Source organism: Escherichia sp. TW09308 (genome assembly GCF_000208565.1).
GTDB classification, from domain to species: Bacteria; Pseudomonadota; Gammaproteobacteria; order Enterobacterales; family Enterobacteriaceae; genus Escherichia; species Escherichia marmotae.
In genome coordinates, this window is record NZ_AEME01000001.1 from 630,270 (window position 1) to 745,612 (window position 115,343).

Sequence of the window (115,343 nt, forward strand, 5' to 3'; positions counted from 1 at the left end):
GTTGGCAATGTTGTCACCACTGCCTTCTTTGTTAAGATACAGCGGGATCCCGGCTTTTTTCAGGCTGAGCGTGACCACTGCCAGTGCACCGCAAATGAGGATAAAGCAAAGACGTCCCAGTGAGCCGGAAAACTCGCGGTCGTCGAGATTATCAAACATCATCAGCGCCATAATCAGTGGCACGATAAGCCCAATGCTCATCAGGTAGTAGCGCATACCACGGGAAACACGTTCGCGCGGCCAGCCGAAATGGGCGATAAACAAGCCGTTCGGGCGAGCAAAGGTGGCGCAAATCATCACCACCCACAGCAGTGGCACGGTGGCCGTTACACCATCGCCAATCGCTACCGCCAGCGGATAAGGCCACGCCTCGCGCAAGCCGTAACCCAGCGTCATCCACAGCACTGGTAGCGGCGAAGCGACGAGGATCGACCAGAAAAGCGTCCGTAACGTCAGCCAGAAATGATCCTGAGTGACTTTGCCGACTTTAGCCGCCGAACGTTCAAGAAAACGGGTGAAATAGCGGCGCGAGTAAATGCTGCAACCGACCAGAATCAACGCGCCAAACAGCGGTAAAATAGTCTCTTTGCTGGTCAGCATCATCATGGTGGCTTTACCTAACTGACTGAAGGTGTCCAGCGAGATCAGACGACGCAGATCCTGGGCGATTTCCAACGGCCAGGCGATGGTCATCGGGCGCACATCAGAGGTCCAGAACAGATAGCGGTGTGTCGCTTCGTTGACCTCTTTCAGCGCATCTTCCAGTTGCCCGTTGGAAACTTTCAGCTTGGTTAGCTCAAGCAGTAGCGTGTCGCCGCCCTGGAGTAATGAGTTAAGCAACTCGCGCTGAGTACGCAATTGAGCTTCGAGTATCCGGTTTTGCTCGGCAGTCAGCGGCTGGCCGTCGGCCTGAAGGATCTGTCGCAGTTGTGGCTGTTTATTGAGGAGATCTTCATAATGCAACCGTTGCACGCGCAACTGAGCCATTTCGGTATCAAGCTGTTGCGGTTTCGGCATTTCCGGCAGGCGTGCCACCTGCGCCCGCAGTGCTTCACCGAGCAAGTTTGATGAACCCAGCCATTGCGACTGTTCACGCAGCGTATTCAGCGCCTGCCGGACTTGCAACGTCTGGCTGGCAGCCTGACGCTGCTGTGAGGCGACGAGATCCATCCGCTGCGCTTGCTGATTCAACGCTGCCGATAGTTCACGGTTAATTTTGAATTGAGCAACGATATCTTCCGGCAAATCGGCACTGCTTTCTGCCAGTAATTCAGTGCTTTCCAGCGCCCGCTCTGCCTCAAGCTGGCGTTGGCTGTTCAACTGGTTGCGCAGGGCCTGCAAATACGCATCCAGTTGCTGACTCTCTTTTTCTGCCAGTGCCGAGCGCAGACGAGCCAGTTCCTGACGGTTATTGGCAGAAAGTTGCGCCAGCTCGAGTTCATCGACCAATGATTTCAAACGTGCGGAGTCGGCCTGCAACGCGAAATTTTGTGCCTGATTAAGCGGACTATTTCCCGTGAGTGTCCCCAGTCGGCGCTCAATTTCATTCAACTGGCGGCGGGCGTCAGTTTGCTGTTGTGGTAATTGATTAAGCGAATCCGCAATCTCGCGGGCGCGTTCCTGCTCTTGCTGGGCCTGACGGCTTTTATCCAGCAACTGACTGCTGACCTGGAGTATTTCCTGATTCAGCGCGTCGGTAGACATCCCCGGCGACACGCTGCGCGGCTCATCACGCATATTGTTTAACTGTGCGCGCAGAGTAGCGGAGAGTTTCGGGTAGTTATCAATGACTTCTTGATATTGCTTGATGCGCTCAAGGGAACCTTTACGTTCCTCAAGCGCATTTAAGGCAGACTGGAGCGCCTCTACGACTTCCGGCTGCGCAGGTTTCGCCGCTTTTGCCTGCTCCAGTTCCTGGGTGATTTGTTTACTATCGGGGGCCGTCGCGGCGTACGCCCCCCAACTGAGGCACCAGGCCATCAGAAAAGTGATAATCAGGCGCACGTCAGCGTTTCCTTTGATGGATTAGACCTGGTCTTTTTTGTCGTCAACCAATGGGCTGGCGTCGTGTTCTGCCTCGATCTCTTCAGCAGGAAGCGGGGCCGGTTCAGTTTCTGGCGTAACAAAGGTTTCGGTAGATACAGCCAGCGGCTGACCAATCTTAGTGACAGAAAGGCTTGCCAGTTGCTCAACCAGATTCACTTTACCCGGCGCAAACAGGTTGATAACAGTAGATCCGAGTTTAAAGCGCCCCATTTCCTGGCCTTTCAGTAGCGCCACAGAATCGTCGTTTTCCCCGGCAGGCCAGGTCCAGCGTTTGATGATGCCTTCGCGCGGTGGCGTAATGGTGCCTGCCCAGACAGTTTCAATGCTACCAACAATCGTCGCACCGACCAGAATCTGTGCCATCGGGCCGAATTCGGTATCGAAGAGACAGATTACGCGTTCGTTACGGGCAAACAGATTTGGCACGTTCTGGGCTGTGAGATGATTCACCGAGAAGAGATCGCCCGGCACGTAGATCATCTCACGCAGGATACCGTTGCACGGCATATGTACGCGGTGGTAGTCACGCGGGGAGAGGTAAGTGGTCACAAACGTACCGTTGCGGAAGAGATCCGCCATCAGGTAGTTACCCGCCAGCAGGGCTTCAAGACTGTAGTTGTGGCCTTTGGCTTGCAGGATTTTATCTTCTTCGATTTTACCTAACTGGCTGATAACACCATCGGCAGGCATGACCAGAACATTCGGGTCGGTATCGATCGGGCGCACATCGTCACGCAGCGGACGGACAAAAAATTCGTTAAAGGTACGGTAGCTGGCGGTGTCCGGTTTCTGCGCCTCTTTCATGTCGACCTTGTAGTATTTAACGAACAGATCGATAACCAGTTTTGTCAGCCATCCTGCCCGCTTGCTTGCACCCCAACCCGCCAGGCGAGTAAGCCATAGTTTCGGCAGAATATACTGTAGCGAAAGTTTGAATGAATTTAACAAGGTAGCCTCCAGGCCATTGTTTTGTCGTTCCTGATCCGGCGTACATGCCGGATCCTGAAAAAAAGGGGACGATTCTAACGACGGTTAGCTTAATTGTCAGTCATCCGTATCAGAAAAGTTTTTACGCGTTTTTACCTGCGCCATGCTTTCCAGAATACGGTGATAGTTTTCGAAACGAGTTTCCGCGATTTTCCCATCTTCAACCGCTTCACGGATAGCGCAGCCCGGATCGGTATCGTGTTTGCAATCGCGATACTTACACAGGCCTAAGTAATCATGAAATTCGACAAAGCCTTGAGTGATTTGTTCCGGTGCCAGGTGCCAGAGACCAAATTCACGCACGCCAGGGGAATCAATCACATCACCGCCGTGCGGGAAGTGATACAGCCGTGCGGCGGTGGTGGTGTGCTGACCCAGACCAGAGTTGTCCGAAACATCGTTGGTCAGGATCTCTTTTTGCAGCCCCAGCAACGCGTTCAGCAGACTGGATTTACCGACGCCAGACTGCCCGGCAAAGATGCTGATCCGCCCGGTCAACGCCTCTTCCAGCGGTTTCAGGCCATCCTGAGTATGGCTGGAAACCATTAATACGCGATAACCAATGTTGCGGTAAATATCCATCTGCTCGTTGACAAATGCCATACCGTCATCGTCCAGCAGGTCGATCTTGTTGAGCACAATAATCGGCTCAATCTGCAAGGTTTCGCAGGCCACCAGGTAACGGTCGATAATATTGAGCGACAGCTCCGGCAAAATGGCGGAGACAATGACGATCTGGTCGATGTTGGCGGCAATGGGCTTCACGCCGTCGTAAAAATCCGGGCGCGTCAACACCGAGGTGCGCTCATGCACCGCTTCAACGATCCCTTTGACATTAATACCTTCCGCCGCCGGTTTGCCCGGACGCCAGACAACGCGATCGCCAGTCACCAGCGAACGGATAGTGCGGCGAATATTGCAGCGGTGAACTTCGCCATCGGCGGATTCCACATCAGCATGCATGCCAAAACGGCTGATGACGATACCTTCATCAGGCTCGCCAAACAGATTGTCGTCGTAGTCGGGCTTCTCCTTAGACGTTTTAAGACGACGCTGGTGATTGGCGTTCACACGGCGCTGCTGGCCTTTGGAGAGTTTATTTTTACTCAATCGTACTGACTCCTGGTCGCCCCTGATGGGCAAAACATCTATGATACACGCAATTGCGAATCAATATAGTCACTGTGAATGGGTGGAAAATAGCATGAGTGCCAATGAAAACAACCTGATTTGGATCGATCTTGAGATGACCGGTCTGGATCCCGAGCGCGATCGCATTATTGAGATTGCCACGCTGGTGACCGATGCCAACCTGAATATTCTGGCAGAAGGGCCGACCATTGCAGTACACCAGTCTGATGAACAGTTAGCGTTGATGGATGACTGGAACGTGCGCACTCATACCGCCAGTGGGCTGGTGGAGCGTGTGAAGGCGAGCACGATGGGCGATCGGGAAGCGGAACTGGCGACGCTCGAGTTCTTAAAACAGTGGGTGCCAGCAGGAAAATCACCGATCTGCGGTAACAGTATTGGTCAGGATCGTCGCTTCCTGTTCAAATACATGCCGGAACTGGAGTCGTACTTCCACTACCGCTATCTCGATGTCAGCACGCTGAAAGAGCTGGCGCGCCGTTGGAAGCCGGAAATTCTTGATGGTTTTACCAAACAGGGGACGCATCAGGCGATGGATGATATCCGTGAATCGGTGGCGGAACTGGCTTACTACCGCGAGCACTTCATCAAGATGTAAAATTTTTCCTGGTCACGTAACCGCCGAAATCCACTTGCGGCGGCGTGATTTTGACGCTAAATTGAACGTCTTGCCGATAATTTCAGCACTTGAGATAAAAACTCAAAAAAAATTTTTTAGGGGGGTTGCAGAGGGAAAGATTTCTCGTATAATGCGCCTCCCGTAACGACGCAGAAATGCGAAATTACGAAAGCAAAAATTAAGTAGTACTATCCGGTTATCCGGTGCTGGTGAGCGAAGAAAATGGCGTTGTCACGGGGTATGCCTCATTTGGTGACTGGCGTAGTTTCGACGGTTTTCGCCATACAGTGGAACATTCGGTATATGTTCATCCGGATCATCAGGGCAAAGGTCTTGGGCGCAAATTGTTAAGCCGGTTGATTGATGAAGCGCGGGATTGCGGGAAGCATGTCATGGTTGCCGGGATCGAGTCGCAAAATCAGGCCTCGCTGCATCTACACCAGTCGCTGGGATTTGTCGTCACCGCACAAATGCCGCAGGTAGGCACTAAATTTGGTCGCTGGCTGGATCTCACCTTTATGCAGTTGCAACTCGACGAACGCAGTGAACCGGACGCTATCGGATGAATCAGTCGCTTACCCTTGCCTTTTTGATCGCCGCCGGGATTGGCCTGGTGGTGCAAAACACATTGATGGTGCGCATCACTCAGACCTCCTCCACCATTCTCATCGCCATGCTACTGAACTCACTGGTGGGAATTGTGCTGTTCGTGTCTATTTTGTGGTTTAAACAAGGGATGGCAGGGTTTGGCGAACTGGTGTCCAGCGTGCGTTGGTGGACTCTAATCCCTGGTTTGCTGGGATCATTTTTTGTCTTCGCCAGTATCAGCGGGTATCAAAATGTGGGGGCGGCAACGACCATTGCAGTACTGGTCGCCAGCCAACTTATTGGAGGTCTGGTACTGGATATTTTCCGCAGTCATGGCGTGCCACTTCGGGCGTTGATTGGTCCAATTTGCGGAGCGGTTTTATTGGTAGTTGGCGCCTGGTTGGTGGCCAGACGCACGTTTTAATCAGAGGATGGTGCCGCCTTTCGTTAACTGTTCGTGGCGCGCTTCCATATCTTCTTTATGCTTGCGTCCGTGATGGGCGATTGCTGTGCGCAAACGCTGTTGCTGGGTGTAGCGATCTTCCCGGCTTAACTCTGCGTCATCGCTCAGGGCGATTAACAATTCGTTCATATGGGCAATGACGCTCTCCTCAATCGCGGCATCCACGCGCGCGATGACCTCATCCAGATGCGACATACTTTCTCCTTAGCCACTTGTGAAATTTATCGATTCACTCAAATGATATAAGTCTGCGTTGTGCCGTCAAGCCAGCGAGTAAGATTTAAAACAGTGAAAACAGTAGCGCCACTGGAAAACTCATCGGCCATGTGATCCCCACCAGAAAGGCGCTCAGAAAGCGAATGCTCTTCTTATCGTGGGAAAGAAACCAGGTAATAAGAAAGGCGATTACTGCCATAACAGCATAAAAAACAAGCAAACATTGAAAAAGAGACATGTACAGGCATCCAGCCAGGTGAATAAAACGCGCGCAAATATGCGTCATTTCTTGATGCGCATCAAGTTTTCAATCCATTTAAGATAAATTCAATAACCTACGGCATGCTCTTGTCCATCTTCAGAATGAGTATGATTGCGGATTTTCCCAACCCGTACTATACACATAAGGGCTATGACAAAAGGTAGGCAAAAATGAACGTTTCCAGTAAAACTGTAGTGCTGATAAATCTCTTTGCTGCTGTTGGGTTGTTTACTCTTATCTCTATGAGATTTGGTTGGTTTATTTGATGTAGCGATATTGCACGCAGCACGTACTGTCAGAGAGAAATCAACTCTCTGACAGTAGGTTAGATCCTCTCACACTCTCCAGATTTACAACACTATCCTTAATGCTTAACCATTACGTGGCGTACTACGGTGTAATCTTCCAGCCCATAAAGTGACATATCTTTGCCATAACCTGAAAGTTTCTGCCCGCCGTGCGGCATTTCACTGACCAGCATGAAGTGGGTATTGACCCAGGTGCAGCCATATTGCAGACGAGCGCTCACGCGATGCGCCCGACCGACATCTTTCGTCCACACCGAAGAGGCCAACCCGTACTGACTGTCATTCGCCCAGTTAACCACTTGCTCTTCGTTGTCGAAGGCCGTCACGCTCACTACCGGGCCAAATACCTCTCTTTGAACGATGGCATCTTCTTGTAACGCACCGGCCAGCAGTGTAGGCGCATAATAATAGCCGTTACCCTGCCGTTTTTCACCGCCGGTGATCACCTTAATGTGTCCCGTCGCCTTCGCCTCTTCCACCGCCCTGCTGACGCGTTCGAGATGTGCCAGTGAGCTTAACGGCCCCAGCTCTGTGGCACCATCATCCGGTGCACCAGATTTTAACGTTGCCACTGCGGCACCGAGTTTTTCCACCAGCGCGTCGTAAATACCTTTTTGCGCGTAGATACGACAGGCAGCAGTGCAATCTTGTCCGGCATTGTAATAGCCAAAGGTGCGCACACCTTCGACCACTGCTTCAATATCTGCATCATCAAAGACAATCACTGGTGCTTTACCGCCCAGTTCCATGTGGGTGCGCTTTATGGATGGTGCTGTATGGCTGATGATGTGCTCACCGGTAGCGATAGACCCCGTCAGCGACACCATGCGCACTTTTGGATGTCCGGTCAGCGGATCACCCACCGTTTTACCTCTGCCAAACAGTACGTTGATCACGCCTGGCGGGAAGATATCTTTCGCCAGTTCTGCCAGTTTCAACGCAGTCAGCGGTGTAATTTCTGATGGTTTAAGCACTACGCAGTTCCCCGCCGCCAGCGCCGGAGCCAGTTTCCACGCTGCCATCATCAACGGGTAGTTCCAGGGGGCGATAGAGGCCACAACACCTAATGGATCGCGGCGAATCATTGATGTATGACCTTCAAGATATTCACCCGCCGCCAGACCATTCAGGCAGCGCGCAGCGCCGGCGAAAAAGCGAAAGACATCGACAATCGCCGGAATCTCATCATTAAAAGCACTATGCAGCGGTTTGCCACAGTTACGGGACTCCAGTTCGGCAAAAACCTGACCGTTCTCTTCGATAACATCCGCCAGTTTCAGCAGGCATTCCGCACGCATTTTCGGCGTGGTTTGCCCCCACCCGACAAATGCGGCATCTGCCGCGCGAACAGCGGCATCAACCTGCTCTGCGGTTGCCTCGGCAATCTCCAGTAATACTTCTCCCGTTGCCGGATTATAGACAGGCTGTTTTTCCCCTTCGCCGCTGACCAGTTCTCCGTTAATCAGTAACTTATGTTGCATAGCATATTCCCATTTCAGTGGTTATTGACCCTTGTCGCCTTCACGGGTTAGCCACCAGGCCCCCAGGATCGGCAAGGTTGTTACCAACATAACCAGCAGTGCCACAACGTTGGTTACCGGTACATCACGCGGTCGCCCAAGCTGATTGAGCAACCACAGTGGTAACGTCCGTTCGTGACCCGCGGTAAAAGTCGTCACGATGATTTCATCGAACGACAAGGCAAACGCCAGCATTCCCCCCGCCAGTAACGCCGAACTGAGATTCGGCAACACCACGTAGCGGAAGGTTTGCCAGCCATTGGCTCCAAGATCCATTGACGCTTCCACCAGACTCCACGAGGTACGGCGAAAACGGGCGATGACATTGTTGAAGACGACCACCACGCAAAAAGTCGCATGACCAACCACGATAGTGAAAAAGCCTGGCTCCAGATTGATCGTTTTAAAGGCCGTTAATAGTGCGAGACCAGTGACAATGCCAGGCAATGCAATGGGTAACAGCAGTAACAGTGAAATGGCGCTTTTGCCGAAAAAGTCACGCCGCCAGAGCGCCGCGGCCGCCAGTGTTCCTAACACCAGCGCGATGAATGTCGCCAGCGTCGCCACTTTAAGTGACAGTGTCACGGCATCAAGAATATCGCTACGCTGTGCTGCTATGCTGAACCAGCGCAGCGTCAAGCCTTGTGGTGGAAAACTAAATGCGGCTTCCTCGGTGTTAAACGCATAGGCGGCGATAATCAAGATGGGAAAATGGAGAAAAAGCACGCCGCCCCAGGCCGCCAGTTTGAGGAACAACGGTGCGCGTTCAGAGTGCATCGAACGCCCCCATGCGTTTCACGAACGCCAGATACAGTGCGATAAGAACAATCGGCACCAGAGTGAAAGCTGCAGCCATCGGCATATTGCCAATCGCCCCTTGCTGGGAGTAGACCATGTTGCCGATAAAATACCCCGGCGGCCCCACCAATTGCGGAACGATAAAGTCGCCCAGCGTTAGCGAGAAGGTAAAGATAGAACCTGCGGCAATACCCGGGATCGCCAGCGGTAACACCACATAGCGGAAAGTTTGCCGTGGGCGCGCGCCGAGATCTGCCGATGCCTGCAGCAGTGACGGGGGTAAACGCTCCAGCGCTGCCTGCACAGGCAGGATCATGAACGGCAGCCAGATATAAAGAAACACCAGAAAACGCCCCAGCCCGGAAGTAGACAGTGTATTGCCGCCCACAGCCGGAAGTGTCAGGAACGCCGTCAGCAGTGGCTCCAGCCCCAGATGTTGCAAAAACCACTGCGCTACGCCATCTTTCGCCAGCAATAACGTCCAGGCATAGGCTTTAACAATGTAGCTCGCCCACATCGGTAACATCACCGCAATATAAAAAAACGCTTTCATTTTGCCGCTGGTGTAGCGCGCCATGTACCACGCCATCGGAAAGGCCAGAATAGCGCTGGCGATGGTCACCGCCACTGCCATCGTCAGTGTGCGGATGATGATGTCGTAATTAGCCGGGTTAAACAGTGCGCGTATATTCGCCAGCGTCAGTTCCGGCGTTACCGACATAGTGAAATCATCAAAGGTATAAAACCCCTGCCATAACAGTGTCAGCAGCGAGCCGAAATAGACGATGCCAAACCACATCAACGGGCCAAGCAGCAGTAAAAACAACCCAAGCCCCGGTTTACGCCAGAAAAAAACCGACATCTTCCCCATGCCGGGGCGCGCAGGTGACTGCAATACGTTCATCGCCATTCACCTCTCCTCAACCAGAGGCACCATCACATCGCGGGACCAGGAAACCATCACCTGTTGACCAGGCGTGAGCGTGGCGGGTAGTTCTTCGCCCGTCATGTTGCCCAGACTGACCAGCAGTTTTTCACCGCCGCTAAGTTTCAGTTCAAAACGAGTCGTCGCCCCCTGATATTGCACCGCCTGGATCGTGCCATTGGCCTGCACTTCGCCAGGTGTATTGAGGCGGATATGTTCCGGGCGCAATGCGAAGCTCCCCATCATGCCGCAAAGTTTCTCCGCAATCAGCGGCTCAAAAACGTTGGATGTCCCGACAAATCCCGCGACAAATGGCGTACGCGGACGCATATAGAGATCGCGCGGTGAATCAACCTGCTCAATACGTCCATTATTGAAAACCGCCACGCGATCGGACATCGATAATGCTTCGCCCTGATCGTGGGTGACAAAGATAAAAGTGATTCCGAGGGATTGTTGCAGCTTTTTCAGCTCCAGTTGCATCTGCTCGCGCAGCTTAAGATCCAGTGCGCCGAGCGGCTCATCCAGTAGCAACACGCGCGGTTCGTTCACTAACGCTCTGGCGATAGCGACCCTCTGGCGTTGACCACCGGAAAGCTGTGACGGCTTACGTTGCAGCACGAAACCAAGCGCCACTTTTTCCAGCGCCTCTTGCGCCATGATGTAACGCTGTTTTTTCTCAACGCCTTTGACCATCAGCCCGTAGGCCACGTTATCGAGAATCGACATATGGGGAAACAGCGCGTAGTCCTGGAAAACGGTATTAACATCCCGCTCCCACGGTGGCAGATTGCTGGCGGGTTTACCAAAAATAGTAATTGCCCCGCCAGAAAGCTGTTCGAATCCAGCGATTAGTCGCAGACAGGTGGTTTTGCCGGAGCCGGACGGCCCCAGCATTGAAAAGAACTCACCATCTTTTATCGCAATACTGACGCCATCTACCGCGCGCACGTCACCGTACAACCGAGAAACGTTGTCAAACTCCACTGCGTACGTCATAAAACACCCCAGCGAAGTTAGCGGCCGCCCATAATGGCAATGTAATCCTGCGTCCAGCGGCTATATGGGACAAATTTTCCCCCTTCTGCGATGGGCGTTTTCCAGAAGGCGATTTTGTCGAAATAGTTAAATCCATTAGTTTCACAGCCTTTATCGCCCAGCAACGGACTGGCTTTACAGCCTTCCGGCACCACAGGCAGTGAGCCAAACCAGGCTGCCACATCACCCTGCACTTTTGGTGTTAATGACCAGTTCATCCATTTGTAGGCACAAACCGGATGTTTTGCTTCGCTATGCAGCATAGTGGTATCAGCCCAGCCGGTGACGCCCTCTTTAGGGAAGACGGTGGCGATCGGTTGTCCTTCGCCTTTCAATGCGTTGGCCTGATATGGCCATGCGCTGGAAGCTACCACGCCTTCATTTTTGAAATCGCTCATTTGTACAGAGGTGTCATGCCAGTAGCGATGGATCAAACCATGTTGATCGCGAAGTACTTTCAGCACCGCCTGATATTGATCTTCGGTCAGTTGGTACGGATCGCTGATGCCCAACTGCGGCTGAGTCGCTTTGACGAACAGCGCGGCATCGGCAATATAGATAGGGCCGTCATAAGCCTGTACGCGGCCTTTATTACTCTTACCGTCCGGCAGTTCCTGTTCCACAAAGACAACCTGCCAGCTATCCGGTGGCGTCGGAAAGGTTTTGGTGTTGTACATCAGCAGGTTCGGCCCCCACTGATACGGCGTGCCATAAACTTTGCCGCCAACGTTAAACCAGTCGCCCTTTACTACGCGTGGGTCGAGTGTTTTCCAGTTGGGGATCAGTGCGGTATTAATCGGCTGCACACGTTTACCCATAATCAAACGCAGTGAAGCATCACCGGACGCCGTGACCAGATCGTAACCGCCTTTGGTCATCAGGCTGACCATTTCATCGGAAGTGGCGGCGGTTTTCACATTTACCGCGCAACCTGTTTCTTTTTCGAATTGCGTAACCCAGTCGTATTGTTTATCGGTTTGTCCACGTTCGATGTATCCCGGCCAGGCGATAATATCCAGTCGTCCTTCCGGTTTATCTAAATTAGTGAGGGGTTCGGCGGCGTGGGCGGTCATTAAAGTCATGGTTAGCGCACACAGGCTGCTGCGGGCAAATGTCTTGCTCATAGGTCTTACTCCTGTTGTCATTATTGTCAGCAGCCGTGCCGTAAAAATATCTCCCTGTTTAACCATAGACGGCGCATTGCAGGCGTACCTTCGCCCCTGAAAATATTTAGTCAGGTTGTGAGCTAACGCGCATTACGCAATTTTAGAGGCTATCTTCTGGAGTATAGACAAGGGGTTAAGGAATACTGGAGCTATTCGAATTTCCTATTGCTCAACCGGAGGGAAATTAAATTGGAATCTATTTCAACTGCTCTTGAATAAGTTTGCCTAATTGTTTTACCGCTTGTTCTTCGCGTTCTCCCCACTGCCATGCAGTATTAAAACGAAAAAAACGTGACCAGTTTTCGCCAGTAGAAAACATTTTACCAGGCGCAATACTGATGTGATGTGCCAGTGCCTGAACACTTAATTCTCCCGCATCTAACGGTTCGGGAAGTTCCAGCCAGAGAAAATAACCACTGTCGTTATGGTGTATTTTGACTTCCACAGGCAGATAACGCAGCAGCGCCTGCCAGGCGCGTTGTTTGCGTTCCGCAAGCTGTCGACGTAGACGACGCAGATGGGCATCGTAGCGGCGTGTCGAAAGGTAATCCACCAGCGCAAGTTGCATCGGTGAGCTGGTGGAAAGCGTACTCATCAATTGCAAGCGTTGGATTTTACGCGCATGTTTTCCTGCGGCGACCCAGCCGATACGAAAACCTGGCACCAGGCATTTAGAGAATGATGAGCAATGCAGCACACGATCATATTGATCCCAGGCTTTTGCAGGCAGCGGTTTTTCCCGCCCAAAGTACAACTCGCTGTAGACATCATCTTCAATCAGCATCACGTTGTACTGGTTGAGCAACTCTACCAACCGCGCTTTTTTCTGCGGCGTTAAGGTAAAACCGAGCGGATTCTGGCTGTTAGTCATTAACCAACACGCTTTCACCGGATACTCCTGTAACGCCAGTTCCAGCGTCTGAAGGTCGATCCCTTCGTTAACATCCGTCGCCACCGATAACGCTTTCAGCCGTAATCGTTCCAGCGCCTGCAACGCGCCGTAGAAACAAGGATTCTCTACTATCACCCAATCGCCCGGTTCTGTGACTGCTTGCAAACCGAGATTTAATGCCTCTAATGCACCGGCGGTAATGACGATTTCATCAGGCGAAATGGTGATACCCTGTAAGGCATAGCGGCGAGCAATAGCCTGGCGAAGCTCGGCATTCCCTGGCGGTAGGTTTTCGATCACACTCATTGCCGTGGCGGTTTTGCTTACTTGCGCCAGCGAGCGGTTCAATTGTTGCAGTGGGAAAAGCCGCGGATCGGGAAAGGCTGAGGCAAACGGCACTACCGACGGATCGCGACTGGCCTGCAACATGTCAAAAATATAGGTATTAATATCGACAGCTTCATCACGTGTGACCGGAATGACTGGCGCTTTCTGCATTTTTATCGTCTGTGGCGCAACGTAATAACCCGACTGCGGCCGCGCAATAATATGTCCCTGACTTTCGAGCAACTGGTAGGCATGGCTGACGGTCATAAAGCTCACGCCAGAAAGCGCCACCTGTTCACGTAACGAAGGCAGACGATCGCCAGGCTGCCAGATGCCTGACGCAATTTGCTCGCGTAATTGTTCCGCCAGTTGCTGGTATTTTTTCATTTTTGAATCGTTATAGTGTGCAGGTGATCCGGCAGTCTATATCAGTTGTTAAAAATGACAACTTTGTGTTAACTGTAATTAAACCATCACCAGCGATAACTCTTTGCCAAGCGCCTTAGCCGCGAGCTGGACGGCGTCGATTTTTGTCGCATGGTGCAAATTAAATAGGCGAGTAATCTCCTGTTTAGGTTTGCCAATTCGTCTGGCTAACTCTTGCTGAGTGATTTCTGACTGTAAAAAAGCATTTAGCAGCAATACCTTAGAAGCAACACTTAAAGGTACTTCAATAAAGTGATCGTTGTTATTCAATGGCGAAGGTAACGGGATGAGTTCGTTATCTTCAAAATAAAAATCAAATGCGGTCAGTAAGGCATCTTTTGCTGCTTCCATCGCTTCAGCGACCGTTTCTCCCTGCGTCAACGCTTCGGGGATATCCACAAAAGAAACCATATAACCGCCTTCCGGCGCGGGTGTAAGAGTGACGGGATAACGCATAATTTCGACTGTCTCTCGCATGTCATTAACCTTTTTAATTGGCGATTAACTCAAACCGAGTTGTTTCAGAATTGCTTTACGCAATGGTTCTTTAATCTCTTCGCTGGGGTGACGCGGCATGACACTGCGCCTCCCGTGAAACCTGAGTTTTAAATGGTTGCTGCCATTCGCTACATCGACGCCCTGAGATTCGAGCCAACGTCTGAACTCGCTTTGTTTCACATCGCCTCCCTGCCGCTGAGTATATCAACAAAGTAAACATTAGTGTTTACCTCCGTGTGTAATTTGCTCGAAAATAGCACTTAATCGCCGCAACGGCAGAATGCAATGCAAAATCAGGAAGGCAGATTCCAGAATTTCTTTGCGCTAATTTGCAAAACAGAATAATAACCTCAAGAAACTGTCGGCATCATAGCGGCAAAAGGTAAGAAAAAGGTGGCGGGATGTTTACGAAGGCGTTATCGGTAGTCTTATTAACCTGCGCGCTGTTCTCCGGGCAACTAATGGCAGGACACAAAGGACATGAGTTTTTATGGGTGAAAAATGTGGATCATCAACTGCGCCATGAAGCGGACAGCGATGAATTGCGCGCCGTTGCGGAAGAATCGGCAGAAGGCTTACGCGAGCATTTTTACTGGCAAAAATCACGTAAACCAGAAGCGGGTCAGAGTTGAGTCGTTTGTTGCCGGATGCGGCGTGAACGCCTTATCCGGCCAACAATATCATGCAGATTCAATGAGCTGTGAATAACCCTGAAAACTTGCGGTTTATCCTTTCCGCTTCGGCAATGTTTTCAGCAGATCATCCGGGCTTACGGATGCAACAACGCTTCCCGGTAACGGCATTTTCAGAATGTGATTTTTGATTTTGCCGATGACGTGCATCTCACATGGACGGCAATCAAACTTCAGCGTTAACACTTCATCGCCGTTAACCAGTTGCATTGGTGTTGCCTTCCAGCTTTTGATATTGCCTTTCGCCTGCTTCGGACACAGATTGAAAGCAAAGCGCAGACAATGCTTGGTGATCATCACCGGAACCTCGCCCTTCTCTTCATGTGCCTCATACGCCGCATCAATCAGTTGCACACCATAGCGATGATAAAATTCACGCGCTTTCTGGTTGTAAACATTCGCGAGGAAACTCAGATGCGTTTGCGGATAAACCGGCGCAGGATCAGCAACCGGTTTACGACTGCCGCGCTGGTAACTGGCAAGACGCGCGGCATCCAGCATTTCGGCGGCTTCACGACGGAACTGATTTAACAGGCTGTTTGGCACAAACAGCGCCCCCGGCAAGTTAATTTGTACATCACGAGCGTAATAGATAGTCTGCCCCAGCTTCGACAATCCCTCTTTCAGATTGGTGAGTGCTTTTTCGGCGTTATTCGCTTCGTCGAATTGCCCATCCAGGGTATGAGTGATGCTGACGCCCTCTTCGCTGGTTAACGTCAGAATGAGTTGTTCCTGCCAGCCGCCAAATTCAATATCTACAGCGACCCGGCGCTCACTGGAGGTTTTGGTCAGTGCCTGTTGCCAGTTATGGTCAAGGTTACGGTTAAGCGGATGATGCGGACGAATTTTATGCAGCTCTGCTGGCATCTCATTTGGCCAGACGCGGTACTGGTTTTTCCCCGTTTTCTCTACCGTGTTGGCACGGAAGCCGACGACTTCACGTTTAATCATTACGTTCAGACCATCGCCGTTAGCCAGCGGTTCGGTGACCTCAACATCGAGATGATCTTTAGCAACGTTCAATACTTCACCCACTGGCAGGCCAATAAATTTCGGGGAATCGAACGCGCCAATGTCGCCTTTACGCGCGTTAACAAAGTAGTCTGTACTGCCACGATGGAAGGTTTTTTCCGTCGAAGGTACAAAAAAGTGCTCGGTACGACCAGATGAAGCACGTGCCAGATCGCCACGTTCTTCAATAATGGCATCCAGCCTCTGGCGATAATGCGCGGTGATATTCTTCACGTAGCTCATATCTTTGTAACGCCCTTCAATCTTGAAGGAGCGCACACCAGCATCAATCAGAGCGCCAAGATTGGCAGTCTGATCATTATCTTTCATCGACAGCAGATGTTTTTCATAGGAAACCACCCGCCCCTGATCGTCTTTCAACGTGTATGGTAAACGGCACGCCTGTGAGCAATCGCCACGGTTGGCGCTACGCCCCGTTTGTGCATGAGAAATGTAGCACTGACCGGAATATGCCACGCACAGTGCACCATGAATAAAGAACTCAATGGTCGCGTCTGTGGCCTGATGAATCGCGCGGATCTGTTCCAGGTTAAGCTCACGCGCCAACACGATCTGCGTAAAGCCAACGTCAGAGAGGAACTTCGCTTTTTCCACCGTGCGAATATCACACTGCGTGCTGGCGTGCAGTTCAATCGGTGGAATATCAAGTTCCAGAATCCCCATATCCTGCACAATCAGTGCATCAACGCCGGTCTGATAAAGATCGGTAATCAACCGCTGCGCCGGTTCCAGTTCTTCGTCATGCAAAATGGTATTAAGGGTGACGAAAATTTTTGCGCCATAACGATGAGCAAATGGCACCAGTTCGGCAATATCTTTCAGGCTATTACTGGCGTTATGACGGGCACCAAAACCAGGGCCACCGATGTAAACAGCATCGGCACCGTGCAAAATAGCTTCGCGGGCAATGGCGGCATCGCGTGCCGGGCTTAACAGTTCAAGGCGATGAGAAGATACGGTCACTTTCTTATCCAGTAGCTGAAAAATGGCGGCTATTTTAGCCACAAGCGTGACGTTGCGAAATAGTTTTCCTGTTTAACTACGTGGGTAATGAATGAGGGAATGAAAATGCACGCTTTGCTCGTCACGGTTGCAATAGGCATGAGCGACATCGGCGGCAAAACGGATGCCTTCTCCACGATTAAGACTATGCCACGCGCCATCAACGCACAGTTCAAGCTGCCCTTCGATGACGACGACATGTTCAATCACCCCCTTTTCGTGTGGCGTCGATTCACTTATTGCGCCAGGAGCCATCAGGATCGAAAAGTGTTCAAAGCAGAGTTGTGGATCATAAGGAAACAACGAGGTGATCACCATCGCCTGCTGTTGTGGATCATAAACTGATGGTATAGCGTTCTGCGGCGGCGAAATAAACGTCGAAAACGGCACGTTCATTCCGGTGGCGATTTTCCATAATGTCGCGACCGTCGGGCTGGATTCATTACGTTCAATCTGCCCTAACATCGCTTTAGAAACGCCCGTAACTTCTGCCAGTCGAGAAAGACTCCAGCCTCGTTGCTGACGAAGATATTTAAGCGTGGCGGATAAATAGTGAGCGAGATTTTCCATGCGACTCCTCCTGCAAAACAGGAGTTTATCACTTGTGCGTTATAACGGACAAATGCTACGGTGCCTGTCCGCTATAACGCACGAGGTGATTATGCGTCTGTTTTCTGTTCCTCCACCTACATTACTGGCGGGATTTCTGGCGGTATTGATCGGCTACGCCAGTTCGGCGGCAATAATATGGCAGGCAGCGATTGTCGCGGGTGCCACCACTGCGCAAATCTCCGGTTGGATGACGGCACTGGGACTGGCAATGGGGTTCAGTACTCTTGCCCTGACATTGTGGTATCGCGTGCCGGTTCTGACCGCATGGTCAACGCCTGGCGCGGCTTTGTTAGTAACAGGATTGCAGGGACTCACGCTTAACGAAGCCATCGGCGTTTTTATGGTCACGAACGCGTTGATTGTCCTCTGTGGTGTGACGGGATTATTTGCCCGCCTGATGCGCATTATTTCGCATTCTCTTGCAGCAGCGATGCTGGCCGGGATTTTATTACGCTTTGGTTTACAGGCGTTTGCCAGCCTGGATGGTCAGTTTACGTTGTGCGGAAGTATGTTGCTGGTCTGGCTGGCGACGAAGGCTTTTGCGCCACGTTATGCCGTAATCGCGGCTATGGTTGTCGGAATTTTGGTGGTAATACTGCAAGGTGACGTTGTCACAAAAAATGTTGTTTTTAAACCCGTTCTTCCTGCTTATATCGATCCAGAATTTTCGTTTTCTCACAGTTTAAGTGTTGCGCTACCACTTTTTCTGGTGACGATGGCGTCGCAAAACGCGCCGGGGATTGCAGCGATGAAAGCGGCTGGATATTCGGTTCCCGTTTCGCCGCTGATTGTCTTTACTGGACTACTGGCACTTCTATTTTCTCCGTTTGGCGTTTATTCCGTAGGGATTGCGGCAATTACTGCTGCTATTTGCCAAAGCCCGGAAGCGCACCCGGACAAAGATCACCGTTGGCTGGCCGCCGCCGCGGCTGGCGTCTTTTATTTACTGGCGGGTTTATTTGGCAGTGCCATTACGGGCATGATGGCTACCCTGCCCGTAAGTTGGATCCAGATGCTGGCGGGTCTGGCGCTGTTAAGTACCATTGGCGGCAGTTTGTATCAGGCGTTGCATAATGAACGTGAGCGCGACGCTGCTGTGGTAGCATTTCTGGTAACAGCGAGCGGACTGACATTGGTTGGGATTGGTTCAGCGTTTTGGGGATTAATTGCCGGTGGCGTCTGTTACGTGATGTTGAATTTAATGGCTGGTAGAAACCGATAATAAGAAGCGCCATCTTACGATGGCGCGACTGGTATTACTTTTTGTTAACGTCAAACATGGTGGCATCAGTCGCCATGTCATCAATAACTTGCTTAATGTTTTCGAAAGCCATTGGTGTACTTTCGTTATTCAGGTCTTTACCTTCGCCCTGGCGAACTACTTTAATCACCGGTTTGTTGGTAGCCGCGTCAATCAGCTCACCTTCAAAGTACAAGCGGGTATCCATGGTACGATGGCCCGTCGCCATTTGCGTCCCCGCAACAACTAATGCGACAGGAACAACTTCATAGAACTGTAACCCTTCTTTGCTGGTATCAACACCGGTAATAGCACCACGGAAAATCAGACTACGTGGGCCAGCGGTAGTCACCAGTGGTTTACGCTGCGCAATCGCTTCTTTCATTTCGGTGTTGGTATAGCTCAAAATTTTATCCAGAACTTTCTGCCCTACCTGGGTAGAGGCTTTTGGCACTGGGTAATAGGTGATCGGATTCCAGACAATGCTGTCATATTTGCTTTGATCAAAATTTGGATCAACCCAGCGCAATACCGGTTTGCCCGTTGCTGACGTTGTTTCTTGAAGGTTGGAGTAATTGTTTAAAAAACCAGAATATTTATCCGGCTGGGTGATTTTAGAGGCACAACCAGACAGAGCCAACAAACCGCATAAAGCCGCAACTTTCGCAATCGATGTGGTACGCATGAATAATTTCCTGAGATAATTATATTACTTTTTAAGTTATAGCAAAAAGCGCCGCTTCGTGTTGTGGCAAAAAAAGTGTTGTTGAAAATAAATTTTCCAGCCCCTTTTCTGACAATATAGTCAATGACGAAAAGGGGGCTGAGTCAATCATCAGTTGTTAATCTTCAGGATGTTAAGCTAATAAAAAACTTCGCTTCTTGTGATTTATTTCACACCATATTGTAAAAAACATGCCTACCGAAAAGAACAGCCGTTAATCATCTCTACGCGAAGCATTTCCATACGCATTGTCCTTTTCTGATTATTTTTTGCGCGCCAACATAGTAGCAAAACGTAGTTTAATACGATTACCGTTGGCGTCGGTTCGGTGTAGTTCACCAACGTCTTCATTGTATTTCAGCATCTCCCAGCCTTCGTAATATCGACGCAACTCCCCCTCTTTGAAGGCAAATGGGAAGCCGACAGTACATGGGAAATCAGCGGTATCCATTGCCGCCACAATCAGGTTGTAACCGCCGGGTTTTGTGCAGCGCTGCATATTCGCAATCAGCCCTGGGATGGTTTTCGCCTCCAGGAACATCAGCACCACAGTAGAAAGAATAAAATCGTATTGTCCATCAAACGTGAGGCTATTCAGATCGACAACCTGAGTACGTAAATTTTCCAGATTTTCAATGGTTTTAATGCGCTCAACGTTGGCAATGCTCATAGCATTTTTATCCCATGCGTCAACATCAAAACCATTAGCTGCAAGGTAAAGGCTATTACGACCATTGCCACAGCCCAGATCCAGCGTTTTACCCGGTTTAACCACTTTCACGGCTTCCAGAACTTCGGAATGTGTGCGGGTTAATTCATATTTATCAGTAAAGTAGTTTTCATCACGAATGATCATTCTTTGTCCTCGGATTTCATTAAAACGGCGCGCTCAGTTCTGATTAATAATTTCCCCTGCATCAGAAGCGCGAAAGTACGGATGAGCAGTAATGCGATAATAAAATTGGTAAAGATAAATAGCGGCACCGCCAGCGTATGGAAAAAACCATTATCGCTGCCGCTACCCAGATGCAAACCGGTAGTTGCCAGCGCGGATACGCCGAACGAGAAACTCCAGAATGAGGCATTAAACGGTTGCGAGAGATACCACGGCATCAGGCGCAACATGAACAGTAGTTGCAGCAGCCCATAACCGAAAAGCATTTTCGCCAGTGTGTCACCCTCGCCACCGTTAACGCTTAACCAGGCGCTACAAGCGACCAGCGCAGGGGCAAGCTGAATACCGAGCGATGTCCGCAGCGCCGTGGGTAACTCACCCGAACTACGCAGCCGTTGAAGGATCACCGGTTCAAGACTCAACCAGGAGAAGACGCCAGCGCCTAAAAAAACCAGACCGGCATCAGTGTAACCTAACGCACCACAGGCCATTGCGCTGATAAAGTTATTGGCAACAGTCGGCAAATAAAGCCCCGGTGTCGTCGCTTCTTCAGGGTGAGAACCGCGCCATAATCCGGCAGTTTGCCAGGCGGCGTAAACCAGTTGAATCACTACGCCAACGCTGAACAGACACACTGCCAACGGGCGATACCACGGCACGAAACCAATTGCTACCAGCATCGTCGTTGCCGGAAACAAACTAACAAAACTGCTCATCACCGGATGGCGCACTTCTGCCAGCACACTGTGCGGAAAGCGCACCAGCCGGGTGATAAATGCCGTGGTCAGTAATCCCCAAATGATCATCGCCAGGATCACCAGACCATCACCTAACCAGTGACTGACCTGCCAAACCTGGCTGGCATAGCGCCAGGCAAACCCCATCCCTATCGTTCCCAACACAATGCCAAAGTAGCCAGCCGGTAAATTGAGCACTTTATCGCTCTGTATCTTCTTACTCATTTTGTTTAATTTATAAAGTATATTTGAAATGCATTTTATGGAAATTTCTCAAACATAGCCAGAGTCGCAGAATTTGCTACGGTTATAGTAAGTCACCTGCGGGAAAACGCTATGCGCAAATATCGTCTCAGTGAAGAACAGCGAGCCTTTAGTTATCAGGAAGATGGCGATAAAAAGAGTGTGTTATTACGGCAGATTATTGCCGTAGCCGATTTTAACGATGTGATAACGGGAACCGCTGGCGGCTGGATCGATAGCGAAACGGCGCTGGCACAGGAGGGAAATTGCTGGATTTACGACCAGAATACCATTGCTTTTGGCGGAACGGTTGTTTCCGGTAATACGCGTATCACCGGTAGTTGCGTGCTGCGGGGGGAGGTCTACGCAACGGATAACACCTGGATCGATAATAGTGAAATCAGCCAGGGTGCACATATAAGTGACAACGTCACGATTAAAGACTCATTAATATGTGGTCAGTGTAGAATTTTTGGTCATGCCTGTATCGATCAACATTCAATGATCGTCGCCACGCAAGGGCTAACGCCCGACCACCATCTTCTGCTGCAAATTTATGATCGCGCCAGGGTTAGCACCTCGCGAGTTGTCCATCAGGCGCAAATTTATGGCGATGCCGTCGTCCGGTATGCATTTATTGAGCATCGCGCCGAAGTTTTTGATTTTGCCCGTATTGAAGGCAATGAAGAAAACAACGTCTGGCTGTGCGACTGTGCGAAAGTCTACGGTCATGCACGTGTGATTGCCGGGACAGGAGAAGATGCCATTCCCACCCTTCACTACAGTTCCCAGGTAGCGGAACATGCCACGGTAGAAGGTAATTGTGTGTTAAAGCATCATGTTCTGGTTGGTGGTAACGCCATTGTGCGTGGTGGTCCGATTCTGCTCGACGAGCACGTTATCATACAAGGTGACAGTTGCATTACAGGCGCGGTAATGATTGAAAACCATGTGGAGATAACCGACCACGCCGTCGTCGAAGCCTTTGATGGCGACACTATTCATGTACGTGGTCCAAAAGTTATTAACGGCGAGGAACGTATTACACGAACGCCTCTGGCGGGATTATTGTGAATCGATAATGCGCGCGTATATATTCACATCATCGTAAGCATCGTTAAGGAATTCAGCCTGTTTCAGACAACCTTCCAGTGTAAAACCATTACGCACGGCTACCTTGTTGCTTTGCGGATTGTCCACCCGACATTTGATCACGAAGCGTCGTAGCTCACCGATCCGGGCATAATGATGAATAAACGCCTGCAGCGCCTGAGAAATAATCCCCTGTCCCTGATGGGACTCGTCCAGCCAGTAGCCGATTTCCGCCGTTTTATTCAGCGGTTCTATACGATTAAATGAGATAACGCCGACGAGTTCATCTTCTTTGAAAATCATGAACATTTTGGCATAGCCGCGTTGATGCAACATCATATTGCCCTGCACCGTTTTTCGCGTGTCCTCTTCGCTGTGCACAAACTGCGGCCAGTTTAACGATTGTTGTAACCAGGTTTTGTTTTTACAGGTTAATTGATACAGCGGTGTGACGTGTCTTTCTTCAACGGCACATAATTCAAGTGATTCACTCACTTTAATCGTCTCGGTCATAATCCTTACATCAGTTTAAAAAGCCGCCCTGCTGGCGGCTTAGAAAGTTTACATCTCTTTGACGCTTTCCTGCTGCAGGATTTTAAGCATCTCATCCTTTAACTGTAACTTTTGTTTTTTCATGCGAACCACTTCCGCATTGTACCCTCGACCGTCAGAACCTTCCTTTCTGGCAATTTCATGATCAAGTTTATTGTGTTTATCGAACAAGGACATAAAGCGAGGATTTTCGTTTTTCAGACGGGATATTAAATCTCGGTATTCTGGAAACATACGCACTCCCTGTTAGTGGCTGACAAGGTGTATCTGAAATACACACCATCAGATTACTCATTTAGCGTAAGGAAAAATGCGAGCAGGATCGTGTTTAACCAGACGGCACCCTCCGGAAGAAGGTGCCGAAGAAAAGACGATTAATTCATCACGCGATCGTCAACATACTGACGTTTATCCAGTGCTGGTGGGAAATATTGATACAGCCATGTTTCACTGATGGCATCGCCCTGACAACGTAGATACATCCGCATATCAACCGGTTCGGTAGAGTCCGAGGTCGGATACCAGTCAAACTGAATACGATAACCATCTATTGGTTCAATGTAGAGAATTTCGATTTGCTTCGCTTCACCACTGGAAAGCGTGATGACCGGTTCAATCCCTTTCGGCGCTGCTGCTTTCAGATCACCACCGACAAAATCGACGGCGAAACGACGCGCCCATTTTTCCGGATAGTGTTCACCTGGTGCCCAGCCTTCCGGAAAACCACCCATGCCGGTACGCGTCGCCATAACTCGCGCTAATGGACAATGAACAGGAGGTTGCGCACTCCAGTACAGACGATACTGGAACGCCAGTTCGTCGCCCGCTTTAATTGCTTTCTCCGGTTGCCAGAAACAGACAATGTTATCCAGCGTTTCCCCTGTTGTCGGGATCTCCATCAAACCGATAGTGCCTTTCCCCCACTGGTTACGTGGCTCCACCCACAGACTTGGGCGTTTGTTGTACCAGCCCATGATGTCCTGATAATGGGAGAAGTCGCGATCCAGTTGCAATAAACCAAACCCTTTGGGGTTGTTGTCGGTATAGGCATTGAACTGCAATTTTTGCGGGTTATTCAGCGGACGGCAGATCCACTCACCATTACCCCGCCACATGGAAAGACGGTCGGAGTCATGGATTTGCGGATGGATGGTGTCACACATCCGACGTTCGTTAGTACCACAACTGAACATGCTGGTCATCGGCGCAATGCCCAGTTGTTTAATGTCTTTGCGCGCATACAGGTGATTCTCAACATCCATAATCACCTGGCTCTTCTCACAATGGATGGTGAACTTATAGGCACCGGTAATGCTGGCACTATCGAGCAACGCATAAACGGTAAAGGTGGTTGCACCCGGTTTTACCGTATCGAACCAGAAAGCGGTAAAGTCGGGGAACTCTTCTTTGCTGTCGGTATAAGTGTCAATCGCAAGACCACGCGCCGACAAACCATATTGATAAGTGTCATCAACAGCACGGAAATAACTGGCACCGAGGAAAGAAACTACGTCGCGGCGCGCCAGTTCTGGCGCTTTAAACACTCGGAACCCCGCAAAGCCGAGATCGCTTTGCCCTTCCAGTTGTTTGGTATCGACACCCGCATCGTTGTATTTGAATAACTCCGGGCGGAAGTGAATTTCGCGCGCCAGATGAGTTGCCGGATCGACAGAGAACATGCGCACGCGGCGACGGAATCCCATTCCCATATGGAAGAACTGAGCGTCAAGCTGGCGATTTTCAACGTTATGCCATAACGATTTTTCGGCGTCGTATTGAATGCTGTTATAGGCCTGAGGCGTCATTGTCGCCAGCGTATCGGGTAACGGACGCGGCGCGCCTCGCCACGTTTTTTGCGCTAAATCATGCGCCATTGACTGTAAAATAGAGAAGTCAAAACGCTGGGTTTGCCCGTCGGCAATGTCCGATTCTGCTGCGAACGCAGCCTGAGAAAAAAGAGAAGCAATGCCGCTAGTCCCGCACACGGCGGCCATAGCCATTGAACCTTTAATAAATCGTCTACGATCCATACCTGAAAGTGAGTCCTTCTGGTGTAGTGAATGGTCCCGCGCTGGTCGTATTCAGCGGCAAGAAAATGCTTGTTTATAACCGCTCACTCTAGACAATATTTATTAATAATCCAATTGTTAGACACAGAGAATCTGCACAAATTGGCATTTTTTTTCTGTCGATGGGAAGAGCCTGATTCGTTTGTAAAATCAGGCAAATTTTTGCAAAGTCGGATGCACCGAATTTTAAAGCAAACCACAGCGGCGTTTACTGCGTTCTTCCGCTTCCTGATAGAGCTGAAACTCATCAAACACCGGACACCCCAGCGCCTGTTCAAAAGCTTCCCGGCTGGCATTGCCGCGACTGCGCATTTGCGTTTCATTGCCCAGATTCGACTGGAAGATCCCCGCAGCACTAACCGGCAGAAAATCCTCATAAGTAATAGGTTGCGCCACGACCCAACCACGTTCGATCAAAGGTTGAGGATCATCACCGGGATGAATCGCCCGACGATGTGCCTCACCCGACGGCGTCAGGCGATAACGAAACCATGCCAATCCATGCTGTCGCATCAGAAATTCACTGTCCGGAAAGGCACTAAAGGTTTCCTGCAGATGAAGTTGGTGAGTGAGATTATCCTGTCCTGTTCCGGCATTACGCAGAAGTACATCATACAGTTGCCGTCCTTTCGGCGTTAACGCCACACCGCGTTGCTCTATCTCGCCAAAGCGCGCGGTATGCGTCCCCTGCTTTTGCCCTGCAAACATGACCGACTCTTCCAGCGCCTTAAAGCTGGTCTGGCGCAGTAAAATCGGCACCTCGCGGCGCGGCGGTCCTTCGATCAGAATTTTGGGTTCGATACCGCATTCGGGCATCATCGACTGAACTCTGTCGATATCCAGGGTACGTGGCGTCAGGTGGTTAATATGGCAGCCGTGAAAACAGACCACATCAGCAATTAGTCGATGTTCGTTATGCAATGCGCGATAGGTTTCTTCATCCACCGTTGCCGATTGATGCCAGCGAAACGTCTCCAGAGCTTCCTGCACAAACTCCCGCGCCTGTGCTTCGCTAAAGCCACCTTCCTGATCATATTCATCTAACAGTTGTCGACAACGCGGGGTAAAGATATCGCGCTGATGCAAAATCTCCGCCGCCTTCTGGCGTAAGGTTTCGTTTTCGATAAGCTCAAGGCGAAGTAATGAGGTAAAAACCCGGAAAGGATTACGCGCCAGCGAGGCATCATCGATAGGACGAAATGCCGTGGAATGTACCGGCACGCCCGCCTGCGAGAGATCGTAATAGCTCACCGGATACATCCCCATAATGGCGAATATCCGCCGTAATGTAGCAAGCTCCTGCGCAGTTCCCACACGTATCGCGCCATGACGTTCAACGTTAAGTCGCGCCAGCTCATCCGCATTAACCATTTTTTCATGCAATTGGGGATTGTTTTCCAGCACAGCCAGATTTACATCAGCTACCAGTTCCAGCAACGTACCGTACTGTGGAACTTCTTGCTGATACATGGCAGACATTGCCTGCGAAAACTGTTCCCGAATCTCATCCGCCGTGATGCTGTTCGCCATAATATCTGCCTCCAGTGGTCGATAATCTGGAGTGTAGGTAACCGCATTCACTCTGGTGTGAAGAATTTACAAACTGTGATCTCCCCGCGAAATCAGCAAAGCTGGACATTCCAAGGTAACAAAACTGCTTTAAATGTTAATAATATTTTGCAATCAGGTTATCATAATTAAACAACTTCACTTGTCAGCGGCACCGCTTCGTTTTTAACATCGCTTATGGAAAAAAATAGTCTGTTTAGTCAGCGCATCCGTTTGCGCCACCTTCATACATTCGTAGCTGTCGCACAACAAGGAACTTTGGGGCGCGCGGCTGAAACCCTTAATCTGAGCCAACCTGCGCTCTCTAAGACACTGAATGAACTGGAGCAATTGACGGGCGCTCGCTTATTTGACCGTGGACGTCAGGGCGCACAACTTACCTTACCCGGCGAGCAATTTTTAACCCATGCAGTCAGAGTGCTTGACGCCATCAACACCGCTGGTCAGGCGCTTAATCGTAAAGAAGGACTTAACAATGATGTTGTAAGAGTTGGTGCATTACCTACTGCTGCGCTGGGGATCTTGCCTTCCGTTATCGGTCAGTTTCATCAACAACAAAAAGAGACCACTCTGCAAGTCGCCACCATGAGTAACACCATGATTCTGGCCGGATTAAAAACAGGAGAAATCGATATCGGTGTTGGCCGGATGTCAGATCCTGAACTGATGACCGGGCTTAATTATGAATTGCTGTTTCTCGAATCACTGAAACTGGTTGTCCGGCCTAATCACCCACTCCTGCAGGAAAACGTGACGCTAAGTCGGGTACTGGAATGGCCTGTTGTCGTATCACCGGAAGGCACTGCACCACGCCAACATTCAGATGCGCTAGTACAGAGCCAGGGTTGTAAAATTCCTTCGGGTTGTATCGAAACGCTTTCAGCCTCTCTTTCACGTCAGCTTACGGTTGAATATGACTATGTATGGTTTGTCCCTTCTGGCGCAGTAAAAGACGATCTGCGTCATGCCACGCTGGTGGCGCTGCCTGTTTCGGGACAGGGTGCTGGCGAACCTATTGGAATACTAACACGCGTAGATGCGACGCTCTCTTCCGGCTGTCAGCTAATGATTAACGCCATTCGGAAATCAATGCCGTTCTGAAAGGTAAAGGGATCTTGAGATCCCTTCTTTAATCTTTTCACGCCGTTACCAGACTAACTGAATCCCCCGCCACTCGTTGAGCTGCCGGCGCAGATTGTTTCGTCAGACGGAATACATCTACCGCTTCAGTTAATCGCGCCGCCTGCTCTTCAAGGGATACCGCCGCCGCAGAAGCCTCTTCCACCAGTGAGGCATTCTGTTGCGTCACTTTATCCATTTCAGAAATCGCCTGACTGACTTGCGTTATGCCCCTGCTTTGCTCATCCGACGCAGCAGCTATTTCCTGCATGATATGCGTGACGCTCGCCACAGCGTCCATTATGGCACTCATGGTTTTCCCTGCTGTCGTCACCTCATTAGCTCCTTGCCCAATTAATCTGACTGATTCACTGATCAGGCCTTCAATTTCTTTCGCTGCCTGAGCGCTACGGCTGGCGAGTGTACGCACTTCACTGGCAACGACAGCAAATCCGCGCCCTTGCTCACCGGCCCGCGCGGCTTCAACGGCTGCATTGAGCGCCAGAATATTTGTCTGGAAGGCAATACTGTTGATCACGGCGGTAATTTCAGAAATTTTCTTTGAACTGCTGGAGATATCCCCCATCGTTTTCACCACGCCGGAGACCGTCTGCCCACCATCGCTGGCTTTAATGGAAGCCTCTTGCGCCAGACGGCTTGCGTAGTGGGCATTATCCGCATTCTGTTTCACTGTCACAGTGAGTTGCTCCATGCTGGCAGCGGTTTGTTCAATCGCCGCGGCCTGTTCTTCAGTGCGCGAAGAAAGGTCGGCATTGCCAGCGGAAATTTCGCTGGTGCCGCGATAAATCTCCTCCGCCCCCTGACGTACCGTCCCGACAGTCATCACCAGCGAATGCTGCATTTGCTGCAAATGACGGCTTAAACGGCCAATTTCACTGCGCCCAGAAGGTTCGTCAGCCATTGTCAGATTGCCACTGGCAATTTGTTCAATGCGTTGCGCAGCATGCTGCAGAGGTCGAATCACTATCCGACGCAAAACCATAAAGGTCATCAGCGTCATGACCAGGGCAAGCACAAACGCACCAATCATAAACATCACCCCCAGTCGAGTGCGCTGATGCGCCTGCTCCGTCAGGTGATTTGCTCTGGCACTACGTATTTCAACAGCGTTGTTTAAAATCTGGCTATAAACATTATCCAGCGATCGGATCTGCTCACTTTCATGATTAATAATCGCTTCGAACATGCCATTTTTGGCATATTTCAACATGGGTTGCAGACCTGTTATATAAGCCTGAAAACGTTGATTTAATTCAGCATCCAGAGCTTCATCATCACGTGTTTTCACACGGCGATTCTGGTAAGCGCGATAGCCTTGCTGCGACTGTTTAATCTGCAATTCTGCTTGTGCAATATTTTTTTTCATCTCTTCCATTTCTGCGATCCGACTCGCCGCCCCGGCCTGAATCATATTGATTCGGGCTGAACGCAAAAAATCAGAGCTATTTGCTAACCCCGTGCGAATCTGGATCTCGGCGGTGACATCTCGCTGATCGCGGTCAGCCTGCCAGAGAAAATATCCAGCCAGGGCTGAACTCAAAGCAAAAAGAAATAATATGCCGCCAAGAATGCAGGCAAATAACGGAACCAATCTGATGTGATGTAAAAAGCCTGAGCGGTGTGAGGATGTTGTATTCATGACCGTGGTCTCTCTTCCAGGTTTACTCCCGATAGAGGGTCATCGGCAATTGACGGTAATTGCTTACTGCCAAAAACCTGTTCATATCACATTTTTACAACAATTATTGCGATGAGAGATTATTACCGCCGGAATGAAGAAACCGGGAATCAGAAGGACGAAGGCCCCGATCGATAATGCTATCAACCGAGGCCAACGAATGAACCACACAATTCGGATGTTAGCCTCTTACCCGCCATCCGGCAAAGAGAAAGGCTATGAAGCGCCCCCTGGTGGCGTGTCTGCTCATTATTTGTTTCACAATACTGGCATTCACACTCCTGACCCGACAAACGCTCTATGAACTGCGGTTCCGGGACGGTGAAAAGGAGGTGGCAGCCTCATGGCCTGCACGCCCAGGTAAGGGCAGCGCAGGGAGTTTTCCCCGCGTATCTGGCTGGCAGGTTCATTTTCTCATGGCACCCCTTTTTACTTTTCAGTTAGTGCACGTTTTTTTCGATGCGCTGATAGAACCATCGTTACAGACAAATTTGCCGCCAGCAGTGCAGTGAGAGATCCCCCCTTTCGAACCGGAACAAGGTTTTCGCCCTGCATCAGCATAAAAAGACATCAGTAATCCTATCAGTAAAATAAATGACAACTTCTTCATATAACCTCCATGGTTTGCCGAATCTTATGTTCGGTACAAAAGTTATACGCCGGACAGTTTTTATTTCACTTAGGGAGATCAAAGATTGGATTGGGGGAAATTGAGTAACGCTCTTAATAGAAAGATAATTTGATTAAATATTGGCCAGACAAACATATAAACACGAATTCTGGTTTTATTTGTCATACAAATAAATATAATAGGTGCTTCCGATGTAGACCCGTATTCTTCGCCTGTACCACGGGTCTGGTTTAGTACAGGCGTTTTCTTTTACTGTTGTCAGGAACGCTTACGCGGCATCATGCGCAGAAGCGTATTGTCCTTCCAGAAATAGTGGTGCGCCAATGCAGCAGCGGCATGCAACCCAATAACGAAATACCCCAGATTTGCCAGCGTTTCATGCCACGATTTTAAGGTATCTACCAGATCGAAATTGGCCTCTGATGCATGAGGCATCATCACACCAAACGCAAACCACGGATTGCCACGGTTATACATCATCACCATGCCAATTATCGGCAGTGCGATAAACAGCAAGTAAATGACCAGATGCCCGAGATGCGCAAGCCCCGTCATCATTGGCTTTGGTTTAGGCACAATTGGTGGCGTTGGATATTTCAGTCTTAGCACGAGACGAAGCACCATCAGTACGAAAATCGAAATGCCACAGGAAACATGGATCATGTTGATAACCGGTCGATCGGCTCGCGGGAAAAATCCACGAAACTCCATCGCACAGTAAGCTGCGATAACCAGTAAAAAGACCAGCCAGTGAATACCGATTTGTAACTTTGAGTATTTATTTTCCATAACATTTCCTGATTTAAAACAATTTATTGTTAACATAACCAGCTTTTCTCAAAATTTCATTAAATATTGTTCACCCATTTTCAGTAGGTTACGTTTCACTGCGAGAATGTAGATTGCTCATCCCACCATCCTGGTCTAAGCCTGGAAAGGATTAATTTTCACCCACGAGTTCCTGACAGGAGAAAACCATGAGTAAAGTTGGTATTAACGGTTTTGGTCGTATCGGTCGACTGGTATTGCGTCGATTACTGGAGGTCAAAAGCAATATAGATGTTGTCGCCATTAATGATCTCACATCCCCGAAAATTCTCGCCTACTTGCTAAAACACGATTCAAACTACGGCCCGTTCCCCTGGAGCGTTGATTTCACTGAAGATTCACTTATTGTCGATGGCAAAAGTATTGCGGTTTACGCCGAAAAAGAGGCGAAAAATATTCCGTGGAAAGCGAAAGGTGCAGAAATCATTGTTGAATGTACCGGCTTTTATACATCCGCAGAGAAATCGCAGGCACATCTGGATGCTGGCGCGAAGAAGGTGTTAATTTCCGCCCCTGCCGGTGAAATGAAAACCATCGTTTATAACGTCAATGACAACACGCTGGATGGCAACGACACCATTGTTTCCGTGGCGTCCTGCACCACCAACTGTCTTGCGCCGATGGCCAAAGCACTCCATGACAATTTTGGAATAGAAGTCGGCACGATGACGACGATTCATGCCTATACCGGCACCCAGTCACTGGTGGATGGTCCGCGTGGTAAAGATCTACGCGCTTCACGTGCGGCGGCAGAAAATATTATTCCCCATACAACGGGCGCAGCAAAAGCTATTGGTCTGGTGATCCCGGAACTGAGCGGTAAACTGAAAGGCCATGCACAGCGTGTACCGGTAAAAACGGGTTCTGTCACCGAGTTGGTGTCTATTCTCGGTAAAAAAGTGACTGCCGAAGAAGTGAACAATGCACTTAAAAAGGCGACAAACAATAACGAATCATTTGGTTATACCGATGAAGAAATAGTCTCTTCCGATATCATTGGTAGCCATTTTGGTTCGGTGTTTGATGCCACCCAAACGGAAATTACCGCCGTGGGCGATTTGCAACTGGTAAAAACAGTCGCCTGGTACGACAACGAATATGGCTTTGTCACCCAGCTTATTCGCACCCTGGAAAAATTCGCCAAACTCTGACAGATACAGGCGAAGGAAAATGCCTCCGCCTGTTTTACACATTACGACTGTAAATAAACGACCTGGGTTTGCAGGTATTCATGCAAACCATGTTTACCATCCGCACCGCCAATACCCGACTTACGCCATCCGGCGTGGAAACCTTGCATCGCTTCAAAGTTTTCACGATTGATGTAGGTTTCACCGAACTTCAACCCTTTGATGGCTTTCATCGCGACGTTCAGATTTTGAGTATAAATCGACGAGGTCAGGCCGTAATCGCTGTCGTTAGCCATGGCGATAGCGTGTTCCAGCGTATCGAAAGCGACAACAGGCAGCACCGGGCCAAAGGTTTCTTCGTGCATAATTGACATTTCCTGGCGAACATCCAGCAATATTGTCGGCGGATAATAGTACCCTTTCCCCGCTACCGCTTTGCCACCAAGCGCCACTCTCGCGCCCTCTTCTACAGCACGAGCCACTTTCTGCTCAACCTTTTCCAACGCCGCGGCGTTAATCAATGGCCCCATTGCAATGTCGTTGCGTTCAGAAGGATTGCCAAACCGCACCGCCTGCATCGCTTCACCAAGTCGGTTAACAAACTGATCATAAATGCCTTTCTGTACATAAACACGTTCAGCGCAGTTGCACACTTGCCCACTATTAATGACTCGTGAATCAACGATGGCTTTGACTGCCAGTTCAATATCAGCGTCATCCATCACAATAGCGGGCGCTTTGCCGCCCAGTTCCAGACACACTTTGGTGATATTTTTCGCCGCAGTTGCCATGATTTTCTCCCCGGCGGCGACGCTGCCCGTCATACTGACCATTGCGACCTTCGGGTTACCCGCCAGTTCCTGACCCACTGTTTCACCGCGCCCCAGCACAAGGTTAAACACGCCGCGTGGAAGGCCAATTTCATCGACGATTTTGGCGAAAGCAATTGCGTTATTTGGTGTAAATTCGCTCGGTTTAATGACGATGGTATTGCCGGTGAGCAGAGCGGGTGCCATTTTGCGGGCAATCAGGAAGAACGGGAAATTCCACGGCAGAATACCGGTGGTCACGCCAAGCGCACGTTTAAAGAGAAGAATATTCTCTCCCGGGCGATCGCTTTGAATAATCTCACCCTCGTAGCGCCGCGCCCACTCCGCCATATAATCAATATAGTCCGCCGTGAAAGCCACTTCGACTTCAGCCAGTTGCTGGACTTTGCCCCCTTCCTCGACAATCAGTGCACTGATTTCACTGGCGCGTTCGCGGATCCCGGCAGCGATTTTGCGTAACCAACTGGCGCGCTCAATGGCAGGCAATGCTTCCCATTCTGGTTGGGCGCGTTCTGCAGCATCGATTGCCTTACGGGCATCCTCAGCCTGACCATCAGGAATACGGGAAATAACCGTCTCTGTTGCAGGGTTTACAACATCAATCCATGCATCTCCATGCCAGGTAACAAACTGTCCATCGATATACATAGGATGTTGAACGGGTACTGACATGGGCGACTCCTGTGATTATTGTGTTTTTATTTAGTAAATATATTGTTAATAAACATCAATCATTGCGGAAACGGCATCGTGGAAGGACGAATCTGTGAAGGGCTTCATAAAAACAGGTGTGAAAGGAATAAAAGGCAGAAGTAAAAGTAAAGAATCATGCCCGTTTGCCAACGGTTTTTCACAAACGGGCAATTTTTAACGTAGCGAACGACTTTCCATCGCTTCAATAAGTACAGCGTCGTGTTTCAGCGTCTGCCATGCCTGGGCGACTTCTACAGGAAAATCAACGTGAACGATAAAATCACGTCCGCGGGGGCCATAACCGTCGCTATCATCACGCAAACGTGGTAGCTCACCAGTAAGTAGCGATAAATAACGTTCAACTGGCCATAATCCTTCCAGTTGATTAACAAATGCGACACTGTCTGCGTTATTCCCCACTTGTGGTACGAATCCTGGATAACTTAACCAGCGAGGTGCATCGGGATTATCAGCAGTAATACGGCGGAACGTCGCCATCGTGCGCCGCTGCATGGTGGGATCCTGCACAACGATAGCCGTGTGAATGCGCTCTGTGGCCTGATTCAATAACGCGACGCTGAAGCGGGCGTTTTCACCGCAGTTCGTTGACTGGTCTTCAATCCAGATTTTTTCATGGGGAATATGCCAGAACTGATGGGCAATATCTGCAAGGATGGTGGCTTCTGCCCTGCCCGTGGTACGAATGGTGTTGTAATGTGGATGCTGTGCGACAGCACTATATAAAAAGGTTGTCGAGTGACCGATACCACCGCTGATCAGTAATGGAATTTGCTGATCGCGGGCAATCTTGCATGCAGCGTCGATAGTGGGAATAACAGCGTTACCTGCGAGGATCACGCAATCAGCCTGATACGGCACCCCACCAGAGAAATCATCCTGCGCCAGCCATCGACCAATAACGTTTATGGCATCTATAGTTGTCGCTGAAAGCGTCGGAAACGGGTTAATGTTCATGGTCCCTCCTTCTCGTTCCCTTAAGAATACTGCGTGAGATAATAATGAGAAGCGGAGCACTCTGAAAGGAAGACGTTGTATTTTCCCTATCCTCCTTCGTAAGCCTGATATTTGTTTTACTCATACTGTATTTGAGGAAAGACTGTTGATAAAAATTCAGCAAAATCGTTCAATGTTGCGATAGAGTGAATCCTTCAGATCTTATAAAGAAAAAAACCGGCAGCACACGCTTACCGGGTTTTAGATTCATCAGCCAAATAACAGCCGTTAACCGCTAATCTGCTCCATCGCCTGCAAAATACGTTTATCCGATATCGGATACGGCGTACCAAGTTGTTGGGCGAAGTAACTGACGCGCAGTTCTTCAATCATCCAACGGATCTCTTTCACGTCTTCATCCTCACGACGCGCTGGCGGCAGTTTGTTGAACCATTGTTGCCATGCCTGCTGGACGTTTTCGACTTTCAGCATTTGGGCACGATCACGATGCGGATCAACCGCCAGTTTCTCCAGGCGTTTTTCAATCGCCTGCAAATAGCGCAGCGTATCGCCCAGCCGTTTGAAGCCGTTACCGGTGACAAAACCGCGATACACCAGACCGCCCATTTGTGCTTTGATGTCAGAAAGCCCCAGCGCCATCGTCATATCAACACGCCCTTTCAGACGTTTGTTGATGTTGAACACTGCCGTGAGGATTTGCTCGACCTGCTTCGCAATATCCACCACGGTATCGTTCAGTTCGGCACGCACTTTTTCATGTAGCGCAGTAAAACCCTCTTCCGTCCAGACCGGGCCACCGTTGGCGTCGATTAATTTATCCACACCGCAGGAGATACAGTCATCGATCAGCTCCAGCACTTTGCCATACGGGTTAAAGTACAGCCCCAGCTTGGCTTTATTCGGCAACTTCTCATGCAGATATTTGATCGGTGAAGGAATATTCAGCAACAGTAGACGGCGCAGACCGTTCCACATTGCTTGCTTCTGCTCCAGTGGATTATCAAACAATTTGATCGCCACGCTGTCACGTTCATCCACCAGCGCAGGCCACGCTTTCACTTTGTAATTGCCGCGCTTCTGCTCGTAGCTTTCCGGCAATTGACCAAAGCTCCAGATATGCAGGCCGCTCTGCTCGATACCGTCATCAGCGACCGCAGACAGTGTTTCCTGCACTTTGCCTTTCAGCGCCTCTTTCAGTTCCTGTAATGAGCGCCCTTCTTTCAACTTCTTGTTTTTGTCGTCCACCACGCGGAAAGTAATTTTCAGGTGATCGGGCACCTGATCCCAGTGCCAGTCTTCGCGGTCAACGGTAACGCCGGTCATGCGGCGCAATTCACGTTCAAGACTGTCGAGCAACGGTAGTTCCAGTGGCGTCACGCGGCCTAAAAACGCTTCGGCGTAGTTTGGCGCAGGCACAAAATTACGACGTACCGGTTTTGGCAGCGATTTAATCAGCGCAATCACCAGTTCACGACGTAATCCAGGAATTTGCCATTCAAAGCCGCGCTCTTCCACCTGGTTGAGCAACGGCAGCGGAATATGCACGGTCACGCCATCAGCGTCCGCACCTGGCTCAAACTGATAACTTAAACGCAGCTTGAGATTGCCCTGATGCCAGAAGTTCGGGTAATCCAGCTTGCTGATTTTTTCCGCACCTTCTTTGATCAACATGCTCTTTTCAAAGTTGAGCAAATCAGGCGTTTCGCGGCTAACCTTTTTCCACCAGTTGTCGAAGTGGCGCGAAGAGATCACATCATGGCTAATGCGCTGGTCGTAAAATTCAAACAGCGTCTCGTCATCTACCAGAATATCGCGACGACGTGATTTGTGTTCCAGCTCTTCCACTTCTGCCCGCAGTTTCAGGTTTTCACGGAAGAAAGCGTGACGTGTCTGCCAGTCACCTTCTACAAGTGCATGGCGGATAAAGAGTTCACGGCACAACGCAGGATCAATCTGGCTGTAGTTAACCTTACGCGCGGCGACAATCGGCAACCCATAAACGGTGACTTTTTCCGTCGCCATCACTGCGCCCTGCGCCCGTTCCCAGTGCGGTTCACTGTAGGTGCGTTTGATCAAATGTTGGGCAACCGGCTCTACCCATTCCGGATCGATGCGTGCCGCAATGCGCCCCCACAGGCGGCTGGTTTCTACCAGTTCCGCCACCATCACCCACTTTGGCGGCTTTTTGAATAAACCAGAACCAGGGAAGATAGAGAAACGCGCGTTACGTGCGCCGGTATATTCCTGTTTATCCGCATCTTTCATGCCGATATGTGAAAGCAAACCGGCCAGTAATGCGATATGAATTTCGCGATACTCCGCCGGTTCACTGTTTACCGGAATGCCGAGTTCTTTCACCACCTGGCGCAACTGAGTGTAGATGTCCTGCCATTCGCGCACGCGCAGATAGTTGAGATATTCAGTGCGGCACAAGCGACGGAAGGCGTTTGAAGAGAGCGCCTTTTGCTGCTCACCGAGATAATTCCACAAATTCACAAACGCCAGGAAGTCGGACTCTTTATCGTGGAAACGACGATGTTTTTCATCCGATGCCTGTTGTTTGTCCATCGGGCGTTCACGAGGGTCCTGAATGGAGAGCGCGGAAGTGATAATCATCGCTTCCCTTACACAGCCATGTTTCTGCGCTTCCAGCACCATGCGTGCCAGACGCGGGTCAACCGGTAACTGTGATAACTGACGACCAAGTGGTGTCAGTTTATATGCGGTTTGTTGTTCGTCGGTGGTGATTGCACCTAACTCCTCCAGCAGGCGCACACCATCCTGAATATTGCGTTTATCCGGCGCTTCAACAAACGGAAACGCAGCGATATCGCCCAGCCCCAGGGCGGTCATCTGTAAGATAACCGACGCCAGGTTGGTACGCAGAATTTCCGGATCGGTAAACTCCGGACGAGAAAGGAAATCGTCTTCCGAATAAAGACGAATACAGATCCCTTCTGATACGCGTCCGCAACGGCCTTTACGCTGATTGGCTGAAGCCTGCGAAATTGGCTCAATCGGTAGACGCTGCACTTTGGTGCGATAGCTGTAGCGGCTGATGCGCGCCGTACCTGGGTCGATCACGTATTTAATACCCGGCACAGTCAGCGAGGTTTCCGCGACGTTAGTCGCCAGCACAATGCGCCGCCCGCTGTGTGACTGGAAGACGCGATTTTGTTCGCTGTTTGAAAGCCGCGCATAAAGCGGCAATATTTCCGTATGGCGTAAGTTCAGCTTGTTCAGCGCATCGGCGGTATCGCGAATTTCCCGCTCGCCGCTCATAAAGATCAAAATGTCGCCGGGGCTTTCCTGGCTCAATTCGTCTACGGCATCGAAAATCGCCTGTAACTGGTCGCGCTCGGTATCATCCGCTTCTTCAACTATTGGTCGATAACGCACTTCTACCGGATAAGTTCGACCCGAGACTTCGATAATCGGTGCATTGTTAAAGTGGCGAGAGAAGCGTTCCGGATCGATGGTCGCGGAAGTGATGATGACTTTCAGATCCGGGCGACGTGGCAACAGCTCTTTCAAATAACCGAGCAGGAAATCAATGTTCAGGCTGCGTTCGTGCGCTTCGTCAATGATGATGGTGTCGTACTGCATCAGCAGGCGATCCTGCTGGATTTCCGCCAGCAGAATACCGTCGGTCATCAGCTTGACCATCGTGTTATCACTGACGTGATCGCTGAAACGGACTTTATAACCGATGCAGCCACCCGGTTCGGTCTGCAACTCTTCCGCAATACGGTTCGCCACGGTACGGGCTGCCAGTCGACGAGGCTGGGTATGGCCAATCAGCCCTTTAATCCCGCGCCCCAGTTCCATACAGATTTTCGGCAACTGCGTCGTTTTACCGGAACCTGTTTCTCCGGCGACAATCACCACCTGGTGGTCACGGATCGCTTCGAGAATGTCCTGTTTTTTCTGGCTAACCGGCAAATTGTCCGGATAAGTAATCTCCGGACGCGCCGCTTCACGTAGCAGGACTTTCCCTGCCGCCTGGTCAATTTCTTTTGCCATCTCCTGGAAAATGGCCTGTTGTGCATCAGGATTTTTAACCTTCTTCACCCCATGCAGACGGCGGGAAAAACGCAGTCTGTCACGCAGCATTAACGAATCCAACCGCTGCTGTAAGGCGTTAAAGGTCAATTTTTGTTGTTCTGTCATAACGTTAAAGGGCAGCGTTGTGCCTGATTAATTTTCTTTTAAATGATAGATATAGAGTACCACATCGCGGCTTTTTATGTGTTGTTCAATAAATTCGAACATAGACTTCGATATATTGCGCTATCTCTGTGGCAGGATTGTGAATAAAGTGTCAACAAGCAACAGGGCATCGCCCATTCAAACATCTATAAGGAAACACCATGAGCAAGGTATTAGTTCTTAAATCCAGCATCCTGGCAGGGTACTCTCAGTCTGGTCAGTTGTCTGATTATTTTGTTGAACAGTGGCGTGAAAAGCACACTGCTGATGAAATCACCGTCCGCGACCTGGCTGCAAATCCGGTTCCGGTGCTGGATGGCGAACTGGTTGGTGCTCTGCGTCCGAGTGACGCGCCGCTGACTCCGCGCCAGCAGGAAGCCCTGGCACTGTCTGATGAACTGATTGCCGAGTTGAAAGCGCATGACGTTATCGTGATTGCAGCACCGATGTACAACTTCAACATCTCTACTCAGTTGAAAAACTATTTTGACCTGGTTGCGCGTGCAGGCGTTACTTTCCGCTACACCGAGAACGGTCCTGAAGGTCTGGTAACCGGTAAAAAAGCCATTGTTATTACCAGCCGTGGCGGTATCCATAAGGATGGGCCTACAGACCTGGTAACCCCGTATCTTTCTACGTTCCTTGGCTTTATCGGCATTACTGACGTGAACTTTGTCTTTGCTGAAGGTATCGCTTACGGGCCGGAAATGGCAGCAAAAGCGCAGGCAGACGCTAAAGCGGCAATTGACGCAATTGTTGCAGCATAAGTTTTAAGAAGCCTACCGCGAGTGCGGGAGGCTTTTTTACTTAACTCGCCTTTTTCGCAATACTGTCCAGCGTTGCCAACACATCATCAGGTAGCGCTAATTCCCCCACTGCCATATTCTCCCGTAAATGCGCAACGGAAGACGTTCCCGGGATCAGCAAAATATTCGGTGAACGTTGCAACAGCCACGCCAGCGCCACCTGCATCGGTGTCGCATTAAGACTTGCTGCGACATCAGAGAGCGTGGAGGATTGCAGTGGCGTAAAGCCCCCGAGCGGGAAGAACGGCACATATGCAATGCCATCGCGAGCCAAAGAATCAATTAATTCGTCATCCGCACGATGGGCAATGTTGTATTCGTTTTGCACGCAAACAATTTCTGTAATCTTGCGCGCCTCTGCAACCTGCGTTGGTGTTACGTTGCTCAGGCCAATATGTTTTACCAGCCCTTGTTGTTGCATCTCAGCCAGCACGATCAGGCTGGCTTCAATCGACCCTTCCGCCGGGCCATGTCCATCGTCAGGCATCACCCGCAGGTTCACCACATCCAGCACGTCCACCCCCAGATTTCGCAGGTTATCGTGCACCGCTTTTTTCAGTTCTGCAGGAGAGAATGCCGGCAACCAGGAGGCGTCCTCACCGCGGCGAGCGCCAATTTTGGTGACGATAGTCAGGTCATCGGAATAAGGATGTAACGCTTCGCGGATAATCTGATTGGTAACGTGTGGACCATAAAAGTCGCTGGTATCAATGTGATTGACGCCCAATGCCAGTGCCTCACGCAGCACGGTAATCGCGACATGGCGATCTTTCGGTGGGCCGAATACACCAGGTCCTGCCAGTTGCATCGCGCCGTAACCGAGACGGTTAACGGATTTTGTACCGAGAGTAAATATGTTGCTGCTCATAACACCCTGCCCTGTAATAAAGCGGATTAAGAAAAATCAGTATAGAAATGAACGGAAAGTGAATAAATGACTATTGAATGCGGATGCGTAAAAACGAGCGCCAACAAGCAAAAACAGCGCCGCAATCAGTCTGGCGGAGGTCTGTAGGTATAATTTGTACCGTTTTGAACGGTAACTGATCTTTCTGAATACGAAATTAATTACCGCTGCTTTACGTTTTTTATTTTTGCAGCCATTTCCCATTAATCCCCTGCACATATTCTCCCGGTTTAGCGCGAGCGACCAGTTTCTGCCCTGCCAGTTTTGCAATCTCCTCAGTTGAGACATTATTTTGTCTGGCCAGTTGCTGATAACTCAGCGCACGAGCTTTATTAATATCGTTTACCAATGCCTGCGTTTCGTCATCCGTTTTCAGTGCCATCAGATAACCATTAAATGTTTCGCCTACCCGCCCCTGACTTCTGGCTTCATTCAGGGTTAACGCCATCGCACTGCTGCTCATCAGGCAAACAGTCCACACCATTATCAGTAATGTTCTTTTCATCATTACCTCAAAAAAGATCGCTACGGGTTTTGAGCAAGTCTTCAACGTCCTTATCTGCTTTTATGATGATCTCATGCTCAATTTTAACGTTCATATTAATGGTGATTGGCTCTTTCGGAGCAGCCACTTCAATGCGCGGCGTGCAACCAAGCAACATAAAAGAGGACGCGAACGCGGTTATCATTATTTTCATTATTTTTCCTCACACTCATTTCCTGATGGGCAACCCGTTTTCGGGAGTCGGGCATTCTGTTCCAGCCACGCCTGGAGATTATCGCCAAAGCGTAAGCTGCGCCATAACGTAAAAATATTCTCTTCGTGGCTGTAATTAAGATTCACCGTGCCCGTTTTACCATCAACCCGGCTATTACCGCTGATCGTTGCCTGCATGGTTAACACACCGAGATTATCCAGATTAATTTTTGTCGATGAACGGCTAATTTCCATATAGCGCAACCAGTTGATTGCAGTCCCTGCGGTCATATTGTCTTTTGCTACTGCATCCGCCGTGTCTTTATCCAGGCGCAAGGTCATGGGGCCTGCGTTTGCCAGCCAGCCATCTTTCACAATCCATTTTTCATTATTAAGCCATAGCGGCAATGCCCCACTGAATGCCCCTGACATAGCGAATTGCTTTGGATTGATGGCGCTAACCAGTTCACTGGAAGAGAGATTATTCAGCCGTAACAGCGCCGGATCGTGCTGCGGCATACGTAATTGTTTCATCAGCACGTTACCACCTAAAACATCAACACTCACATCAGTCAGTAGCAAGGGTTCGTCTTCGGTCCACGGATAACGCCCCTGAAGATCGGCAGTAATATTTTTTGCCGTCACCAGGTTAACCACTTCAGCAATACGTAATGACACAGGTCGCCGCGTTCCCAGGTGCCACGCACCGTCGGCAAAACGGAACGGTAGTACAAAGTCGACACCGTTGACCTGGTTATCTGGCATCCACGCGCTGCCACCTTTCAACACGCCATGCCCCCCTGCACGGAAGCCCTGCTCAGGCGCGGCAGAAAACGCCACCTGGGCATACAGTTCACCATCGCGTAGATTCATCTTCCAGTCTGGCGGGATCAGCGGCTGGAATACGGTCAGCGATTGTTTAGGCCACCAGGCATTGCCGCGCAGGCGAATACCGTCCCAGCGGCCATTCACCCGTACCGGGCCAATCTCACCAGCATGTAAATCCCCTTTGAAGAGGAAATACGTCGGATCGCGTCCATCGACACTAAATTTTAAGGTTGATGGCGGTAACACACTACCGCCTGTGAAAAGCGTTTGTCCTGCATCCAGCGAAAGCGCACCACTAAAAGACGGATTCTGGGCGTCACGCACCCAGATAACGGGTTTATCAAGAATTAAGCGCGGCGTTTCTACTGTCATCGTGCCATATTGCAACTGATCGAACCCGGTCGAGAGGTCGGTAAGCGTAATCGTGCTGTTATGCCACTCACCTTTTCCTGCGACATCCCAGGTGGCATTCATTGGGGTAAAACTGCCTTTGCCCCAGTAACGCCACTGCCAACGCCCTGCATCCGGGAGAAAATCATTCGCCTGACCATCCATATGCAGCACAAAGTCGCCCAGTTCATTTTCATGGGCCTGCAAAATGGCCTGCAAGCGACCGTCAACACCATGTTGAGTGACTTTTACCCCCGCTAAAGGCCAGCGAATTTCATCGATGTCCAGTGAATCGATGATTCTTCCCTTTGAACGTAATAACGCGCCTGGTTCAAAGGCCAGCGTTGGGTCAGTCAGACTTCCGCTTAGCTGTGCCGGTAAGCGGGCATACAGAATGAGATCAGCCTGTTTTGCTTCACCGGTCAGTTGCAGTGGCATCTGACTGTTATCCATGCTCAATTTTCCTGGGCCAAAATTAAGCACCGCATTGCCTTTCCCTGCTTGCCCCTGGGTCAGCACACTCAGGCGTCCACTGACCAACGCGTTCTCAAGCCCGGCCTGCCAGTTATCGACTTTAACACCCAATCGCCCACTCAGGGGAAAACCTTCATACGGCCAGCTCCAGCGACCATCGCTGACCGTCAATTGCTGACGGGTAATTTGCCACGGCAAATCGAGCAATGGATCGCCGTTATCCCGTGTCATCACAAGCAATTGCCCGCTATTTTCCTGCCACTCCAGTTCAGCATCCACCAGTGACGGTTCCTGTGGCAAGTTCAAGGTCGCGGTAGCATGGCCACTGACAGGAAGCCCATCCGGCACCAGCGGCATGGTAAATTCCCCTACCAGTTTTACCGGCGGCTGATTTTCAAACGCGGCGACATCCAGTTCGCTGACTGTAAGTTGTTGCCCTTTAAGCTGGCCTTGAAATTTAACTTTTTCGCCCTGATAACGCAGTTGCTGGATATCAGAGGTCAACGAGAGAGAGAGTTTTCCCTGCCATTCCTGCCAGGGCGAAAGGATCAGTTTATCAATATTGATCCAGGTGTTAGGCAGCATGGATTGCCACTGCGCAAGGGTTTTCGGCGCTGCCGGAGAGGGCTCTTCCTGTGGCAATTTTGCCAGGCAAGCAGAGTCAAGCTCCACTGTGCCAACGTTCAATAACCAGCGGCTGGGGTGTGAAAGGCTGGCATTGGTGATATGCGCCAACTGGCAATCCGCCACCAGATAACGGAGATCGGGAATAATTAAACCTTTACGCGTGATGCGCGGGCTTTCATCTAATGCAATGCGTGTACCGAGCGGCAGCCAGATACCCGCCAGCGTAGGAACCCACAGCCCGAGCGTCATCAGCAGCGTTAACGGCACAAGAATAATCAGTAATAACAGCGCGAGAACGGCTTTATATTTACCCAACATGGGTAGTTAATATCCTGATTTAGCGAAAAATTAAGCATTCAATACCGGTATTGTGGCATGTTTAACCGTTCAGTTGAAGGTTGCGCCTACACTAAGCATAGTTGTTGATGGATTTTTCAATATCACCACAGCTTTCAATTATATTTGAATTTTTGTAAAATATTTTTAGTAGCTTAAACGTGATTCAACATCACTGGAGAAAGTCTTATGAAACTCGCCGTATATAGCACAAAACAGTACGACAAGAAGTACCTGCAACAGGTGAACGAGTCCTTTGGCTTTGAGCTGGAATTTTTTGACTTTCTGCTGACAGAAAAAACCGCCAAAACCGCCAATGGCTGCGAAGCGGTATGTATTTTCGTAAATGATGACGGCAGCCGCCCGGTGCTGGAAGAACTGAAAAAGCACGGCGTTAAATATATCGCCCTGCGCTGTGCCGGTTTCAACAACGTTGACCTCGACGCGGCAAAAGAGCTGGGGCTGAAAGTAGTCCGTGTTCCAGCCTACGATCCGGAAGCCGTCGCTGAACACGCTATCGGTATGATGATGACGTTGAACCGCCGTATTCACCGCGCGTATCAGCGTACCCGTGACGCCAACTTCTCTCTGGAAGGCCTGACTGGCTTTACCATGTATGGCAAAACGGCAGGTGTTATCGGCACCGGTAAAATCGGCGTAGCGATGCTGCGTATTCTGAAAGGTTTCGGTATGCGTCTGCTGGCGTTCGATCCATACCCAAGTGCGGCGGCGCTGGAGCTCGGCGTGGAATATGTCGATCTGCCGACCCTGTTCTCTGAATCAGACGTTATCTCCCTGCACTGCCCGCTGACGCCGGAGAACTACCACCTGCTGAATGAGGCGGCGTTTGATCAGATGAAAAACGGCGTAATGATCGTCAACACCAGTCGTGGCGCATTGATTGATTCCCAGGCGGCAATTGAAGCGCTGAAAAACCAGAAAATTGGCTCGCTGGGGATGGACGTGTATGAGAACGAACGCGATCTGTTCTTTGAAGATAAATCCAACGATGTGATTCAGGATGACGTGTTCCGTCGTCTGTCTGCCTGCCATAACGTACTGTTTACCGGGCACCAGGCTTTCCTGACGGCAGAAGCTCTGACCAGTATTTCCCAGACTACGCTGCAAAACTTGAGCAATCTGGAAAAAGGCGAATCCTGCCCGAACGAACTGGTTTAAACATGCAGCTCCCCTGCAAATCAGGGGAGCTTATTCAGATAATCCCCAAAGATCTTTCATCCACTATTCTTACAATAAGTTTTGTTGAACGGATAAGACGCCCCAGCGTTGCATCCGGCAATCAGCACCTGATTTATACCTTAAGTTGAGAACTAAAATGAAGAAAGTTGCCGCGCTAGTCGCACTAAGCCTGCTGATGGCGGGATGTGTAAGTAATGACAAAATTGCTGTAACGCCAGAACAGTTACAGCATCACCGGTTTGTACTGGAAAGTGTTAACGGTCAACCTGTTGCCAGCGATAAAAACCCGCCAGAAATCAGCTTTGGGGAAAAGATGATGATTTCCGGCAACATGTGTAACCGCTTTAGCGGAGAGGGTAAACTTTCGGGCGGAGAACTGAAAGTTAAAGGACTGGCAATGACCCGCATGATGTGTGCCAACCCACAGCTTAACGAACTCGATCACACCATCAGCGAAATGCTGAAAGAAGGTGCGCAGGTAGATCTGACCGCCAACCAGTTGACGCTGGCAACCGCGAAACAGACATTAACTTATAAACTGGCAGATTTGGTCAATTAGTAGCTGCCACAGCTTCCGGCGGCAAGCGACTGTTCGCTGCAGCGTTTGCCGTTAGGTAATGCACACATCCCAATAGCCGTTCCGTCAAGTTGACGGGCAACGGATAGCGAACCACCAATCATTGCGCAATTTGCTTCACCGCTACTGGACATGGACGCTTTTAAACCAGGCGCCACATGCGCCGCGGTTGCCTGCTGAACAGGTTCACTACTACACGCAGACAACAATAAAGCGGCACACCCTACCCACAACGCTGCTCGCATCTTTACTTCCTCTAATCTTTAAGCCAAACGACACCGCCCTAAATAATAGGCAGCCCAGGCGGTTACGTCGAGAACTACTATGTGTGTTGCAACGCATTGTTACTTTTTTATCGCTATTTTTTGCCCGGTGCTTGATCGAAACATTCATTATGCGGATATGGGGGACACAAAAGCGAAAATGCAACAGAAAGCCATTTGCTAAAATTGAGAGATAACTACTGGGCGCGCAGCTTTTTCGTGTGCCCCTCATTTGCGCAATGTAAGGGTGTCGTATGATCACAATTGACGGTAATGGCGCGGTAGCTTCGGTGGCATTTCGCACCAGTGAAGTTATCGCCATCTACCCTATTACCCCGAGTTCCACGATGGCAGAACAGGCTGATGCCTGGGCCGGAAACGGCTTGAAAAACGTGTGGGGAGATACACCTCGCGTAGTTGAAATGCAGTCCGAAGCTGGCGCTATCGCGACTGTGCATGGCGCTTTGCAAACGGGCGCACTCTCTACATCGTTTACATCATCGCAGGGTTTGTTGCTGATGATTCCGACATTGTACAAACTGGCGGGCGAACTGACACCGTTTGTACTGCATGTGGCGGCGCGAACCGTCGCTACTCATGCGCTCTCTATTTTTGGCGATCATTCAGATGTGATGGCGGTGCGCCAGACCGGTTGCGCCATGTTGTGTGCGGCAAACGTTCAGGAAGCGCAAGATTTCGCCCTCATTTCGCAAATCGCGACACTAAAAAGCCGTGTGCCATTTATTCATTTCTTTGATGGTTTCCGTACTTCCCACGAGATCAACAAAATCGTTCCACTGGCCGACGACACTATTCTTGAACTGATACCGCAGGCAGAAATTGATGCTCATCGCGCCCGTGCGCTGAATCCGGAACATCCGGTGATCCGCGGTACATCCGCCAATCCTGACACTTACTTCCAGTCTCGTGAAGCAACTAACCCATGGTACAACGCAGTTTACGACCATGTTGAACAGGCAATGAATGATTTCGCCGCCGCTACGGGTCGTCAGTATCAGCCTTTTGAGTATTACGGTCATCCACAGGCAGAACGGGTGATAATCCTGATGGGTTCTGCTATTGGCACCTGTGAAGAAGTGGTAGACGAATTGCTGACCCGTGGCGAAAAAGTTGGGGTGCTGAAAGTTCGACTATATCGTCCGTTTTCCGCCAAACACTTACTACAAGCACTACCGGAGTCCGTACGCAGCGTAGCGGTGTTGGATCGCACCAAAGAGCCGGGTGCCCAGGCAGAACCACTCTATTTGGATGTGATGACCGCGCTGGCAGAAGCCTTTAATAATGGCGAGCGTGAGGCATTGCCTCGCGTCATTGGTGGGCGCTATGGTCTGTCTTCCAAAGAGTTTGGCCCGGACTGTGTGCTGGCAGTATTTGCCGAACTTAACACAGCCAAACCAAAACCACGATTTACCGTGGGTATTTATGATGATGTGACCAATCTGTCACTGCCATTGCCAGAAAATACCCTGCCAAACTCCGCGAAGCTGGAAGCCCTGTTTTACGGTCTGGGCAGTGACGGCAGCGTTTCCGCGACCAAAAACAATATCAAGATTATCGGTAATTCCACCCCGTGGTATGCACAGGGGTATTTTGTATACGATTCCAAAAAGGCCGGTGGTCTGACAGTTTCTCACCTGCGTGTGAGCGAGCATCCAATTCGATCCGCGTATCTGATTTCACAAGCTGACTTTGTTGGCTGCCACCAGTTGCAGTTTATCGACAAATATCAGATGGCAGAACGCCTGAAACCTGGCGGTATTTTCCTGCTTAATACTCCGTACAGTGCCGAAGAAGTCTGGTCGCGGCTGCCGCAAGAAGTTCAGGCGGTGTTGAATCAGAAGAAAGCTCGCTTTTATGTGATTAATGCAGCGAAAATTGCCCGTGAATGTGGACTGGCAGCGCGCATTAACACCGTAATGCAGATGGCCTTTTTCCACCTGACGCAAATTCTGCCTGGCGACAGTGCCCTGGCTGAATTGCAGGGCGCAATTGCCAAAAGCTACAGCAGCAAAGGTCAGGATCTGGTGGAACGCAACTGGCAGGCACTGGCGCTGGCGCGTGAATCCGTGGAAGAAGTCCCGTTGCAACCGGTAAATCCGCACAGTGCGAATCGGCCACCGGTGGTTTCCGATGCAGCGCCTGATTTCGTTAAAACCGTCACCGCTGCAATGCTCGCCGGACTTGGCGATGCCCTCCCCGTTTCGGCGCTACCACCAGACGGCACATGGCCAATGGGCACAACGCGTTGGGAAAAACGCAATATTGCCGAAGAGATCCCCATCTGGAAAGAGGAACTCTGTACCCAATGTAACCACTGTGTCGCCGCCTGCCCACACTCCGCTATTCGCGCAAAAGTGGTTCCGCCGGAAGCAATGGAAAACGCCCCTGCCAGCCTGCATTCGCTGGATGTGAAATCGCGCGATATGCGCGGGCAGAAGTATGTGTTGCAGGTCGCACCGGAAGATTGCACCGGCTGTAATCTGTGCGTTGAAGTTTGCCCGGCGAAAGACCGTCAGGATCCTGATATCAAAGCCATCAATATGATGTCGCGTCTGGAGCATGTGGAAGAAGAGAAAATCAATTATGACTTCTTCCTCAACTTACCAGAAATCGACCGCAGTAAACTGGAACGTATTGATATTCGTACATCGCAATTGATCACACCGCTGTTTGAATATTCTGGTGCTTGTTCCGGTTGTGGCGAGACGCCGTATATCAAATTGCTTACTCAGCTCTATGGCGATCGAATGTTGATCGCTAACGCCACCGGATGTTCGTCGATTTATGGCGGTAACCTGCCATCCACACCGTATACCACTGATGCAAACGGTCGTGGTCCGGCCTGGGCGAACTCACTGTTTGAAGATAATGCCGAATTTGGCCTGGGCTTCCGCCTGACGGTCGATCAGCATCGTGTCCGTGTTTTGCGTCTGCTGGATCAGTTTGCCGATAAAATCCCGGCGGAGTTACTGGCAGCGTTGAAATCAGATGCCACGCCAGAGGTTCGTCGCGAACAGGTTGCCGCGTTGCGCCAGCAACTAAAGGATATCGCTGAAGCTCATGAACTGCTGCGCGACGCTGATGCGCTGGTGGAAAAATCAATATGGCTGATTGGTGGCGACGGCTGGGCTTACGATATCGGCTTCGGTGGTTTGGATCATGTATTAAGTCTGACGGAAAACGTCAACATTCTGGTACTGGATACGCAATGCTATTCCAATACCGGCGGTCAGGCGTCGAAAGCAACCCCTCTTGGTGCAGTAACGAAGTTTGGTGAACACGGCAAACGCAAAGCGCGTAAAGACCTCGGCGTCAGTATGATGATGTACGGTCATGTTTATGTGGCGCAGATTTCTCTCGGTGCGCAACTGAACCAGACAGTGAAAGCGATTCAGGAAGCGGAAGCGTATCCAGGGCCGTCACTGATCATTGCTTACAGTCCATGTGAAGAGCACGGTTATGACCTGGCATTGAGTCACGACCAGATGCGCCAACTCACCGCAACCGGCTTCTGGCCGCTGTATCGCTTTGATCCACGTCGTGCCGATGAAGGCAAACTGCCACTGGCGCTGGATTCACGTCCACCATCAGAGGCTCTGGAAGAAACATTGCTCCATGAACAACGTTTCCGCCGTCTGAATTCGCAACAGCCAGAAGTGGCGGAACAGTTATGGAAAGATGCCGCAGCCGATCTGCAAAAACGCTATGATTTCCTCGCGCAAATGGCGGGGAAAACGGATAAAAGTGGCACCGAGTAGAGTAACAGGGTAAGGATTATCCTGAACAAAAAAAAGCCCGAATGAAAGTTCGGGCTTGTCTTTTTATTTGTTGGGAAATAAGTAATCGTAGCAATGCCCCAACAGAAAATAATATCTGTGACAATAAAGGCATATAACCCGCGCAGAATAACGCATCACTTTTTAAATGTATAATTTTTATTTTATATATATCACCACTAAAACATTCATCAAACTTATTGTCATTTCTCAAGAATTATTTGATTAAGGTTTTACTTAAGACGTAACAAATGATACTTATCGGCTAATGGAACTTTTCCTTTAGGATGTTTTCACTTCCCGAACAGGGAAAGAAAGGCAAATAAAATAACTAAAGGATTTTTTCAATGAAAAGCAAAGTACTGGCACTCTTAATTCCTGCCCTGCTCTCCGCAGGAGCTGCTCATGCGGCAGAAATTTATAATAAAGACGGCAATAAATTGGATCTTTATGGCAAAGTTGATGGTCTACATTATTTTTCTGATAGTTCAGCGAAAGATGGCGATCAGAGCTATGCACGTCTTGGTTTTAAAGGCGAAACACAAATTAACGATCAACTCACTGGTTATGGTCAGTGGGAATACAATATTCAGGCAAACAATACTGAATCCTCAAAAAATCAATCCTGGACTCGTCTGGCATTCGCCGGGTTGAAATTTGCTGATTACGGTTCTTTCGATTACGGACGTAATTACGGCGTAATGTACGATATAGAAGGCTGGACCGATATGCTGCCAGAATTTGGCGGTGACTCCTACACGAATGCGGACAACTTTATGACCGGTCGTGCTAATGGCGTAGCAACTTATCGTAATTCTGATTTCTTCGGTCTGGTTAATGGCCTGAACTTCGCTTTGCAATATCAGGGTAACAACGAAGGCGCGAGCAATGGTCAGGAAGGTACGAATAACGGACGTGATGTTCGTCATGAAAATGGCGACGGCTGGGGTCTTTCCACAACCTACGATTTAGGTATGGGCTTTAGTGCGGGTGCAGCATACACCTCCTCAGACCGCACCAATGATCAGGTTAATCATACTGTGGCGGGTGGCGATAAAGCCGATGCGTGGACTGCCGGGTTAAAATATGATGCTAACAACATCTACCTGGCAACCATGTATTCCGAAACACGTAATATGACGCCATTTGGCAACAGTGATTACGCCGTTGCGAACAAGACCCAGAACTTTGAAGTCACCGCCCAATATCAGTTTGACTTTGGCCTGCGTCCGGCAGTGTCTTTCCTGATGTCTAAAGGGCGTGACCTGAACGCTGCTGGTGGTGTTGATAATCCAGCCGGTGTTGACGATAAAGATCTGGTCAAATACGCAGATGTTGGCGCGACATATTATTTCAACAAAAATATGTCAACCTATGTTGACTATAAAATTAACCTGTTGGATGAAGATGACAGCTTCTACGCTGCCAACGGTATCTCTACCGATGATATTGTCGCTTTAGGTCTGGTTTATCAGTTCTAATCCTGCCTGCCCGCCTCTCTGGCGGGCTTTTTCTACTTATTGAATCCTGCTTAATCTAAATTAAAAATGTGAACTCCGTCATTACACAAAAAGTGTCATCTGGCGTTACACTTTATGCGGATACTAAAACAGGAGGTTTTATGAACAGAACGATTCTTGTCCCTATCGATATTTCCGACTCAGAATTAACTCAACGCGTGATTAGTCACGTTGAAGCCGAGGCAAAAATTGATGATGCAGAGGTTCATTTCCTGACAGTAATACCTTCGCTGCCCTACTATGCCTCTCTGGGTTTAGCGTATTCCGCAGAGTTACCGGCAATGGATGACCTGAAAGCGGAAGCCAAATCGCAACTGGAAGAAGTCATTAAAAAATTCAAACTGCCGACTGACAGAGTGCATATCCATGTTGAAGAAGGTTCGCCAAAAGACCGCATTCTGGAAATGGCGAAAAAGATCCCTGCTCATATGATCATCATTGCCTCCCATCGACCGGATATTACCACCTACCTGCTCGGCTCTAACGCCGCTGCCGTAGTACGTCATGCAGAGTGTTCAGTGCTGGTCGTGCGCTAATAACTAACGCCCGCACGTCGCTGCGGGCTTTTTGATTCATTTCGCAAATGTGCTGACATTTTCCCCTCTAATCCGTACCATACACGCCACTGTTTTTATATCAGACTTCTGCTGTCGGATATCCCGGCATGATGCATACTCTTCTGATGCCATATAATGAATTGAGCTACTATTAAATGTTGCAAAATCAAGAAATTAGTAAGAAAGAACAATACAACCTGAACAAGTAAGGGCAAAAATCACAACTCTCTGACTCATAAGTATTTTACTTATTTTTCAATGTGTTAAATATCATCAGCGACAACAATAAGCTACGATAACCCACTCTTTTTTTGCCCCTTTTTTGCCCCTTTTGCAGCGCTTTGCCCCATTTTTGCCATCAACAATTTTCCTCATCAAGTCATTTCAAAGCCTAATAGGTGCCCTACTTTTTTCCTCAGTACCACGTCGCCAGCAGGAAACAACCTAATCCCGGTTCGGATCTAAAATTGCTAATGATAATCATTTTCATTTTGTATTGCTTATGCTATAAAACATAGCCGTTGCTATGTTTGTTCTAATTTTGCTCACTATAGGTACTAAATTATGTACTCAATAAAAAAAGTAACCATGCTCTTGGGGTGCCTCGCCCTCACCTGCTCGATCGCATTTCAGGCGAGTGCAACTGAAAAATTCAAGGTCATTACAACATTTACCATCATCGCAGATATGGCCAAAAACGTGGCTGGAGATGCTGCAGAAGTCTCATCCATAACCAAGCCCGGTGCAGAAATTCATGAGTATCAGCCTACCCCTGGCGATATTAAACGTGCGCAGGGGGCACAACTGATTCTCGCCAATGGTATGAATCTGGAATTGTGGTTCCAACGCTTTTACCAGCATCTTAATGGGGTTCCAGAAGTAATTGTCTCTTCGGGTGTGACGCCAGTAGGGATCACTGAAGGCCCCTATGAGGGCAAACCTAACCCCCATGCCTGGATGTCGCCAGATAATGCTCTGATTTACGTCGATAATATTCGTGATGCGTTGATAAAATACGATCCGGCAAATGCACAAACCTACCAACGTAATGCCGATACTTATAAAGCCAAGATTACCCAAACCCTTGCCCCCCTGCGTAAGCAGATTGCTGAACTCCCTGAGAATCAGCGATGGATGGTCACCAGTGAAGGGGCTTTTTCTTATCTCGCACGCGATTTGGGGCTAAAAGAGCTTTATCTGTGGCCGATTAATGCCGATCAACAAGGCACGCCGCAGCAGGTACGTAAGGTTGTTGATATGGTGAAGAAAAATCATATCCCGGCAGTCTTTAGCGAGAGTACGATTTCCGATAAACCCGCGCGTCAGGTTGCGCGTGAAACCGGCGCGCACTACGGCGGTGTACTCTATGTCGATTCCCTGAGCACAGAAAACGGCCCGGTACCTACGTATATCGACCTTCTGAAGGTTACTACCAGTACGCTGGTACAGGGAATTAAAGCTGGGAAAAGGGAGAAATAATGATGCAATCTGCGGGCATTGTCGTTAATGATGTTACTGTCACCTGGCGTAACGGGCACACAGCACTGCGCGATGCATCCTTCACAGTACCAAGTGGATCTATTGCCGCTCTGGTTGGGGTAAACGGTTCCGGAAAATCGACGTTGTTTAAAGCGATTATGGGATTTGTGCGTCTGACCAGCGGAAAGATATCTGTTCTGGGTATTCCCACGCGACAGGCGCTACAGAAAAACCTGGTTGCCTACGTCCCTCAGTCAGAAGAGGTTGACTGGTCATTTCCTGTACTAGTGGAAGATGTGGTGATGATGGGCCGCTATGGGCACATGGGTATGTTGCGTATAGCCAAAAAGAGGGATCGTCAGATTGTCACCGATGCGCTGGAACGTGTCGATATGGTGGATTTTCGCCATCGACAAATCGGCGAGCTTTCCGGTGGACAAAAGAAACGCGTCTTTCTGGCGAGAGCGATTGCACAGCAGGGTGATGTGATCCTGCTGGATGAACCTTTTACCGGCGTTGATGTGAAAACCGAAGCGAAAATCATCAGCCTGTTGAGGGAGTTACGCGCGGAAGGCAAGACGATGCTTGTCTCAACGCACAATCTCGGCTCAGTCACGACATTTTGCGATTATACGGTCATGGTCAAAGGCACCGTCCTGGCAAGCGGGCCGACAGACACCACTTTTACAGCCGAGAACCTGGAGCTGGCTTTTAGCGGCGTACTGCGCCATGTCACACTTAACGGCTCGGAAGAAAGCATTATTACTGACGATGAACACCCTTTTGTGGCACATCGACCGTCAGCGGTGCAGAGGGAAGCAAGATGAACGTGCTACTGGAACCCTTCAGCTATGAATATATGCTCAATGCGATGTGGGTCTCGGCGATGGTCGGCGGTCTCTGCGCTTTCCTGTCATGCTATCTGATGCTAAAAGGCTGGTCGCTGATTGGCGATGCGCTGTCGCACTCTATTGTCCCGGGTGTTGCGGGGGCATATATGCTGGGGCTTCCGTTTTCTCTGGGAGCCTTCTTTTCCGGCGGACTGGCAGCGGGCAGCATGCTGTTTCTTAACCAACGCACTCGCTTAAAAGAAGATGCCATCATCGGCCTGATCTTCTCCTCCTTTTTTGGCCTGGGGCTGTTTATGGTGTCATTGAACCCGACATCCGTGAACATTCAGACCATCGTCCTGGGCAATATTCTGGCAATCGATCCGGCGGATATCCTGCAACTCACTATCATTGGCATTCTCTCGATCATCGTGCTTTTTTTCAAATGGAAAGATCTTATGGTGACCTTTTTCGACGAGAATCACGCCCGTGCTATTGGATTGCATCCGGGCAGATTAAAAATCCTCTTCTTCACCCTGCTGTCAGTTTCGACCGTTGCGGCGCTGCAAACGGTTGGTGCCTTTCTGGTGATCTGTCTGGTGGTGACTCCCGGTGCAACAGCATGGTTGTTAACCGATCGTTTTCCCCGCCTGCTCATAATTGCTGTAACTATTGGCAGTGTAACCAGTTTCCTCGGCGCGTGGGTCAGTTACTTTCTGGACGGCGCGACAGGTGGAATCATCGTGGTGGCGCAGACACTGCTGTTTCTTTTAGCATTTGTATTTGCGCCCACCCATGGGCTTTTGGCAAATCGTCGGCGTGCGCATAAAGCGCTGGAGGATCGCTCATGATGGCATTATTACTGGAGCCACTGCAGTTCACCTTTATGAGTCACGCACTGCTGATTTCACTGGTAGTTTCCATACCCTGTGCGCTGCTGTCGGTCTTTCTGGTCCTGAAAGGTTGGGCACTGATGGGTGACGCGATGAGTCATGCGGTTTTTCCTGGTATTGTGCTTGCCTGGATTCTGAGGTTACCTCTGGCTACAGGGGCATTCGTCGCCGGAGTATTCTGCGCGGTGGCGACGGGATACCTGAAAGACAACAGCCGAATCAAGCAAGATACAGTGATGGGGATTGTTTTTTCTGGCATGTTTGCCGCAGGTCTGATCTTGTATATTGCAGTCAAACCAGACGTACATCTTGACCATATTCTTTTCGGCGACATGCTCGGGGTAACCATCGGCGATATAATCCAGACGGTGATTATTGCCGGGCTGGTTACACTTGTTATTAGCGTAAAATGGCGGGATTTTTTGCTGTTCAGCTTTGATTATCAACAGGCGCAGGTAAGCGGTTTGCATACGAGATGTCTGCATTATGGGCTGCTGTGCATGGTCTCTCTGACCATTGTGGCGACGCTGAAAGCGGTAGGTATCATTCTCTCCATTTCTCTGCTCATTGCGCCTGGCGCCATTGCGGTACTCCTGACACAACGCTTTCATATTGCGCTCCTACTGGCGATTGGCATATCGGTAATAGTGTCAATGACTGGTGTCTGGTTGTCCTTTTTTATCGACAGTGCACCAGCTCCGACGATTGTCGTCTTATTCGCGGTTGTGTTCATCATGACGTTCACCGTTACCAGCATCAACGCACGCACAAAGGGAAACACCCATACACAGGATTTGTCATCACCCAATTAGCACAACATCCGAGGACAGCATCGTCCGCTGGCCCACAGAAGTCCGGAAAGTCATGGAAGGTCGTTGTTGGGAGGAGGTACAAATTCTCTCATGCAAAAAATACGTAAAATCGATAATAGCTGGAAATAATTCAATACATGCACTCTCGAAAGTGCATCAGCCAACCGCAGAACGTTATTGCATACAACGTTTCTGCGGCATAATCCCAATGATTACTCCCTGACAGGGTTCGTAGGCCACTCAATATCAGGTGCAGTTGATGTATCAACACGGTTCAGCAACACCCGATACTTTTTCCAGGCTTCCAGCAATGAGGTTTCTTCCTCCGTTGCGATTTCCAGATCTACAGCATCCTGAAGTGGCGCAATATGCTCACTGGCTACCTGCATCAGGCTGTTTTTTTTTCTTCCGCCTCCCGGATCCGGAACAGTTTTTCTGCTTCCGTATCCTTCACCCAGGCTGTGCCGTTCCACTTCTGATATTCCCCTCCCGGCGATAACCAGGTAACATTTTCCGGTAACGGACCGAGTTCAGAAATAAATAACGCGTCGCCGGAAGCCACGTCATAAACCGTTTTACCCCGATGATCTTCAACGAGATGCCACGATGCCTCATCACTGTTGAAAACAGCCACGAAGCCTGCCGGAATATCTGGCGGTGCAATATCGGTACTGTTTGCTGGCAGACCTGTATGAGGCGGAATATATGCATCACCTTCACCAATAAATTCATTAGTTCCGGCCAGCAGATTATAAATTTTTATGGTCCGTGGTTTTTCACTCATTCTGAATGCCATTATGCAAGCCTCACAATATAGTTAAATGCGATGTTTTTGACGGTGTTTTCCGCGTTACCAGCAGCGTTAACGGTGATGGTGTGTCCATGTGAACCAATCGCAACGGAGTGCGTATGAGCACCAATACCGACAGTATGTGCATGCGCGCCTGCGCTTGCAGCAGTGCCGGACAGCGAGTGGGTATGAGCACCATCTGATGATGTCTTCCCTGCATTACGAGTCTGGCCACTACCGCTTGTTGTGCTCATAATCCCCGCGCTTAGATTTGAAATCGCGGTATAACCATTAGGGAAAATGCTCGTGTTCGTGCCACCAAATGCACCGGAACTCTTGTGTTGGTGCGCACCGGCACTATTTGCGGTCCCGCTAATACTATGGGTATGCGCCCCGGTGTTATTCGTGGATTTGGTTCCGTAATCAAACGACGATGTGGTTTTCGTCCCCAAATCCGTACTGGATGCGCTGGCGCTGTGGGTGTGCGATTTAATGCCGTCCTGTTCCTGAGATAATACGGCCCGACCACTGGCGGGCTTGCCCTTAATCGTCCAGCCACGCATATCAGGGATCACGCCTGACGGATAAGCAACTGCAAGTTTCGGGTATGCAGATTTGTCAAAAGTCTGCCCCTGCATCAGGGCATAACCAGACGGAACGGTATCTGATGGCCACGGGATTGGTGCACCGACTGGGTAGCTTTCTGGTGGAAGATTTTTCGAGGTATAAACTTCTGCCCAGTCTTCCTCAAAACCATAGCCATCTCTTGAGGAACGGTAGAACAGACCTCCATTTCTGTAATGCGCCTTCATCTGCAATGTCCGGCAACTTCCGACTCCGGTATAGAAGTTAACCAGAATATAGCTGTTGCCAGAGCGGGTGACATTGTAAGCGCCTGATTCGGCATTCCAGGGAACGCCACCATCCGCATCGGCATATGTATCCGTTGCCCTTCTGGCAAAAGCAGCCACATGCGCGGCGGTTAAAGTAATATCTTTGGAACCATCAAACTCAACACCAGAAACCAGTCTTGGCGTTTGCAGCTTTGTTGCTGTTAATGCATTACCGTTCAGACTTGCGGACAGTTTGGTTCCAATAACCAGTTCGCCGGTTGCGTTATCAATAGCAAACGGTCTTAATGTATTCCAGCCACCATAAACATCACCTTGATTGGTAAGCAGCAGGTAAGTTTTAGCGCCATCATTACGCCATAATGCACCATACTCCCCACCTATCATTCGAATCTGATTACCACCACGCGCTACAATTTCGTCTGTGGCAAAAAGTTTTTTGCACGACAAGTTATCGTTAACGATTAACGAATGAGACTCATAAAAACCACGCCCACTCTTAAAATCAAGGATAACGTCCGCCGCGATACATTCAGTCGCTGGATTTGTTGCCCCAAACTTATAGGTCGTATCATTAACAACGAGATCAGCACCAGGTGCGGATATTGACAGGCCATCTTCGATAAACGCAAAAACAGGGAAAGCAGCGCCATCAACATAGAACACAGAGCGCAAATCATCGCCCTTATTACTCATCATTATTGAGTGGATGGCTCGTTCATTGTTTTGATATTGCCAGAACATTCCATAAGCATAACGCCCCCTGTCAGTCCAGCCACCAGGCATAACAAATCCGTTAAACTCGCAGTTATTCATCGGATCGCCTGCGGTTCGCGGTGCCGTGGTGATAATGACCCTTGATGCCAGTTCGCTTACTGAGCCAGCAGAACGCATAACAACAACAGGGTAATATTTTCCAGATGTTGCACCTGCAGGAGCGTTAACCCGCACATAACGCATACCACGCTTATCAGCAAAGTCTGTTTTACTGACCGCGTTAATGTTGTTCAGGAAGCGTCCCTTATCGGGTATATCAGCGCCGTTCTGGTCTTTCTGCAGACGTTTCTCTGCATTGTCATAGGCTGATTTTACTGCCTTTGGCGTTGCCGCCAGCGTTTCAGACGTACTGTTGGTCGCACTGCTGAGCTGTACTATCCCCTTTTTCGTCGTACTTGCATCCTCAAGCGCCACGGCGGATGCAATATCCTCTGCCCGTTTAGCTGCTGTCTCGGCGCGCGTTGCCGCGGATTCCGCCGTACTTTTGCTCTGTGCTGCCGCCGTCGCACTGCCAGCTGCCTCTGTCGCCTTCGTGGATGCTGTGTGGCGCTGCCCTTCGCTGCTGACGCCTGTCTGGTCGCCTCATCTTTTGAAGCTGACGCCGATGATGCCGATGACGCCGCCGAACTGGCGGACGATGCGGCAGCCGTTTTTGAGGATTCTGCGCTGGTTTCCGACGCTTTCGCGTTCGTCTCGGATGTCTTCGCTGCGGAAGCAGACCTCGCTGCTGCACTGGCCTGTTCAGTGGCTTCGCCAGCCTTCGTTGTGGCTGTTGAAGCAGACGAGGCGGCACTTTCTGCCGACTTTCCGGCAGCGGTGGCACTGGCTGAGGCCTGCCCGGCACTTGTTGACGCGGCACTGGCAGATGATGCTGCCGCTGTTTTTGAGCCTGCCGCAGCTGAGGCACTCTGTCCCGCTGCCGTTTCAGAAGACCTGGCGTTCGTCTCGGACGTCTTTGCCGCCTTCGCGGAATTTCCTGCCGCCGTTGCCGAGGAAGCGGCACTACTGGCGCTTGATGATGCGTTCGTTTCTGATGATTTCGCTGCCTCTTTTGAGGCCGCCGCATCCCGGGCTGAGGTGGCAGCTTCTGACGCCTTTGTGGTCGCTGCGGATGCAGAAGTGGCTGCAGATTTTTGTGACGCTGCCGCATTCGTTTCTGACGTTTTCGCCGCACCGGCACTGGTAGCTGCCGCGCTTTTTGAGGACTCTGCAGCGGCAGCACTTTTTGATGCTTCAGTAGCCTTTGTTGATGCCGTTCCTGCGCTGGAAGACGCTGACTGAGCCGACGTCGCGGCCTGCCCGGCTGATGTGCTGGCTGCACGTGCTGAGCCTGCAGCATCAGTCGCATGGGTTGCCGCCTCACGGGCTGATGTGCCGGCATCGCCGGCTGACTTCTTCGCGGCTGCCGTGTTCTGTGCCACCGCGGACGCGTTACGCGCCACCTCTTCCACCATCAGCTCAAAACGGCGCAGTGCCTCCGGACGGGCATCATCCTCCGTCATGGCACCGAGAAAATCATTCAGCGTACCGGGTCGGGAATCTTCATACACGGTGATGGTCCCGGCATGTGACGGCGGGAATCCTTCCACCAACAGAATAACGCTGTACTGACCGTACTCAACGTCCATACTGTAACGCCCGGCTTCATCCGGATTTTCTGAGGCCAGCGTGTTCACCACCACCGTGGTGCTGTTACGTTTTGCTTTCAGCTGGATTGTGCAGTTCTGTACCGGTTTTCCTGTGCCGTCTTTCAGTACACCTGAAATCTTTACTGCCATATTCACCCCACAAAAAAGCCCGCCTGAACCGGCGGGCTGTCATAACACTGTGTTACCTGGCTAATCAGAATTTATAACCGACACCCACGATGAAACTGTTGGTACGCCAGTCACCGCTGCCGGAGCCTTCATAAGCGACGTCAACGGCCACGGATTCGGTCGGGTTAAACTGCACGCCAGCTCCCCACGCCAGAGACGTGTTGCTGTGGCGACCGTCATCACTTCCGGTCAGCACATCGTGCGTTTTCCCCTTGTTGTCAGTTACGCGGATATAATCTCCGGAGAAAGTCGAAACACGGCTGTAAGCCATACCCGCCATCGCATACGCGCTGAACCATTCATTCACGCGCACAGACGGCCCCGCCATCACGCTGAACCAGCGGTTACGCACGGAATCTTCATGCCAGCGGGTATCGCTGTAATGCGTTTTTTGCTCATCTTCAGCGTTGGCATAACTGAATGACGTAATCAGCCCCAGCGTGTCCGTAAACTCATAACGGTATTTCACGTTAATCCCGTTCAGATCATCGCTGCCGGGAGCGTTCGTACGGGCATGAAGATACCCTGCGCTCAGTGTGGCCTGCTGCTCAGACGCCCATGCAGGCGCACCGGATACGGCCAGACAGATGGCTGCGGACAAAATGGCTGCACAAACTTTACGCATAATTACCTCTCGCTTTTCTGCAATAAAAAAGGCGCCATTTCTGGCGCCCGTATATGGGTTATAAAATTCAGCTGATACTGATGCCTGCGGTGGCTTTCTTCATCACCACAACCAGCAAATCGCTGATACTTGCTGTGGGATACCAGTCATTTACCAGCCATGCTGACACCGAAAACTCCAGCGTCATGTGGCCGTGACCAGCTGGCATATCAATAACACCACTGTAAATCAGCGTATTATCCAGCGCGGTACGGTTATAAATTTCAGCACCATTTTTCTTCACTATCAGGCGGCATGACGAATAAATATCGTTATTCTCCCGCTCATGTTTAGCGCCGCAGAATGCCACCGCTGGAATAACAATTTGCCTGTCAAAAGGCTGATCGTCATAAATCCTGACGGTAATGGTCCCTGATGGCCACCGCTCCGGTGCCCGGGAGTCCCGCGGGAAAGCCTTACCCACTGTTTTGACAATATCGCCTTCAATCTGATTGGCTGACAGTTTCCCCTTAATCTGACAGTTCTCATTAATCGTGACGTTGTTGAGCGTCCCGGAGTTCGCATTCACACTGCCACTGATATCCGCATTTTTAGCAGTCAGCTTTCCGTCCGGTGTCAGGGAAAATGCCGGTGGATTTCCACCGCTGGTAATGGTGGGGGCCGTCAGGCGTTTCAGGAACACGTCGTTCATGAATATCTGATCGCCCTGACCAACAAACATCGGTTTTGTGTTGCCATTCGCAGGATTAACCATCGCAATCCTGTCCGCCGCCAGCAGCACCTGACTCTGCATGCCGTCAGGGGTGTTCTCAATACCGGCACCAATACCCGCGATATAAAGGCGTCCGTCCTGCATCTGCTGCAGCTTCACAGCCCACATGCTGTTCAGGTTATTATTTGTATCAACCTGAACCTTCTGTATCTGCTGAATTGCCGCACTCTGGTCTTCCAGTTTCTTATTGACGGTCTGCGTGATTTCATTGCTGACATCCGTAATGGACGTCCTGATTTCAGCCAGGTCAGGCGCAAGCTGACCGTTATCAATCTGCGTCCACAGCTCCTGAGCCAGATGGGTTTTCCCTATCTCGCCTTTGAAAAAATCCAGATAGCCGGATGCATCATCACTCGGCTGACCAACAGCCTCCACGAATGCCGATTTGCCAACGGTGTTCACACTGCGAACGTAAAAATAATAATCATGGCCCGGTTTGATATTGATACTGGCGGCTATCCAGTACAGCGCCGTGCCAAGATAGCGGGCTGTGGTTTCAACCTGCCTGATATCGGTAATCCGCTTTTCCGAGAACCAGAACTCAAACTGTACCGTCGGGTCATAAACGGAAAGATGCGGCGTGGCGGTTATCTGAAAATAGCCCGGCGTCAGCTCAATCCGCGACGGCACTGCAGGTGCGGCAATCCGGAACGATACCGATGCCGGATCGCCCTGCTGTCCCCACGCATTTACCGCCCGGACTGTCAGCGTGTACCGTCCCAGCGCCAGTTGCGTGAAGCGGTATGTGGTTTCCGCCGTCCGGGCCGTGCTGACCAGCGCGCTTCAAACCAGGCGATTCGGTTATCTGCATCCACCGTTTGGTCGTTCCAGATAGCCGCCGTATACAACACGGCGTGGTTATAAATTTCTGCAATTGCAGCACAATCGGCTTTGCGGGCAAAACGGATGGACATGTCGAGCCTCTATAAAACATCGAATAGTAATGATGCTATCAATACTATCGAAAACAGCCGGAAGCAACGCAATCTATAATGAAATTATTGTGTGTTGCTGGACGAATGTGATGCATACAAACACATCTAACCACGTGAGCCTGCTACCATTGATGGATTCATGCCAAAAGCACAGGAGATCATTATGGGGCAACAAAAGCAGCGTAACCGCCGTTGGGTTCTGGCCTCGCGTCCGCATGGAGCGCCGGTTCCGGAGAATTTCCGTCTGGAAGAAGATGACGTTGCCACGCCAGGTGAAGGTCAGGTGTTACTGCGCACAGTTTATCTGTCGCTGGACCCGTATATGCGCGGGCGCATGAGCGATGAGCCATCCTATTCACCACCGGTTGATATTGGTGGCGTGATGGTTGGCGGCACGGTGAGCCGGGTGGTGGAATCAAATCATCCGGACTACCAGCCTGGCGACTGGGTGCTGGGCTACAGCGGCTGGCAGGACTACGACATATCCAGCGGTGATGAACTGGTGAAACTTGGCGATCAGCCACAAAACCCTTCGTGGTCGCTGGGTGTGCTGGGGATGCCTGGTTTTACCGCTTATATGGGCTTGCTGGATATCGGTCAACCTAAAAAGGGGGAAACGCTGGTGGTTGCTGCTGCAACCGGCCCTGTTGGCGCAACGGTGGGGCAAATCGGCAAACTGAAAGGCTGTCGGGTGGTGGGTGTTGCCGGTGGCGCTGAAAAATGCCGCCATGTTACTGATGTACTGGGTTTCGATGTTTGCCTTGATCACCATGCGGATGATTTTGCTGAACAACTGACGAAGGCGTGTCCGAAAGGTGTTGATATCTATTATGAAAATGTGGGCGGTAAAGTGTTTGATGCCGTGTTGCCGTTGCTCAATACATCCGCGCGCATTCCTGTCTGCGGCTTAGTGAGCGGCTATAATGCGACGGAATTGCCATCTGGTCCGGATCGTTTACCGTTGCTGATGGCCACGGTGCTGAAAAAACGTATTCGTCTGCAAGGCTTTATTATCAGCCAGGATTATGGGCACCGGATCCATGAGTTCCAGCAGGAGATGGGGCAATGGGTGAAAGAGGGGAAAATCCATTATCGCGAGCAAATGACCGACGGTTTAGAAAATGCCCCACAGACTTTTATTGGCCTGTTAGAAGGTAAAAACTTCGGCAAAGTCGTTATTCGTGTGGCGGATGACAATTAACAAAACAGGTGGCGGTGTTATACCGCCACCACGTAATATTATTCAAACCGCCATGCGAGATTTACGCCAATACCATAATTCCGTCCAGGTGCTGGCTCGTAATATCGGCCATTGGATTCATTAACAATCACCGATCCGACATATTCTTTGTCGAATAAATTATCGACCCGACCAAATAAATCCACCGTCATATTGCGGTAATTATATTTATAGCCGGTAAACAAACCAACGAGAGTATAAGAGGGCGCTTTTGCCGTGTTTTCGTCATCAGCCATAATATCGCCCATATATCGCGCTTCTGTACCGGCATACCAGCCTTCTTCTGGTACGTAACCTAAAGACGCAAAGCCCATATTGCGGGCGATCCCTGGCATCCGGTTACCATTACAGTTCTGATCGTTACAAACGTTGCTGCGATATGTTGCATCAAGCCAGGTCCACGACGCTTTTACGCGGAAATCTCCGGCGAAACGTTGATCCCACGCCAGCTCGGCTCCCTGACGACGCGTCTTCCCGGCATTTTTATAAGTGGTACGCCCACCGCTACTGCTATCGACAACGATTTCATCATGAGTATCGGTCTGGAACACTGCGAGGCTAAACAGACCATCGCCAATACGCGTTTTACTGCCGATTTCGATTGTATCGTTGGTGGACGGTTTTAAACCAAAGTTCATCCCGCTTTGCCCATCAGCACGGTATGAAAGTTCATTAATGGTCGGCGTTTCAAAGCCGCGTCCCGCTGCCAGATAGATATTCCAGGCATCGGTGATGGCGTATTTTAACGATCCGGCTGGCAGCCATTTGTGATAACTGGCATCTCCGCTGTCATCGCCGTTACCGGGAGTAATGTAATAATCGTTGGAATCAAACCATACTGAGCTATAGCGCACGCCAGCATCCAGTGACAGTTTGTCAGTCAGTTGCCACTGGGTCTGTAAATAGGGATCGACGTTCCACATCAGATTACGCTCGTCGCGGCGCAAATCACCTTTTTGCCCGTATTCTGGTATGCCGTAATTCAAGCGGAAGTTATTGTAGCCCTTGCGGTTTTCACTCATGTTTTCATAGTTTAAACCGGTGGTTAAAGTGAACGGAACACCCAGTTCGCCGCGGTGTGTCCAGCGACTGTCTATTCCCTGATAATGGCGTTGCAGCGTAATCACGCCGCCTGCGTGTGACGGGGTAAGTTGTGGTGCCATCGGGATTGACTGGTACTGGGTCGTTTCACGCTCACCCGCGTACATCATCACGCTCATCTCATCGCTGGCGCTAAGACTACGCTCATAACGCACTCCAGCCTGAGTTTGCTTGATGGTTTTCCGTGTATCGTACTGTTCAGCGCGAGGAGCTTGTTGCGGATCCGCTTTCCATTCTGCTTCGGTCAACCCACCAGGGTCGTTTGCTTTGATATCCACACTATTAAAAATCAGGCTTAATTTGCTGGCATCATCAATACGTACGCCCAATTTGGCATTGGCTAAATTTTTCTGTGCACCACTATGGTCACGGTAGCCGTGGGTCGTAAAACGTGTGGTCGAAACGGTGTAATCGACATCGCCAGCCTGTGTGCCGTCACCCATTGCTCCCGTTGCCTTCAACCCGTAACGCCAGCTACCAAAACTGCCATAGTAACTGCTGGCTTCAATGCCTGACGGTTGTTGCCCCGTTTGTGTGGTGACATTCATCACCCCACCGGAAGCGTTGCCATAGAGGGCGGAAAAGGGGCCACGCAGTACTTCCACGTTTTGCACGCTACTTAAATCGATATTAGACGTTTGTCCTTGCCCGTCGGGCATGGTGGCGGGAATGCCGTCCACATACAGGCGAATCCCGCGGATCCCGTAAGTAGAGCGGGAACCAAATCCACGAATCGACAACTGTAAATCCTGCGCATAGTTCTGCCGGTTTTGTACCTGTAAACCAGGCACGCTGGTCAGTGATTCAGACAAGTTAATGCGCGGTGTTGCCAGGCGCATCTCTTCGCCATCAACCACACTGACCGCCGCTGGGGTATCCAGCTCTGAAACCACCTGTGGTGTGGCACTCACAATCATGGTTTGTTCATTAGCGGCAAAAACGGATGGGGAAAGGACAATCAGCGCAGATAAAACAGTCTGTCGGACGGAAAAAATCTTCATGAAAAAAGCCAGGTTAAGAATGGAAAAACATCGCTATGGTAATAAATTTGTAAATTTATAGAAAACAAAACGGCACGATACGTTAACCAATTGAGAAAATTGTAGTCGTAACAGCAAGAAATACTCCACATTTGAGAAAATAATGATTACCATTCCCATTTATAACAAGGGTGTAACGAAGATTACGCTCAGCGAAGCACTGTGAAGCAGCAAAAATATCGGTTCATCAAAGGGAGTCGTCATGCATTTACGTCATCTGTTCTCATCGCGTCTGCGTGGTTCATTACTGTTAGGTTCATTGCTCGTTGCTTCATCGTTCAGCACGCAGGCAGCGGAAGAAATGCTGCGTAAAGCGGTAGGTAAAGGCGCTTACGAAATGGCTTATAGCCAGCAGGAAAATGCGCTGTGGCTCGCTACATCGCAAAGCCGCAAACTGGATAAAGGCGGGGTGGTTTATCGTCTCGATCCGGTCACTCTGGAAGTGACTCAGGTGATTCATAATGATCTCAAACCGTTTGGCGCCACCATTAACAATGCCACCCAGACGTTGTGGTTTGGTAACACCGTAAACAGCGCGGTCACGGCGATCGATGCCAAAACGGGCGAAGTGAAAGGGCGTCTGGTGCTGGATGATCGTAAGCGCACGGAAGAGGTGCGCCCGCTGCAGCCGCGTGAACTGGTAGCAGATGATGCCACGAATACCGTTTACATCAGCGGTATTGGGAAGGAGAGCGTGATCTGGGTGATTGACGGTGAGAATATCAAACTGAAAACTGCCATCCAGAACACCGGTAAAATGAGCACTGGCCTGGCGTTGGATAGCAAAGGCAAACGTCTCTATACCACCAACGCTGACGGTGAATTGATTACTATCGACACCACCGACAACAAAATTTTGAGCCGTAAAAAGTTGCTGGATGATGGCAAAGAGCACTTCTTTATCAACATTAGTCTCGATACCGCCAACCAGCGTGCGTTTATCACCGACTCCAAAGCTGCGGAAGTGCTGGTGGTTGATACTCGTGAAGGCAATATTCTGGCGAAGGTAGCGGCACCGGAATCACTGGCTGTGCTGTTTAACCCGGCGCGTAATGAAGCCTATGTGACACATCGTCAGGCAGGTAAAGTCAGTGTGATTGACGCGAAAACCTACAAGGTAGTGAAAACGTTCGATACGCCGACCCATCCGAACAGCCTGGCGCTGTCTGCCGATGGCAAAACGCTGTATGTCAGTGTTAAACAAAAATCCACTAAACAGCAGGAAGCTACCCAGCCGGACGATGTGATTCGTATTGCGCTGTAATCGACACAGGGGAGTTTGTCTTTCGTAGGCCGGATAAGGCGCTAGCGCCGCATCCGGCAAGCGGAGCACAATGCCTGATGCAACGCTGTCGCGTCTTATCAGGCATGCAACACGCGTAATTATTTGATTTATTTAGGGTTTGTTGGCCGGATAAGGCATTTGCGCCGCATCCGGCTTTAAACCGGGCAATTTTGCAATTAACTCGCCGTTTCAGGCTTAAACACAATTTCCTGTTTTTCTTCATCTTCCTCGATGACTGGCGCAGTGCTGTGAACTTCGGCAACGCGTTTACGCACACCAAACCAACCCACAACCAGCAGAATACCGATAACCGGCAGTGCCGCGATGGTATAAGTCCCGTTCGGATAATCGAACGCCATCAGCACCAGGACGCACAGCAAAAACAGTAAAGTCAGCCAGGAAGTGAAGGGCGCGCCGGGGAGTTTAAAACTGACTTCCTGCGCTTTACCTTCTTTAATCGCTTTACGCAGGCGCATCTGGCAAACAATGATAAACGCCCACGAAGCGATAATTCCCAGCGACGCAAAGTTCAACACAATCTCAAAAACGCGCGACGGCACCAGATAATTGAGGAATACGCCGACAACATACACGACCAGCGTCGCCAGAATCCCGGCATACGGAACATGCTGGCGACTCATTTTCGCCATAAAACTTGGTGCAGAACCGCCCATTGCCATTGAGCGTAAAATACGTCCGGTGCAGTACAGGCCAGAGTTCAGGCTGGAGAGTGCGGCGGTCAGCACCACGATATTCATAATGCTGCCGATGTACGGCACGCCAAGTTTAGAGAAGAACGTCACAAACGGACTTTGCCCCGCCTGATACGCGCTCCACGGCAATAACATCACCAGCAACAACACGGAACCGACATAAAACAGACCAATACGCCAAATCATGCTGTTAATGGCTTTAGGCACCATGGTCTGCGGATCTTTACATTCTCCGGCGGCAGTTCCCACCATCTCAATGGAAGCGAAAGCAAATACTACGCCCTGAATCAACACCAGTGCAGGCAATAAACCGTGGGGGAAGATACCGCCATTATCGGTAATTAAATGAAATCCTGTGGTGTTGCCATCCAGTGGCTGACCGCTACCGAGGAACACTGTACCCACGACCAGAAAGGTAACAATGGCGAGAACTTTAATCAGCGCAAACCAGAACTCCATCTCTGCAAACCATTTTACACCTATCATATTCATGGTGCCGACGATGGTTAATGCCCCGAGCGCAAATACCCATTGTGGAATATTGCCAAACGCGCCCCAGTAATGCATATACAGTGCAACTGCAGTAATATCGACAATCCCGGTCATTGCCCAGTTGATGAAGTACATCCAGCCAGCAACATAAGCGGCTTTCTCACCCAAAAACTCACGGGCATATGAGACAAAACTGCCACTGGAAGGGCGATGTAATACCAACTCACCCAACGCACGCAAAATAAAAAACGAAAACAAGCCGCAGATTAAATAAACCAGTGCCAGTGCTGGTCCCGCCATTTGCAGTCGGGCACCTGCGCCTAAAAACAAACCAGTACCAATCGCGCCACCAATGGCGATCATCTGCACCTGGCGATTACCCATCGCTTTGTGATAGCCCTCTTCGTGGGCATTAAGCCAGCGGCGTTTCGCGGCGTGTTGATCTGAAGTATCTGTGTCGTGTTTACTCATTGCGCTCCCTGAGTTTCTCGCTAAAAGGTTATATATGACACCACATGGTTTGTTTATTCACCGTGGCAATGACAGCCTTCACCATTATTCTTTATGGGTATAACTGTCGGCGCAGAATCCTACCTGTTATCGTGTAACGATGCAAAATGATCCCACTCTAAATGTATGGGTATAAAAGCGACTGACGACAAAATAGCAATCTGGTGAAATTATGACTGATACAACTATTGTTGCGTTGAGGGTACTCGATTGCAGACCAGATCTTTTGTTCCTCGTTCGTCGCTCTGAACGCCCGTGGTTTCAGTGGTCACTAGTGTGGTTGGTCGCCAACATATCCCTTCGCTGATTATCACTGAATAGTGAGGGACTGGCGTATGACTGGTTTCAGGGAAATACAACTCTTAAAACATTACTTCAATATAATTTTAATATGTATATCATTCTCGATATTAATTTATGAAGTGAATTTGATATATTCCGAATTCATGATTTACATTACTAATGTATGGAGCATCACGTTAAGATAGCCACGTGCAGATCATGATATCAGGGTGGGGCGGTAGCGTTTACAGATATTAATTAATTGATGAGGATTATGTTATCCGTGCAATCATTTGCATCAACTATTGATATTGAAGATAGATAAACAAAGATACTGAGAGTTAATGTTAAGTAATCGTAATGGGAAACTTTGATAACTTGCTTTGATTTCATTGTCTATGAAGATGATATCATCAACACTGCATAAAGTGGAAATGTTGAACATCAAAGAGAACCCTATTTAATAAATAATAAAAGAGCGTTTGTTTTTTATCTGAAAAATATTATTTCCAGGAGGAATGAGATGTCATTAAGGAGAATGACATCTGGTGAATTAACATTAGCCAGTTCGATTTTTGAGAATACAATTGATTATAACAAGGTATGGATCCACAATGAAAAACCCTTGCCAGGTCAAGGGGAAAGAACAGCAATGACCCCAAACGGGGAAATGTATTATCCTGATGCTGTTTATAGTTCAGATTTTTCATCGCAAGCAATGCCTGGCGATCGTGAAACAGTAGCTGGTGCTTCTCACTTATTTACTCATGAAATGATGCATGTTTGGCAATATCAGAAAGGGTATTCAGTTAAGTTGCGTGGTTTGTTTTCCAGGGCGGCAAATTATCATTACGATCTTAATTTACAGTCAATTGCTTCTTATTCAATGGAACAACAAGCATCTATAGTTGCTGATTATTGGCTATTGATTAACTATGGATTGGTAGCTGATTTGGCAAATGTTAACTATGTAGGAGATACAACTGAATCAGTGAATACTCTATCGGAAAAATACAAAAAGGTGCTTAATTTATTTCCTGCGGGCGTCATATGAAGAGATTCTTTTTGTTGCTCTTTTTATCGGGATGCACTGTTGGTGATTATGTTCGTCCATTGTTGCCCGGTAATATATATTTACAAGACGCACGGGTTTGTTCAAAACCAGACGATGGGAATATGATTTCAAATTATATTTTATATGAAGGTAAATATGGTAATGCAATAAAACTGAAAAGAGTGACTGGTCAGTTCGATCCCGTATGTATTGACATAAATGAGCTATCTTCAGATGTTATTTATATCGGAAAATATATGCTCTCTTCCGGAAGTAAAAAAGAATACTATGGTTTTAGCATAATTAGAACAGGGGGACGTATTTTAAGACTTGATGATAATCATATCAAATGACAAGTTAAATAATTTCATTGGTTTTATTAATGTGCTTCAGGTGAATATTTTCGCCAGGGTAACATGACTGTGCATTCTTCATGGTATATATGGTTGATAGTACCTTCAGTAGCACTCATAAGTATTGAGGTGTTTTATGCCAACGACGAATATTTTATATATTTTCTTCTCTGTAAGATTTCTTATTAGCACTTAGCCATTCCTAGTTAAAAGGATTAATTATGAGTTTTACAGCTACAGATTACCCATCCGGCACACTAATTGGATCGGGTAAGCATAACGTGACTTTGAGCGGCAGCGCTGTTCCTGATGGAATGTTACTGTTCGCAAGCTTAGGTGGTACAGAAACAGTAGGGGAACTATTTACTTATTCTATTAAATTAAAAACTCCTGACACCCTGAACATAGGCTATGTTTCCCCCGCAGCCAACCTGCAGCTCAAATCGATGGTGGGCAAAGATCTGTGCGTCCATATCGAATTGGATGGCGGCGGAAAACGGTATATCAGCGGGCTGGTGACGGCGGCGCGCGTGGCTGGTCATCAAGGACGCTCGGTGGTGTATGAACTGCGGATCGAACCGTGGTTAAAAATATTGACCCACACGAGTGACTACAAAGCGTTTCAGAATAAAAACGTGGTGGACATCCTCGATGAGGTACTGGATGAGTACCCCTGGCCAGTGGAAAAACGACTGGTGGAAAATTATCCGACTCGCACCTGGCAGGTGCAGTACGGTGAAACAGATTTTGATTTTATTCAGCGCCTGATGCAGGAGTGGGGTATCTACTGGTGGTTTGAGCACAGCGAGAACAGTCACACGTTAGTGCTGGCTGATGCCATTAATGTCCACAAGACATGCGCAGATTCGCCGCTGGTGTGTTATTACCAGAAAGGGCTGAAACTGGACAAGGAGTTTATCCATACCATCACAGCAAATGAAAGCCTGCGCAGCGGACAGTGGGTGCTGAATGATTTCGACTTTATGAAGCCGCGTTCACTGCTGAAGAGCACCGTGGCTAATCCACGTGAAACAGGCCTTGCTGAATATGAGCACTACGAATGGCCGGGAGACTACTTCACAAAGAGTGAAGGTGAAATGCTGACACGCATCCGCATGGAAGAACAGCGTAGCCCCGGTAGTCGGGTACAGGGCAGTGGCAATATTCGTACCCTGATGACAGGTTTTACCTTCATCCTGGAAAACTATCCAACAGCCGAAGTGAACCGGGAATATCTGCTGGCACAGACCACACTATTTATACAGGACAATGCGCAACACAGCGGCCAGGAGCAGCACTTCTCTTACTCAACCAGCTTTGAGTTGCATCCCACCAATGAAGTTTACCGTCCGCAGAGAACTCTGAGCAAACCCCATACCAAAGGCCCGCAGAGCGCCATCGTGACTGGCCCGGCGGGGCAGGAAATCTGGACGGATAAATATGGCCGGGTGAAAGTTCAGTTTGGCTGGGATCGTTACGGTAAGAATGACGAAAACAGCTCCTGCTGGATCCGTGTCAGTTATCCGTGGGCGGGTAAAGGATTCGGTGGCATTCAGATCCCGCGCATTGGTCAGGAAGTTCTAGTGGATTTCAAAAACGGTGACCCGGATTTACCCATTATCGTGGGGCGGACATACAACCAGGACACCATGCCTCCGTGGGGACTACCGGGCGCAGCGACGCAAAGCGGGTTTTACAGCCACACCATCGGCGGCGGCCCAACCAATGCTAACGCCCTGCGTTTTGAGGATAAAACTGGCGGAGAAGAAGTCTGGTTGCATGCCGAGAAAGATCAACGCATTGAAGTAAATAATAATGAAAGCCATTGGGTGGGCAATAATCGCCTTAAAGTTATTGATAAAACAGAAACTGCGATTATTGGTGAGAAACGTTCTCTAACAGTCCAGACAGATGATATCTCTCTCGCCGGCGGGGATAAAACAATTCAGACAGTGCAGAATTTACGCCTTGCTGCGGGAGATTCCATTATTCTTAGCTGCGGAGAAACTATCCTGCAAATGACCAGTGACGGAATATTTAATATAACCTGTAAGAATTTTAATATTACAGCAACAGAGAACGGAAAAATAAATACACAATTAGGGCAGCTTGATTTAAACATGAATGACAGAGCGGCAAATATACCTCCGCCTGGAGCATTAGAGAAAACAGCCCTTCAGACAGCAATAGACGTCACCTTCATGACTAAAAAATAAATAAAAACCCATCAAAAAAATAATTCGTTTATTAAAAAGGACTCATGCCATTATGACGGAATATTACCTCAATGAGACAGTTATAACTTTCACCGGGAATATTATTCAGGACAGTACCATTAATATGTTGCGGCTCAGCAATCCCGACGCCGCACTCATTATCAGCCGGGGTCAGATGCAGGAAGGAGACGAATTAGCCTCTCAGGTTGAACAGCAAATGAAAAAGCTGGAAAAGCAGGTCAGGGAACTGCACCACACGCCCGTGCAGGTGACCCGCGTGGGGATTAATGACGCTGAGGAAGGGCTGGAGATACAGAGCCAGTTTCTCCGGGGTAACGAGCAGGTGTATCAGTGTCAGGTGGCATTTGTATTGCCGGGTGAGCGGGTCATGATGGCCTTCACTTACGCCAGAACCACACCGCTGACCCCGGCAGACATGACGCGCTGGGCTGAAATTAAAAAGAATCTGCGCTTCAGGATACGGCAGGAAACCAGGACGCATTAATCACACAGGGAACGGGACATGGAAGATGCATTCTGGGCGGCAAGGCAGGGTGATGCCCTGCTGCATACGTCGTTTATGGCAGATGTGCTGGGGGCGGTGCTGGAAGTGGCCGCAAATGTCGTTATTGATGCCCTCATTGTCGGCGCAACCTCGTTACTGGCGGCGTCAGTAGGGATCACGATGGGGTGCACGGCTGTCGTGCTGACCGGTTTTGTGGCGGGTGTGGCGATGGTGTACACCGGCGTGACAGAAACGGTCAGCGAAGCCTGTTCAGACCTCGCAGATATGCTTTTCCCGCCTCAGATTGAAGGTTACATCCTCACCGGCTCTGGTGACACATTGATCAACAGCAAACCTGTCGCGCGGGCAGCGGCCACAGCGGCATCGCGGCAGGAGATTGAGGCACAGGAAGCGCAGGCGAAGGCGGAACAGGAAGAAGCGCAGCGTCAGGAGGACGCCAGAACGTTCCGGGATGTGGCCGGGGAATATCTGGAAATGGCGGGGGCAATAGCCCTGGCGGTTCATCCGGTGACTGGACCTGTTCTGATGTCCCGGGCGCTGCACGACCAGCTCAGTACGGAAGAAGGGCGTTCTGAGATGGTGGATGGCGTGACACATTTTGTGTCGGAACTATGGCAGCCCACCGTGGCCAGTGCGGCACCTGGCTCCACCCCGACCCCTGACGATAAAATCGACTGCCATAAACATCCTTCCTCACTGACTCAGTTACTCGCACAAAAAAAAGCCGCCTTTCTGGATGACCCTCTGGGAACGGCCCTTAACCTGTTGAGTCCGGACGGTCTGCTGGAAACCGCCTTTCAGGGAGTGAATGCGGTTATTGGTAGTATCAGTAATCTGTTCAAAGGTGATGACGAACCGCCCGCGGCGGAATATATCGCGGAAGGTGCGCGGGATGTGCGTGTCAACAGTCAGCCAGCGGCACGCAGCGGGGCACGCTGTACCTGCGAGGCCAGGGTGGTGAATGCGCCGGGGGACGGGGCGTTTGTGTCACCGGATGTCCGCATTGGCGGTCCGTTACTGGTGGTCAGGGATATCAGAAGCGGCAGGTCGCAGATAACCCTGGTGGCAACCGTGGCGCTGATGTTTCTTCGCCCGGGCAAAATGCTTTCTAAAATCGCCTGTTTTGCTGCCGGTATCGGGATGAGCATGATGACGCAGAAGGCCATCAGCGCCCTCCCGCATCCGGTCAACGCCGCCACCGGGGCCAAATACCTGGCTGATGATGATGACTTCGATTTCAGCCTGCCGGGCCACTTTCCGCTGGACTGGCAGCGTGTGTACAGCAGTCGTGACGAACGCACGGATGGGATGTTCGGTCAGGGCTGGAGCGTGATGTATGAAGTCAGCCTCGAGCGCACACCGGGTAACGCGGACGAAAACTGCATGACCTTTGTGGCGGGTATGGGGCGACGCTGGATATGGAAGCCGTGCTGCCGGGGAGCGGTTTTTACAGCCCCGGTGAAGGACTGGCAGTACGGCGTGGTGAGCAGGGGCACTGGCTTATCAGCAGCGATGATGGACATTTTTTTCTGTTTGAAGCCGACCCGCATCACCCGCAGCGCCAGCGGCTGAAAATGCTGGGCGACCGTAACAGCAACTGTCTGAATCTGTACTACGACGACCGGGGGCGCATCACTGAAATCCGCGGCGAACAGCAGCGTCCGTGCATCCGTCTGTATTACGAACTGGCGGCGCATCCCCGGCGGGTGACACAGATTTATCAGCATTTCCCTGATACTGCACCTTTACTGCTGCGTCGTTACAACTATGACGAGGCTGGCCACCTGAACGGCGTGCACGACAGCACGGGGCACCTGTTGCGTGAGTTTGCTTACGACGAAAACAACTGCATGACGCTGCACCGGCAGCCCGGCGGCGAAGGGTATTATTACCAGTGGGGCTGGTATGAAGGGCCGGATGATGCAGGCTGGCGCGTGACGGGCCACCATACCGACAGTGGCGCACGATACCGTCTGGACTGGCGGATGGCTGAACGTGTGGTATGTGTGACAGACGGGGCGGGCCGGACACGCTTTCATCAGTGGGATGCGCAGAATCAGGTGACGGCGTACCAGGACGAAGCCGGGCAGGTGATGACGTTCCGCTGGAGCGACGAAGAACGACTGCTGCTGGGGATGACCGACGCTCAGGGCGGCAAATGGCGCTATGTGTATGACCGCCTGGGGCATATCACGGAGACGCACGACCCGCTGGGGCGGGTGGCACAGACACAGTGGCACCCGGTATGGCACGAACCGGAAACGGAAGTGGATGCGACGGGGAACAGTTGGCGCTGTGAGTACGATGAACGCGGCAATCTTCTTGCCGTGACCGACCCGCTGCAACAGAACACCCGGTATCAGTATGACCGCCACGGCCAGGTGGTACAGATAACCGATGCCCGTGGGGGGAATAAATACCTTCAGTGGAACGAAGACGGGCAGCTCACGCGGCATACGGATTGTTCCGGCTCGCAGACGACCTGGTTCTACGACGAACGCACGCGGCTGATACGGGTGACAGACGCGCAGAGCCACAGCACGCGCTACGGGTATGACGACAGCGGTCACCTGGTGGAGGTGATACTGGCGGACGGCCGCACGGCGCATTACCAGCCGGATGCGGCGGGCAGGCTGGTGAAGTATACCAGCCCGATGGGGAGGATAACGCGCTGGCAACGCGACGGGCAGGGGCGGGTGCGCAGCCGGACGGACGCGATGGGGCGCAGGACGGCATTCGGGTACGACGCCTACGGACGGCTGACCCGGCTGACAAACGAGAACGGAGAAAGCTATCAGTTCCGCCACGATGTGCTGGACCGTCTGGCGGAGCAGATAAACCCGGATGGCTGTCGCCAGGCGTACCGTTACAACGCGCTGAACGCGGTCACGGAAGTGGTGTTCACCGGGGAGCGGGGCGGTGAAATCCGTCACCGGCTGGCGCGTGATGCGGTGGGCCGGCTCACGGCAAAGGAGACAGCCGACAGCCGTACAGAATACATCTATGATGCGGCAGACCAGCTACTGGAAATCCGCCGCCAGCGGTCGGATGCCGGGGAAACGGATGCACCGGAGATTATCCGCTTCAGTTACGACAGACTGGGACGGATGCTGACCGAGGAGACGGCGCAGGGCATCTTAACCCATCAGTATGACGAACCGGGCAACCGGACAGCGACCACCTTTCCGGACGGCAGAACGCAGCGCCATCTGTACTACGGCAGCGGTCATCTCCAGCAGATAAATCTGGACCGGGAGGTTATCAGTGAGTTCACGCGTGACGCCCTGCACCGTGAGGTGCTCAGAAGTCAGGGGCGGCTGAGCACGCGGCAGCTTTACGACCCTGGGCTAAATGGAGGTATCAACCTCTATGCTTACGCGCCTAATCCGCTATCATGGATCGATCCGTTAGGGTTGAAATCATGTGGTCCGGCGCGCACTAAACATGTGCCCAATCGTCATATTAGACGGCATAATAATATTGGGAATAGCAAATTCTCTCTGAAAGAAAGAATTAAATTACGAAGTAAAAGTAAGTATAGAAAACCAAGTCAATATAGAAAGTTAGAAGATCGTACAATGAGAGACCCTAGCAGAGTTTTACATCAATCTGACGGGAGGATTAGATATGAGCGAGATTATGATCGTGTTATTGGGACTAGAGGCGAAAAAGGTCATGTCACTATTTATGATCCAGCCAAAGGTAAAGTGATTACATCATACCCTGCGCATTTATAGGATTGATTATGATAGATTTTTCTTATTTATCAGATACTGATGGAAGTAAGCCATCTTTGATTTTGCATGACAAAATAATTAGGAAATTAGAAAATTCCTTTTTTTATTTGAAAGAAAAAGCAGGGGTTTATGTAGATCCATATGGTAAAACAAGAATTTATCCAGAACACCAAAAAATATTAATTAATTACTTGGCAAAAAGTAAAGATACAGATGTAATAAACTTCATTAATTTTCTTATTAAAGCCAGTAGCGAAAATGAAATTATAATTGCTGATGGGGATTAAAATACAAAAAACCGGGTAAGAAATGAACTCTTCCCGGCTTTTTATTTTTTAACTCTCGTTCAGCACACTAAACATCCCGTCTCGCATCCCCTTAACCCCCCAGGGAAAGATCACGTAACGCTGCTTTTTTGTACTAAATAATTCGCACTAAATGTTCAATAATTAAAATATTCCTTATTACCTAAAGCTATTTTTCATTGCTTATACATGATCAAATACTCCTTACATAATTTAAAAAATTGATGGAACATATTTCTATTATCCCCGATTACAGACAAGTCTGGAAAGTGGAACATAAATTATCTGATATTCTACTGTTGACTATTTGTGCCGTTATTTCTGGTGCAGAAGGTTGGGAAGATATAGAGGATTTGGTGAAGCACATCTCGATTTTTTGAAGCAATATGGTGAATTTGAAAATGGTATTCCTGTTCACGATACTATTGCCAGAGTTGTATCCTGTATCAGTCCTGCAAAATTTCATGAGTGCTTTATTAACTGGATGCGTGACAGCCATTCTTCAGATGATAAAGACGTCATCGCAATTGATGGAAAAACGCTCCGGCACTCTTATGACAAGAGTCGCCGCAAGGGAGCGATTCATGTCATTAGTGCGTTCTCAACAATGCACAGTCTGGTCATCGGACAGATCAAGACGGATGAGAAATCCAATGAGATCACAGCTATCCCTGAACTTCTTAACATGTTAGATATTAAAGGAAAAATCATCACAACTGATGCGATTGGGTGCCAGAAAGATATTGCAGAGAAGATACAAAAACAGGGAGGTGATTATTTATTCGCTGTAAAAGGAAATCAGGGGCGGCTTAATAAAGCCTTTGAGGAAAAGGGAGCGTAATCTGACTTGTCTCCCAAAGCTTACAAAGCCCACCGGTTCCGCCCGCTTTCTTTCGCCCGGTACAGCGCAGCATCGGCATCTGCAACTATTTGTTCAGTCGTTTTGGCGGGAGCAGAACAGGTGATCCCCTGGCTAACCGTAACAAACGCACTTACAGAAGATGCCTGATGGGCAATCGCTGCCAGTTTAAGTTCTTGCTTAATTCTGGCTGCTATCTTTTCGGCTTCCTGCAAGCAGGTATTAAAAAGAATAATGGCAAACTCTTCGCCACCATAACGAGCGACTATATCTTCGGGCTGGCGAATTGCGCGTTGCAGTACATCGGCAACTTGTATCAAACAACGATCGCCCGCCGGGTGTCCGTAAGTGTCGTTGTAGCGTTTAAAAAAATCGACATCCAGCATAATTAGGGCAAATGAGGCCTCTTGTTCTACTGCATCACCTAAAATACTATCCAGCGCCCGTCGGTTTGCCACTCCCGTTAAGGGATCGCGATGAGCCAATGCGTCGAGGCGATTAATTAGCAGGTTGTTGTATCTGTTTTGTTGCCATGCTTCTTCAAACCAACGTAATAAAATAAAACGTCCACCATAGAGAGCGAGAGAAAAAAGGCACCAGATAACAACGAAATGAATATTTAAATGATGATTGAGCATAAGACTGGCTAACGGAATGGTAAACCATAAGGGAATGATAAATGCGAGTAGTGATGGAGTATGAAAATACAATGCAACAATGGCGCTAAGCATTAATAATACACATAGCGGATAAGCAAAAGGTAGCGTCCAGTGTGCAATAAAATAAAAGCAACACCATGACCATAACAGGCTTAGAACGAACAATAACTGCTGAATATACAGTACGTTTTTGCGGGGGGTGACCAATAAAAGGCCACTGATCAGCAGAATGCCAAATGATGAAATATCAATAGTATGTACAAGGTTTTCCTCATTAAACCATGAAGTCATATCCTCATTGAATAAAATGCTTCGCAGCAAAATCATCGATGAAAAACCGATGTTAATCAAGGCAAACCACGGCAGGCTAATCGACATTCCACGAATAACCATATCCTGTCGTTTTTTCCACGAATAATGAGAGTGTTTTCTTTTATCAAAAATCATTTCTTATAACCAGAAAAGGGCAGGAAGCCTGCCCAATTTATGCTGAACTTATGGCGTCACAATATTGAACCAGAATTCAAAATTATCCATATAGCCTAACATTTCGTTGAGTTTCTCTGCATTGCCACTGATTTTGACTTCGCCTTTATCTATCGCTTCTTTCAATGTCTCTTCCTTCAGAACGATTTTATTCAAGACATCGCGGGAGAGAGTGATTGTCGCGTCAGCATCAGATGCTTGCGTACCTGCAGTGTGATTGAGCACACCATTTTCAAGCTCTACTTTATAAGTGCCGCCATCTTCACCGAAATCAAAATTCAATACAGCTTTAGCGTCTGCTGCTTTCTCGCCATTAATGTGCACCGCAAGATAATCAAAGAACATTTCCGGCGTCATTGCGCGTACAGTGTCAGGGCTGGCAGTATTTGGCGTTGGCAGTTTTTGCACGCCGTTACGTAATTCCTGTGCGCCAGTCAGATAGAAATTACGCCACGGCCCGGATTCTGCCTGGTAGCCTAACTGTTCAAGCGCATCGGCTTCCAGATTTCTCGCAGCCTGGTTATTTGGATCGGCAAATACCACCTTGCTGACAACCTGGGCAACCCAGCGGAAATTACCCTGGTCATAATCCTGTTTGGCTTTTTGTAAAATGGCATCAGCACCGCCCATATATTCGACAAATTTCTTCGCAGCGTCTTCTGGCGGCAATTCATCAAGCGTTGCCGGGTTACCATCAAACCAACCGAGATAAAGCACATAAGTTGCTTTCACATCATGACTCACCGAACCGTAATACCCGCGATTCGCCCAGGTGTTAGCAAGCGAGGAGGGTAATTTAAAGTTTGCGGCGATCTCATCGCGGGTCTGCCCCTGATTCGCCATGCGCAGCGTTTGATCGTTGATGTAACGATACAAATCGCGCTGGGTTTTTAGCAGTTTAACGACGTTGTCATTGCCCCAGGTTGGCCAGTGATGCTGAGCGAGAATTATCTCCGCTTTATCACCCCACAAATTGAGTGCCTCGTTGATGTATTTGGACCAGGGAAGAGGTTGACGAATTTTGGCACCACGCAGTGAATAGGTGTTGTGGAGGGTGTGCGTGACATCTTCTGCAGTTTCGATCAGTTTCTTTTCTTCGATAAACCACAACATTTCAGAAGGTGCTTCGGAACCGGGCGCCATCAGAAAATCGTAGGTCAACCCATCGATCGTCTCTTTTTGCCCGGTTTTGGTGATGTAGTTGGTAGGGGCAATCAATGTAACTGTTCCTGCTGACGTTGTTGTTCCCAGCCCGGCTCCAACCTGGCCTTTAGCATCAGGTTTCAATAAGTTGCCGTACATATAACTGGCTCTTCGGCTCATCACATTGCCAGCCATAATATTTTCTGAAACGGCCTCCTCTAAAAAACCGGCTGGTGCATAAATTTTTGTTTTACCTGATTTAACGTCAGCTTCATCAACCACGCCGCGAACGCCACCGTAGTGATCGACATGGCTGTGCGTGTAGATAACTGCCACTACCGGTTTTTGACCACGATTTTTGTAATAAAGATCCATACCCACTTTGGCTGTTTCTGCAGAAACCAGTGGGTCAACGACGGTAATACCTTCTTTACCTTCGATGATGGTCATATTTGATAAATCGAGATTGCGAATTTGATAGACGCCGTCGGTTACTTCAAATAAACCACTGATATTTATCAGTTGCGCCTGACGCCATAAACTTGGGTTAACCGTATCAGGTGCTTTATCGCCTTCTTTTATAAAAGTATATTGCTGTGGATTCCAGATGACGTTCCCTTGTTCACCCTTAATCACCTCCTGAGGTATGGGGGCAATGAATCCTTTATGAGCATCAGTGAAATCGGTGTTATCGGAAAAGGGTAATTGACTATAAAGCGCATTATTCGCTTGTTGGGTGGCTGAGGTGGCCTCTTTTGGTGCTTCCGCGGCAATGAGAGGAAGTGAACTGGTGGTGAATAATCCCATGACTAGCAGACTTTTAGCAATATGATTAAGCTGCATCGCAAGTGTCTCCAGAAAGACTTTATAAAAGAAAGGATATTCCGAGCGAAAATTCTTAGTGAGGGCAAGAATAACTATAATTGGCATTAATAAATCAGCAAGCTGGATGTCGTGAATTTTCTTAATATGATAAGAAATAAAGAATAGATTCTGTATATTACAAGGCAGGTGTTTATTATTGTGGAAGCTAATAGTATATATGCGTTATTAAAATGGCGACGTAAATATCGCTATCTCTTTGCACATCATTTCGCATCAAAGAACACATGACGTTTTCGGCTTGTGCTAATTTTGCTGGCAGTCTTTAAAAAGGAGCATAACAATGCCACATATTGATATTAAGTGTTTTCCCCGTGAACTGGACGAGCAACAAAAAGCGGAACTGGCCGCGGAGATTACCGACGTCATTATTCGCCATCTGAACAGTAAAGAGAGTTCGATCAGCATCGCACTACAGCAGATCCAACCGGAAGCATGGCAAGCTGTCTGGGACAGCGAAATCGCGCCCCAGATGGCGACATTGATCAAAAAACCGGGTTACAGCATGTAGCGCGCTATCCTGCCGTGACGCGTTTACCGCTGGTAACGAAAGTGCCAGCGCCTAAATGGTGAAGGGTGTTGAGTTTATCATCATCAAATTGCCAGCGACCTTCGACAAATACCCGCGCGTCTGCCGCTGCCGACACAACTTCGCCAAATAGAGTATCGTATTTTTCTTGCGCAGAAGTCGCGGGCAGCAGGCGGCATTCCATCCACGCCAGACATTTCTCTTCGACCAACGGTAAACCCAGCACCGGACCTTTCACGACAGGAATGCCGTAACAGTTAAACTTATCTTCATCGCGCCCTGAAACGCTACCTACCGCCCAGGTCCAGTTAGTTGCCGCTACGCCGGGGATCACAATGCCAAACATGCCGCTACGTTCTATCAACTCCCGTGACCAGGTGGATTTATCCACCACAATTGCCACCCGCGGCGGCTCAAATTCTACAGGCATCGACCAGGCTGCGGCCATTACGTTTCGTAACTGGGACAGTTTATCGTGACTGGTAATCAAAATAGTCGGGCCGTGGTTTAACAGACGGCTGGCATGATGCAACTCGACGGGAATAAATCGGCTCACGGTATCGCCTCGCTATGAAGGGGGTTTTAAAAGCGTAGCTCGTAACGCAATAAGCAACGAAATTAACGGGATTGGCGATTTACGAACGTGATGGATGTCCACGAACGCACAAAATAGCCGGTGCTACGTCTAATCCAGGTTATAAGTTGATAAAACCACTTAGGGAAACGCCTGATGACGCCCATTCTGAATCACTATTTTGCCCGCATTAACTGGTCGGGAGCCGCTGCGGTCAACATCGACACGCTGCGCGCATTACACCTGAAACACAATTGCACCATTCCGTTTGAAAACCTCGACGTCTTGCTGCCGAGGGAAATGCAGTTGGATGATCAATCGCTGGAAGATAAGCTGGTCATCGCCCGTCGTGGTGGTTACTGCTTTGAGCAGAATGGCGTGTTTGAGCGGGTGTTACGCGAGTTAGGTTTCAACGTTCGTAGTCTGTTAGGACGCGTGGTGTTATCTAATCCACCATCGTTGCCGCCGCGCACGCACCGTTTGCTGTTGGTGGAGCTGGAAGATGAACGCTGGATTGCCGATGTCGGTTTTGGTGGGCAGACGTTAACCGCGCCGATTCGTTTAGTGCCTGACATCGTGCAAGCCACGCCGCACGGAGAGTATCGCCTGCGACAGGAAAATGACGACTGGATTTTGCAGTTTAATCATCATCAGCACTGGCAGTCGATGTACCGTTTTGATCTCTGTGAACAGCAGCAAAGCGATTATGTGATGGGCAACTTCTGGTCGGCGCACTGGCCGCAATCGCATTTTCGCCATCATTTGCTGATGTGCCGTCATTTGCCAGATGGCGGCAAGCTGACGTTGACCAATTTCCATTTTACCCGTTATGAAAATGGTCACGTAGCAGAGCAGCAGAATTTGCCAGATGTAGCGTCGTTATATGCCGTGATGCAGGAGCAGTTTGGTCTGGGCGTGGATGATGCAAAACATGGTTTCACTGAGGATGAGCTGGCGCAGGTGATGGCAGCATTTGATACGCATCCGGAGGCAGGTAAATAGTTTGTGTCAGAGTGCCGGATGCGGCGTAAACGTCTTATCCGGCCTACATTAGCCAACAGATTCAATAAATTATGATGCGGTTGTAGGCCTGATAAGCGAAGCACATCAGGCAATTTGTTTTTCTGCCATTTATGGCAACGGTTTTAAAGATCAATTGCCCACTCGGCATGAAATAAAATCACCGCCGTACCAGAAATAGTCACTTTCTCCGGCTGGTTATCGCGAATTGTCACCGTCACATCAATCACTCCATCACGACCCAATGCGCGCCCCTGATGGCCTTTAACACGCAATACATTGCCATCGTGGGGTAACACGTTGTGATGCACCAGCCATGCGCCCATCGGGCCGTTGGCATTGCCGGTAACCGGATCTTCCACAATGCCAATTGCAGGCGAGAACATGCGTCCATCGGTTTCATTTTTACCAGGGCGGATCTGGAAGGGGAAAAAACCATTACAGCCAATCTGTTTACTGATGGCAGTCAGCGCAGCAAGGTCTGGTGAAAGGGCATCGATATCCACTTCCGGCTTCAACGGGATCATCACTTTTGAGTGTCCGGTAGTCGCCACCTGGATCGGCAAACCGGGCAGAATGTCGTCTTCAGTGAGATGAAGCGCGTTGATAATCGCCGCACGTGTTTCACCTTCCAGCGGTGGCTCAAAGCCAGGGGAACCTTGTTCCAGCGAAATACGATAATCATCGTTATGTTTTTCGATAGTCACGCGGTGCTTTCCCGCCAGTGACGTTTGCCAGACGGTGCAATTCCCCAAACCTGATACCTTCGAACGCACATAGTGCGCCGCCACGGTCGCGTGACCGCAAATCGGCACTTCAACCGTTGGCGTAAAGTAGCGAATGCGCACATCGCTGTCGTCGCTGTGCAGCAGAAAAGCGGTTTCAGAATGGCCTAATTCGCGGGCGATAAGCTGCATTTGCGCTTCGCTGAGATCATCGGCAGGGAAAACAACACCGGCAGAATTGCCGCGAAACGGTTGAGAGGTAAAAGCATCGACGTGGTAAACCTGCGGTTTCATTAACGTTCTCCTGTGGCTGGAGAACTAGCATAGCCTGCAAGTGGCCGGAGAGCGAAGGGCTAATCCGGCCAACGTGAGAATCAACGCCGCGAGCGCACAATCTGATACCGACGGGTAAAGTACTCAAACGGCGCGCTCCAGACATGCACCAGTCGGGTGAACGGGAAGAGCAGGAAGATGGTCATCCCCAACACCAGATGCAGGCGAAAGATATAAGCTACACCATCAAGATGCGTCGATGCACCGCCCTGGAAAGTGACGATGCTTTGCGCCCAGCCCACCAGCTTCATCATTTCGCTGCCGTCCGGATGTTGTGCTGAAAAGGGAATGGTGGTTAACCCCAGAATGCACTGAATTAACAAAATGGCGAGGATCAGGATATCCGCACCAGAAGACGTCGCCCTGATACGCGGATTCGTTAAACGGCGTACCAGCAACCCCGCTCCGCCAATCAGTGTCAGCACACCGCAAATACCACCGAGGATCATCGCCATCTGCTGTTTTACCGCCACTGGCAGAAACCATGCGTACATCCAGTGTGGCGTTAGCATGCCAAACAAATGGCCGAAGAAGATCCCCAGAATGCCGATATGGAACAAGTTCGACCACAGCACCATTCCACGTTTATCCAACATCTGGCTGGAGGAGGCACGCCAGGTGTACTGTCCGTAATCGTAGCGCAGCCAGCTTCCGAGGATAAAAACCGTGCCACACAAGTACGGGTAGATATCGTAAAAAAAGACGTTCAGATACTGAATCATTTCCCACCTCCCGCACTGATGTCGACATACTGCGGTGCGACATCCTGGCTAAAGCGTCGCTGATATTGATTAAGCGGCGAGCTGTCACACGCCGTGGCGTTATCTTCAATAAACTTCACCTGTTCCTCTTCCCACACTGCATCCAGCGCCTGACGGGTGTCGTCGCGCTCCTCGCTGCGTATCTGTTTTGTGACACTGTCACTTGAAAGAGTACTTCCCGCCAGATGCAGCAGGGTGTCAAACAACGGATACCACGGTGCCTCGCGTTGTTTTAAGCGTCCGCCAAGCAGGGCGAGGATTGGCGCAACGTTGAGCAAACCTTCTTTAGCCTGGTCATCCGGCAGCACACTTAAATACTCCAGATACAGCGGCAGATAATCAGGCAGCTCGCGACAATTTAGTTGCAGGCCGACTTTTTCATACTCCGCCAGCAGATCTACCATTGCCTGACCGCGATCGCGGGACTCGGCATGAACATGTTCGAATAGCAGCAGCGAAGTGGTACGTCCACGGTCAAACACTTCACACCATTCAGCCTGTTTATCCAACAGCGGTGCATTGAGCAGGTCGCAGGTGAAATCGGTGAGCATCGGCGCGTTACGGCGAATCAGCGCCAGTGCGTCGTCTTTGTTCTCCCATAGCAGCTCGTCCGGATACTCCATCAACAAGCCGATCACTTTGAGGATTTGCATTATTCCCCCTCCGCTTTATTGCGTACTTCGGTAATGTCGATGGCATCGATCCGGCTACTGTTGAACAGGTTGAATTTGGTATCAGAGCCGTGGCAACCGTCGCCAAAGGTAAAGCCACAGCCGTTACGCTCTCCAAACGCATCACCCGCCATTTCCCGATGACTGGTTGGGATGACAAACCGATCTTCATAGTTGGCGATAGCGAGATAGCGATACATATCTTCGACCTGGGCGACGCTCAAACCCACTTCGTCAATTGCGCGGGTATCAGTTACGCCTTCTACGGTTTGCGAACGCATATAGTGCCGCATCGCCATCATCCGTTTCAGTGCCCGTAGTACAGGGCCGGTATCACCCGCACTTAACATATTGGCGAGGTATTGCACCGGAATACGCAGGCTTTCGATGGCCGGCAGCACGCCTTCGCTTTTGGGCAGTCCGCCCGCGTCGGCGTAAGACTGAATGGGTGACAGCGGTGGCACATACCAGACCATCGGCAGGGTGCGATATTCAGGGTGCAGCGGCAGCGCCAGTTTCCAGTCCATTGCCATTTTGTAAACCGGCGAACGCTGGGCGGCGTCAATCACGTTGTGTGGGATACCTTGCTTCAGGGCTTCTTCGATCACCGAGGGATCGTGCGGATCGAGGAACACTTCGCACTGGCGCTCATAGAGATCAACTTCACGTTCCGTGCTCGCCGCTTCTTCGATGCGGTCGGCGTCGTAGAGCAGCACACCAAGATATCGAATGCGACCTACGCAGGTCTCGGAGCAGACCGTTGGCTGTCCGGACTCAATTCGCGGATAACAGAAGATGCATTTTTCTGACTTGCCGCTTTTCCAGTTAAAGTAGATTTTTTTGTACGGACAACCGCTGATGCATAAGCGCCAGCCACGACATTTGTCCTGGTCGATCAGCACAATGCCGTCTTCTTCGCGTTTATAGATAGCGCCGCTGGGGCAGGTCGCCACACAGCTTGGGTTAAGGCAGTGTTCGCACAAGCGCGGCAAATACATCATGAAGGTATTTTCAAACTGACCGTACATCTCCTTTTGCATGGCGTCGAAGTTGCGGTCGCGGGCGCGTTTTTCGAACTCTCCGCCCAGCAGTTCTTCCCAGTTTGGCCCCCAGATCACTTTGTCCATCCGTTTGCCGTCGATCAGCGAACGTGGACGCGCAGTGGGAATGTGTTTACCTTCCGGCGCGCTATGCAAATGTTCATAGTCGAAGGTAAAAGGTTCGTAGTAGTCGTCGATCTGCGGTATCACCGGATTGGCAAAGATTTTGGTTATCACGCCCATTTTGCTGCCCAGCCGCGGGCGGATCTTGCCATTGACATCGCGAACCCAGCCGCCTTGCCACTCTTCCTGATCTTCCCAGTTTTTCGGGTAACCAATGCCCGGTTTGGTTTCGACGTTATTAAACCACGCGTACTCCATACCTTCGCGTCCAGTCCAGACGTTTTTACAGGTCACCGAACAGGTGTGACAGCCGATACATTTATCGAGGTTAAGCACCATGCCGACTTGCGAACGTATTTTCATTTTTTCGCCTCCTGTACCTGATCGCGACCTTCATCATCCAGCCAGTTCACGTTCTTCATCTTGCGGATCATGATGAACTCGTCGCGGTTCGAGCCGACGGTGCCGTAGTAGTTAAAGCCCCAGGCCAGTTGCGCGTAACCGCCAATCATATGCGTTGGTTTCGGACAAACGCGGGTGACCGAGTTGTGAATACCGCCGCGCATTCCGGTCACTTCCGAGCCGGGGATATTCATAATCCGTTCCTGAGCGTGATACATCATGGTCATGCCCGGCGGTACACGCTGGCTGACTACCGCGCGGGCAGTCAGCGCACCGTTGGCGTTAAAGACCTCCACCCAGTCGTTATCAACAATAGTCAGTTCACGGGCATCGGTTTCGCTGATCCAGACAATCGGTCCACCGCGTGAGAGCGTCAGCATCAACAGGTTTTCACTATAAGTGGAGTGAATGCCCCATTTCTGATGCGGTGTCAGGAAGTTAAGGGCTTTTTCCGGAAAGCCGTTTGGTGGGATCTGGCGCATTTCGCTAACGCTACGGGTGTCGATAGGTGGGCGATAAGCCACCAGACTTTCGCCAAAGGCACGCATCCACGGGTGATCCTGATAGAGCTGCTGACGGCCAGACAACGTGCGCCACGGAATTAACTCGTGAACGTTGGTGTATCCCGCATTGTAGGAGACGTGATCGCTTTCCAGGCCAGACCAGGTCGGGCTGGAGATGATTTTACGCGGCTGCGCCTGAATATCGCGGAAGCGAATCTTTTCATCTTCTTTATGCCGCGCCAGATGAGTATGTTCGCGTCCGGTGATCTCACCCAGCGCCTGCCAGGCTTTTACCGCAACATGGCCGTTGGTTTCCGGTGCCAGCGCCAGAATCACTTCCGATGCATCAATGGCGGTATCAATCAGCGGACGCCCCTGAGCCGGGCCATCGCGTTTGGTGTAATTGAGTTTGCCGAGGAAATCGATTTCATCCTGGGTATTCCACGAAATCCCTTTACCGCCGTTGCCAAGTTTATCCATCAGTGGCCCGAGCGAGGTAAAGCGTTCATAGGTAGCAGGGTAGTCGCGTTCCACCGCTACAATATTCGGCGCGGTTTTACCCGGAATCAGATCGCATTCGCCTTTGCGCCAGTCGAGCACTTCACACGGCTGGGAGAGCTCTGCCGGAGAGTCGTGTAACAACGGTTGCAGCACAACATCCGTTTCTTTGCCGAGATGTCCCACGCACACTTGCGAAAAGGCTTTGGCGATACCTTTGTAGATTTCCCAGTCGCTGCGTGATTCCCAGGCCGGATCGACCGCCGCAGAAAGTGGATGAATAAACGGATGCATATCCGAGGTATTCATATCGTCTTTCTCATACCACGTGGCGGTAGGCAGGACGATATCGGAAAACAGGCAGGTGCTGGACATACGGAAATCGAGCGTTACCAGCAGGTCGAGCTTTCCCTCTATCGCGGCGGTTTGCCACTCTACTTCTTCCGGTTGAATTCCCTCCGTCGGCCCAAGTTCTTGCCCCTGAATGCCACTTTCCGTACCCAGCAGATATTTCTGCATATACTCGTGACCCTTGCCGGAGGAGCCAAGCAGGTTAGAGCGCCAGACAAACAGGTTACGCGGATGATTGCTGCCGTTGTCCGGCTGTTCGCAGGCCATGCGTAACTCGCCTGACTTCAACGCCTGAGCGGTAAATTCGGTGGGTGATAATCCGGCCTTATCGGCTTCGGCTTTCAGCCCGAGCGGGTTACGCCCCAGTTGCGGCGCGGAAGGTAGCCAACCCATGCGCTCAGCGCGAACGTTGAAATCAATCAGATGACCGCTGTATTTATTGGCATCGGCCAGCGGTGAGAGCAGTTCCTGGGCGGTGACTTTTTCATAGCGCCATTGGCTGGAGTGATTGTAGAAAAACGAAGTGCTGTTCATCTGGCGCGGTGGCCGGTTCCAGTCCAGCGCAAATGCCAGCGGCAGCCAGCCGGTTTGCGGGCGCAGTTTTTCCTGACCAACGTAATGCGCCCAGCCGCCGCCGCTTTGCCCGACACAACCGCAGAAAATCAACATATTGATCATCCCACGGTAGTTCATATCCATGTGATACCAGTGGTTGACGCCAGCACCGAGGATAATCATCGAGCGCCCGTGGGTTTTATGGGCGGTATCGGCAAATTCACGGGCGATGGTTTCAATATACTGGCGCGGTACACCGGTAATTTGCTCACCCCAGGCCGGGGTGTAGGCTTTGATTTCATCGTAATCTTTCGCGCTGTTTTCGTCCTCCAGCCCGCGATCGAGGCCGTAGTTTGCCAGCACCAGATCATAAACGCTGACGACCGGACAGGTGTTGCCATCGGCTAATGTCAGGTTTTTAACAGGTAACTGACGCACCAGGACGGGTTCGTGTTTTACGCTGCGAAAATGCGGATTTTCAATGCCGCCAAAGTAGGGGAAAGCCACGCCAGCGACAGCGTCGTGTTGGCCGAGCAGGGTTAATAACAAATCGGTTTCTGCACCTGCGGCAATGGATTCCAGATTCCATTTGCCTTTTTCGCCCCAGCGAAAGCCAATCGAACCGTTGGGCACGACCAGTTCACCTGCGGTATTAAATGCCACAGTTTTCCACTGCGGGTTATTGCTTTCACCCAGTCCATCCACCAGATCGGACGCGCGAATCATTCGTCCGGGAACGTAGCTGCCATCGTCACGCGGTTCCAGCATCACCAGCATCGGCATATCGCTGTAGCGGCGGCAGTAGTTGATAAAGTAATCGCTGGGATTATCGAGGTGAAACTCTTTTAAAATCACATGCCCCATCGCCATCGCCAGCGCGCTATCGGTGCCTTGCTTCGGAGCCAGCCACTGGTCGCACAGTTTCGCCACCTCCGAGTAGTCAGGAGTAATGGCGATAGTTTTGGTGCCTTTGTAGCGTACTTCAGTAAAGAAGTGGGCGTCTGGCGTGCGTGTCTGCGGTACGTTAGACCCCCAGGCGATGATATAGCTGGAGTTATACCAGTCGGCAGATTCAGGGACGTCGGTTTGCTCGCCCCAGGTCATCGGTGAGGCGGGTGGCAGGTCGCAATACCAGTCATAGAAACTTAAGCAGGTGCCGCCGAGTAGTGACAGATAGCGTGTTCCTGCGGCGTAAGAGACCATCGACATTGCCGGAATCGGAGAGAATCCGGCAACGCGATCCGGCCCGTAAGTTTTGATAGTCCAGACGTTAGCAGCGGCAATCAGTTGATTCAGCTCCTGCCAGTTGGAGCGGATAAACCCGCCGCGTCCGCGCACCTGTTTGTAGCTTAAGCACTTTTGCGGGTCATGCATAATCGATTCCCACGCCAGCACCGGATCGCTGTGCTGTTTAAGTGCTTCGCGCCACAATTCGATTAACCGCTTACGAATTAGTGGGTATTTCAGGCGGTTGGCGCTGTAGAGATACCATGAGTAGCTTGCGCCGCGTGGGCAGCCGCGGGGTTCATGATTGGGCAGGTCAGGGCGGGTACGCGGGTAGTCGGTCTGCTGGATTTCCCACGTTACCAGGCCGTTTTTGACATAGATTTTCCAGCTACAGGAGCCAGTACAGTTAACGCCGTGGGTGGAGCGCACGATTTTGTCGAATTGCCAACGTTGTCGATAGCTGTCCTCCCAGTCGCGGTTGCTATGCATCACCTGTCCGTGGCCATCGGCAAAGGTTTCGCCCTTTTGTTTGAAGTAGCGAAAGCGATCCAAAAGTTTACTCATGACATGACTCCTGCTCCAGGAATGATTTGGGATCTGATGCCTTGTCGGATGCGGCGTAAACGTCTTATCCGACTCCGACCTACGGGTGCGACACGGTTGTAGGACTGATAAGACGCGTCAGCGTCGCATCAGGCATCGATCTCTTATTTTTGGCTAAACTGCCGCCGACCATAGACCAGCCAGGTCAGCAGCACACAGATGATGTAAAAGATTAAAAACACTTTCATCGCGCCAACCGGCGAGCCGGTCATATTCAGCGACATGCCAAACGCCTGTGGAATAAAAAAGCCGCCAACTGCACCAATTGCCGAGATAAAGCCAAGTGCGGCGGCGGTTTCGGTGATTGCTTCTCGCTGTGCTTCTTCATCGCTACCGCCTTTCATCTTCACCCGATAAATGGTTATCTGGCGGAAGATGACGGCAATCATCTGGAAAGTAGAGCCACTTCCCAGACCCGCCGTCAGGAACAACCCCATAAATACGGCGTAAAACGCAATGAAATTACCTGAACCCGTGCCGGGTAACGTCAGAAACAGCAACGCACTGAACAGAGCCATAAAAATAAAGTTGATAAGCGTAACGCGAACGCCGCCGAACTTATCGGAGATAGCGCCGCCAACCGATCGCGCAATGGCACCGATAAACGGGCCAAAAAACGCCAGTTGCAGAATATTCACATCCGGGAACTGCGTTTTTGCCAGCATGGCAAAACCCGCGGAAAAGCCGATGAACGAGCCAAAAGTGGCGAGGTAGAGCAGACTCAACAGCCAGAGATGCAGGCGTTGTAACACAGGTAACTGGTCGGCAATTGATGCACGTGAACTGGCAATATCATTCATCCCTGACCAGGCAGCAATGGTGGCAATGACCAACAATGGCACCCAAATCCAGGCAGCATTAGCCAGTGACATCACAGAGCCATCGGCCTGCGGTACGCCATTAACACCAAGAAAGGCAAATACCGGAACAAAAATCACCAGCGGCGCAACCAGTTGCATCACGCTGACGCCTAAATTACCCAGTCCGCCATTAATGCCAAGTGCGCTACCTTGTTTGGCTTTCGGGAAGAAAAAACTGATATTTCCCATACTTGAAGCAAAGTTTGCGCCCGCAAAACCGCACAGCAGAGCAATTACAATAAATACACCGAAGGGAGTGGCTGTATTTTGCACGGCAAAACCGAGCCAGATGCAGGGAATAATCAGGATAGCGGTACTAAAAACGGTCCAGCGACGTCCACCAAATATTGGCACCATAAAGGAGTAGGGAACACGTAATAATGCGCCCGAAACGGAGGGTAATGCGGTTAATAAAAAAAGTTGATCGGTAGTAAAATTAAAGCCGATTTTGTTGAGATTAACGGCGACAGCGCTAAATAACATCCAGACACAGAACGCAAGAAGTAAACAACTGACTGATATCCAGAGATTTCTTCGTGCTATATGCTTTCCTTTATTTTCCCAGAATGCCGGATTTTCTGGCTTCCAGTCGCGCAAAAGATAACGATTGTTTTTCTCATTTTGCAGTGCCATATTCTTCCTCGCATGCACACATTGTTAATGAAAAAAAGAAAAGACAGGACGTTGGGCGCAACCGCCCGTTTTTAGAATTAAGGATGAATAGAGTGAAGTGCTGAATGAAAGAATAGATAAGAAAGCACAGCCGCGCGGTGAGAAAGCGGATTATCTGAAGGCTTATGTGTTACTGAATGTAACAAAAATATATCATTTCCTTCACTAATTTTTAAATCCGCATATCCCTGAACGTGTTTTGTTGCTGTATGAAGCGTTGGCCTCATCTTGTCATCTTTATTTATCGGTGACGTGTCGCCAGCCAGCAGAGCAGAGAACCGCCACAGACCATCAGTGCGCCTTGCCAGAATGAGAGCGACAGCGGTGCGCTGAGCAGCACGGCAGCAAGCGCTGACGAAAGTACGGGGGTAAAATAAGACCCTACTGCCATAATAGTGACATTGCCATGTAAAATACCGACATTCCAGGCGGCATAAGCAAATCCTAAAGTAAAAGCCGCAGAAATGAGTTTGACGATGACAGGGGTGCTAAAAACCATCTCTGGTTGTGGCGACAGAAAATAGTAAACCCATAGGCTTGCACCCGTCAGAAGAACGAAAACGGTAATGCCGTTAAATCCACGGGCATATTTATTGGTTACCGTGCAATAAGCCGCCCAGATAAAGGCACCAATAAACGCCAGAAAATAACTTAATGGGCTGGTAGTGATATTATTGATTATTTCATTATATTTCAGGCCATTCTCACCGCCCAGCACCCAACAAACACCCATCAACGCGAAAAGCAATCCTGGAATAATCAGCCAATTTGTTTTTTGTCCGTTAAAAAGAATGGCAAAAAGAATCGTCAGGCTGGGCCATAGATAGTTCACCATACCGACTTCAATGGCCTGATGGCGGGTGGCCGCGTATCCCAAAGAAAGCGCGAGGCAAATTTCATAGCTGACAAACAATACGCTGCCAGCAAGTAAATAGCCTTTCGGGATCTGCCGAAGACGTGGGAATCCAACAGTGAATATTAATAGTAGTCCGCTTAATGAATAGATCGCCGCCGCTCCTCCTACCGGACCGAGCCCCTCACTGACCCCACGAATCAACCCAACCATCGTGCTCCACAAGATGATCGCAATCAGGCCAATGAGTGTTGCTTTTTGTTTTGTCATATTTGCTCTTTTTTCTCTCTTGCCATTAAAAATCGCGCTGAAATTTATAGCATTTTTTTAACCTGCCTGTCAGGACGTGGTGACTTTTTCTACCGCTATTGAGGTAGGTCAATTTGTAAAGGCGAACTATTTTGTGGCAAACAGGCGTTCTTTTTGATTTGGCGCAAAAAGATTCGGAATTTTACTGTTAGTTTCCTCGCGCAGTTACACCCGTGTAAAAAGAGGAAAGCAATGGACGTCAGTCGCAGACAATTTTTTAAAATCTGCGCGGGCGGTATGGCTGGAACAACAGTAGCAGCATTGGGCTTTGCCCCGAAGCAAGCACTGGCTCAGGCGCGAAACTATAAATTATTACGCGCAAAAGAGATCCGTAACACCTGCACATACTGTTCCGTAGGTTGCGGGCTATTGATGTATAGCCTGGGTGATGGAGCTAAAAACGCCAGAGAAGCGATTTATCACATTGAGGGTGATCCGGATCATCCGGTAAGCCGCGGTGCGCTGTGCCCGAAAGGGGCCGGTTTGCTGGACTACGTGAACAGTGAAAACCGTCTGCGTTACCCGGAATATCGCGCTCCAGGTTCAGATAAATGGCAGCGTATTAGCTGGGATGAAGCATTTTCCCGTATTGCGAAGCTGATGAAAGCTGACCGTGATGCCAACTTTATTGAGAAGAACGAGCAGGGCGTAACGGTTAACCGTTGGCTTTCTACCGGTATGCTGTGTGCTTCCGGTGCCAGCAACGAAACCGGGATGCTGACCCAAAAATTTGCTCGCTCCCTCGGGATGCTGGCGGTAGACAACCAGGCACGCGTCTGACACGGACCAACGGTAGCAAGTCTTGCTCCAACATTTGGTCGCGGTGCGATGACCAACCACTGGGTGGATATCAAAAACGCTAACGTCGTGATGGTGATGGGCGGTAACGCTGCTGAAGCGCATCCCGTCGGTTTCCGCTGGGCGATGGAAGCGAAAAACAACAACGATGCAACCTTGATCGTTGTCGATCCCCGTTTTACGCGTACCGCTTCTGTCGCGGATATCTACGCGCCTATTCGTTCCGGTACGGACATTACGTTCCTGTCTGGCGTTTTGCGCTACCTGATCGAAAACAACAAAATCAACGCTGAATACGTTAAGCATTACACCAACGCCAGCCTGCTGGTGCGTGATGATTTTGCTTTCGAAGACGGCCTGTTCAGCGGCTATGACGCTGAAAAACGCCAGTACGATAAGTCGTCCTGGAACTATCAGTTCGATGAAAATGGCTATGCGAAACGCGATGATACGCTGACTCATCCGCGCTGCGTGTGGAACCTGCTGAAAGAGCACGTTTCCCGCTACACGCCGGATGTTGTAGAAAACATCTGTGGTACGCCAAAAGCCGACTTCCTGAAAGTGTGTGAAGTGCTGGCCTCCACCAGCGCGCCGGATCGCACAACCACCTTCCTGTACGCCCTGGGCTGGACGCAGCACACTGTCGGTGCGCAGAACATTCGTACTATGGCGATGATCCAGTTGCTGCTCGGCAACATGGGTATGGCTGGTGGTGGCGTGAACGCGCTGCGCGGCCACTCCAACATTCAGGGTCTGACCGACTTAGGTCTGCTCTCTACCAGCTTACCGGGTTATCTGACGCTGCCGTCAGAAAAACAGGTTGATCTGCAGTCGTATCTGGAAGCGAATACGCCGAAAGCGACGCTGGCTGATCAGGTGAACTACTGGAGCAATTATCCGAAGTTCTTCGTTAGCCTGATGAAATCTTTCTACGGCGATGCCGCACAGAAAGAAAACAACTGGGGTTACGACTGGCTGCCGAAGTGGGATCAGACCTACGACGTCATCAAGTATTTCAACATGATGGACGAAGGCAAGGTCAGCGGTTATTTCTGCCAGGGCTTTAACCCGGTTGCGTCCTTCCCGGACAAAAACAAAGTAGTTAGCTGCCTGAGTAAGCTGAAATACATGGTGGTTATCGATCCGCTGGTGACTGAAACCTCCACCTTCTGGCAGAACCACGGCGAGTCGAACGATGTCGATCCGGCGTCTATCCAGACCGAGGTATTCCGTCTGCCTTCGACCTGCTTTGCTGAAGAAGATGGCTCTATCGCCAACTCCGGTCGCTGGTTGCAGTGGCACTGGAAAGGTCAGGACGCTCCGGGCGAAGCGCGTAACGACGGTGAAATTCTGGCGGGTATCTACCACCATCTGCGCGAGCTGTATAAAGCCGAAGGTGGTAAAGGCGTAGAACCGCTGATGAAGATGAGCTGGAACTACAAGCAGCCGCACGAGCCGCAATCTGACGAAGTGGCAAAAGAGAACAACGGCTATGCGCTGGAAGATCTCTATGATGCCAATGGCGTGCTGATTGCGAAGAAAGGTCAGTTGCTGAGTAGCTTTGCGCATCTGCGTGATGACGGTACGACTGCATCTTCTTGCTGGATCTACACCGGTAGCTGGACCGAGCAGGGCAACCAGATGGCCAACCGCGATAACTCCGACCCGTCAGGTCTGGGGAATACGCTGGGATGGGCATGGGCGTGGCCGCTCAACCGTCGCGTGCTGTACAACCGTGCTTCAGCGGATATCAACGGTAAACCGTGGGATCCGAAACGGATGCTGATCCAGTGGAACGGCAGCAAGTGGACGGGCAATGATATTCCGGACTTCGGCAATGCCGCACCGGGTACGCCAACCGGGCCGTTTATCATGCAGCCGGAAGGGATGGGACGCTTGTTTGCCATCAACAAAATGGCAGAAGGTCCATTCCCGGAACACTACGAGCCGATTGAAACGCCGCTGGGTACGAACCCGCTGCATCCAAACGTGGTGTCTAACCCGGTCGTGCGTCTGTATGAACAAGATGCGCTGCGGATGGGTAAAAAAGAGCAGTTCCCTTACGTGGGTACGACCTACCGTCTGACCGAGCACTTCCACACCTGGACCAAGCACGCATTGCTCAACGCAATCGCCCAGCCGGAACAGTTTGTGGAAATCAGCGAAACGCTGGCGGCGGCGAAAGGCATTGCCAATGGCGATCGTGTCACTGTCTCCAGTAAGCGTGGCTTTATCCGCGCGGTGGCCGTGGTAACGCGCCGTCTGAAGCCGCTGAACGTTAACGGTCAACAGGTAGAAACGGTGGGTATTCCAATCCACTGGGGCTTTGAGGGTGTCGCGCGTAAAGGCTATATCGCTAACACTCTGACGCCGAATGTCGGTGATGCAAACTCGCAAACGCCGGAATATAAAGCGTTCTTAGTCAACATCGAGAAGGCGTAAGGGGGCGAACAGATGGCTATGGAAACGCAGGACATTATCAAAAGGTCCGCAACTAACTCCATCACGCCGCCTTCGCAGGTGCGTGATTACAAAGCAGAAGTCGCGAAACTTATCGACGTTTCCACCTGTATCGGCTGTAAAGCCTGCCAGGTGGCATGTTCGGAGTGGAACGACATCCGTGATGAAGTGGGGCACTGCGTCGGGGTCTACGATAACCCCGCCGATCTGAGCGCCAAATCCTGGACGGTGATGCGCTTTAGCGAAACCGAACAGAACGGTAAGCTGGAGTGGCTGATCCGTAAAGACGGCTGTATGCACTGTGAAGATCCGGGCTGCCTGAAGGCGTGTCCGTCTGCCGGTGCAATCATTCAGTACGCTAACGGCATTGTCGATTTTCAGTCGGAAAACTGCATCGGCTGTGGTTACTGCATTGCCGGGTGTCCGTTTAATATTCCGCGCCTCAACAAAGAGGATAACCGGGTATATAAATGCACCCTCTGCGTCGATCGCGTCAGCGTCGGCCAGGAACCGGCTTGTGTGAAAACCTGTCCGACCGGGGCGATCCACTTCGGCACCAAGAAGGAGATGCTGGAGCTGGCGGAACAGCGGGTGGCGAAACTGAAAGCGCGTGGCTACGAACATGCTGGCGTCTACAACCCGGAAGGGGTTGGTGGCACGCACGTCATGTATGTGTTGCATCACGCCGATCAGCCGGAGCTGTATCACGGTCTGCCGAAGGAGCCGAAGATTGATACTTCGGTGAACTTGTGGAAAGGCGCGTTGAAACCGCTGGCAGCGGCTGGCTTTATCGCCACCTTTGCCGGGTTGATTTTCCACTACATCGGTATTGGCCCGAATAAGGAAGTGGACGATGACGAGGAGGGAAATCATGAGTAAGTCGAAAATGATTGTGCGCACCAAGTTTATTGATCGCGCCTGTCACTGGACCGTGGTGATTTGCTTCTTCCTGGTGGCACTTTCCGGGATTTCGTTCTTCTTCCCGACGCTGCAATGGCTGACGCAAACCTTCGGTACGCCGCAGATGGGACGCATTTTGCACCCATTCTTCGGCATTGCGATTTTTGTCGCGCTGATGTTTATGTTCTTCCGCTTTGTGCATCACAACATCCCGGATAAGAAAGATATTCCGTGGCTGTTGAACATTGTCGAAGTATTGAAAGGCAATGAGCACAAAGTGGCGGATGTCGGTAAGTACAACGCCGGGCAGAAGATGATGTTCTGGTCGATCATGAGCATGATTTTCGTGCTGCTGGTGACCGGGGTGATTATCTGGCGTCCGTACTTTGCGCAGTACTTCCCGATTCAGGTTGTCCGCTACAGTCTGCTGATCCACGCAGCCGCGGGTATCATCCTGATCCACGCCATCCTGATCCATATGTATATGGCATTCTGGGTGAAAGGGTCGATTAAAGGGATGGTCGAAGGAAAGGTGAGCCGTCGTTGGGCGAAGAAACACCATCCGCGCTGGTATCGTGAAATCGAGAAGGCCGAAGCGAAAAAAGAGAGTGAAGAAGGGATATAATCTCTTTTGAGCTTTAAGCTGAAAATGGCGCTGTAAAAGGCGCCATTTTTTATTGTAGTTTGTTCATGCCGGATGCGGCGTGAACGCCTTATCCGGCCTACAAACCGTTCAAATCCAATAGATTGCAGAATAGATTGCAGTGAACGTGTAGGCCTGATAAGCGTAGCGCATCGGGCAATGTTGCGTTTGTCATCAGTTTCAAATGGCGCTTTATAAGGTGCCATTTTTTATTGCGTAACCAGACGGCGCAGTCGCGACACATCCACCGTTTTTTCAGCCTCTGCCAGGCTCCAGGCGTTTTGCAGATTCAGCCACATTTGCGGCGAACTGCCGATCACCACGGAAAGTTTAATCGCCATTTCTGGTGTCAAAGCTGCTTTTCCGGTCAGCAATCGGCTTGCCGTTGAGGGCGCAATTTCCATTGCTCTGGCAAACTCGCGCAGACTGACATTAAGTTCGTCCAGTGATTCCTGAATAATGTCCCCCGGGCGGGGATGATTGGCCATTTTCATCAGTGATAGTCCTCGTAATCCAGTATGTATGCATCGCCATTGACGAATTCAAATGTGATTCGCCAGTTGCCCGAGACAGATATCGTCCAAATTTCATCGCGATCGCCGCTTAACGGGTGTAGTCGGTAACCGGGCATATCGATATCAGCAAGACAGCTTGCTGCATCAATCACAGCGAGTCGGTGGCGTAATCGTTTGACTTGCTTCGGTATAACGCCGGAGGTTTTGCCGAGAAGAAACAAGTCACGCAATCCCTTGTGTCTGAAATTCATTATCATCTCTTCATCCTTGTTCCTTCGAAAGGAACACTATCACTATTGTTCCGTGCAGCGCAACAAATTTCGCTACGTTTTCGCGAATTGTGAGGGGAAAGATGGGGGAGGAAAAGAAGAAGAGTGAAATTGCGGAAAGCGTCTCGCAAAACAGGCTGCGACCCGAACATGGCAGTCGCAGCAAAGGACTCTTAGCGACGGAAATCAATCACCATACGGCCACGGATTTTACCTTCTTCCATCTCGGTAAAGATGGTGTTGATGTCCGCTAACGGACGCAGGGCGACTTTTGGCACCACTTTACCTTCGGCGGCAAACTGGAAGGCTTCGGTTAAATCCTGGCGCGTGCCGACCAGCGAACCTACGACTTCAATGCCATCCAGCACCAGCCGTGGAATATCAAGACTCATAGATTCCGGCGGTAGACCTACAGCCACGACACGCCCACCTGCGCGAACGGCGTCGACCGCCGAGTTAAATGCGGCTTTTGCTACCGCCGTCACCACCGCGGCATGAGCGCCACCGGTTTTCTCTTGCACAATTTTGGCAGCATCTTCAGAGCGTGAGTTAATTGCTAAATCAGCGCCCATCTCGGTCGCCAGTTTCAGTTGCTCATCATTGACATCAATGGCGATCACTTTGGCGTTAAAGACATTCTTCGCATATTGCAGGGCGAGGTTGCCCAGACCGCCAAGACCGTAGATAGCAATCCACTGCCCGGGGCGAATTTTTGACAGTTTCACCGCTTTATAGGTGGTGACGCCCGCGCAGGTAATGCTGCTGGCGGCAGCCGAGTCCAGGCCATCCGGCACTTTGACCGCGTAATCAGCGACCACGATGCACTCTTCAGCCATCCCGCCATCAACGCTGTATCCGGCATTTTTAACTGAACGGCAGAGGGTTTCGTTGCCGCTGTTACAGTATTCGCAATGACCGCATCCTTCAAAGAACCATGCTACGCTTGCGCGATCGCCTGGTTTCAATGAAGTTACTCCAGGGCCAACTTCCGCCACCACACCAATGCCTTCGTGCCCCAGAATTACGCCAGTCTTATCACCAAAATCGCCATTCTTAACATGAAGATCGGTATGACATACACCACAACACTCCATTTTTAACAGAGCTTCACCGTGTTTCAGTGAGCGCAGCGTTTTATCCGTAACGTCAACATGATGATCCTTCGTAACAACCGCAGCCTTCATAGTTCCTCCTTTTCGGATGATGTTCTGCATAGCAGGTGAGGCAAATGAGATTTATTCGCCACTACCCAGTATGGATGAGATCTGAAAAAGGGAGAGAAAAATTGCCCGGCAGTGTTCACTACCGGGCAGAGACTTAGATGGAAGTACGACGGTAGTCGCGGTATTCGGCTTGCCAGAAATTATCGTCAATGGCTTGTTGCAAAGCTTCAGCGGAGGTTTTCACCGCCACGCCTTGTTGCTGAGCCATTTTGCCGACCGCAAAAGCTATAGCCCGGGAGACTTTCTGAATATCTTTTAGTTCCGGCAATACCAGACCTTCGCCGTTCAGCACCAGAGGAGAATACTGCGCCAGGGTTTCACTTGCCGACATCAACATCTCATCGGTGATGCGTGACGCGCCGGAAGCAATAACGCCCAGCCCGATCCCCGGGAAGATAAAGGCGTTGTTACACTGGGCGATAGGGTAGATTTTATCTTTCCATACCACGGGATTAAACGGGCTGCCAGTGGCGACCAGCGCATTACCTTCGGTCCAGGCAATAATGTCCTGCGGCGTGGCTTCGACGCGTGATGTCGGGTTAGAGAGAGGCATCACGATTGGGCGTGAGCAATGCTTGTGCATTTCGCGGATGATCTCTTCCGTAAACAGCCCGGCCTGTCCGGAGACGCCAATCAGAATATCCGGTTTGACATTGCGCACCACATCGAGCAGTGACAGCACATCGCTGTCGGTATCCCAGCCGCTGAGATTGTCCCGCTTCTGCACCAGTTTGGTCTGGAAAGGCAGCAGATTTGGCATCTTGTCGGTCAGCAGGCCAAAGCGATCGACCATAAACACTTTCTGCCGCGCCGCTTCCTCGCTTAATCCTTCGCGCTGGGTCTGGGCGATGATCATCTCCGCAATACCGCATCCCGCAGAGCCAGCGCCGAGGAAGACGATTTTTTTCTCGCTTAACTGACCACCCGCCGCGCGACTGGCTGCTATCAGCGTTCCGACCGTTACCGCGGCGGTCCCCTGAATGTCATCATTAAAGGAACATATTTCATTGCGATAACGGTTCAGCAGCGGCATCGCGTTTTTCTGTGCGAAATCTTCAAACTGCAGCAACACGTCAGGCCAGCGTTGCTTCACGGCCTGGATAAATTCATCAACAAATTCATAGTATTCGTCGTCGGTGATACGCGGGTTCCGCCAGCCCATATACAGCGGGTCGTTAAGCAGTTGCTGATTGTTGGTGCCAACGTCCAATACTACCGGCAGCGTATACGCCGGGCTGATGCCGCCACAGGCGGTATAGAGCGACAGTTTACCGATTGGAATGCCCATCCCGCCGATACCCTGATCACCCAGGCCCAGGATACGTTCGCCATCCGTCACCACAATCACTTTAATGTTGTGATTCGGCACGTTTTGCAGGATGTCGTCCATATTGTGGCGGTTCTGGTAAGAGATAAACACGCCGCGCGAACGACGGTAGATCTCGGAGAAACGTTCACAGGCCGCGCCGACGGTTGGGGTATAAATGACGGGCATCATCTCATCAAGATGATTGTTCACCAGGCGGTAGAAGAGGGTTTCGTTGGTGTCCTGGATGTTACGCAGGTAGATGTGTTTGTCGATTTCGGTTTTGAATCCCTGATACTGGATCCACGCACGTTCCGCTTGTTCTTCGATGGTTTCGACCACTTCCGGCAGTAACCCCAGCAGGTTGAAGTTACGGCGTTCTTCCATGCTGAAGGCACTGCCTTTATTCAACAACGGAAATTCCAGCAGTACAGGGCCAGCGTAAGGAATATAAAGCGAACGCTGTTTTTTTGTTTTTGGTTCCATGTCACTCACTCTTTTTTGAATATCCATCCCTGGGGCGCTTTTATCGTCTTTGCTTTACCGCCAGGGCGTCGGCCCAAGTATAAAGCAGATAAAAACAAAAACACCATTGCGCTGGCAATGGTGTTTAATCGTCATTGAGGACGGATTGTTAAAACTTACTTTTCAGCGGGGCGTTTTCTGCCTGTTGGGTTATTTACCACGCTGGATTTGTCACCTTCGGTAACTATTTTGCGCTGGTTAGATATTTTATGATCCAGTCCAAGAATATGACGGGCCTGACGGTTCGATTTCATTTTAACTCCTCAATCCTGTTACTAGTTTTAAGGACAATTCGCCAAAGCGAAGAAACGTAACCCCTAAGGTTGCGGATCAAGCATAGCAGCTTAAAGTGTAGGGTGCTGGCCACTGACCACATAATTAATAGTTTGCTGGTAGATATCACTGAGGATGTCGTTATCAGAAGCTTCCAGCCATTTGGTCAGCTCCATGAGAATATCATCTTCAGTGACAACACCGTGCTCTGCCCGAAGGCCTTGCTCAATGGCGTTAACCAGAGCGGGTTCTGCTGTGGAATTTGCTGCCTGATAATAAGTAAACATAGTGATCCTCCTTGTCTGTGTATTTATGGTGTCTGCTACGCCTCGCAGATTTATAAAGCACATTCAGCATGGCAAATATTTATTGTCTCGTTACCAGGAATAATCCTGATTGGTGATTTTTATATTTTAAATGCATGATGTTATTGGCTTTTATTTGTTGGGCTATCGTTTTAATCCTATATTTCCAGACATCCGGTGCGGTCATTCCATTTAAATGCGCAGGTGATTTTTTTAGCCGGTTTAATTCGGAATATCCTGCTTATCCTCTTGCTGTTTCTCCCGTAGTCTATAATTTCCTTTTTAAGCCCACAGGAGAGCAACAATGACAATCCATAAGAAAGGTCAGGCACACTGGGAAGGCGATATCAAACGCGGGAAGGGAACAGTATCTACCGAGAGCGGTGTGCTGAACCAACAACCGTATGGGTTTAACACGCGTTTTGAAGGCGCAAAAGGAACCAACCCGGAAGAGCTGATTGGTGCAGCACATGCCGCTTGTTTCTCGATGGCGCTTTCATTAATGCTGGGTGAAGCGGGATTCACACCAACATCGATTGATACCACTGCCGATGTATCACTGGATAAAGTGGATGCCGGTTTTGCGATTACTAAAATTGCACTGAAAAGCGAAGTCGCCGTTCCGGGCATTGATGCTTCCACCTTTGACGGTATTATCCAGAAAGCAAAAGCAGGATGTCCGGTTTCTCAGGTACTGAAAGCGGAAATTACGCTGGATTACCAGTTGAAAGCATAAATTCTCGCCGGATGATGCGTCATCCGGCAAGTTATCTACACAGATACTTTGTCCTTATCCCAATGAGATCTCGTATTTAAACCGCATCTTTATTCTGCTCATTATCCCCTCTGCTCATAAAAAATCATTATTGCATCAGGTTGTGAATTTATACTTCGTTCAGAATATCAGTAAATATTGGGTTGTTTATGTTTTCTGTTTGATGGTGCGAATCATATGTGCCATTGTAAGACTTAGTTAATTTTAACCAATTCAAATCTATTTAAATTAATTCATTTCAATTAATTTGCTAATTGATATTGTTCAATAAGGATGAAGCCATGTCGGTGAAAAAGGTCTCTTTTTTTATTGTGTTAATTTATCTAAGCCAGTATGCAAGTGCATCTTCAGAATTTAATTTCTCACCTGACAGTGTTTTTGTTGATGCTTCTCTTTCATTTCTGAATGGTGAGTCAGGTGAGTTTGTCTATAGTAATGGTGGCACACTTAGCCAACTGGACTGGAAAATTCAAAATACGCCCATTGTTAAAATGGGCGTAACCTGGGATGCAGTCTCATGGCTGACTCTTAATGCCAACGGCTGGACGACGCTTGCCTCTGCCGGTGCGCTAATGGATGATTATGACTGGCTGGAACCGGGGCAACAACACTGGAGCGATTGGTCACATCATCCTGCAACACGGTTAAATTTTGCAAATCAGTTTGATCTCAATATGACAGGTTGGTTTTTAAAGGAACAAAACTACCAATTAGGCGCTGTGTTAGGCTATCAGGAGACGCGTTTCAGTTGGTTGGCGAAAGGCGGTTACTATAGTTATGACAACGGTGCCGACATTGGTGATATTCCTCATGGCCAAAAAGTTATTGGTTACCAACAAAAATTCAGCGCTCCCTATTTAGGTCTTTCTGGTAAATATATCTACCATGATTTTGATATTATAACGCAATTTAAATATAGCGCCTGGGGAGAAGGGAAAGGCACAGATCAGCATTACTTGAGCAACATTACATTTAAAGATAAAGTATCTAACCAAAAATATTACTCAGGTCTTATTAGTGTGGGGTATAACATTAATCCACAGGCGCGTATTTTTACAGAAATATCATGGAGTAGATTCTCTAATGATGTTGGTAACACAACAATTTATCATAAAGAAAATGGTGAACGTGTAAAAGATAAAGATTCACCTGGGATGCAGAATTATAATTACATTATTGGTGCGGGTATTATGTACAGATTTTAATATAGCGGCGCGCAAATAGCTTAATACGAATACATGAAATCTTGCCCGCCAGTGCGGGCAAGATTTACTAAACGTCGATTTGAAGCGGTAGCGCAGTAGACATCCAGACAGAGATCTCTTCGGCGGGTAAAGGGCGTGAGAAGAAATAGCCCTGAATAACGGGGCAGTGGATCTTGCGTAACATCTCAAACTGTTCTTTTGTTTCTACACCTTCAGCCACTACGGTTAAGTTCAGGCTTTGTCCAATGCCGGTAATAGCTTCTAACAAGGCGCGAATGCGTTTTTCAGTCAGACAACGATCGACAAAACTTTTATCAATTTTGATTTCTGTTACCGGCAGGCTGACTAAGCGTGATAAACCAGAAAAGCCGGTGCCGAAATCATCGACGGATAAACCTACACCCATATCCCGCAGGATCTGGATGCGTTTAAAGATCTCCGTATCGTGTTCCATCATCATGCTTTCGGTGATTTCCACTGTTAGCTGGTGGCCGTCAATCGCCCAGGCTTCCATCGCGTCGGAAACCTGATTGGGTAGTTGATTACTGCGAAAATGCAGCGCAGACAAGTTAACGGATAACGCCGGGATGTGAATATTCTGGCTATGCCATTCTGCTAACTGGCGACAGGCTTCAGCGATGACCCAGCGACCAATGTTTTCAATTTCACCAATCTCTTCCGCGAGGGGAATAAACCGGGAAGGGGGAACATGACCATGCTGTGGATCGTACCAGCGAGCAAGAGCTTCAAGACCGTACAGTTCACCCGTTTCCGCGAAGATCTGCGGCTGGTAAACCAGTTTCAACTGGTTGTTGCTGATCGCTTCTTTCAGCGCCGCACCTAATACCAGCCGCTCTTTAACCATTTCGTTCATTGTCGGACTAAAGAACTGCCAGCCGTTGCCGCCATTTTTGCGAATGAAATCCATCGCATTGTGGGCGGTAGAAAGCAGGTAGTCACGGTTTTTGCCAACGTCGTAACTGATACCAATGCTTAAGGTTAAAGGAAAAGGTTGATCGTCAATGATGACCGGCTTTCTAATGATGTTGCGTAGCTCATCAGCGATTTGGGTAATGTTGCTTACTTCATCCTCCAGGCTAATGAGGACAAACTGTGCACCTTCAACGCGGCAGAGATACTGATCGGGTTTGAGTTTTTCGCGAAAACGATTAACGACCTCTAACAATGCCTGATCGGCCCACGCGTAGCCGAGGCTGTCGATCACGTCCTGAATATGGTCGACGCCAATAAGATACACCACCGGAGAGACGGCTCTATCGACCAGGTCATTAAGGTAATTGTGCAGATTATTGCGGTTTGGCAGACCGGTCATCGGATCAAACTGAATTAGCTGTTCGATGTGCTGGCGGCTTTTCTCCTGTTCCAGCGCCAGTGCGGCCATATGCTGGCTGATATCTGCCACACGTTCGACAAATGCACTGGTTTCTGTTCCTGCCGCGGTCTTGATTTGCAGTATCCCCGCAGGCGCACCATCACGCTGGCGAATGGTGACAGCCCAGCTTTGTGCATTCTTTACATCTGCCTCATGAGAGGACGATGCCCAATGCACTGGCATCCCATTACGCAATGCATACAACGATACGTGTGATTCATGAAGAATGGATTCAATATTACGGCAAATGATTTCACCCATTTCGTGAAACGGTGGGCTACTGCACATGGCAGCGAGGATGTTGCCTTCCAGTTGGCGGATTTGCCGTTCTTCGGTGATATCTGAGAAGGTCATCACCAGGTTTTGTAGATGAGCAAGCACGTCATAGACCGGACTGATAGACGCTTTAATCCAGATATTTTCACCCGTACGCGTCAATAACAGAAATTCATCCTGATCGCGGGAGGTTTTCCACAATAGTTGCTGTAAGCGAATGCGGTTATCTGTCGGGTAATCAGGAATGTTAAGTAGCGTATCGGGTTGCATACCGCTGGCTTCGCTGATGCAGTAGCCAAACATTTCGGTAAATGCGCGATTGCACTGCACGATATGACGCTCAGGATCGAGCACAATCACAGGTCGGTCGAGGTGGTCTACGGCAATGAGCAACTGCCGGGTCTGTTCTTTCTGCGCCATTTCAACGCTGGCATCCCGAACCAGCGCCAGATAATAAATTTTCCCTTCGGCAGTCACTTTTGACAGGGCAAATCGTGTCCATATTTTACTGCCGTCTTTTTTCTCCAGTTGCAATTCCCGGCTCATTCCCTCGACACGCGCTTTACCACCTTCACGGTTATGCCGGATATATTCAGGATGTGCAGGGCGCAAATTATGGGGGATGAGCATATCGATGTTATTGCCAATGACCTCTTCGCGCTTATATCCCCAGAGCTTCTCTGCTGCTGGGTTGAAAAACATCACTTCATCATTTTCGTTAATTAACACCGCCCCCATCATATTTTGTTCAAGGGCGGGAAAAAAAATGCCGTCAGCGGCATTTTCTGCATCGGTTAGCTTCATGATTACCTCTGCATCCGGGCGCATTTAAAGACTGGCTTTCCAGAGTTCAACACGGTTTCTACCTCGTCTTTTAGCGATATACAGAGCTTCGTCGGCTATTTGAATTAAACGTTCATAATCAGGATGCCCATTAAACATGGCGGCACCAATGGACAGAGAGAGGACAATATCTTCGCCGTTTGCAGCTTTTAGTTTGGTTTTTTCTACCCGACTGCGTATACGTTCTGCGGTACGTAAAGTGTCAGTTTCTGAGGCTTCAGTCAGTACAATGATAAATTCATCGCCACCGTAGCGGAAAACATAATCACTGCTGCGAACATTGTCGTAAAACGCCTGCGAGACTTTACGTAAGATCTCGTCACCGGTGTTATGTCCCCATGTGTCGTTGATCTCTTTGAATTTATCAACATCGATGATTAGCACAGACAACGGCGTGCCGGTTCTATTGGCATGGGCAATTTCACGTTTGAAGATAGTCGGCAGGAAACGGCGGTTGAGTAGCTTGGTTAACACATCCATTCCCACTTCATGGCGAGAAACTTCTTCAAACAGTTCTCGTAGTAAAGTGATAATTTGCGATACGGTATTTCGTATCTGTAATAAAAATTTCACTCGCAGGCTTTTGTTACTCAGATTTTTGGCATGGAGTATTGTCTGATTGAAAATTCCGTCGAAATCCTGAACCAGGCGGGAGATATGGCCTACTTCAGCAATACCACTAAAATAATGGCGGCCTTTATGGTTAAACCACAGGCCAAAATCAGCCTGGCTTAACGGTAGGCTACTGCCTAAATCAGAATCCAACAGAACTTTATAAATAATATCTATTTCCCATGAAAGTAATGAGGCTATTTGCCGTTCTTTTTCTTCTTCAGCATTTTCCAGTAATGAGAATATACGATAGTTCTCATCTTCTTTAGCGGCGCTACTGTCGCTAAAGGTAAACGCCCTGGTCATAACTTCCATGGCTATATCGATACTGTTAATCGAAAAATGATAAACCTGAAGTTTTTCCGCAGGCGAATAATCAGAGGAAAATATCACTGGATAGAGGATTTTTTTCAGCACGCGAAAACCCATCTCGACAATTTCCACGGGAATGCCAATACGAGCATGGACTTCAGCCACGGTATGTTGGATTTGTATCAGTCTTTCAACATCGTCCGTTTGCGCAGAGAGTACGTTGATAATCCACTTTTCCATAGCACTTTTGAGCTGTCTTTCAACCTGTTCGTTACTCAAAAACTCTTCGGCGTGCGGGTCAGTGCGTACAATACGATAAAACTCATTGCTCAGGTAATGGGCATGGGTAACGGCAATTTCTGCGGCTTTGGTGCGAATGATGGGAGCGGCCTGGGCAACTAATCCGGTCCACTCATCTTTCATTCTTTTAAAGTACATCTCCATAATTCAGCCCCTTATACGACTGGAAAGGCAAATGAGATCGAAAAAACGAAACGCAACACACTGGACAGGCTTATTGCACCATATTCTCCTGAAATATGAAGATGTAATGAAGAGAAATAAACGAGTTAGACAGTTTTAATCTACGCTACTGTTCTTCTGAAGAGTATAGCCCATCGTGATTATTTTTCGGTGGCGACGAACATCACTTTGTTTTTCATATTAATACTAATTAATCAGGAGATTATGGCCATTTGCTTATACGCAAATAATTTAACATTAAGAGAATGTGACTTTTTTGAAAGGTAACAGGCCGGTGCTTTAATCACCGGCGATGGCACAGTAAAAAAGGGGATTAGCTTCCCCAGCGACTTTGCAGATAACTAACGGCTTGCTGGGTCTGTGGTTTATTCAGGTAATCTTCGCGGAACAAAATAGTACCGCTAATTTCTGGAACAGCGTCGTTAAGATCGAGCTGCTTTTTCAGTTCTGGCACGCCGCCGTTAACTGTCCAGTCAGGTTCTATCTTCGAGGGTTCTCCAACTTTATAGAAGGCGACGCCGATATAGAGACGGGTTTTGGTCGGTTTGACGACATCTGCCCACCATTTAGCCAATACGTCATAGCGTGCGGCGCTACGAGAGAAAGGCCAGTAAATTTGTGGGGCAATATAATCCAGTAAACCTTGTTCGACCCAACGGCGGGTATCCGCATAGGATTCATCATAGGCAGCAGCTCCACGGGTATCTGAACCGAGTGGATCATGTGAGCGATTACGCCAGACGCCTGCCGGGCTAACACCAAATTCGACCTCAGGCTTCAGGCTTTTTATGGTATGCGATACTTTCGCGATTAACTGCTGGGTATTGTTGCGTCGCCAGTCTGCTTTCGAGGCAAAAGCGCCCCCATATTTGCGGTACGTCTCGTTATCGTTAAGCAGTGAACCTGGTGATTCGGTGTAGAAATAGTCGTCGAACTGCACACCATCAACCGGATAACGGGAAACGACTTCTGCAACTATCGATGTGATCCAGTCCTGAACTTCAGGGATGCCCGGGTCGAGAACAAAACGGTCGCCCGATGTCCTGATCCAGTCGCGATGCTGCACATAGACGCTGGCAGGTTGCTGCGACAGGGTGTTATTCAATTCCCTGATTGTTCCGGGTTTAGTATTAACCGACACGCGATAGGGGTTAAACCAGGCGTGTACTTTCATCCCACGCTTGTGGGCTTCATCGAGTATAAATTGCAGCGGATCGTAACCGGGGTTTTCACCCATTTTGCCGGTCATAAGATCTGACCACGGCAAAATTTTTGATGGCCAAAGGGCAGTGCCATCGGGCTTTACCTGGAAAAAGACCGTATTTATGCCGAGACGTTGCAGATGATCCAGCTTGTCGATCATCGCCTGTTGTTGCACGCTGGCTCGGGTGGTGGGGTTACTAATGTTAACCGAGGAAACCGGGGGCCAGTCGAGGCGAGACACAGTGGCCAGCCAGATACCACGCATGGGTTGCGACGATTGTTGCGCTGTTGCTGGTGGTTTTAAGCCTGCTGGTGGTGTAACTATTGTGGTTGGCGGTGTTGTCTTACAACTACACAGTAAAAGAGCCAGTGCAACGAGCGCCGCTGGTCTTTTGAGCGCGAATTTCACGTTTCGGGAGCAGATATCCATATATGCTGGTTTCCGGTAAACAGATGTGTTGCTCATTCTCGTACTTATCTGGGGCAAGTCAATACGATAACTGGTACGAAAAAGGGAGCGATTAACTATCGCTCCCTTATACTGTCACCACTCAGATAGGGTTAGTGTTTCTTGTCGTTTATCACAATATAGTGCGGTGAACGTGCACGTGGATGCAGGAAGAAGTGGCCTTTCGGCGCGTTCTGGCTGTTAATTGGCTCCAGTGTTACACCGGTATTCGCTTTGCCTCTACGATCATGGATGGCATAGAGAATAAAGGGCAGGGCGAGTACTACCAGGAAACTCACCACCAGTAATTCAACATACATATCGGTAGAGTCACCCTGGATATTATCCGGCGGCAGGAAGGAGACGATAAACGCCATAATTGAGGTCAGCAGACCGACAATAGCTACCACCAGTTTTACGCCTTTACCGCCAGGGATATTAAATGTGCGTTTTAAATCAGGATGTTTAAGGACTAATACAATGTAGCCAATAAACAGCATGAAATAAGCACACAGATAAATCACCACTGTCAGTGCCAGTGCAATCAGGAAGGACATGTTGTTACCACCACCGGTATTGGTGAGGATAATCAACGCAATTGAAGTGATCACCAATTGGGAAATAACCAGTGTTACCGGCACGCCATTTTTGTTCATTTTGGCGAAGCTGGCGGGCAGCAGGTTTTTCTGTGCAGTGACATACATACCGCGAGAAGGGCCGACAATCCAGGATGCTATTTCTGCCAGTACCCCCAACAGCAGCAGGGCGGAGATCACGCGTACCGTCCACTCAATTTCCGGTGCCACATGGGACATCAGAACGGTAAAGGTTTGCATCACCCCTGCGGAGAGGTTGATTTCATTACCCGGAATGACCATCGCAATGGACAAACCACCAACCGAGCTTAAGCAGATTGCCGCCACCATCAATAGCAGCATGGCTAATGGATAATCGCGCCCTGGGTTACTCATTTCATTGACGTGCGTTGCGGATGCTTCCACCCCCATATAACTCAGGATGAAGGCAACAAACACAACCAGCGTGCCAATTTTTGAGAAATCAGGAAAGAAGGTTTTTGCATCCATTTCGATAGCAACCGGCGCACCGGAGTGCAGGTAAATAGCCGCTAATGCGATCAAAATAAATGCAGGCAGCAGGATCCCGGCGAAGAAGCCGACTTTAGCAATTCGCGCCGTATATTTCGTGCCGCCGAACTGCGTTAATGCCAGTGCCCAAAGAATGATGAGTGCTGCAATGGTTTTCGTTACCGGGTCTTCATTCAGTGCAGGCCATTTAAGGATGTAGGAGAGCGCTCCTAACACGAAATAGAGCATTGGAATAAAGCCGATAGCGATTTGCAGATAGCCAAATGAGATAGCTGCAAATCCCCATTTCAACCCCAGGGTATTCGATACCCAGGCGAAAACACCACCTTCCTCCCAGCCGTCCACGGTAGTATACGTAGCGCCGCTGTAATTTAACAACGGCCTACGGAATTATGAGGGTTACTCGATATTCTGAATCTGTTCGCGCATTTGTTCGATCAGTACTTTCAGTTCAATAGCTGAATTAGTTACTTCGGCATTGATAGACTTCGAGGCCAGGGTGTTCGACTCGCGATTAAACTCTTGCATCATAAAGTCCAGACGACGGCCAACCGCTTCTTTTTTCTTCAGAATGTTGTAGGTCTCTTTGACATGCGCTTCGAGGCGGTCCAGCTCTTCGGCAACGTCAATTCGTTGCGCCAGCAGCACTAACTCTTGCTCCAGGCGATTGTTTTCCAACTGTACCTGAGCATCTTCCAGTTTCGCTACCAGACGTTCACGCTGCCATTGCAGGATTTCCGGCATATGGGCACGAACTTTAGCCACTTCGGCGGTGACACCTTCCAGACGCTGCTCGATCAACGCTTTCAGCGCCTGACCTTCGGTTTCGCGCGCGACAATAAAGTCGTCAAGAGTACCATCCAGCGCAGCGAGAATTTCAGCGGCAATGGCGTCGAGATCCTGCTCCTGAGCTGCCATCACACCCGGCCAGCGCAGGATATCAACCGGGTTGATTTCCCCTTCGTCGCTCTGCATTTTTACCCAGTTAGCAGCAGTTACGAGCTGTTTAGCCAGCTTTTCGTTGAGAATCAGCTCGCCTTGTGCGCTAACATCTGGCTCATAGCGCAGGGTGCATTCCACTTTACCGCGCGTCAGGCGAGAACGAATACGCTCGCGAACGACAGGTTCAAGGCTACGGAACTGCTCCGGCAGACGAAAGTAAGTTTCCAGATAACGCTGGTTTACCGAGCGCATTTCCCAGGTTGCGCTCCCCCATTCACCCTTGATTTCACGCCGGGCGTAGGCGGTCATACTGCGGATCATAGACGTTCCTGTTTTTGAAAGGAGAGGTGGAAGGATTATAGCCATCGATGCCTTGTCAGGATAGGAATAACCGCCGGAAGTCCGTATAATGCGCAGCCACATTTGTTTCAAGCCGGAGATTTCAATATGCGTCCAGCAGGCCGTAGCAATAATCAGGTGCGTCCCGTTACCCTGACTCGTAACTATACAAAACATGCAGAAGGCTCGGTGCTGGTCGAATTTGGCGATACCAAAGTGTTGTGTACTGCCTCTATTGAAGAAGGCGTGCCGCGCTTCCTGAAAGGTCAGGGGCAGGGCTGGATCACCGCAGAATACGGTATGTTGCCGCGCTCCACCCACACCCGTAACGCCCGCGAAGCGGCGAAAGGTAAGCAGGGCGGACGCACGATGGAAATCCAGCGTCTGATCGCCCGTGCATTGCGTGCAGCGGTTGATTTGAAAGCGTTGGGTGAGTTCACCATTACGCTGGACTGCGACGTACTTCAGGCCGATGGCGGCACGCGCACTGCTTCGATCACCGGTGCTTGCGTGGCGCTGGCAGATGCGCTGAATAAGCTGGTTGAGAATGGCAAACTGAAAACCAACCCGATGAAAGGCATGGTAGCTGCGGTTTCGGTGGGTATCGTTAATGGCGAAGCGATTTGCGATCTGGAATATGTTGAAGACTCTGCCGCAGAAACGGACATGAACGTGGTGATGACCGAAGATGGGCGGATCATTGAGGTTCAGGGAACGGCAGAAGGCGAACCATTCACCCACGAAGAACTCCTCGCCTTGTTGGCGCTGGCCCGAGGGGGAATCGAATCCATTGTAGCGACGCAGAAGGCGGCGCTGGCAAACTGATTTTTAAGGCGACTGATGAGTCGCCTTTTTTTTGTCTGTAGAAAAGTAAGATGAGGAGCGAAGGCATGAAACCATATCAGCGCCAGTTTATTGAGTTTGCGCTTGGCAAACAGGTATTAAAGTTTGGTGAGTTTACGCTGAAATCCGGGCGTAAAAGCCCCTATTTCTTCAACGCCGGACTATTTAATACCGGGCGCGACCTGGCACTGTTAGGCCGTTTTTACGCTGAAGCGTTAGTGGATTCTGGCATTGAGTTCGATCTGCTGTTTGGCCCCGCTTACAAAGGTATTCCGATCGCGACCACAACCGCTGTGGCACTGGCGGAGCATCATGACCTTGACCTGCCATACTGCTTTAACCGCAAAGAAGCAAAAGACCACGGCGAAGGTGGCAATCTGGTTGGTAGCGCGTTACAAGGACGAGTAATGCTGGTGGATGATGTGATCACCGCCGGAACGGCGATTCGTGAGTCGATGGAAATTATTCAGGCCAATGGCGCGACGCTTGCTGGCGTGCTGATTTCGCTCGATCGTCAGGAACGTGGTCGTGGCGAGATATCAGCGATTCAGGAAGTTGAGCGTGATTACAACTGCAAAGTGATCTCTATCATCACCCTGAAAGACCTGATTGCTTATCTGGAAGAGAAGCCGAACATGGCGGAACATCTGGCAGCCGTTAAGGCTTATCGCGAAGAGTACGGGGTTTGATAAAAAACGCCGGATGGTAAGTCATCCGGCGTCATTTTATTGCAACTGCGCGGCAATCAACGGCCAGCGAGCGTCAAAGTCATCCGTCGGGCGGTATTTAAACTCGCTGCGGACAAAACGAGACAGCATCCCTTCACAAAATGCCAGAAGTTGGCTTGCCAGCAACGTTTCATCGGTGGTGTAACCTTCACCCTCACGCATTCTCTTTTCACGCAATACCTGACGCAGTTGCGCTTCAATACGCTCGAACAGTTGGTTGATGCGCCCTTGCAGGCGGTCTTGTTCGAACATTAGCGCATGGCCGGTGAGGATGCGGGTCAGGCCTGGATTACGCTCGCCAAAACCGAGAAGTAGCAACACAATCAGACGCAGACGCGCAGTGGTGTCCTTCTCATCTTTCAGAATCAGATTAATGCGAGTAATCAGGCTATCTTCGATAAACTCAATCAGGCTATCGAACATGCGGGTCTTACTGGGGAAGTGGCGATACAGAGCCGCTTCGGAAACGCCGACAGAGGCGGCCAGTTTCGCCGTCGTGATACGTTGGCTTCCATCGCTGGATTCCAGCATCAGCGCCAGAGACTGAAGTATTTCTTCGCGACGGTTCCTTTTCGCAGTTTGTTTTTCTGCCATGTTACAAAATACCCCTGAAAATAAGCACTTGCCAGGCGGCACCCACGCTATGACCGCAAACAAAATGTTTGCGGCGATGTTATGACGTTATTTGGATGCGTATGTGTTACTGACGACCAGAGTGACCAAAGCCGCCTTCACCGCGGTCAGTAGCGTCAAAATCTTCCA

Annotated in this window: 93 protein-coding genes and 9 pseudogenes (2 of these 102 cut by a window edge); 39 read left to right on the top strand and 63 right to left on the bottom strand. The window is 49.9% G+C overall.

Annotated features, from left to right (window positions below; translation table 11 throughout):
• The 3 genes from mscM to rsgA form a co-directional block, all read right to left on the bottom strand.
• A protein-coding gene (gene mscM / locus ESM_RS0103225; protein ID WP_001236833.1) for a miniconductance mechanosensitive channel MscM crosses the window boundary here: on the bottom strand, positions 1-2,004 show its 5' portion. The gene continues 1,320 nt to the left of window position 1, outside the view; only the first 2,004 of its 3,324 coding nucleotides appear in the window; it begins with the start codon at positions 2,002-2,004; its stop codon lies beyond the left edge, outside the window.
• Between the two features lie 21 nt (positions 2,005-2,025).
• The gene (asd, locus tag ESM_RS0103230) at positions 2,026-2,994 is read right to left on the bottom strand and encodes an archaetidylserine decarboxylase (protein WP_000934902.1); all 969 of its coding nucleotides are present in this window, start codon (positions 2,992-2,994) and stop codon (positions 2,026-2,028) included.
• 96 nt (positions 2,995-3,090) lie between these two features.
• Positions 3,091-4,143 carry a small ribosomal subunit biogenesis GTPase RsgA gene (gene rsgA / locus ESM_RS0103235; RefSeq protein WP_000041983.1) on the bottom strand — a complete coding sequence of 351 codons (1,053 nt, stop codon included), beginning with the start codon at positions 4,141-4,143 and terminating at the stop codon, positions 3,091-3,093.
• 94 nt (positions 4,144-4,237) lie between these two features.
• Between rsgA and orn the strand changes: the two genes are divergently transcribed.
• The 3 genes and pseudogenes from orn (at position 4,238) to ESM_RS0103250 (ending at position 5,816) form a co-directional block, all read left to right on the top strand.
• On the top strand, positions 4,238-4,783 hold the full coding sequence (orn, locus tag ESM_RS0103240) for an oligoribonuclease (protein ID WP_001517620.1): 546 nt from the start codon (positions 4,238-4,240) through the stop codon (positions 4,781-4,783).
• Between the two features lie 209 nt (positions 4,784-4,992).
• Positions 4,993-5,370 (top strand): annotated as a pseudogene (locus ESM_RS01000000123940) (GNAT family N-acetyltransferase); the annotation flags it as partial.
• On the top strand, positions 5,367-5,816 hold the full coding sequence (locus ESM_RS0103250; protein ID WP_001076542.1) for a DMT family transporter: 450 nt from the start codon (positions 5,367-5,369) through the stop codon (positions 5,814-5,816). The pseudogene ESM_RS01000000123940 and the gene ESM_RS0103250, both read left to right, overlap by 4 nt.
• Here ESM_RS0103250 and ydcY read toward each other — a convergent pair whose 3' ends face one another.
• Together ydcY and ESM_RS01000000123945 are read right to left on the bottom strand one after the other, a co-directional pair.
• A complete protein-coding gene (gene ydcY / locus ESM_RS0103255) occupies positions 5,817-6,050 on the bottom strand; it encodes a DUF2526 family protein YdcY (protein WP_000018633.1) in 234 nt (77 codons plus the stop codon). It lies immediately after the preceding gene.
• Positions 6,051-6,135: 85 nt separating this feature from the next.
• Entirely contained in the window at positions 6,136-6,309 is a 174-nt protein-coding gene (locus ESM_RS01000000123945) for a GhoT/OrtT family toxin (protein ID WP_001516416.1), read from the bottom strand.
• Between the two features lie 194 nt (positions 6,310-6,503).
• Here ESM_RS01000000123945 and yncL point away from each other — a divergent pair, with 194 nt between their 5' ends.
• Complete coding sequence (yncL, locus tag ESM_RS1000000126195) at positions 6,504-6,599, top strand: stress response membrane protein YncL (protein WP_071985532.1); 96 nt, start codon at positions 6,504-6,506, stop codon at positions 6,597-6,599.
• Positions 6,600-6,697: 98 nt separating this feature from the next.
• Here yncL and patD read toward each other — a convergent pair whose 3' ends face one another.
• The 8 genes from patD to hicA form a co-directional block, all read right to left on the bottom strand.
• The gene (patD, locus tag ESM_RS0103265) at positions 6,698-8,122 is read right to left on the bottom strand and encodes an aminobutyraldehyde dehydrogenase (RefSeq protein WP_001163919.1); all 1,425 of its coding nucleotides are present in this window, start codon (positions 8,120-8,122) and stop codon (positions 6,698-6,700) included.
• A 21-nt stretch (positions 8,123-8,143) separates the two neighbouring features.
• Positions 8,144-8,938 carry an ABC transporter permease gene (locus tag ESM_RS0103270; RefSeq protein WP_000555487.1) on the bottom strand — a complete coding sequence of 265 codons (795 nt, stop codon included), beginning with the start codon at positions 8,936-8,938 and terminating at the stop codon, positions 8,144-8,146.
• A complete protein-coding gene (locus ESM_RS0103275) occupies positions 8,928-9,869 on the bottom strand; it encodes an ABC transporter permease (protein ID WP_001251301.1) in 942 nt (313 codons plus the stop codon). Before ESM_RS0103275 ends, ESM_RS0103270 begins: the two co-directional genes overlap by 11 nt.
• Entirely contained in the window at positions 9,870-10,883 is a 1,014-nt protein-coding gene (locus ESM_RS0103280; RefSeq protein WP_000220424.1) for an ABC transporter ATP-binding protein, read from the bottom strand.
• A gap of 17 nt (positions 10,884-10,900) precedes the next feature.
• Positions 10,901-12,046 (bottom strand): putative ABC transporter substrate-binding protein YdcS, encoded by a 1,146-nt coding sequence (gene ydcS, locus ESM_RS0103285; RefSeq protein ID WP_000047463.1) that lies wholly within the window; start codon positions 12,044-12,046, stop codon positions 10,901-10,903.
• Positions 12,047-12,284: 238 nt separating this feature from the next.
• On the bottom strand, positions 12,285-13,694 hold the full coding sequence (locus ESM_RS0103290; protein ID WP_000760662.1) for an aminotransferase-like domain-containing protein: 1,410 nt from the start codon (positions 13,692-13,694) through the stop codon (positions 12,285-12,287).
• A gap of 78 nt (positions 13,695-13,772) precedes the next feature.
• Complete coding sequence (gene hicB, locus ESM_RS0103295) at positions 13,773-14,189, bottom strand: type II toxin-antitoxin system antitoxin HicB (RefSeq protein ID WP_077627724.1); 417 nt, start codon at positions 14,187-14,189, stop codon at positions 13,773-13,775.
• Positions 14,190-14,234: 45 nt separating this feature from the next.
• Positions 14,235-14,411 (bottom strand): type II toxin-antitoxin system mRNA interferase toxin HicA, encoded by a 177-nt coding sequence (gene hicA / locus ESM_RS0103300; RefSeq protein ID WP_000813795.1) that lies wholly within the window; start codon positions 14,409-14,411, stop codon positions 14,235-14,237.
• 221 nt (positions 14,412-14,632) lie between these two features.
• On the opposite strand from hicA, the gene ESM_RS01000000123955 reads away from it, so the two are divergent.
• On the top strand, positions 14,633-14,863 hold the full coding sequence (locus ESM_RS01000000123955) for a DUF2554 family protein (RefSeq protein ID WP_000494240.1): 231 nt from the start codon (positions 14,633-14,635) through the stop codon (positions 14,861-14,863).
• Positions 14,864-14,956: 93 nt separating this feature from the next.
• Here the strand turns inward: ESM_RS01000000123955 and rlhA are convergent, their stop codons facing one another.
• A complete protein-coding gene (gene rlhA / locus ESM_RS0103310; protein WP_010376311.1) occupies positions 14,957-16,918 on the bottom strand; it encodes a 23S rRNA 5-hydroxycytidine C2501 synthase in 1,962 nt (653 codons plus the stop codon).
• Between the two features lie 72 nt (positions 16,919-16,990).
• Positions 16,991-17,527 (bottom strand): helix-turn-helix domain-containing protein, encoded by a 537-nt coding sequence (locus ESM_RS0103315; RefSeq protein WP_000429073.1) that lies wholly within the window; start codon positions 17,525-17,527, stop codon positions 16,991-16,993.
• A 52-nt stretch (positions 17,528-17,579) separates the two neighbouring features.
• Here ESM_RS0103315 and ESM_RS0103320 point away from each other — a divergent pair, with 52 nt between their 5' ends.
• A complete protein-coding gene (locus tag ESM_RS0103320; RefSeq protein ID WP_071985626.1) occupies positions 17,580-18,791 on the top strand; it encodes a benzoate/H(+) symporter BenE family transporter in 1,212 nt (403 codons plus the stop codon).
• Positions 18,792-18,825: 34 nt separating this feature from the next.
• Here ESM_RS0103320 and ESM_RS0103325 read toward each other — a convergent pair whose 3' ends face one another.
• The 3 genes from ESM_RS0103325 to tehA form a co-directional block, all read right to left on the bottom strand.
• Positions 18,826-19,494 carry a DUF3313 domain-containing protein gene (locus tag ESM_RS0103325; protein WP_001261035.1) on the bottom strand — a complete coding sequence of 223 codons (669 nt, stop codon included), beginning with the start codon at positions 19,492-19,494 and terminating at the stop codon, positions 18,826-18,828.
• 301 nt (positions 19,495-19,795) lie between these two features.
• Complete coding sequence (tehB, locus tag ESM_RS0103330; protein WP_000586710.1) at positions 19,796-20,389, bottom strand: tellurite resistance methyltransferase TehB; 594 nt, start codon at positions 20,387-20,389, stop codon at positions 19,796-19,798.
• On the bottom strand, positions 20,386-21,378 hold the full coding sequence (gene tehA, locus ESM_RS0103335) for a dicarboxylate transporter/tellurite-resistance protein TehA (protein ID WP_024191883.1): 993 nt from the start codon (positions 21,376-21,378) through the stop codon (positions 20,386-20,388). Before tehA ends, tehB begins: the two co-directional genes overlap by 4 nt.
• Before the next feature lie 123 nt (positions 21,379-21,501).
• Between tehA and ydcK the strand changes: the two genes are divergently transcribed.
• Entirely contained in the window at positions 21,502-22,482 is a 981-nt protein-coding gene (gene ydcK / locus ESM_RS0103340; RefSeq protein ID WP_001234026.1) for a YdcK family protein, read from the top strand.
• Here ydcK and rimL read toward each other — a convergent pair.
• The 4 genes from rimL to hglS all read right to left on the bottom strand — a co-directional run bounded on the left by rimL (position 22,474) and on the right by hglS (position 26,651).
• Complete coding sequence (gene rimL / locus ESM_RS0103345) at positions 22,474-23,013, bottom strand: 50S ribosomal protein L7/L12-serine acetyltransferase (protein ID WP_000140871.1); 540 nt, start codon at positions 23,011-23,013, stop codon at positions 22,474-22,476. The two genes, ydcK and rimL, sit on opposite strands and share 9 nt — an antisense overlap.
• Positions 23,014-23,061: 48 nt before the next feature.
• The gene (locus ESM_RS0103350) at positions 23,062-23,286 is read right to left on the bottom strand and encodes a YdcH family protein (RefSeq protein WP_001516426.1); all 225 of its coding nucleotides are present in this window, start codon (positions 23,284-23,286) and stop codon (positions 23,062-23,064) included.
• A 140-nt stretch (positions 23,287-23,426) separates the two neighbouring features.
• The gene (gene opgD, locus ESM_RS0103355) at positions 23,427-25,082 is read right to left on the bottom strand and encodes a glucan biosynthesis protein OpgD (RefSeq protein WP_000375979.1); all 1,656 of its coding nucleotides are present in this window, start codon (positions 25,080-25,082) and stop codon (positions 23,427-23,429) included.
• Between the two features lie 225 nt (positions 25,083-25,307).
• On the bottom strand, positions 25,308-26,651 hold the full coding sequence (gene hglS / locus ESM_RS0103360) for a 2-oxoadipate dioxygenase/decarboxylase HglS (RefSeq protein ID WP_000013743.1): 1,344 nt from the start codon (positions 26,649-26,651) through the stop codon (positions 25,308-25,310).
• A 216-nt stretch (positions 26,652-26,867) separates the two neighbouring features.
• On the opposite strand from hglS, the gene ESM_RS0103365 reads away from it, so the two are divergent.
• Complete coding sequence (locus ESM_RS0103365) at positions 26,868-27,791, top strand: LysR substrate-binding domain-containing protein (RefSeq protein WP_000414559.1); 924 nt, start codon at positions 26,868-26,870, stop codon at positions 27,789-27,791.
• A 37-nt stretch (positions 27,792-27,828) separates the two neighbouring features.
• Here ESM_RS0103365 and ESM_RS0103370 read toward each other — a convergent pair whose 3' ends face one another.
• On the bottom strand, positions 27,829-29,469 hold the full coding sequence (locus ESM_RS0103370; RefSeq protein WP_001098610.1) for a methyl-accepting chemotaxis protein: 1,641 nt from the start codon (positions 29,467-29,469) through the stop codon (positions 27,829-27,831).
• Between the two features lie 199 nt (positions 29,470-29,668).
• Here ESM_RS0103370 and ESM_RS1000000128990 point away from each other — a divergent pair, with 199 nt between their 5' ends.
• Positions 29,669-29,812: a hypothetical protein gene (locus ESM_RS1000000128990; RefSeq protein WP_228929205.1), complete on the top strand. Its 144-nt coding sequence runs from the start codon at positions 29,669-29,671 to the stop codon at positions 29,810-29,812.
• Positions 29,760-29,872: pseudogene (locus tag ESM_RS1000000128770) on the top strand (Hok/Gef family protein). The gene ESM_RS1000000128990 and the pseudogene ESM_RS1000000128770 overlap by 53 nt, the downstream one beginning before the upstream one ends.
• Positions 29,873-29,944: 72 nt before the next feature.
• On the opposite strand, the gene ESM_RS01000000123970 reads toward ESM_RS1000000128770, so the two are convergent.
• Positions 29,945-30,118: a hypothetical protein gene (locus ESM_RS01000000123970; RefSeq protein WP_000736410.1), complete on the bottom strand. Its 174-nt coding sequence runs from the start codon at positions 30,116-30,118 to the stop codon at positions 29,945-29,947.
• A gap of 279 nt (positions 30,119-30,397) precedes the next feature.
• The gene (cybB, locus tag ESM_RS0103380) at positions 30,398-30,928 is read right to left on the bottom strand and encodes a cytochrome b561 (protein ID WP_000428995.1); all 531 of its coding nucleotides are present in this window, start codon (positions 30,926-30,928) and stop codon (positions 30,398-30,400) included.
• Between the two features lie 188 nt (positions 30,929-31,116).
• Between cybB and gap the strand changes: the two genes are divergently transcribed.
• Positions 31,117-32,118, top strand: coding sequence for a type I glyceraldehyde-3-phosphate dehydrogenase (gap, locus tag ESM_RS0103385; protein WP_000048676.1), 1,002 nt, complete (start codon positions 31,117-31,119; stop codon positions 32,116-32,118).
• Between the two features lie 41 nt (positions 32,119-32,159).
• Here the strand turns inward: gap and aldA are convergent, their stop codons facing one another.
• From aldA to hrpA, 3 genes are all read right to left on the bottom strand, one after another.
• Positions 32,160-33,599, bottom strand: a complete 1,440-nt coding sequence (aldA, locus tag ESM_RS0103390) for an aldehyde dehydrogenase (RefSeq protein ID WP_000115909.1) — start codon at positions 33,597-33,599, stop codon at positions 32,160-32,162.
• A gap of 195 nt (positions 33,600-33,794) precedes the next feature.
• Positions 33,795-34,595, bottom strand: a complete 801-nt coding sequence (ydcF, locus tag ESM_RS0103395) for a DUF218 domain-containing protein YdcF (protein ID WP_001024727.1) — start codon at positions 34,593-34,595, stop codon at positions 33,795-33,797.
• 267 nt (positions 34,596-34,862) lie between these two features.
• A complete protein-coding gene (hrpA, locus tag ESM_RS0103400) occupies positions 34,863-38,765 on the bottom strand; it encodes an ATP-dependent RNA helicase HrpA (RefSeq protein ID WP_000139504.1) in 3,903 nt (1,300 codons plus the stop codon).
• 200 nt (positions 38,766-38,965) lie between these two features.
• Between hrpA and azoR the strand changes: the two genes are divergently transcribed.
• Positions 38,966-39,571, top strand: a complete 606-nt coding sequence (gene azoR / locus ESM_RS0103405; protein ID WP_000048921.1) for an FMN-dependent NADH-azoreductase — start codon at positions 38,966-38,968, stop codon at positions 39,569-39,571.
• 40 nt (positions 39,572-39,611) lie between these two features.
• On the opposite strand, the gene ESM_RS0103410 is transcribed toward azoR, so the two are convergent.
• The 4 genes from ESM_RS0103410 to ESM_RS0103430 form a co-directional block, all read right to left on the bottom strand.
• On the bottom strand, positions 39,612-40,478 hold the full coding sequence (locus ESM_RS0103410) for an aldo/keto reductase family oxidoreductase (RefSeq protein ID WP_000097594.1): 867 nt from the start codon (positions 40,476-40,478) through the stop codon (positions 39,612-39,614).
• A gap of 220 nt (positions 40,479-40,698) precedes the next feature.
• Positions 40,699-41,022, bottom strand: coding sequence for a YdbL family protein (locus ESM_RS0103420; protein WP_000831645.1), 324 nt, complete (start codon positions 41,020-41,022; stop codon positions 40,699-40,701).
• 7 nt (positions 41,023-41,029) lie between these two features.
• Complete coding sequence (locus ESM_RS0103425; protein ID WP_000699961.1) at positions 41,030-41,215, bottom strand: YnbE family lipoprotein; 186 nt, start codon at positions 41,213-41,215, stop codon at positions 41,030-41,032.
• Positions 41,215-43,851, bottom strand: a complete 2,637-nt coding sequence (locus tag ESM_RS0103430; RefSeq protein ID WP_000900902.1) for a YdbH family protein — start codon at positions 43,849-43,851, stop codon at positions 41,215-41,217. The genes ESM_RS0103425 and ESM_RS0103430 overlap by 1 nt, the downstream gene beginning before the upstream one ends.
• Before the next feature lie 207 nt (positions 43,852-44,058).
• On the opposite strand from ESM_RS0103430, the gene ldhA reads away from it, so the two are divergent.
• Together ldhA and hslJ are read left to right on the top strand one after the other, a co-directional pair.
• A complete protein-coding gene (gene ldhA / locus ESM_RS0103435; RefSeq protein WP_000762228.1) occupies positions 44,059-45,048 on the top strand; it encodes a D-lactate dehydrogenase in 990 nt (329 codons plus the stop codon).
• 157 nt (positions 45,049-45,205) lie between these two features.
• Positions 45,206-45,628: a heat shock protein HslJ gene (hslJ, locus tag ESM_RS0103440; RefSeq protein ID WP_001516437.1), complete on the top strand. Its 423-nt coding sequence runs from the start codon at positions 45,206-45,208 to the stop codon at positions 45,626-45,628.
• On the opposite strand, the gene ESM_RS0103445 is transcribed toward hslJ, so the two are convergent.
• Positions 45,625-45,891, bottom strand: coding sequence for a putative hemolysin (locus tag ESM_RS0103445; RefSeq protein ID WP_001200698.1), 267 nt, complete (start codon positions 45,889-45,891; stop codon positions 45,625-45,627). The two genes, hslJ and ESM_RS0103445, sit on opposite strands and share 4 nt — an antisense overlap.
• A gap of 272 nt (positions 45,892-46,163) precedes the next feature.
• On the opposite strand from ESM_RS0103445, the gene nifJ reads away from it, so the two are divergent.
• From nifJ to sitD, 7 genes are all read left to right on the top strand, one after another.
• Positions 46,164-49,688: a pyruvate:ferredoxin (flavodoxin) oxidoreductase gene (gene nifJ / locus ESM_RS0103450; RefSeq protein ID WP_000628247.1), complete on the top strand. Its 3,525-nt coding sequence runs from the start codon at positions 46,164-46,166 to the stop codon at positions 49,686-49,688.
• Between the two features lie 365 nt (positions 49,689-50,053).
• Entirely contained in the window at positions 50,054-51,187 is a 1,134-nt protein-coding gene (gene ompN, locus ESM_RS0103455; RefSeq protein WP_000837952.1) for a porin OmpN, read from the top strand.
• Between the two features lie 140 nt (positions 51,188-51,327).
• The gene (gene uspF, locus ESM_RS0103460; protein WP_010376343.1) at positions 51,328-51,762 is read left to right on the top strand and encodes a universal stress protein UspF; all 435 of its coding nucleotides are present in this window, start codon (positions 51,328-51,330) and stop codon (positions 51,760-51,762) included.
• 585 nt (positions 51,763-52,347) lie between these two features.
• Entirely contained in the window at positions 52,348-53,262 is a 915-nt protein-coding gene (sitA, locus tag ESM_RS0103465) for an iron/manganese ABC transporter substrate-binding protein SitA (protein WP_000286867.1), read from the top strand.
• Positions 53,262-54,089: an iron/manganese ABC transporter ATP-binding protein SitB gene (gene sitB / locus ESM_RS0103470; protein WP_000983721.1), complete on the top strand. Its 828-nt coding sequence runs from the start codon at positions 53,262-53,264 to the stop codon at positions 54,087-54,089. Before sitA ends, sitB begins: the two co-directional genes overlap by 1 nt.
• Complete coding sequence (gene sitC / locus ESM_RS0103475; RefSeq protein WP_001101728.1) at positions 54,086-54,943, top strand: iron/manganese ABC transporter permease subunit SitC; 858 nt, start codon at positions 54,086-54,088, stop codon at positions 54,941-54,943. The genes sitB and sitC overlap by 4 nt, the downstream gene beginning before the upstream one ends.
• Positions 54,940-55,797: an iron/manganese ABC transporter permease subunit SitD gene (gene sitD, locus ESM_RS0103480; RefSeq protein WP_000968131.1), complete on the top strand. Its 858-nt coding sequence runs from the start codon at positions 54,940-54,942 to the stop codon at positions 55,795-55,797. Before sitC ends, sitD begins: the two co-directional genes overlap by 4 nt.
• Positions 55,798-56,009: 212 nt before the next feature.
• Here sitD and ESM_RS1000000126205 read toward each other — a convergent pair.
• The 5 genes and pseudogenes from ESM_RS1000000126205 to ESM_RS1000000127595 form a co-directional block, all read right to left on the bottom strand.
• Positions 56,010-56,593: pseudogene (locus ESM_RS1000000126205) on the bottom strand (tail fiber assembly protein).
• Positions 56,593-59,993: pseudogene (locus ESM_RS1000000128995) on the bottom strand (prophage tail fiber N-terminal domain-containing protein). The pseudogenes ESM_RS1000000126205 and ESM_RS1000000128995 overlap by 1 nt, the downstream one beginning before the upstream one ends.
• Before the next feature lie 64 nt (positions 59,994-60,057).
• A complete protein-coding gene (locus ESM_RS0103500; protein ID WP_001233110.1) occupies positions 60,058-60,657 on the bottom strand; it encodes an Ail/Lom family outer membrane beta-barrel protein in 600 nt (199 codons plus the stop codon).
• A 67-nt stretch (positions 60,658-60,724) separates the two neighbouring features.
• Positions 60,725-62,206: pseudogene (locus ESM_RS1000000129610) on the bottom strand (phage tail tip domain-containing protein); the annotation flags it as partial.
• Positions 62,206-62,343: pseudogene (locus tag ESM_RS1000000127595) on the bottom strand (GNAT family N-acetyltransferase); the annotation flags it as partial. The pseudogenes ESM_RS1000000127595 and ESM_RS1000000129610, both read right to left, overlap by 1 nt.
• Positions 62,344-62,527: 184 nt before the next feature.
• Here ESM_RS1000000127595 and curA point away from each other — a divergent pair.
• A complete protein-coding gene (gene curA, locus ESM_RS0103515) occupies positions 62,528-63,565 on the top strand; it encodes an NADPH-dependent curcumin/dihydrocurcumin reductase (protein ID WP_000531458.1) in 1,038 nt (345 codons plus the stop codon).
• Between the two features lie 38 nt (positions 63,566-63,603).
• Here the strand turns inward: curA and pqqU are convergent, their stop codons facing one another.
• Complete coding sequence (pqqU, locus tag ESM_RS0103520) at positions 63,604-65,706, bottom strand: TonB-dependent receptor PqqU (protein WP_000689392.1); 2,103 nt, start codon at positions 65,704-65,706, stop codon at positions 63,604-63,606.
• A gap of 241 nt (positions 65,707-65,947) precedes the next feature.
• Between pqqU and yncE the strand changes: the two genes are divergently transcribed.
• Positions 65,948-67,009, top strand: a complete 1,062-nt coding sequence (yncE, locus tag ESM_RS0103525) for a 7-bladed beta-propeller protein YncE (protein ID WP_000550691.1) — start codon at positions 65,948-65,950, stop codon at positions 67,007-67,009.
• 197 nt (positions 67,010-67,206) lie between these two features.
• Here yncE and ansP read toward each other — a convergent pair whose 3' ends face one another.
• A complete protein-coding gene (ansP, locus tag ESM_RS0103530; protein WP_000033725.1) occupies positions 67,207-68,706 on the bottom strand; it encodes an L-asparagine permease in 1,500 nt (499 codons plus the stop codon).
• A gap of 844 nt (positions 68,707-69,550) precedes the next feature.
• On the opposite strand from ansP, the gene ESM_RS0103535 reads away from it, so the two are divergent.
• The 7 genes and pseudogenes from ESM_RS0103535 to ESM_RS01000000124005 all read left to right on the top strand — a co-directional run.
• The gene (locus ESM_RS0103535; RefSeq protein WP_000058707.1) at positions 69,551-70,081 is read left to right on the top strand and encodes a hypothetical protein; all 531 of its coding nucleotides are present in this window, start codon (positions 69,551-69,553) and stop codon (positions 70,079-70,081) included.
• Positions 70,078-70,434, top strand: a complete 357-nt coding sequence (locus ESM_RS0103540; RefSeq protein ID WP_000819261.1) for a hypothetical protein — start codon at positions 70,078-70,080, stop codon at positions 70,432-70,434. Before ESM_RS0103535 ends, ESM_RS0103540 begins: the two co-directional genes overlap by 4 nt.
• Before the next feature lie 221 nt (positions 70,435-70,655).
• A complete protein-coding gene (locus ESM_RS0103545) occupies positions 70,656-72,650 on the top strand; it encodes a type VI secretion system Vgr family protein (RefSeq protein WP_000010910.1) in 1,995 nt (664 codons plus the stop codon).
• A 52-nt stretch (positions 72,651-72,702) separates the two neighbouring features.
• The gene (locus tag ESM_RS0103550) at positions 72,703-73,155 is read left to right on the top strand and encodes a DcrB-related protein (protein ID WP_000141610.1); all 453 of its coding nucleotides are present in this window, start codon (positions 72,703-72,705) and stop codon (positions 73,153-73,155) included.
• Positions 73,156-73,173: 18 nt separating this feature from the next.
• Positions 73,174-76,913 (top strand): annotated as a pseudogene (locus ESM_RS1000000128300) (DUF6531 domain-containing protein).
• A gap of 8 nt (positions 76,914-76,921) precedes the next feature.
• Complete coding sequence (locus ESM_RS0103560) at positions 76,922-77,200, top strand: hypothetical protein (protein ID WP_000564976.1); 279 nt, start codon at positions 76,922-76,924, stop codon at positions 77,198-77,200.
• A 242-nt stretch (positions 77,201-77,442) separates the two neighbouring features.
• Positions 77,443-78,050, top strand: a pseudogene (locus ESM_RS01000000124005) (ISAs1 family transposase); the annotation flags it as partial.
• 29 nt (positions 78,051-78,079) lie between these two features.
• On the opposite strand, the gene ESM_RS0103570 reads toward ESM_RS01000000124005, so the two are convergent.
• Together ESM_RS0103570 and ESM_RS0103575 are read right to left on the bottom strand one after the other, a co-directional pair.
• The gene (locus ESM_RS0103570) at positions 78,080-79,129 is read right to left on the bottom strand and encodes a sensor domain-containing diguanylate cyclase (RefSeq protein WP_024257659.1); all 1,050 of its coding nucleotides are present in this window, start codon (positions 79,127-79,129) and stop codon (positions 78,080-78,082) included.
• Positions 79,130-79,231: 102 nt separating this feature from the next.
• Positions 79,232-81,208, bottom strand: coding sequence for an alkyl/aryl-sulfatase (locus ESM_RS0103575; RefSeq protein WP_001176571.1), 1,977 nt, complete (start codon positions 81,206-81,208; stop codon positions 79,232-79,234).
• Positions 81,209-81,530: 322 nt separating this feature from the next.
• Here ESM_RS0103575 and pptA point away from each other — a divergent pair, with 322 nt between their 5' ends.
• Positions 81,531-81,758 (top strand): tautomerase PptA, encoded by a 228-nt coding sequence (pptA, locus tag ESM_RS0103580; protein ID WP_001120151.1) that lies wholly within the window; start codon positions 81,531-81,533, stop codon positions 81,756-81,758.
• A 4-nt stretch (positions 81,759-81,762) separates the two neighbouring features.
• Here pptA and ESM_RS0103585 read toward each other — a convergent pair whose 3' ends face one another.
• A complete protein-coding gene (locus ESM_RS0103585) occupies positions 81,763-82,332 on the bottom strand; it encodes a flavin reductase family protein (RefSeq protein ID WP_000085920.1) in 570 nt (189 codons plus the stop codon).
• A 174-nt stretch (positions 82,333-82,506) separates the two neighbouring features.
• On the opposite strand from ESM_RS0103585, the gene nhoA reads away from it, so the two are divergent.
• Positions 82,507-83,352, top strand: coding sequence for an N-hydroxyarylamine O-acetyltransferase (gene nhoA / locus ESM_RS0103590; protein ID WP_000187926.1), 846 nt, complete (start codon positions 82,507-82,509; stop codon positions 83,350-83,352).
• A 143-nt stretch (positions 83,353-83,495) separates the two neighbouring features.
• Here the strand turns inward: nhoA and ESM_RS0103595 are convergent, their stop codons facing one another.
• The 7 genes from ESM_RS0103595 to yddG all read right to left on the bottom strand — a co-directional run bounded on the left by ESM_RS0103595 (position 83,496) and on the right by yddG (position 93,817).
• Positions 83,496-84,389, bottom strand: a complete 894-nt coding sequence (locus ESM_RS0103595) for a PhzF family isomerase (RefSeq protein ID WP_000804361.1) — start codon at positions 84,387-84,389, stop codon at positions 83,496-83,498.
• An 80-nt stretch (positions 84,390-84,469) separates the two neighbouring features.
• Positions 84,470-85,150 (bottom strand): respiratory nitrate reductase subunit gamma, encoded by a 681-nt coding sequence (gene narI / locus ESM_RS0103600; RefSeq protein ID WP_000617140.1) that lies wholly within the window; start codon positions 85,148-85,150, stop codon positions 84,470-84,472.
• On the bottom strand, positions 85,147-85,842 hold the full coding sequence (narW, locus tag ESM_RS0103605) for a nitrate reductase molybdenum cofactor assembly chaperone (protein ID WP_001166382.1): 696 nt from the start codon (positions 85,840-85,842) through the stop codon (positions 85,147-85,149). Before narW ends, narI begins: the two co-directional genes overlap by 4 nt.
• A complete protein-coding gene (narH, locus tag ESM_RS0103610) occupies positions 85,842-87,386 on the bottom strand; it encodes a nitrate reductase subunit beta (protein WP_000702537.1) in 1,545 nt (514 codons plus the stop codon). Before narH ends, narW begins: the two co-directional genes overlap by 1 nt.
• Positions 87,383-91,123, bottom strand: coding sequence for a nitrate reductase Z subunit alpha (narZ, locus tag ESM_RS0103615; protein ID WP_000040482.1), 3,741 nt, complete (start codon positions 91,121-91,123; stop codon positions 87,383-87,385). The genes narH and narZ overlap by 4 nt, the downstream gene beginning before the upstream one ends.
• 143 nt (positions 91,124-91,266) lie before the next feature.
• On the bottom strand, positions 91,267-92,655 hold the full coding sequence (gene narU, locus ESM_RS0103620) for a nitrate/nitrite transporter NarU (protein WP_001207879.1): 1,389 nt from the start codon (positions 92,653-92,655) through the stop codon (positions 91,267-91,269).
• 280 nt (positions 92,656-92,935) lie between these two features.
• Complete coding sequence (gene yddG / locus ESM_RS0103625; protein ID WP_000166096.1) at positions 92,936-93,817, bottom strand: aromatic amino acid efflux DMT transporter YddG; 882 nt, start codon at positions 93,815-93,817, stop codon at positions 92,936-92,938.
• A gap of 231 nt (positions 93,818-94,048) precedes the next feature.
• Between yddG and fdnG the strand changes: the two genes are divergently transcribed.
• Genes fdnG through fdnI form a run of 3 tightly spaced genes read left to right on the top strand, consistent with a single transcriptional unit; the run spans position 94,049 to position 98,639 of the window.
• Positions 94,049-97,096 carry a formate dehydrogenase-N subunit alpha gene (fdnG, locus tag ESM_RS0103635; protein WP_077633351.1) on the top strand — a complete coding sequence of 1,016 codons (3,048 nt, stop codon included), beginning with the start codon at positions 94,049-94,051 and terminating at the stop codon, positions 97,094-97,096.
• Between the two features lie 12 nt (positions 97,097-97,108).
• A complete protein-coding gene (fdnH, locus tag ESM_RS0103640; protein ID WP_001240589.1) occupies positions 97,109-97,993 on the top strand; it encodes a formate dehydrogenase N subunit beta in 885 nt (294 codons plus the stop codon).
• A complete protein-coding gene (fdnI, locus tag ESM_RS0103645) occupies positions 97,986-98,639 on the top strand; it encodes a formate dehydrogenase-N subunit gamma (RefSeq protein WP_000045637.1) in 654 nt (217 codons plus the stop codon). The genes fdnH and fdnI overlap by 8 nt, the downstream gene beginning before the upstream one ends.
• Before the next feature lie 227 nt (positions 98,640-98,866).
• Here fdnI and ESM_RS0103650 read toward each other — a convergent pair whose 3' ends face one another.
• From ESM_RS0103650 to bdm, 6 genes are all read right to left on the bottom strand, one after another.
• The gene (locus ESM_RS0103650) at positions 98,867-99,151 is read right to left on the bottom strand and encodes a HigA family addiction module antitoxin (protein ID WP_000781370.1); all 285 of its coding nucleotides are present in this window, start codon (positions 99,149-99,151) and stop codon (positions 98,867-98,869) included.
• Positions 99,151-99,429, bottom strand: coding sequence for a type II toxin-antitoxin system RelE/ParE family toxin (locus ESM_RS0103655; protein WP_000605672.1), 279 nt, complete (start codon positions 99,427-99,429; stop codon positions 99,151-99,153). The genes ESM_RS0103650 and ESM_RS0103655 overlap by 1 nt, the downstream gene beginning before the upstream one ends.
• A gap of 185 nt (positions 99,430-99,614) precedes the next feature.
• Positions 99,615-100,625 (bottom strand): alcohol dehydrogenase AdhP, encoded by a 1,011-nt coding sequence (adhP, locus tag ESM_RS0103660; protein ID WP_000642389.1) that lies wholly within the window; start codon positions 100,623-100,625, stop codon positions 99,615-99,617.
• Positions 100,626-100,758: 133 nt separating this feature from the next.
• A complete protein-coding gene (gene maeA, locus ESM_RS0103665; RefSeq protein ID WP_000433452.1) occupies positions 100,759-102,456 on the bottom strand; it encodes a malate dehydrogenase in 1,698 nt (565 codons plus the stop codon).
• 155 nt (positions 102,457-102,611) lie between these two features.
• Positions 102,612-102,749, bottom strand: coding sequence for a stationary-phase-induced ribosome-associated protein (gene sra, locus ESM_RS0103670; RefSeq protein ID WP_000841554.1), 138 nt, complete (start codon positions 102,747-102,749; stop codon positions 102,612-102,614).
• Between the two features lie 90 nt (positions 102,750-102,839).
• Entirely contained in the window at positions 102,840-103,055 is a 216-nt protein-coding gene (gene bdm / locus ESM_RS0103675) for a biofilm-dependent modulation protein (protein WP_000495761.1), read from the bottom strand.
• 322 nt (positions 103,056-103,377) lie between these two features.
• Here bdm and osmC point away from each other — a divergent pair, with 322 nt between their 5' ends.
• Together osmC and ESM_RS0103690 are read left to right on the top strand one after the other, a co-directional pair.
• On the top strand, positions 103,378-103,809 hold the full coding sequence (gene osmC, locus ESM_RS0103685; RefSeq protein WP_000152293.1) for a peroxiredoxin OsmC: 432 nt from the start codon (positions 103,378-103,380) through the stop codon (positions 103,807-103,809).
• Positions 103,810-104,129: 320 nt separating this feature from the next.
• A complete protein-coding gene (locus ESM_RS0103690; protein WP_000111970.1) occupies positions 104,130-105,053 on the top strand; it encodes an omptin family outer membrane protease in 924 nt (307 codons plus the stop codon).
• A 67-nt stretch (positions 105,054-105,120) separates the two neighbouring features.
• Here the strand turns inward: ESM_RS0103690 and dosP are convergent, their stop codons facing one another.
• The 5 genes and pseudogenes from dosP to ESM_RS0103715 all read right to left on the bottom strand — a co-directional run bounded on the left by dosP (position 105,121) and on the right by ESM_RS0103715 (position 112,992).
• The gene (gene dosP, locus ESM_RS0103695) at positions 105,121-107,526 is read right to left on the bottom strand and encodes an oxygen-sensing cyclic-di-GMP phosphodiesterase DosP (protein ID WP_010376406.1); all 2,406 of its coding nucleotides are present in this window, start codon (positions 107,524-107,526) and stop codon (positions 105,121-105,123) included.
• Positions 107,527-107,550: 24 nt separating this feature from the next.
• On the bottom strand, positions 107,551-108,933 hold the full coding sequence (gene dosC, locus ESM_RS0103700) for a diguanylate cyclase DosC (RefSeq protein WP_000426259.1): 1,383 nt from the start codon (positions 108,931-108,933) through the stop codon (positions 107,551-107,553).
• A 352-nt stretch (positions 108,934-109,285) separates the two neighbouring features.
• Positions 109,286-110,605, bottom strand: a complete 1,320-nt coding sequence (locus tag ESM_RS0103705; protein WP_000350408.1) for a family 10 glycosylhydrolase — start codon at positions 110,603-110,605, stop codon at positions 109,286-109,288.
• A 131-nt stretch (positions 110,606-110,736) separates the two neighbouring features.
• Positions 110,737-112,089, bottom strand: a pseudogene (gene gadC, locus ESM_RS0103710) (acid resistance gamma-aminobutyrate antiporter GadC); the annotation flags it as partial.
• A 39-nt stretch (positions 112,090-112,128) separates the two neighbouring features.
• Positions 112,129-112,992, bottom strand: coding sequence for a YicC/YloC family endoribonuclease (locus ESM_RS0103715; RefSeq protein WP_000621334.1), 864 nt, complete (start codon positions 112,990-112,992; stop codon positions 112,129-112,131).
• 126 nt (positions 112,993-113,118) lie between these two features.
• Here ESM_RS0103715 and rph point away from each other — a divergent pair, with 126 nt between their 5' ends.
• Together rph and pyrE are read left to right on the top strand one after the other, a co-directional pair.
• Positions 113,119-113,835: a ribonuclease PH gene (gene rph, locus ESM_RS0103720; RefSeq protein WP_001247085.1), complete on the top strand. Its 717-nt coding sequence runs from the start codon at positions 113,119-113,121 to the stop codon at positions 113,833-113,835.
• A 65-nt stretch (positions 113,836-113,900) separates the two neighbouring features.
• Complete coding sequence (gene pyrE, locus ESM_RS0103725; protein ID WP_000806156.1) at positions 113,901-114,542, top strand: orotate phosphoribosyltransferase; 642 nt, start codon at positions 113,901-113,903, stop codon at positions 114,540-114,542.
• A 36-nt stretch (positions 114,543-114,578) separates the two neighbouring features.
• On the opposite strand, the gene slmA is transcribed toward pyrE, so the two are convergent.
• Positions 114,579-115,175, bottom strand: coding sequence for a nucleoid occlusion factor SlmA (gene slmA / locus ESM_RS0103730; RefSeq protein ID WP_000818603.1), 597 nt, complete (start codon positions 115,173-115,175; stop codon positions 114,579-114,581).
• A 106-nt stretch (positions 115,176-115,281) separates the two neighbouring features.
• Positions 115,282-115,343: the end of a dUTP diphosphatase gene (gene dut / locus ESM_RS0103735; RefSeq protein WP_000976070.1), read on the bottom strand. Its footprint extends 397 nt past the window's final position; 62 of the gene's 459 nt are visible here — the last part of the coding sequence; its start codon lies beyond the right edge, outside the window; it ends in the stop codon at positions 115,282-115,284.

Bases quoted from the DNA above. Each gene is read 5' to 3' on its own strand.
- narU (WP_001207879.1), bottom strand. From the start codon at position 92,655: ATGGCACTGCAAAATGAGAAAAACAATCGTTATCTTTTGCGCGACTGG.
- ydcF (WP_001024727.1), bottom strand. From the start codon at position 34,595: ATGAACATTAACCCGTTTCCGACGCTTTCAGCGACAACTATAGATGCC.
- aldA (WP_000115909.1), bottom strand. From the start codon at position 33,599: ATGTCAGTACCCGTTCAACATCCTATGTATATCGATGGACAGTTTGTT.
- ESM_RS0103575 (WP_001176571.1), bottom strand. From the start codon at position 81,208: ATGCAGCTTAATCATATTGCTAAAAGTCTGCTAGTCATGGGATTATTC.
- sitB (WP_000983721.1), top strand. From the start codon at position 53,262: ATGATGCAATCTGCGGGCATTGTCGTTAATGATGTTACTGTCACCTGG.
- ydcY (WP_000018633.1), bottom strand. From the start codon at position 6,050: ATGTCGCATCTGGATGAGGTCATCGCGCGCGTGGATGCCGCGATTGAG.
- rimL (WP_000140871.1), bottom strand. From the start codon at position 23,013: ATGACCGAGACGATTAAAGTGAGTGAATCACTTGAATTATGTGCCGTT.
- hicB (WP_077627724.1), bottom strand. From the start codon at position 14,189: ATGCGTTATCCCGTCACTCTTACACCCGCGCCGGAAGGCGGTTATATG.
- ESM_RS0103320 (WP_071985626.1), top strand. From the start codon at position 17,580: ATGCTACGGTGCCTGTCCGCTATAACGCACGAGGTGATTATGCGTCTG.
- patD (WP_001163919.1), bottom strand. From the start codon at position 8,122: ATGCAACATAAGTTACTGATTAACGGAGAACTGGTCAGCGGCGAAGGG.
- ESM_RS0103705 (WP_000350408.1), bottom strand. From the start codon at position 110,605: ATGGATATCTGCTCCCGAAACGTGAAATTCGCGCTCAAAAGACCAGCG.
- ESM_RS0103595 (WP_000804361.1), bottom strand. From the start codon at position 84,389: ATGAAACCGCAGGTTTACCACGTCGATGCTTTTACCTCTCAACCGTTT.
- hrpA (WP_000139504.1), bottom strand. From the start codon at position 38,765: ATGACAGAACAACAAAAATTGACCTTTAACGCCTTACAGCAGCGGTTG.
- sitC (WP_001101728.1), top strand. From the start codon at position 54,086: ATGAACGTGCTACTGGAACCCTTCAGCTATGAATATATGCTCAATGCG.
- sra (WP_000841554.1), bottom strand. From the start codon at position 102,749: ATGAAATCGAACCGTCAGGCCCGTCATATTCTTGGACTGGATCATAAA.
- ESM_RS0103270 (WP_000555487.1), bottom strand. From the start codon at position 8,938: ATGCACTCTGAACGCGCACCGTTGTTCCTCAAACTGGCGGCCTGGGGC.
- ESM_RS0103420 (WP_000831645.1), bottom strand. From the start codon at position 41,022: ATGAAAAGAACATTACTGATAATGGTGTGGACTGTTTGCCTGATGAGC.
- opgD (WP_000375979.1), bottom strand. From the start codon at position 25,082: ATGGATCGTAGACGATTTATTAAAGGTTCAATGGCTATGGCCGCCGTG.
- tehB (WP_000586710.1), bottom strand. From the start codon at position 20,389: ATGATCATTCGTGATGAAAACTACTTTACTGATAAATATGAATTAACC.
- osmC (WP_000152293.1), top strand. From the start codon at position 103,378: ATGACAATCCATAAGAAAGGTCAGGCACACTGGGAAGGCGATATCAAA.
- ESM_RS0103290 (WP_000760662.1), bottom strand. From the start codon at position 13,694: ATGAAAAAATACCAGCAACTGGCGGAACAATTACGCGAGCAAATTGCG.
- ansP (WP_000033725.1), bottom strand. From the start codon at position 68,706: ATGAGTAAACACGACACAGATACTTCAGATCAACACGCCGCGAAACGC.
- narI (WP_000617140.1), bottom strand. From the start codon at position 85,150: ATGATTCAGTATCTGAACGTCTTTTTTTACGATATCTACCCGTACTTG.
- ESM_RS0103410 (WP_000097594.1), bottom strand. From the start codon at position 40,478: ATGAGCAGCAACATATTTACTCTCGGTACAAAATCCGTTAACCGTCTC.
- ESM_RS0103655 (WP_000605672.1), bottom strand. From the start codon at position 99,429: ATGATAATGAATTTCAGACACAAGGGATTGCGTGACTTGTTTCTTCTC.
- ESM_RS0103560 (WP_000564976.1), top strand. From the start codon at position 76,922: ATGATAGATTTTTCTTATTTATCAGATACTGATGGAAGTAAGCCATCT.
- pptA (WP_001120151.1), top strand. From the start codon at position 81,531: ATGCCACATATTGATATTAAGTGTTTTCCCCGTGAACTGGACGAGCAA.
- hslJ (WP_001516437.1), top strand. From the start codon at position 45,206: ATGAAGAAAGTTGCCGCGCTAGTCGCACTAAGCCTGCTGATGGCGGGA.
- adhP (WP_000642389.1), bottom strand. From the start codon at position 100,625: ATGAAGGCTGCGGTTGTTACGAAGGATCATCATGTTGACGTTACGGAT.
- azoR (WP_000048921.1), top strand. From the start codon at position 38,966: ATGAGCAAGGTATTAGTTCTTAAATCCAGCATCCTGGCAGGGTACTCT.
- ESM_RS1000000128990 (WP_228929205.1), top strand. From the start codon at position 29,669: ATGAACCACACAATTCGGATGTTAGCCTCTTACCCGCCATCCGGCAAA.
- ESM_RS0103275 (WP_001251301.1), bottom strand. From the start codon at position 9,869: ATGGCGATGAACGTATTGCAGTCACCTGCGCGCCCCGGCATGGGGAAG.
- ESM_RS0103540 (WP_000819261.1), top strand. From the start codon at position 70,078: ATGAAGAGATTCTTTTTGTTGCTCTTTTTATCGGGATGCACTGTTGGT.
- rph (WP_001247085.1), top strand. From the start codon at position 113,119: ATGCGTCCAGCAGGCCGTAGCAATAATCAGGTGCGTCCCGTTACCCTG.
- sitD (WP_000968131.1), top strand. From the start codon at position 54,940: ATGATGGCATTATTACTGGAGCCACTGCAGTTCACCTTTATGAGTCAC.
- ESM_RS01000000123945 (WP_001516416.1), bottom strand. From the start codon at position 6,309: ATGTCTCTTTTTCAATGTTTGCTTGTTTTTTATGCTGTTATGGCAGTA.
- ESM_RS0103550 (WP_000141610.1), top strand. From the start codon at position 72,703: ATGACGGAATATTACCTCAATGAGACAGTTATAACTTTCACCGGGAAT.
- dosP (WP_010376406.1), bottom strand. From the start codon at position 107,526: ATGAAGCTAACCGATGCAGAAAATGCCGCTGACGGCATTTTTTTTCCC.
- ESM_RS0103650 (WP_000781370.1), bottom strand. From the start codon at position 99,151: ATGAAAATGGCCAATCATCCCCGCCCGGGGGACATTATTCAGGAATCA.
- curA (WP_000531458.1), top strand. From the start codon at position 62,528: ATGGGGCAACAAAAGCAGCGTAACCGCCGTTGGGTTCTGGCCTCGCGT.
- ompN (WP_000837952.1), top strand. From the start codon at position 50,054: ATGAAAAGCAAAGTACTGGCACTCTTAATTCCTGCCCTGCTCTCCGCA.
- narW (WP_001166382.1), bottom strand. From the start codon at position 85,842: ATGCAAATCCTCAAAGTGATCGGCTTGTTGATGGAGTATCCGGACGAG.
- ESM_RS0103430 (WP_000900902.1), bottom strand. From the start codon at position 43,851: ATGTTGGGTAAATATAAAGCCGTTCTCGCGCTGTTATTACTGATTATT.
- ESM_RS0103715 (WP_000621334.1), bottom strand. From the start codon at position 112,992: ATGATCCGCAGTATGACCGCCTACGCCCGGCGTGAAATCAAGGGTGAA.
- cybB (WP_000428995.1), bottom strand. From the start codon at position 30,928: ATGGAAAATAAATACTCAAAGTTACAAATCGGTATTCACTGGCTGGTC.
- uspF (WP_010376343.1), top strand. From the start codon at position 51,328: ATGAACAGAACGATTCTTGTCCCTATCGATATTTCCGACTCAGAATTA.
- orn (WP_001517620.1), top strand. From the start codon at position 4,238: ATGAGTGCCAATGAAAACAACCTGATTTGGATCGATCTTGAGATGACC.
- fdnI (WP_000045637.1), top strand. From the start codon at position 97,986: ATGAGTAAGTCGAAAATGATTGTGCGCACCAAGTTTATTGATCGCGCC.
- ESM_RS01000000123955 (WP_000494240.1), top strand. From the start codon at position 14,633: ATGTTTACGAAGGCGTTATCGGTAGTCTTATTAACCTGCGCGCTGTTC.
- hglS (WP_000013743.1), bottom strand. From the start codon at position 26,651: ATGGCGAACAGCATCACGGCGGATGAGATTCGGGAACAGTTTTCGCAG.
- ESM_RS0103445 (WP_001200698.1), bottom strand. From the start codon at position 45,891: ATGCGAGCAGCGTTGTGGGTAGGGTGTGCCGCTTTATTGTTGTCTGCG.
- pyrE (WP_000806156.1), top strand. From the start codon at position 113,901: ATGAAACCATATCAGCGCCAGTTTATTGAGTTTGCGCTTGGCAAACAG.
- narH (WP_000702537.1), bottom strand. From the start codon at position 87,386: ATGAAAATACGTTCGCAAGTCGGCATGGTGCTTAACCTCGATAAATGT.
- ESM_RS0103500 (WP_001233110.1), bottom strand. From the start codon at position 60,657: ATGCGTAAAGTTTGTGCAGCCATTTTGTCCGCAGCCATCTGTCTGGCC.
- ESM_RS0103325 (WP_001261035.1), bottom strand. From the start codon at position 19,494: ATGCGTACCACATCGATTGCGAAAGTTGCGGCTTTATGCGGTTTGTTG.
- ESM_RS0103315 (WP_000429073.1), bottom strand. From the start codon at position 17,527: ATGGAAAATCTCGCTCACTATTTATCCGCCACGCTTAAATATCTTCGT.
- bdm (WP_000495761.1), bottom strand. From the start codon at position 103,055: ATGTTTACTTATTATCAGGCAGCAAATTCCACAGCAGAACCCGCTCTG.
- ESM_RS0103280 (WP_000220424.1), bottom strand. From the start codon at position 10,883: ATGACGTACGCAGTGGAGTTTGACAACGTTTCTCGGTTGTACGGTGAC.
- nhoA (WP_000187926.1), top strand. From the start codon at position 82,507: ATGACGCCCATTCTGAATCACTATTTTGCCCGCATTAACTGGTCGGGA.
- ESM_RS0103570 (WP_024257659.1), bottom strand. From the start codon at position 79,129: ATGGTTATTCGTGGAATGTCGATTAGCCTGCCGTGGTTTGCCTTGATT.
- ESM_RS0103250 (WP_001076542.1), top strand. From the start codon at position 5,367: ATGAATCAGTCGCTTACCCTTGCCTTTTTGATCGCCGCCGGGATTGGC.
- ESM_RS0103365 (WP_000414559.1), top strand. From the start codon at position 26,868: ATGGAAAAAAATAGTCTGTTTAGTCAGCGCATCCGTTTGCGCCACCTT.
- ydcS (WP_000047463.1), bottom strand. From the start codon at position 12,046: ATGAGCAAGACATTTGCCCGCAGCAGCCTGTGTGCGCTAACCATGACT.
- yncL (WP_071985532.1), top strand. From the start codon at position 6,504: ATGAACGTTTCCAGTAAAACTGTAGTGCTGATAAATCTCTTTGCTGCT.
- ESM_RS0103425 (WP_000699961.1), bottom strand. From the start codon at position 41,215: ATGAAAATAATGATAACCGCGTTCGCGTCCTCTTTTATGTTGCTTGGT.
- pqqU (WP_000689392.1), bottom strand. From the start codon at position 65,706: ATGAAGATTTTTTCCGTCCGACAGACTGTTTTATCTGCGCTGATTGTC.
- nifJ (WP_000628247.1), top strand. From the start codon at position 46,164: ATGATCACAATTGACGGTAATGGCGCGGTAGCTTCGGTGGCATTTCGC.
- ldhA (WP_000762228.1), top strand. From the start codon at position 44,059: ATGAAACTCGCCGTATATAGCACAAAACAGTACGACAAGAAGTACCTG.
- ESM_RS0103350 (WP_001516426.1), bottom strand. From the start codon at position 23,286: ATGTTTCCAGAATACCGAGATTTAATATCCCGTCTGAAAAACGAAAAT.
- ESM_RS0103370 (WP_001098610.1), bottom strand. From the start codon at position 29,469: ATGAATACAACATCCTCACACCGCTCAGGCTTTTTACATCACATCAGA.
- slmA (WP_000818603.1), bottom strand. From the start codon at position 115,175: ATGGCAGAAAAACAAACTGCGAAAAGGAACCGTCGCGAAGAAATACTT.
- maeA (WP_000433452.1), bottom strand. From the start codon at position 102,456: ATGGAACCAAAAACAAAAAAACAGCGTTCGCTTTATATTCCTTACGCT.
- narZ (WP_000040482.1), bottom strand. From the start codon at position 91,123: ATGAGTAAACTTTTGGATCGCTTTCGCTACTTCAAACAAAAGGGCGAA.
- dosC (WP_000426259.1), bottom strand. From the start codon at position 108,933: ATGGAGATGTACTTTAAAAGAATGAAAGATGAGTGGACCGGATTAGTT.
- yncE (WP_000550691.1), top strand. From the start codon at position 65,948: ATGCATTTACGTCATCTGTTCTCATCGCGTCTGCGTGGTTCATTACTG.
- ESM_RS0103690 (WP_000111970.1), top strand. From the start codon at position 104,130: ATGTCGGTGAAAAAGGTCTCTTTTTTTATTGTGTTAATTTATCTAAGC.
- sitA (WP_000286867.1), top strand. From the start codon at position 52,348: ATGTACTCAATAAAAAAAGTAACCATGCTCTTGGGGTGCCTCGCCCTC.
- ESM_RS01000000123970 (WP_000736410.1), bottom strand. From the start codon at position 30,118: ATGAAGAAGTTGTCATTTATTTTACTGATAGGATTACTGATGTCTTTT.
- gap (WP_000048676.1), top strand. From the start codon at position 31,117: ATGAGTAAAGTTGGTATTAACGGTTTTGGTCGTATCGGTCGACTGGTA.
- ESM_RS0103545 (WP_000010910.1), top strand. From the start codon at position 70,656: ATGAGTTTTACAGCTACAGATTACCCATCCGGCACACTAATTGGATCG.
- ESM_RS0103535 (WP_000058707.1), top strand. From the start codon at position 69,551: ATGTCATTAAGGAGAATGACATCTGGTGAATTAACATTAGCCAGTTCG.
- yddG (WP_000166096.1), bottom strand. From the start codon at position 93,817: ATGACAAAACAAAAAGCAACACTCATTGGCCTGATTGCGATCATCTTG.
- ydcK (WP_001234026.1), top strand. From the start codon at position 21,502: ATGCGCAAATATCGTCTCAGTGAAGAACAGCGAGCCTTTAGTTATCAG.
- fdnH (WP_001240589.1), top strand. From the start codon at position 97,109: ATGGCTATGGAAACGCAGGACATTATCAAAAGGTCCGCAACTAACTCC.